The sequence below is a fragment of the Pseudorhizobium tarimense genome, from assembly GCF_022968135.1.
GTDB lineage: Bacteria > Pseudomonadota > Alphaproteobacteria > Rhizobiales > Rhizobiaceae > Neorhizobium > Neorhizobium tarimense.
Genome location: NZ_JALJRA010000007.1, coordinates 57366 through 170898 on the forward strand (window position 1 = coordinate 57366; position 113533 = coordinate 170898).

The window sequence follows — 113533 nt, forward strand, 5'->3', positions numbered from 1 at the left end:
CGTCCCCGGCCGCTTCAAGGACTACATCTCGACGCCAAAGCAGAACGACTACCGCTCGATCCACACCACGATTATCGGCCCGTCGAGGCAGCGCATCGAACTGCAGATCCGCACGAAACGGATGCATGAGATTGCTGAATACGGCATCGCGGCCCACGCGCTCTACAAGGACGGAGAGGGGAGCGAGGGCGGCGAACTGCTCTCGAAGGAATCCAACGCCTATTCCTGGCTGCGCCACACCATCGAGGCGCTCTCGGAAGGGGACAATCCCGAGGAGTTCCTGGAGCACACCAAGCTTGAACTCTTCCAGGACCAGGTCTTCTGCTTTACGCCGAAGGGCAAGCTGATCGCGTTACCCCGCGGCGCGACCCCGATCGACTTCGCCTATGCGGTGCACACCAACATCGGCGACACGACGGTCGGCGCCAAGATCAACGGTCGGATCATGCCGCTCGTCACCCGCCTCAACAATGGCGACGAGGTGGAAATCATCCGTTCGGGCGTACAGGTGCCGCCGGCCGCTTGGGAAGAGATCGTTGTTACCGGAAAGGCGCGCGCTGCGATCCGGCGTGCAACTCGCATGGCGATTCGCAAGCAATATGCCGGCCTCGGCTATCGCATCCTCGAGCGAACCTTTGAGCGGGCAGGCAAGGTCTTCTCCCGAGAGGGCCTGAAGCCGGTTCTGCATCGGCTGGGCCAAAAGGATGTCGAGGACGCGATCGCTTCGGTCGGCCGTGGAGAGCTTTCCTCGCTCGACGTGATGCGGGCGATCTATCCAGACTACAAAGACGAGCGGGTAACCGTAAAGCCGTCCGCCGACGAAGGCTGGTTCAATGTTCGCAGTGTGTCGGGCATGATGTTCCGCATCCCGGGTCGTTCGGCGGAAGCAGCCGAAATGGAAACGGGAGAGCAGGGGCGTGCGCCGCTGCCGATCCGAGGTTTGTCTGCAAGCACGCAGGTCCGCTTCTCGCAAAGCGGCGCCGTGCCCGGTGACCGCATCGTCGGGATCATGGAGAATGGGTCGGGCATCACCATCTATCCTATCCAGGCGCCCGCGCTCCAACGCTTCGATGATCAGCCGGAGCGGTGGATCGATGTGCGCTGGGATCTGGATGATGCGAACAAGTCCAGGTTCACGGCCCGCATCCTCATCAATGCGCTGAACGAGCCGGGAACGCTTGCTACCGTTGCGCAGACCATTGCCGGTCTCGACATCAACATCCGCAACCTCGACATGGGCCGGGTCGCCACGGACTTCTCGGAAATCCTGCTCGACGTGGAGGTATGGGATCTGCGTCAGCTTAATCAGCTGCTGACGCAGCTAAAGGATCTCGACTGCATCTCGACGGTCAAACGGGTCTACGACTGAACCTGCCTCATACTTGAGCGCACTCCGACTCTGCCATGCTTGCAAAGCAAGGCAGAGCGGCTCAACCGGCGATGGTCATCCTGTCTCCAAACTCTTACATTGCTGCGGTGCAACAGAGAGTTCAAAGAAGGAAGATCAATATGTTTGGTCCTGTCAGAAAGATTGCCCGCGCGCTGCGCGGCCCCAGTATCGAAGATCGTGAGTTGGCATACCTGAACGGTGCGGTCGACCGGGTGGACCTGGAATACCGCCAGCGTCAGATCGACCGCGGCATGTTCCGTAAGGCCTTCTGATAAACCAGCCTTTCCACGATCCAAGAGTGGCAGCGCGCGGCATTGGTCGCAGCTGAAAAGCCGCTGCTTTTCATGGCCACCGGCGCCCCTCGAACAGCACCTTGGCCCCTCAAAGGGCGTCGCACGCCGCGCACAGCGCATCCACCTGATGCCCTTCGCCGCCTGTATCTGGGCCGTCGTAACAGCCGGCAACTGGTAGCCGCTTAAGGTCAAGAAGACACTGGCCGAGATTCCTGCGATGGCGAAGGCGGCGAACTTGACGTTTTCGCACGCCATGCTCAATTCAGAGCAAAATCATCCACAGGCCGGGAAACCCTCCCGGAAGGAGGGACCTTTGATCATCGGCATGGGGAGCGACCTCATCGACATCCGCCGTATTGAAAAGTCGCTGGAGCGCTTTGGCGATCGCTTCACGCAACGCTGCTTCACCGAGATAGAACAGGCGAAGTCGGACCGGAGGCGCAACCGAGCGGCATCCTATGCCAAGCGCTTCGCGGCGAAGGAGGCGTGTTCTAAGGCATTAGGCACCGGCTTGGCACAAGGCGTTTTCTGGAAGGACATGGGTGTCGTCAATCTGCCCGGCGGCAAGCCGACAATGGCACTGGCCGGCGGTGCGGCCGCAGTGCTCGCCGGACTGCTGCCACCCGGCCACGAGCCTGTGGTCCATGTTACGATCACGGATGAGTATCCTTACGCGCAGGCATTCGTCGTCATCGAGGCACGGCCCGTGACCGATTGAGGCATTGCCGCGGTCGAGGGAAGGGTCTAGAGAATGCCCCACTCGCAGGATTTTCGACGCAAGAGAAAGACGGAACGTGTCCGACAAAGCCACCAAGAAGCACGACAGCGCCCTTTGGGAGAACATCAAGGTCATCATCCAGGCGCTGCTCTTGGCCATGGTCATCCGGACGGTCCTCTTTCAGCCTTTCACCATCCCCTCGGGCTCCATGATGCCGACGCTGCTGGTCGGCGACTACATCTTCGTCAACAAGTTCGCATATGGCTACTCGAAGTACTCGCTTCCCTTTTCGCCGGACCTCTTCGACGGGCGCATCTTCGCCAGCACACCTGAGCGCGGCGATGTCATCGTCTTCCGCCTACCGACGAACACCAATGTCGATTACATCAAGCGCCTGATCGGCCTGCCGGGCGACCGTATCCAGGTGCAGGACGGCGTGCTCTACGTGAACGGCGAGGCCGTTCCCAAGCAGCCGGACGGCACCTTCACCTCTGACTATCGCCTCGACCCGGGTTCGGATGTCCCCGTCTTCCGCGAAACCCTCGACAACGGCGCCACCTATGACACGCTGGACCAGGTCGAAAACTCCCGCGGCGACAACACGCGCGAGTTCATCGTTCCCGAAGGCCACTACTTCTTCATGGGCGACAACCGGGACAATTCCCTCGACAGCCGCTTCGACGTCGGCTTCGTTCCCGCGGAAAACCTCATCGGCCGTGCCAGCGTCATCTTCTTCTCCCTCGGCAACGACACCTCGTTCCGGGAGTTCTGGAAGTGGCCGGCCAATATGCGCTGGGACCGCATGTTCAAGAGTGTCGACTGAATGAAGGCGAGGGCGCTTTCTGCGGAGGATCGCGCAAAGCTCGAGGCGCTTATCGGCCACGAGTTCGCCGACAAGCAGTGGCTGGACCGGGCGCTGACCCATGCCAGCATGGCGTCGGGCAAGGGTCCGAACTACGAGCGCCTCGAATTTCTAGGCGACCGCGTCCTCGGCCTCTGCGTCGCCGAACTCCTGTTCCGCACATTCAAAAACGCGGCGGAAGGCGAGCTTTCGGTGCGTCTGAACCAACTGGTGAGCGCCGAAAGCTGCGCGGAGGTGGCAGATCAGCTCGAGCTGCACCGCTTCATTCGCACCGGCGCGGACGTCAAGAAGCTGACGGGCAAGCGCATGCTCAACGTGCGTGCAGACGTGGTGGAAAGCCTGATCGCGGCGCTCTACCTCGACGGTGGCCTTGAGGCGGCGCGGACTTTCGTTTTGCGCTATTGGAAGGATCGAGCCACCCGAGCGGACGGCGCGCGTCGTGACGCCAAGACGGAACTGCAGGAATGGGCGCATGCCAATTTTGCCGTCACTCCTGCCTACAGGGTGGACGATCGTTCCGGTCCGGATCATGATCCGCGTTTCACCGTGACGGTCGAGGTGAAGGGCGTTGCGCCGGAGACCGGCATCGAACGCTCCAAACGGGCAGCCGAACAGGTCGCGGCGGCAAAGATGCTGGAACGCGAAGGCGTATGGCAGAAGGCTGGCGCCGAAAGTTGATGGAAAAGATGACAGACAACGAAAACAACGGCAGCATCGAAAACGTCGGGCAGCCGACGAAATCCGGCTTCGTCGCCCTCATCGGAGCGACCAATGCCGGCAAGTCGACGCTGCTGAACCGGCTGGTCGGCGCCAAGGTGTCCATCGTCAGCCATAAGGTGCAGACGACGCGTGCGATCGTCCGCGGCATTGCCATCCACAACAACGCTCAGATCGTTTTCATGGATACCCCGGGCATCTTTAAGCCGCGGCGTCGATTGGACCGGGCGATGGTAATGTCCGCCTGGGGCGGTGCCAAGGATGCCGATCTCATCATGCTGTTGATCGACAGTGAGAGGGGCCTCCGTGGCGATGCCGAAGCGATCCTCGAAGGCCTGAAGGACGTGAAGCAGCCGAAGATTTTGGTGCTCAACAAGATCGACCGGGTGAAGTCCGAAGACCTCCTGGCGTTGGCAGCGGCGGCTAACGCGAGCGTCGACTTCGAGCAGACATTCATGATTTCCGCGTCGACCGGCTCCGGCTGTGAGGACCTGATGGAGTTTCTGGCGCAGCGTCTGCCCGAAGGCCCTTGGTACTACCCGGAGGACCAGATCTCCGACCTGCCGATGCGCCAGCTGGCGGCCGAGATCACCCGAGAGAAACTCTTCCTGCGGCTGCATCAGGAACTTCCCTACGCATCTCACGTGGAAACGGAGAAGTGGGAAGAGCGAAAGGACGGGTCCGTCCGCATCGAGCAGGTGATCTACGTCGAGCGGGACAGCCAGAAGAAGATTGCTCTGGGCAAGGGCGGGGAGGCCATCAAGGCCATTTCGACAGCCTCCCGAAAGGAGCTTTCCGAGATCTTGGAGCAGCCCGTCCATCTTTTTCTCTTCGTCAAGGTGCGTGAGAACTGGGGTGACGATCCGGAGCGTTTCCGCGAGATGGGGCTGGAGTTTCCGCGCGGGTGACCGTCTGGCAAATCCACCGATCTGCTATTAAGAAAAATCTAATTCATCCAAAAATAGAACCTCCTGCTGTTGGCAGGGCAGGTGAGTAGCAGGCATGGGACGTCGACTTCAATCGAATGACAACGGCAGGTCTGAGCCGTCGGTGACTGTCGGGATCTATACGTTCGTGGTGCCTGAGGATCTCGTTTACGGCGATGACGTCATCGCATCAATCTTCGGCTTACCGGAACGATCACTTGTGGAGGGGGCGCCGATCGCAGAGGTGCTTCGCTACGTCCAGAATGGGGACCGCCAGCGTCTCGCCAAGGCGATGCACGAGGCCATTGTCTCGGGTAGCTTCCGCTCCGAAACCTATCGTGTGGTGCATCCGGATGGGCAGGAGTATCTGGTCTGCGGTGTCGGACGATGCCTGCGCGATCGGCAAGGGCTGCCATCGATGTTTAGCGGCACGGTCACGATACTTGACGAAGCGGCGCCCGAAACAAGCGGCGATCCTCTGGAACGGCACTGCCAGGCTGCTCTCACGCTCGCCGAGCGGCGGAAGCACTCGCTCGCCGCCCGCTATATCTCATCCGCTCTCTCGGTCCTGAAAGCCAATCGCGAAGCCTGACAGCGTTCTTTCTTTAGTCGGGGCGATCCATCAGCGCCTTCACCTCAAAATACCGGCGGCGGTTCTCTGGCTCCTGCTCGTTCTCCGAATAGCAGGCGCTGGAGATGCAGAAACGAGTGAGGTTGAAAGGCGCCGTGGCGTTCTGGAACTGGCACTCGATTTCATTGGTGAAATCCGTCGGCTGCGGATCCTGACGGGTGGAATACGTCAGGCGTGCGCCCGGCGGGTCGAGCTCCGGAAAGGACTGAACCACGCCAGTCTTGATTGTCGGTGTCAGCAGGAAGTTCTGCGCAACCTGTACACAGGCCTGCTCGAGTTCCGGCGATTGGGCCGCCGCAGGCGAAGCAAGCAGGATCAGGGCGAACGGAAGGTATTTCATGAGGACTCCTTAATCGGATTCGGCGGGGCAATTCCGAAGAGGGCCATTTTGTTCCAGACCGCCCCGCAATTTGCCACCGTCCTCAGGCACGTCGCTAACCGGCGATTACGATTCAGTGCCAGATGTTTTATCGGCTATGGTTGAATCGCGACCAGAGGAACCTCAGGCAATCCATGCAGTGGCAGGACGAAGCGATCATCATCGGTGTGAAGCGGCATGGCGAAACGAGCGTTGTGGCCGAGGTGATGACACGTAGCCGCGGCCGCCATCTTGGCCTCGTGCGCTCCGGCCGCTCGCGCACCATGCAGCCCGTCCTGCAGCCCGGCAATCGGGTCGAGGCGGTATGGCGTGCGCGGCTCGATGAGCATCTCGGCGAATTCAAGCTTGAGCCAGTGAAGCTGAGAGCGGCCCGGCTGATGGAAACGGCGACCTCCGTCTATGGCGTCCAGGCTATGGGGGCGCTGCTGCGGCTCCTGCCCGAACGGGACCCGCATCCGCATCTCTACGAGGCTTTGGACGTGATCCTCGAGACGATGGACGATCCGGCCGACGCAGGAGAGCTCTTCATCCGCTTCGAGCTCGCCATCCTCAACGACCTCGGATACGGGCTGGATCTGGCGGAATGCGCCGCGACGGGAGTGCGCGACGACCTTCTCTATGTCTCCCCGAAGAGCGGTCGCGCGGTTTCGGCGGCAGCCGGCGCGCCCTATGCGGACCGGCTTCTCGCGCTTCCGCCTTTCCTGAAGGAAGGTGCCAGAACGGCTGCGGATGCCGACAGCATGGCGGCAGCTTTCCGCCTGACGGGCTTCTTCCTGCACCGCCACATCTACGAGCCGCGGGGCATCACGGAGAACGCTGCCCGCAACGGCTTCATCCAGGCATCGCTGAAGGCTCTAGCGCAGCGAACTCAGCCTCAGGCGGGTACCGCCGCAAGCTGAGGCCGCTCAACAGGCCGTTCGCGGATCGGCCAGTGGACGACCGCGGCAAAAAGACCGAGCGCCACCCCAAGCCACCATACGGGATCATAGGAACCGAAGCGGTCGTAGAGATAGCCGCCCATCCAGACGCCGAGGAAGGAGCCGATCTGGTGCGAAAGAAACACTAGACCGCCGAGAAGGCCGAGATGGCGCGTGCCGAACATGATCGCGACAAGCGCGTTTGTCGGCGGTACCGTCGAGAGCCAGAGCAGGCCCATGACGATGGCAAAGAGGACGACTGAAGCCGGCGTCTGCGGCAGAAGCAGGAAGGCCGTCACCGCGATTGACCGTCCGATATAGATATAGGCAAGGAAGAAGGGCTTCGAGTAGCGCTGGCCGATGAAGCCGGCTGCCAGCGAGCCGATGATGTTGAAGAAGCCGATGAGCGCCATGGCGATCACGGCATAGCTCGCTTCGATGCCAATATCGCCGAGATAGGCGGGAAAGTGGGCGGTGATGAAGGCGACCTGAAAACCGCAAACGAAGAAGCCGGTCGTCAGGAGCACGTAACTCTTGTGTCCAAGCGCCTCCCTCAGTGCCTCGCCCACCGTCTGCTTGAACGCGGCTTGCGACTGCGTTCCCGATGATGCGTTTCCCCGCAGCGGATACGCCATCAGCGGCACGATCAGCATCATGATCGACATGGCAACCAGACTGTCCGACCAACCGAGAGCATTGATCAGGCCTTGGCTGAGCGGCGCAAACAGGAACATCCCCGCTGATCCGGCGGCGGTGCCGAAGCCGAAGGCTATAGAGCGCTGCTCCGACGTCACATGCCGGGCAAAGGCCGAGAGGATGACGCTGAACGAGCCGGCGCCGATCGCCGTCCCCACCAAGACGCCGCCGCCGACATGGAGCCAGATCGGTGCATCGGCGTGCGCCATTAGCAGCAGGCCGGCGGCATAGAGCGCGCCGGAGGCAACGAGCACGCGCCCCGTGCCGTATTTATCGGCGAGCGCACCAAAGAAGGGCTGGCTCAGTCCCCAGAACAGGTTCTGGAGCGCCATGGCAAGCCCGAAGGTCGAGCGGTCCCATCCGGTATCCTGCAGCATAGGGAGCTGGAAGAAACCCATAGCGGAACGCGGCCCGAAGGTCAGCATGGCGATGACGCAACCGGCTCCGATGATGAGCCAGGGCATGGGGGTCTTAACGGCCTGGGTCATCGCGGCACCTCCTGGAGTGACTCAAGTGCCTGACAGTACCGCTGCGGCAGCCATTCCCAAAATCAGTTTTGTAGAGGGGATGGATCACGCAATTTGATGACCCTCAGAACTCGCCACTCGGATCCATCTTCTGCAGCTTCTTCCCTGCCATCGCCTCTCGATAGATGGTGAACAGGCCGGCGCCGACGACGATCACCGAGCCAAGCACCATGTTGAAGCCGAGTGTCTCTCCATAGATCACGACTCCGATGATCGTGACGAGGACGAGTTGCAGGTAGGACATCGACTGGACGATGACGGCGTCGACGTAATCGAAGGCGCGGATGAGGAAGTAGTGGCCTGCGATGCCGAAGATGCAGAGGGCCGCCATCCAGTACCCGTCGTTTCCCTCAAAGCTCGACCAGTAGAAGGGCCCGACCAGCGAGATGGCGACCGCCCCGGCAACGCCGGTATAGAAGAAGCTGGTCGATGCCGCATCCGTCCGGCTGGCGAGCCGGGTGGTGATTGAATACAGGCTGTAGATCACGGCGCCCGCCATGGGGAGCAGGGTGTGGATGTCGAAACCACCCGTATCCGGCTTCAGGATGAGGATGACGCCGATGAAGCCGACCATGATCGCCGTCCACCGCCGCCAGCCGACCCGCTCGCCGAGCAGCGGCATCGACAGGAGCGCGACAAGCAGAGGAGCCGACTGGAAAACAGCCTGGCTTTGCGCCAGCCCGACCAGGGAAAAGGAGAGGATCGCAACGACGATTTGCACGGCAAGCAGAACACCCCGCAGGACCTGCAGCAGCGGCCGCCTGGTGCTCGCGGTGGTGGCAAGGCCGCCGCGGGAGCGGCTGGCGATGAGCACGGCGAAGCCGGCAAACGCCCAGTAGCGCATCATCGCGATGAAGATGGCGGGATAGTTGTCGCCGAGATGTTTGGAAACACCGTCCTGTATGGAAAAGATCGTCACTGCCAGGAGCGCGAATGCGAGGCCGGTCGCCCGAGATGTCATGCGGCATGATCCCTGAGATGGTCGCCGCAGGAGATGGAAGGCAACCGAGGAAGAGGCTGGCAGGTTGTCTGACAACCGGTGCAGAAAATAGCGCCTGCAACCGTCGAGGCAAGCGCGAAATTTAGCGACGTTTCACAGGCCAGGGATCCCTCACCGCCGTCACGCGCGTGGTCTCGCCAAGCTTGATCTCGCCTGAACTGCGCGGCACAGCATTCCAGCCGAACAACGGTCCCGGCACACGCCGATCGGCCGACATACGGATGCGGCCCATGGCCTGCATCGGGCTCGCGACGTCGCGCGAGCCAGTCCTCTGGTCCTGCGTCGTCATGATGCAGCGGGCACAGGGTTTGACGAGATCGAGCACGAGGCTACCGATTTCGATCGTGGCCCAACCGTCTTCCGCCCATGGCTCATCCGTCTCCAGTACGATGTTGGGACGGAAGCGCTCCATGCCGATCTCGCCTTCGTCATGGGCTTTCATGTCGGCGTTGAGAGCCGCAAGCGATGCAGTGGTGGTAACCAGAATCTGGTAGCCATCGGCGAAGGTCACGGGCGTTCCGTCGCCGGCCCAGTCTGGGTTGGCCTCACGATGCGACTGATCGTCAAAGAAGACGAGGCGCGCCTCGCGGCCGATCCAGGCGGAGATCTTGGCATTGACGGCATCATCCGCCACGGCAGCGCTGACGGGCGATTTCCAGACGACCACATCCATCCGCCGCTCAGGCTTGACCCATGCCACCTCGACTGCTTTCGATCCGTCGCGGGCAATGCAAAACCCGTCTGCTCGTGGGGTCACATCCAGCATGGCGAGCGACGGGTAGTCGCGCTGGGTGATGAATTCGCCAGCCTCATCGACCACCATCATCCGTCGGTCCTGGCGCAGCCCCTCCGCGCGAACCTCCGCTTGGTCGAGGGCGATGCCGCGGCCGCTTTTGAGGGGATAGACGTTCAAGGCGCTGACATACATGGAAGACCTTAGATTTCGTCGAGGAACATGTCGAGCACGTGCTTCAGCCGCACATGCCGTTCGGTGGCCAGCGCACGGCCGGCGGCCGTCTGGAATCCATCAGCCAGCTTGAAGAGCTTCATCTCGAAGTGGTCGATGGCGAAGGTCTTGTCGTCCAGAGGGCGGTTTTCCGCAAGCGGATCCGCCGGATCGTATAGCGCAGATGCCATCCGACCGGCGATGTAGAAGCAGCGAGCAGCGCCGATCATGCCGATCGCGTCCAGCCTGTCGGCATCCTGCAGGATCTTCGCCTCAAGCGTTTCCGGCGTGATGTTGGCCGAGAAGCTGTGGGCGGCAATGGCATGCGCCACGGCAGCGATCTTCGGCTCCTCCCACAAATGGCCCGCAAGCAGCGCTGAGGCCTTTTCGGCTGCCAGCCGGGATGCCTGCGCCCTTAGCGGCGAATTCTTCTCCACTGCGACACAGTCATGCAGCAGCACCGCCGCCGCCAGCACCTCTCCGTCGCCTCCTTCGGCTGCGTGGATGCGCATGGCATTGCGGAAGACGCGCAGGATATGGGCAACGTCGTGAGAACCGTCGTCTCCTTCCGTCGCGTGCGGAAGAAGCTCCAGCGCCACCCGCTCATGGGGCGCGAAGGCGGCAGCCAAGGATGTGGTCATGGTTTGGTCCTTTGCTCAGGCAACGCCTGGACGGTCTGCGGCGAGGGGCGGGCCAGGATCTTCTGGTAGAAGAGCCCGATGCCGATAAGGACGGCGCCGAGACCGATGAAGGAGAGTGCCCGCAAGATGCCTTCCAAATTCGACATGTCAATCAGAAAGACCTTCAAGACGGTCACCATCACCAGGATCGCCGAGGCGAGCCGCAGGCTTCGCGCATGAAGCCGTGACCCGAGCGCAAGCAGGGCAACGCCGATCAGCAGCCAGACGACGGAGTAGGTATAGGTCTCGTTAGCAAGGAAGCCCTTCCAGTCGGCGATATTCTCGCCCTGCCAGAAGCGGCGGACGGATAGTGTCGCCCAGAGGAAGCCGAGCACGGCGCCGCCCAGTGCCAGCATCATCACATAAGGATTCGGCCGCTTGTCACGCGCGTAAATCGCAAGTCCGCCATAGGCGAGCGCCGGCAAAAGATAGCCGATCAGCAGCAGGTTCACGATTGGCCAGCTGCCGGTGCCTTCGCCGCTGAAATATGGGTTCAGCACGAAGATGTGCATCGAGAGCACGTTGAAGGTGGCGATCACTCCGGCAATCATCGAGCCGTAGCGGAAGACCCGGCTCGGCGCTCGCCGGTCGAGCGTCATCAGCGTCGCCGAGAAGCCGATCGTCAGCAGCGTGTAGATCGACTGCTCGCCGAGGCTCGGCAGGCGATCGTCCAGCACGCCGCCGTTCATCGCATGCCGCGCGAGGATCGCGACCGCCAACAAGGGCATCAGCGACGCCAGCGCCTGGAGGAGGTTTCTTGCCCGCAGCCCCGGCCAGCGGCGCAGATCATAGGCGGCCACGACCGCAATCAGCGCCGGGATCCCATAGCCCGGCAGCAGGGCGTTCCAGAACGGCACGGTGCCAAGCTCCGCCGGCCCCACCAGCGTCGGATCCCACGCTATGCGCAGGAAGATGAGAAGTAGCGCGAAATTCATCGCCCAGGGCAGAGCTGGCCAGCGACGCCACCGGGCGGCAACGGCATAGGCGAAGCCGAGAAACGCCAGCAGGATGGTCGTGGTGAGGCCACTGGTGAGCGGATGAAGGGCAAAGGCGAGAGCGACGAAAGAGCCAAGCACCAGCAGATTTGCGGGCCGATCCTTCTCCTCGGTCGAGGCTTTCCGGAACTGCCAGAGAGCTGCCGCCAGCAGAACAGCGCCGAGCGCAATGCCATAGGTACCATGCCTCCAGTCGAACGTGAGCAGGCCGAAGTTCAGGAAGCTGATGATCGCCAGCGTCACCGGCACTGCAGACATCAGCACGGCCCACACCGCACCGAGGTTCTCCTCATTTCGACCGTGATGCTTCAGGAAGACGAGCCCCAGCAGGATATAGATGCTGCCAAGCAGCAGGCTGATCAGGATCTCGGCAGTAAACGCGTATAAAGGACCCGAAAGACCTGCTTCGGCCGGTGCATAATTGAGCCGCGTCATAGCGATGAGCGTGACCACCGCCACGGCGCCCACGGCAGATAACAAGGTGGGCCAGACGGCATAGCGGCGTCCGGCGCCAAGTGCTGCGAGGGCGGCGATCAAAGCTGCGGCCGCGAAGGCCGCATCAACCGCCTGCGTGTCCCATACCGCCAGCATTGCCATCGCCGGCAGAAGCGTCGCGACCGAGACCGCGATACCGAGTCCCATCGGCCTACGGCGTAGCAGGCGGCGACGCCAGCCGGCGCCCACGTCATCGAGATGACCAATAGCGGTGCCTGGCCAGACAAAGCCCGTGCCGGCGATCATCACCAGCAGCGCGAAGACAGGCGGCAGGGGATCGGCACCTTCGGTGTTGAACAGGTAGACGATCGCCCAGCAGGCAAGGCCGAGGTCGGCCAGCGCCGGCAGTCGCAGCCAGCCGCGGATGCGCGAAGCAAGTGCGGAAGCGAGCCAGACGATCGCGAGGAAGCCGAAGAGCACAGTGGCATCCGGTGCCGTGGTGGCCACGAGCGCGGGCGTGACGAGGGAGGCGATGAGCCCGAGGCCGGCGAGTGCCTGGCCATGGAGAAGCGAAACTCCGAGCGTCGCCAGCGAGACCAGTCCAAGGAGGCCAAAGGCTAGTGCGGGACCGATGAACCCGTAATTGGCGTGGGCGGCATAGATCGTGCCGAGAAGCGTCACAGCACCCGCCGCCACCAGCGCGCCGGGGATCATCGCATTGCTGTAGCGTTCGGAGATCTTGGGCAACGCCCGGCGCCGCACGAGCTCCCCGGCCGCGAACAAGGCAACCCCGAAGATGCTCGCGAGTGCCAGCCGTGCAGCCGGGCCCAGGAGGCCGCTCTCGATCGTGTAGCGGATCAGGAAGATGCCCCCGAGCGCCAGCGCGATGCCGCCGATCCACACGGTCCAGCGGGCGCCGAAGCTGCTCTCGAACGTCTCGCGGGGCGGTTGTTTTGCAGCGGGGGCGGCATCCTCTTGTGCGGCGGTCACCTCGCGCGCCGCCGCATCGACCGGCAGCGGTACCTGCTCTAGGTCCTGCCCATCTCTCTGGGCGGACGAGGAGGCGTGAGCGATCAATGGCTCTTCAGCCTCGGGCGCCGCAGGGGGGGCAGCTACTATGCCTGCCTTCAGCGCTGCCAGTTCGTCCTCGATCCTCGCAAGCCGCTGAGAGGTCTTCCGCTGCCAGACGACCGCCAGAACGATTACGATAAGCAGCAAAAGATCCATTAGACGCCGTTCCCCGATCTATGGCGACGCTTATAGCGGCTCGATGGTTCAGTCGGAAGAAGCGGCTTCGTCAATATGCCATCGGCAAAAGACACCTTTGCTTTGTCGGCGTGTCAAACTGAAATTGCGCCGCGGTGCGCCATCCTTTAGTGACGGCGGATTGCGTGGCGCGGAATGGGACGAATGGGTTTGGACGCAGGCATCAAATATATCGCCGACGGGGATCGAAGGCTTTGACGAGTACTGGCCGCAAGTGGATGGCCACGGGTCGCTCCGCCAACCCGCAAGGGATTCGGCCAGACTGTCATGACCTGTAGCATGCAGTACATGCAGCACGGCGGCGTCGAACTGGACTGGCGCCTGACGGACTACGGTGTCGGATCAGGATTCCGACAGAGGACGTGGTTTCCTTTGATACTTCTGCCGCGGATTGATGCAGTCTGCCTAATTTACAAGCGAATCTGCCTTTGAGTTATGCGCTGCATAAGAATGGCGAAAAAGTGTGCAAATAGTGCTTGCGTAGCTCCCCGAATGCAGTTTTGAATGCGTCATTCAAAAACAGCAGGGGAACGCATCATCATGTTCACACGCAGAGATCTGACCAAGTTGAGCGCAGCCGCCGCGCTGGTTTTGGTGACCGGGCTGTCCGCGCCGGCATTTGCCGAGACGCCGGTCAAGTTCACGCTCGACTGGAAGTTCGAAGGACCTGCCGCCGGCTTCCTGCTGGCCGCTGACAAGGGCTACTTCAAGGACGAGGGCCTCGACGTCACCATCGATACCGGCAACGGCTCGGTGGAAGCGATCCCGCGCGTCTCGACCGGCACATACCAGATGGGCTTCGGCGACATCAACTCGCTTATCAAGTTCCTCGACGAAGATCCGTCCCAGAAGGTCAAAGCGGTGATGATGGTCTACGAGCGCCCGACCTTTGCAGTCGTTGGCCGCAAGTCGCTGGGCGTGACACAGGATCCGAAGTCGCTGGAGGGCAAGAAGCTCGGCGCCCCGCCGCCGGACGGCGCTTTCGCCCAATGGAAGGCCTTCAAGGATGTCGCCGGCATCGACGACAGCAACATCACAATCGAATCGATCGGTTTCCCCGTTCGCGAGCCTATGCTGGCCAAGGGCGACGTCGATGCCGTCTTCGGCTTCGCCTTCTCGGTCGTCCTGAACCTCAAGGCACAGGGTATCGCAGACGACGACATCGCCACCATCCTGATGGCCGAGAACGGGCTCAACCTCTACGGCAACGCCGTGCTGGTGAATTCCGATTTCGCAGCCGAGAACCCGGAAGCGGTCAAGGGCTTCTTGAGAGCGCTCGCAAAGGGTTTTGCCGACGCAGTCGCCAATCCGGAAGAGGGCGTGGCCGCTGTCCTGAGGCGCAACGAGACGCTCGATTCCGACATCGAACTCGAACGCCTCCATATGGCAAACGAGATGAACATCAAGACGCCCCATGTCGTAGATAACGGCTTTGGCGGCGTCGACATGGAGCGTCTCGGCGCCTCGATCGAGACGCTGAAGGTGTCCATGGGGCTAAAGGGGAATGTCGCGGCCGATCAGGTCTTCGACCCAAGCTTCCTACCGTCGAAAGAAGAGCGGATGCTTCCATAATCGAGGTGGAGAGGAAGCACCTGGCGCGCTCCTCTCCTCCCATCTTTCTATCAGTTTCAATTCGGAGAGGGCCATGACGCACCTCGTTTTCATCGACGACGTCGACATGCGTTATGGCGGCGCCGACGGGACGCTTGCCGTCTCCGGCCTGACAATGCGCGTCGAAAAAGGCGACTTTGCCGCCGTGGTCGGGCCTTCCGGCTGCGGAAAGTCGACCCTGATGAAGCTCGTCACCGGTCTGCACATCCCACAAGCGGGCACCGTCATCGTTGCGGGACAACATGTGACGAAACCGGTCTCGATCGTGGGCATGGCGTTTCAGAACCCTACCATGTTGCCTTGGCGCACGACGCTGGAAAACATCCTCCTGCCGCTGGAGATCGTTGAGAAGCACCGGCATCGCCTCCGCGCCCACAGGAAGGACTACGTCGCGCAGGCGGAAAACCTTCTGGAACTCGTCGGGCTGAAAGGCTTTGGGGCCAAATATCCCTGGCAGCTTTCCGGCGGCATGCAGCAGCGCGCCAATCTGTGCAGGGCGTTGATCCATCAGCCGGACCTGCTGATGCTGGACGAGCCCTTCGGCGCACTCGACGCTTTTACCCGCGAAGAGCTCTGGTGCGTTATCCGTGACCTGCATGCGGCACAGGGCGTAACGATCATCCTCGTGACGCACGACCTGCGCGAGGCATCCTTCCTGGCGGACAAGATCTTCGTCATGAGCGCCCGGCCCGGCCGGATCGTCCGCGAGCATCGGGTTCCGTTCGCCCGCCCACGCGACCTCGACCTGATGTACGAGAAGGAGTTCAACGATCTTGTGCATCAGCTCCACGGCGAGATAGCGACGGCGAGGATGGCAGCATGACGATCGTGACGGAACGTCCGGGAACACCTGCGGTCTCCAAACCCCGAGCTCTCCGTATTAGCTGGGTGAGGGCGGCACCCTGGCTCTACACCATCGGCCTGTTCCTGATCTGGGAGCTGCTGGTTATCGCACTCCAGATGCCGCAAACGATCCTGCCGGCGCCGAGCAGGATCTTCCAGGCGATCGTGCAGTATTGGTCGCCGATCTGGAAGAACTCACTGCAGACGCTCTTCACGACAACGCTCGGCTTCGGGCTTGCGGTCGTCGGCGGCCTAGCCATCGGCCTTTTTATCGGCTGGTCCAAGACGATCTATGCCGGCCTCTATCCGCTGATGATTGGCTTCAACGCGATCCCGAAGGTTGCGGTCGTCCCGATCCTGGTGATCTGGTTTGGTATAGGCACGATCCCCGCCGTCATCACCGCCTTCCTGATCTCCTTCTTCCCGATTGTCGTCAATGTCGCCACCGGACTGGCGACCATTGAGCCGGAAACGGAGGATGTGCTGCGGGCGCTCGGTGCGCGCAAGATCGACATCATGCTGAAGGTCGGCGTACCACGTTCCATGCCGTACTTCTTCGGCTCGCTGAAGATCGCCATTACGCTGGCCTTCGTGGGATCGGTGCTTAGCGAGACGGTGGCTGCAAACTACGGGCTCGGCAATATGATGAGTTCCGCACAGAGCCAGTTCAACGTGCCGCTGGTCTTCGCCGGGCTTTTGATGCTCGCTGTCGAAGGTATTGCCATGTATGCGCTGATGGCCTGGATCGAGCGGCGCATGACCGGCTGGGCGCACCGCTCCACGATGGCGCATTGAAAAGGCGGCGGAGCGAAAGCCTCGTGCAGCCGCTCCGCCGCATCCTTGCCGTCAGGTTCGCGCCGCATCCGACTCGTCCGACATCTGCAACAATGTCGGAGGTCCGCTCTCGCCGGATGGGGCGTGGTAGGTGACCTGAGGGTAGGGGATGGTGATGCCCTGCTTGTCGAAAGGCTTCCTTCACCGCCTTGGTGATGTCGCGGCTCGTCATCCACCAGACGGAGCTGTTGGCCCAGTAGCGGAGCGCAAGCACGACCGAGCTGTTGCCAAGATCCATGACAAAGGCTGAGGGCTCCGGCGTGTCCAGTACACGCTCGTCCTTGCACGATATCGAGCATGATGGCGATCGCCTTGTCGATGTCGTCCTCATAGGCAAATCGTGCATGCGCGTCGAAAGCCGGCTGTAGTTCGTGACCGGCACGTTCCAGAGCAGAGAGTTCGGAGCGAGGCGGTAGAGCCCGTCATAGGTCTTCAGCTCGGTGGCAAACAGGCCGATGTCCTGAACGATGCCGTTGATGCTGCCGGTGTCGATATATTCCCCGACGCGGAACGGGCGCAGAACCAGGAGCATGATGCCCGCCGCGATGTTCTGGAGAGTGCCCTGCAGCGCCAGTCCAATGGCAAGACCGATGGCGCCAAGCGCCGCGAGGATCGATGCCGTCTGCACCCCGAACTGGCCGAGCACCATGACGACGACGATGACGAGGATCGCATAGCGGATGGTATTGGAGAAGAATTGCGCCAGCGTCACGTCGATCCCGTGGATGCGGGAAAGGCCTCGATAGGCCCAGCGGCTGATGAGGCCGGAGGCGATCCAGCCTACCACGAGAAGGATGATGGCGCCGAGGATGGAGAAGGAATACTGGACGGCGAGGGCGGTCAGCTGTGCCAGTGCGGCGCGCGTTGCGACCACGAAATCCGATGCTTGGTCCATATGCCAGGGTGCTCCTTTGCCGTCGCGAGCGGTATTTGGTGCACCTGCTACAGAGGTCAAGGAAGCAGCGGAGATACCTGCAGATCTTCAGCTAAGACCTTGTTGCGGTTATCTTATCTTCTTGGCCCATTGAGCGAAGCGGCAAGACGAAGGAGGCTCTACCGTCGGTATCGCTGCCGCGACCGATCCCCTTTATCGCCTTGATGAGCCGATTATCCCGGCCGAGCAGACGGTCACCGAATTCGATGAGCCGCGCATTCGGCGTCGCATGCGGGGCGACGGCCCGAAGTCGGGCTGCCAGCGCCATGTCGTCCTCGTTCGGATCGACCGCGAGGGATGCAATCACGGCGGCAGCCGGCGACCGGGAAACGCCCATCCAGCAATGGATGACGATCGGCGCACTTCGGTCCCATTGGCGCACGAACTCGATCAGCCGTTCGACATGCTCCTCCGCCGGCGCAAGGAGGTCTCCCGTTCCCGCGAAGGCGATGTCGTTCATCTTGAGCGTGAGGTGCCGGTCGGCCCTAATGAGGCCCGGGCGATGGAAATCCTGTTTCTCTGCAATCAGGCTGACCAGGTGGCTTGCCTTGTGACGCACGGCCAGTTCCGCAATGCTTGCCAGCGGGCAGACGATGATTGCGCTCATGTCAGCGACTCGGACAGGCGCTCGGCATCAAGCTCGGCGAAGCGCTTGAGAAACAAGGATTGCGCTTCAAGTGCCGGCATCGGCTCCAGCGGCAGCATCTCCCGGGTGATCCCGCGCGGCTGACCAAAGAACCTGCGCGCCTCCTCCACGGAAAATCCCGCAAGCTCCGTCGCCTCGAAGAAGGCCGCGATCGTATCCGCCTTTTTGATCAGCGCCTTCAGCTCGCGCGTCGGATGGGGCGGCAGCCCGAAGCGCAGGTGGATTGCCGCCTCCAGACGATGCTCCACCGTCTTGTATCCGCCGCCCACGACCGACTTGAAGGGGGAGATCATGTCGCCGATCACGTATTCGGGTGCGTCGTGCAGCAGCGTCATCATCAGGTTCTGGCAGTCGGCGCCGTTGCAGCGCCGGAAGATCTCCTCCACCACCAGGCAATGCTGTGCCACGGAAAAGGCGTGGTCGCCGCGGGTCTGGCCGTTCCAGCGCGCAACGCGGGCGAGCCCATGGGCGATGTCGGAGATTTCGACATCGAGCGGCGAAGGGTCGAGCAGGTCGAGCCGCCGCCCGGAGAGCATCCGCTGCCAGGCCCGCGCCGCCTTCGTCGTGCTCACGAGTCGGCCTCTTCGCCAGCAGGATAGGAGAGACCGGTCCAGACTGGAAGCGTCGCTCGCACAGGGACATCGCCGGCAAGCAAAGGAACACCGGCGGCAAGGGCAGCTCCGACACGATCTGTCCGAACGATAGCCAAGCCCTTGCGGCCGCTGACGGTGCCGAGCGCTCCGACCGGTTTGCCGCCCGCGGTGATCTCCGTTCCGGAAGCGGGGAGATCCGCCTCGGCCTCGATCTTTACGATCCGGCGGCGTGCCGTTCCGCGGTGCTGCATGCGCGACACGACCTCCTGGCCGACATAGCAGCCCTTGCGGAACGAAAGCCCGCCATCGAGGTCCATCAGGATGTCGTGCGGAAAGGCATCCTGTAGGGCGTAATCTGCGCCGGAAACGGCGACGCCAGCCTCCGTCCGCAAGGCATCGTAGTCGCCTTTCGGCAAGTCCATTTCAGTCTGGCCTATCAGGCGCATCAGCCGGATCCCGGCCTGGCCGAAACGCTCGTCCTCCACGCCGTAGGCGGGTGTGTCCTCACCCCAGGTGACCGTGATGCCGGCGTCTTCTAAGACGGTGAAATCCACCTGCGAACGCAGCTTGTACATCGTCAGCCGCCGAACGAAAGCATCCTGCTGATCTGCATCCATTTCGATGATGAAGCCATCGCCATCCCGCCAGATCACGAAGTCGAATAGGATCTTGCCTTGCGGCGTCAGCAGAGCCCCCGCGCGTGCCGTGCCGGGCGGCAGGGAGACCACATCCGTCGTGATGAGGTTTTGGAGAAATGTCATCGCGTCCGCTCCGGAAACACGGATCAGACTTCGATCGGGCAAAAAGGCTGCAGGCATGGTTCACTCGGGAGGTTGCGTCCTTACCAGTTAGGCGTTCTGCCGGTTAGGAGCAAGGTTCTCCTGCCGCAGGCTCAATCGCCGCCGACAAACGAACGCCACTCGCCGTCCGGCGTAATTGCCAACCGGTAGAAATTGTAATTGCCGGCTTCTTCCATGGCCATCAGGTCGCCTGCCGTCACGATCCGCAGCAGCTCAACCCGCTCCGGCGGCGAGAGGGATTTCAGGTCCTTGCCTGCAAAATACGGCCAGACATAAGCCTCCTGCGGGGTGCCGGCATCCATTCGTGCCGCTCCTGTGGCGAGGATGTCGAGAAGGATCGCCAGGATTTCCAACCCTTCCGGATCTCCCGAAAAGCTCCGCATGGCGTCGAGCGGATCGCTGATCTCGCCGTTCACCTGCGTCTGCCGGGGGCCGGGATCGGTGAGCGGCCGCAGTCGTTCATAATCGCCGGAAGCCGCCGCCTCGACGATCAGCTCGCGCATGCGGCGAACCGGCTCGGGAAGCTGGGACAGGTCCATGATGATCTCGGCATCCGCCGCACCGTCGCCGGTGTCTTCATCTGGCGAATCAGCCTCGTCCGTCGGGGGACGGTTGATCAGGGGATCGGGAAGGGGAATGCCAGATGGTGCCTGGCGGCCATCGTCCGGGCCAGAGTTCTGCTCATTAGGGCTGCCACGCAGCTCCGAGAGCGCTTCCGCCTGAGGCGAGGCGAAGAGGAGGGCGCTGAGGCCAAGTGCGGCACACGTTGTGGAGAGGGGCTTTCGACGTGCAGGAGGTTCCGGAGCGTTGCTCATCGGGAAACCTCACAACCTATTGGATCCGGCGTTCCGGAGAGAATTCGCCGGCGAGCATGCGCTCGCGCAGCTCCTCGAGCATGGCTTCGGCGCCTTGTTCTCCATGAATGCGAATCGTTTCCCGCATAGCGAGCGCAAAGGCGGCATCGGCGATGATTTCCGGTTCAATGCCATCGGCGACGCCGTCGGCCCAGGCCTCGTTCTGGTACTCCAGGGCCACCTGCATCTTCTCGTGGACAATCATGTCGTCGATATCGTTGCGGCCAGTCTGCATCATGTCTTCCTCGGTTACCCGCGGGTTACTCGCTTATTAAGAACTCTAGCAGCCTTTTACCAAAACGACACGGGCTGCTGGCGAAAGAGGTAAATAATGCCCTAATTTCCAAAGCGCGCAGCGATTTCTGCAGCAAGTGTTGCGCCTTCGTTACGGTAGCGGCCCTCGGCGGTGCGTGCCGCACCGGTGCAGGTGGTGTGAACAGATGCGAAAGAGCGATAGCCGCGATTGAAGGCAGCGGTAAGGCGCTCCCGCCGCTTCGGCTCGGTGGCGGTGTCGGCGTTTAGCAGCTCCTGCATCGACTGGCGCCAGCCGCCACCCTCTTCGCCGCAGAGCGAGCGCAGATAGTGGATCGACCCGAGAATCTCCGCCAGGCGCGCCAGTTGCTCGTCATAGGGAGCGGGCTTTTCCTCCACCGCAGGGGCAGGGGCAGGGGCAGGGGCCGGAGTTAGCTCCGGTTCCTGTGCGGCAAGCGGTCCGGCTGCTGCGGCAACGATCATCAAGCTGGCGCAGAGGTGCAGGGCGGTCGGCATGTGTCTTTTGCGGTCACGTATTATCATCTCATCCTCGCCGCCAGCCGTTCGGCGCAATCAAGCACGCTCTGCGGCACGGGCAGGGCGCGAATCTCGTCAAGCGTATACCATCCCTGGTCTGCTGCATCATCCGCCGCGATCGCCTCGGAAGAAGCATCAGCCTTCACCAGGAAGACCGAGAGGAAGAAGTGGCTCTCGACCTCTCCGTCCTTTGCTTCGGTCTTCAGGTCATAAGTGGCGAACAGTTCTGGGTCGAAGGCGCTGATGCCGGTTTCCTCCCGAAACTCCCTCAGGGCCGTTTCCGCCGGCGTTTCCCCAAGCTCGGCACGTCCTCCCGGAAAAGCAAAAAGATCCGCGGCCGGTGGATTGCGCCGGCGGATGAGGAGAAAACGTCCCTCCCGCTCCAGCACGGCGGAAGATGCCATCTGCGGATACACGAGCGGCGCGATGTCGGGTTCTTCGTTCATTACGGGTAGACTAGAAGGAATGTCCGCAAAGACAACTCCGGGTGCCCGATGAACGCCTATCTTCTTTTCGCGGCTGCCGCACTGGCGGAGATCGCCGGTTGTTTCGCCTTCTGGGCATGGTTCCGTCTCGACAAGCCGATCTGGTGGCTCGCACCCGGTCTGTTGTCGTTGGCGGTTTTCGCAGCATCGCTCGCTCTCGTGCCGAGCGATGCTGTAGGACGCACCTATGCAGCCTATGGCGGCATATACATCGTCGCCTCGCTGCTTTGGCTTTGGCTGGTGGAGGGACGGATGCCGGACCGCTGGGATGTGGGCGGCGGGATGATCTGCCTGGCCGGCGCCTCGCTGATCCTCTTCGGCCCGCGTGGCTGAACGACCGGCTTGACCGGCCGGGAGGCTGGTGCAATGACATCGGCATGTGTGGACGCTACGCCCTGACCGCGACGCCGGAAGACATCCTGCAGTTCCTCAGCGTCATCGATATCGACAACTTCCCGCCGCGCTACAACATCGCGCCGACTCAGCCGATCCTGGTGGTCGCCGCCTCCGAGCGGGAGGCGCCGGGAAGCAACCTTCCCGCGCGGCATGCGCTGCTGGCCCGCTGGGGCTTCATTCCTGGCTGGGTGAAGGATCCTCGAGACTTCCCGCTGCTGATCAATGCGCGTGCGGAAACGGCAATCGAGAAGGCCTCGTTTCGCGCTGCCATGCGCCATCGGCGTGTGCTGATCCCGGCCTCCGGTTTCTATGAATGGCGCCGTCCACCGAAGGAAACGGGGCTTCCCTCACAGGCCTATTGGATCCGCCCTAGGTGTGGCGGTGTCCTTGCCTTCGGCGGATTGATGGAGACCTACGCCTCCGCCGACGGTTCCGAAGTCGATACGGCAGCGATTTTGACCACGAAGGCTAATGCGACGATCCGCAGCATTCACGACCGCATGCCGGTGGTGATCCCGCAGGAGGAGTTTGCCCGCTGGCTCGATTGCAAGACCCAGGAGCCGCGCGCGATCGCCGATTTGATGCAGCCGGCAGACGATGACCTTTTCGAGTCGGTCCCGGTATCCGACCTCGTCAACAAGGTCGTTAATATGGGCCCGGAGCTGCAGAAGCCGATTTCGCTTGCCGAACCGGTTGCACCGACGGAGCCCATCGGGCAGATGTCGCTCTTCTGATACCACTCCCTCCCTCTTCATAGGCTTTTCAGGATGATCTCCGCTGCCCTTTCCGGCTTCGCTCTCGGAGCGTCGCTGATCATCGCTATCGGCGCCCAGAACGCCTTCATCCTGCGGCAGGGCCTGATTCGCCGCCACGTCTTCATCCTCTGCCTGATCTGCGGGCTTGCCGACGCGCTCCTCATTGCCGCCGGCGTCGCAGGCCTCGGAACCATCATCGCGCAGTCGCCCGCACTGATCACCTTCGTCACCTGGGGAGGAGCGATCTTTCTTAGTGCTTATGCGGTGAAGGCCTTCCTGCGGGCGTGGCGGCCGGCGGCCATGGTGGCAGGTGCTCCGGAAGGCATGACCCTTAAGGCAGCCGTCTTGACCTGCCTCGCCTTCACCTTCCTCAACCCGCATGTCTATCTTGATACGGTCGTGCTGCTGGGAAGCCTTTCGGCAGCCTTCGAAGGACGAGAGCGGCTGGCATACGGCATCGGGGCCGCCACTGCGTCCTTCGTCTGGTTCTTCGTGCTCGGCTACGGTGCCCGCTTGCTGGCACCGCTGTTTGCCAGACCCGCGGCATGGCGGGTCCTCGACGTCCTGATCGGGATCATCATGAGCCTGCTCGCACTCGGGCTGCTCGTGAGCCTCGGCGGGCCGGCTTAAGATCGTCAGCCTGCGGGCTTCAGCGCCTGCTTCGGCTTCAGCATCAGCGCAGCAGCGACCACCGCCTTTAGCGCCAGGGGACGGTAGGGATGCGGCTGCTCGGCCTTCGGCTGTTGTGCAGGCGCGCTCTTCTGGTTCGACATGTGGTTCTCCTCACGCAGGCGATAGGGACGCCGACGCGTCCTTCTTCGCGATGTGAATCCCAATCCAGGCGGAATAGTGGCGCGAACCACGTTCGCAATGCACGAGCAAGGATTTAGCCCTGACACAGTCGCCGACTGTTGCAATTCCGGCGCAGGCCCTGGACGAGACCTCAGACGTCGGCTTCGTCTTCCTCGATGGTCAAAGTACCGTAACGGCGGTGCCAGAGCCGGGCGCTGAAAGGCAGGAAGGCCATGTAGGCAATCACGCTCACCACAAGGACCTGCCACGTATAGCTCATCAGTAGCGCCACGTAGAGCACCCCGACAAGAAGGATCGGCAGCATCTGGTCGCGGCGCACCTTGGTCTGCGACTTGCCTGACCAGACCGGCACGCGGCTGACCAGCAGGTAGCCGATCAGAATCGTATAGGCGACGCTGCCGTAGACGAAGAGCGGCGAGGGCTCAAGACCCAGGAAGCCCAGATAGACCGGTAGAAGCACCAGAACAGCGCCGAGTGGCGCAGGCACGCCGACAAAGAATTCCGACTGCCAAGCCGCCTTCTCCTGCCGCTCTTCCATCACGTTGAAGCGGGCGAGCCTGAGGCCCGCCGCAATCGCGTAGATGAGAGAAGCTATCCAGCCGAAGGAACGGGCATTGTCGAGCAGGAAGGCATAGGAGACGAGGGCAGGGGCGACGCCGAAATTGATGATGTCGGCGAGCGAGTCCATCTGCACTCCGAACCTGGAGTTCGCCTTCAGAAGCCGCGCGATCCGTCCATCAATGCCGTCAAGGAAAGCGGCAAGAAGCACCATGGCGACGGCGAGTTCGAAGCGATCCTCGAAGGCAAGCCGGATACCCGTCAGGCCCGCACAGATAGCCAGAACCGTAATCAGGTTCGGCACCATCAGCCGGAGCGGGATTTCCCTCAGCCGCGGGCCTCGGCCGCTATTGTCGGTCCGAGGCGTCTCAGTTGAGGGAGCGGGCGTCTCCATGGGATCTCCTTGAGGGTTAGCTTCGGCGGCTGATGGTCGGGCCCTTCGTGGAGCCGAATTCGGCGATCACCGTTTCGCCGCCATAGGTGCGCTGGCCGACCGAAACGCGGGGCTGCGCGCCCGGCGGCAGCAGCACGTCAAGGCGCGAGCCGAAGCGGATGAGGCCGAAGCGCTCGCCGGCATTGACCGGCTCGGTGGGCTTGACCCAGCAGATGATCCGGCGCGCGACGAGCCCGGCGATCTGCACCACGCCGATCCGGCCATGCCGTGTCTCGATCACCATGCTGTTGCGCTCGTTGTCCTCGCTGGCCTTGTCAAGCTCGGCATTGATGAACTGGCCAGCGCGATACTGGATCTCCGTCACCTGGCCGCGAACCGGGGAACGATTGATGTGGCAGTCGAAGACGTTCATGAACACCGAGATGCGCAGCATAGGCTCGGTGCCGAGGTTCAGTTCCGCTGGCGGCACGACCATCTGCACCGACGATACCCGGCCATCGGCGGGGCTCAGCACGAGGTCGTCATCCTGCGGAACGACGCGCTCGGGGTCGCGGAAGAAGTAGGCGCACCACAGCGTAACGACAAGGCCGATCCAGAACAGCGGTTCGGCGATCCAGCCCAGGATGAGCGAAACCACGAAGAAGATGGCGACGAACACGTAGCCTTCCTTGTGGATCGGCACGAGCGTGTTGCGGATGGTGTCGAACAGATTGATCAACCCGGATCTCCTGAATTTGTCAGCTAATGCTGACTACTAGCAAACCGTTTCGGGGGCAATGCGGTTCCGCCGTACCTCACGTGGCCGGCGCAAGCCGCATAATGACGCCGAGGTCGTCGCTGTCGCGTACCTGGCGCAGATGCTCCTCGGCCTGCGTCGCCTCGCGCTGCCGGTTCCACATGGAGGCGTAAAGCCCATCGGCGGCGAGAAGATCGGCATGGGTGCCCCGTTCGGCAATCTTTCCGTCGCGCAGCACGATGATCTCGTCCGCGCCGATGACGGTTGAAAGCCGATGCGCGATCACCAGCGTCGTGCGGTTCTTCGAAACGATGTCGAGCGCCGACTGGATCTCCTGCTCGGTTGTCGTGTCGAGCGCCGACGTCGCCTCGTCCAGGATCAGGATCGGCGGCGCCTTCAGGATGGTGCGGGCGATCGCCACGCGTTGCTTCTCGCCACCCGAAAGCTTCAGCCCCCGTTCGCCCACCATGGTATCGAAGCCATGGGGCAGGGCACGGATGAACGTCCCGATCTGCGCCACTTCCGCCGCGGCAGAGACCTCCTCGTCGGTCGCCGAAGGCCGTCCGTAGCGGATGTTGTAGGCGATCGTGTCGTTGAACAGCACCGTATCCTGCGGCACCATGCCGATGGCGCAACGCAGCGACTGCTGCGTCACCTCGCGCACGTCCTGCCCATCGATGGTGATCGCGCCCTCCTGGACGTCGTAGAACCGGTAGAGCAGCCTGGAGATGGTGGATTTTCCGGCGCCCGATGGTCCGACGATGGCGACCGTCTTGCCGGCGGGCACATCGAAAGACAGGCCCTTCAGGATCGGCCGATCCTCGTCGTAGGCGAAGTGCACGTCCTTGAAGGAGATGCTGCCCTGGCGAATCTGCAGCGCCTCTGCGTCCGGCCGGTCCTTCACCTCCGCCTCTACCTCGAGGAGATCGAACATCTGCTCGATGTCGGTCAGCCCCTGGCGGATTTCGCGGTAGACGAAGCCGATGAAGTTCAGCGGCACGGAAAGCTGCAGCAAGAGCGCGTTGACGAAAACGAAATCCCCGATCGTCTGCTCACCGCGCTGCACCGCAAGGGCCGACATCACCATCATCACCGCCATCCCGAGCCCGAAGATGACGCCCTGGCCGAAGTTCAGCCAGCCAAGCGAGGTCCACACCTGCGTCGCCGATCTCTCATATTTCGCCATCGAGGCATCAAAGCGGCGCGCTTCCATGTCCTCGTTGCCGAAGTACTTGACCGTCTCGAAATTGAGAAGCGAATCGATCGCCTTCGTGTTGGCGTCCGTGTCGCTGTCGTTCATCGAGCGGCGGATGGAAATACGCCAGTCGCTGGCCTTCACCGTGAACCACACATAGGCCCACACCGTGATCGCCGTTACCGCCACATAAGCGAAGCCGTAGCTGAACCAGAAGATAATCGCGGTGAGCACGAATTCGACCAGCGTAGGGACGGAATTGAGGATGGTGAAGCGGACGATCGTTTCGATGCCCTTGGTGCCACGCTCGATGATGCGCGACAGGCCGCCGGTCTTGCGCTCCAGATGGAAGCGCAGCGACAGCTTGTGCATGTGGACGAAGGTCTTGTAGGCGAGCTGTCGCACCGCATGCTGACCGACGCTGGCAAACAGAGCATCGCGCAGCTGGTTCAGCCCCACCTGCAGGATGCGGGTGAGATTGTATGCGATGACCAGGATGACGGCGCCGAGAAGGAACGTCGGCAGGATGCCGGCCATGTCGAGATTGCCGTTCAGCGCGTCCGTGGCCCATTTGAAGAAATAGGGCACCCCGAGCAGGACGATCTTGGCGAGGAACAGGAAGAAGGTTGCCCAGACCACCCGGCGCTTCAGGTCGCCGCGACCATGGGGCCACATATAGGGCCACAGGTTGACAAGGGTGGACAGCGGATTGCTGGAATCCGCCGAGACGGTCTTCTTCCGGTTATTCATGATGGTCTCCGAGAGGCGCGGCCCGAGCGAGCCTCACGGGACATAGGACGTAGAACCAAAGGATGCAACGACGGTGGCCCATCCACCCCCTATGCGGCGCGCAATGCCAGCCAGCTGCTCGCGCTCCGCAGCTGGGCAGAAGGCTTGCTACTGAAGGAGATTCTGCAGTCGCTTGCGATGCACTTCTTCCGCATCCGGCAGCGCTTCATCCGGTACGCCGAAGATCTGGCCGGGCTCGATGAGGTCCGGATCCGCGATCTGGTCCTGGTTGGCGAGGTAGATGGTCGTATAGCGCACGCCCTGGCCATAAACGCGGCGGGAAATCTGCCACAGCGTGTCGCCACGGCGGATGATGACGGAATTGCCGGCATGCGTCAGCGGCGCCTGGGCAATCGTCTTCGGGCCGGCTGCGTCACCACCTTGCGCCATCTGCGTGTTCATCGACTCTGCGTTGACGGCAGGGCCGACGGCGCGCTCTATGCTCTCGCCAACCTTGTCGAGCTCCTGGCGAACGGATTCCGCGTCGGCGGGGAGTTTTTCAACCGCTGCCAGAGCCTCCACGGCGTCCTTCGACGTCTGGTCGACGATTGCCTGCGTGGAGGGATCGGTGCCAGCCGGCAGCCGGTACTCGGACAGCGACTTCAGCGCAATTGCGGTTGCCGAACGCGCAGCCGCCAGTTCCTCCGCGGTTGGTTCCTTGCCGCTCTCATAAAGACCGCGAAGCAGCGCGAACGCCCGACCGGCCTCGTCGCGCAGTCTGTCGAAGGCGCCGCTGTCGATTGGCGAAACGGAGGTCTGACCCTGCTCGCCCGCAACGGCTGCCACCTGATTGCCCTCCGGCCGGTTGAACGGAACGTCGACGCGCAAGGCCGTCTTGCCGTTGCTGTCGAGCATCTCGACGGCGATGATATGTTGGCCGACAGCAAGCTCGATCGTGCCTTCGATGACGAAATGGCCATCTGTTCCTGCCTTCGCGCGGCCAACAGGCGTTTCGCCGGCGAAGCCGAGAAGCGAGGCTCTTGAGGGAGCCGTGCCGGCGATGAAGATGCGGTCGCCTTCGATCTCGACGGCCGTCACCTGCAGTTCCGCTGCAGCAGCAGCCAGAGGAGCTGGAGCCGCAGAAGGTGCCGGGCTGGTGGTATTCGCGACTGGCGGCGCAGAGGCGACGAGATCCGACGCTGCATCGGGCATGTCTGGCATGGCCGGCTTGTTCGCCGCATTCGCTGCCTGAGCCGGGGTGCTTGCCTTTGCAGCGCTGCCGGCTTCTGGCACGCTGATCAGGCGGCTGGCCTTCCCCGGCTTCGTTACCATGGCAAGCAGCTTGCCGCTGGTATTGCTCGGGATCGAGATGGTGGCGGTCTCTTCCGAGATGATCGTACGCCCGTCCTCGGTCGTTGCCTTAAGCACCAGCTGGTGATCGCCGGCCGGCAGAGGATCGTCGAGAGCGATGGCGAAATCGCCGGAGGGGCCAACCTTGATGCTGGCGATAGCAGCCTCGTCGGCATTGATCTCTACGGTGGCACCAGGCTCCGCACGTCCGGCAATGACGGTCGAACCATCTGGCTCCACCCGCAGCACATCGAAGGCAGGCGTGACGGGGGCGGGCGTAGTCGGGGCCGCCACCGGGGCCTGTTGGCCGGTCGTACCCTCAGGCGCCTTCGACGCCTCCTCCGCCGAGGACTTCGGGGCCTCCGCTGGGAGCGTCGGCTCGGTCACCGCTTCCTTCACCGTTTCGCCTGCCTTGTTGACGGCGTCGCTGATCCGCTCTCCCTCGGGCGAGATCCGAGGCAGCACGAAGAAGACCATCAACAAGGTCGCAGCAACGAGGACAACAAGTGCCAGCCAGCCGGCGCGGTTTCTCATCTCTAATTCTCTCCGGACGGATAGTCCCGTCTGTCTATCCGAATTACCTCTTTCCCTCTGGCTTCACAAGCATTTCGGTCTATTTGGCCTTGCTGTCGGCTATGTTTCCCGTCAGTTTGACGTGGGGCCGCAGCCGGGTCCCGTCCTCGATGAAAATCCCTTGGAGTTGATGAGTGCCCATTCAGTCCATCTGCGTTTACTGCGGCTCCCAGCCGGGCCGGGATCCTGCTTACATTGCCGCAGGTCGCGCGCTCGGAAAATCGATCGCCGCGCACGGCCTTCGTCTGGTCTATGGTGGCGGCACCAAGGGGATCATGGGTGCGGTCGCTGCGGGGGTTCTGGCCAACGGCGGCCAGGTGACTGGCATCATCCCGGACTTCCTGGTTGACATGGAAGCAACGCGTCACTCGCTCGGCCAACTCGATGAACTGATCGTCACGCAAGACATGCATGCGCGCAAGCACGCTATGTTCGAAAGGTCCGACGCCTTCGTCACCCTTCCGGGCGGCATCGGCACACTGGAGGAGATCGTCGAGATCATGACCTGGGGCCAGCTCGGTCGCCATGAGAAGCCGATGGTCTTCGCCAATGTCGGCGGCTTCTGGAACCCGATGCTCGATCTCATCGATCACATGCGAGAGCAGGGCTTCATCCACCGGGCGCATCTCGTCCGGCCGATGGTGATCGACGCTGTGGAGCAGATCATCCCGGCAATCCTTGACCAGAGCGACGGCAAGGTTGCCGCACTGGGCCAGGAGGACGTGATATCCCGGCTCTGACCCTCAACGTGAGGCGGCTTACCGGCCGCGGCTGGCGCTGACCAATCCCCAGGAATAGATGGCGAGCGCCGCCCAGATCAGTCCAAAAGCCGCGAGTTTCACCATGCTCAGCGGCTCGTGGAAAACGAAAACGGCGATCAGGAAGATCATCGTCGGCGCGATATACTGCATGATACCGATTGTCGAAAGCCGCAGAAGCTTGGCGCCGTTGGCGTAGATCATCAATGGGCCGGCCGTGATCAGCCCGCTGCCGATCAGAAGCAGCGTGTCCGAGAGGCTGCCGTTGAAGAGATGGCCAGTACCGGACGCTTCCGAAAAAAAGATGAAGATGAGCGCCGGCGGGCTGAGGATCAGCACTTCCAGGAAGAAGCCCTGGTTGGGGCCGACCGGCAGTGTCTTGCGGAAGAAGGCGTAGAAGCCCCAGCTCACCGTCAAGCCGAGCGAGACCCACGGCAAGCCGCCGGCATCGTAGGTCAGGATTACAACCGCAGCCACGACAAGCGCAATCGCCGCCAGCTGCACCGGCTGCAGGCGCTCCTTCAGGAGTACCGCTGCAAGAAAGATGCTGAACAGCGGATTGATGAAGTATCCGAGTGCGGTGTCGAGCGCCCGATCGACCGAGATCGCCCAGACATAGATCCCCCAGTTGACCGTGATCAGTGCTGCGGTCAGTGCTGCCATCATCAGGGTGCGCGGCGAGCGGAATGCGACCTTCAGGTCGCCCGTCCGCCGCAGGATCATCAGGACGAGGCCGGCAACGGGGACCGACCAGACGACGCGATGCGCAAGCACCTCGATCGGCGACATATGCGCGACCGCTTTCATGTAGATCGGCAGGAAGCCCCACATGATATAGGCGGTCAGCGCGAAGGCGAAACCCCGAGCGGAATCCTCGTTTTTCGCCGCAAGAGGCGCATCGGTGCTGGCCATGTGGGGTGTTTCCAACAGTGTTCTGATTATCCTTCGCTGTACTCCAACAGGTGAGGGTTCACCAATTCATTTGCGTGAAGCGTTGATCGCGGTCATGAATTCGAAGCCAGAGAACGGAAGTCGGAGCGTTGAGATCAAAATGACCTTCGAAGATCAACCGATCCATCGTCAACTGTTTGCAAGCCAGGTTTTGGCGAAGGCGGGGGTCAAGGGTGATGGCCCGTTGCTTTCGGCCTTCGCCAAGGTCGAGCGGGAGCGGTTCTTCGGTCCGCCGCCTTGGTTCTACAGCGACTTTTCCAACTACCGCGAACTCGCCTCCGGCGATCCTGTCGTGCTTTACCAGGACATGCTGGTGGCGCTCGACCGAAACCGTCACGTCAACAATGGCGTCCCGTCGCTTCACGCCTCTGCGCTGAGCCAGATCGGCGTCGGCGCGGGCGAACACGTCGCGCATATCGGAGCGGGAACCGGTTACTTCACCGCCATTCTTGCCGAACTGGTGGGTCCCACCGGCCGGGTAACGGCGGTAGAATACGATCCGTCACTGGCGCAGCAGGCGCGGCAGAACCTGTCGGGATATCCGCAGGTTGAGGTGATTGAGGGAGACGGGACGCAGTTTCCTCGGATGGAAGTGGATGTTGTCTACGTCAACTTCGCACTCGACCACCCGGCATCGGCATGGGTTGCCAATCTGGCGCCGCGCGGTCGGCTTCTTTTCCCGCTCGGTATTCCGGCGATTGATGGTCAGGGCAAGCAGCTTCCCTTCACCCGTATGGGCGGCTTCCTGCTCATCGTCCGGGAAGAAACCGGCTTCAGCGCCCGCTTCCTGCAGCCCGTTTCCTTTGTATGGGCCGAAGGCCAGGAGCCGCCACCGACCGGTCGTCATGAATGCCTGGAAGCTGCCTTTCGCAGCCGCACCGCCAGCGAGGTCAAGCAACTCCGCTGGCACCAGCCGCCGGAACCGGGCGAGTGGTACTCGGAAGAGGAATGGGGCCTTTTAAAGAGGGCGCTCTGATCACTCCGCCGCGACACGACCCGCCATGTGCCGGTTCTTCATCAGTTTGTAGATGATCGAATCCGTCAGCGCTTGGAACGAGGCGTCGATGATGTTTTCCGACACACCAACCGTCCACCAGCGGGTGCCGTCGCCATCCGTCGACTCGATCAGAACCCGGGTAATGGCAGCCGTGCCGCCGTTCAGGATGCGCACCTTGAAGTCGGCGAGCACGAGATCTGCAATCTCTGCCTGATACTTGCCAAGATCCTTGCGCAGCGCCAGATCCAGCGCGTTGACCGGGCCGTCACCTTCCGCGACGGACATAACCCGCTCGCCGTCAACGTCGAGCTTCACCACCGCTTCCGAGACGGTTTTGATGCGTCCGTTGGAATCGAAGCGGCGCTCTACCATCACGCGGAAGCTGTCGACAGTGAAGAACTCTGGGATCGTTCCGAGCGTGCGGTGTGCCAGGAGCTCGAAGCTCGCATCGGCGCCCTCGTAGGCATAGCCCGTCGCCTCGCGCTCCTTGACGATCGAGATCAAGAGATCGAGCTTGGGATCGTCCTTGGAGACGTCGATGCCGCGCCGCTTCAGCGCATTGATGAAGTTGGACTTGCCGCCCTGGTCGGAGACCATGACCTTGCGGAAATTACCGACGCTTTCCGGCGGCACATGCTCATAGGTCCTCGGGTCCTTCAGGAGGGCCGAGGCATGGATGCCAGCCTTGGTGGCAAAGGCAGAGGCACCGACATAGGGTGCCTGGTGGTTCGGCGAGCGATTGAGGAGCTCGTCAAAGGCGTGCGAGAGGGAGGTGAGGCCGCTCAAGCCCTCGCTGTCGATCTCGGTTTGGAAGCGGGTGGCGTAGACGTCCTTGAGCGACAGCGTCGCGATCAGCGTCACGAGGTTGGCATTGCCGCAGCGTTCGCCGATCCCGTTCAGCGTTCCCTGGACCTGCCGACAGCCCGCTTCGATCGCCGCCAGCGAGTTGGCGACTGCCTGTCCGGTATCGTCATGGGCGTGGATGCCGAGTGCTGTACCGGGAATGCCGGCGGCGATCACCGCAGCGACAGTCTCGCGGATCTCAGCAGGCTGCGTGCCGCCATTGGTGTCGCACAGGACGACCCAGCGCGCACCTGCATCGTAAGCCGTCTTGGCGCAGGCGAGCGCGTAGTCGGAGTTGGCCTTGTAGCCGTCGAAGAAGTGCTCACAATCAACCAGCGCCTCCTTGCCGGCATTGCGCGCGGCTTCGACGCTCTCCCGGATCGATTGCAGGTTCTCCTCGTTCGTGCAGCCGAGCGCCACGCGTACGTGATAGTCCCAGCTCTTGGCGACGAAGCAGATGGCGTCGCTCCTTGCCTGCAGCAGGATTGCGAGTCCGGGATCGTTGGAGGCAGAGATCCCCGCGCGCTTCGTCATCCCGAAGGCGACGAACCGCGACCGTTCCGTCCGCTGCTGCGAAAAGAAAGCGGTATCGGTCGGGTTGGCGCCAGGATAGCCGCCCTCAACGTAGTCGATGCCGAAATTGTCGAGGAGGGTGGAGATAGCGATCTTGTCTTCGACGGAGAAGCCGACACCCGGCGTCTGCTGGCCGTCTCTCAGCGTCGTATCGTAAAGGTAGATCCGCTCGCGACTCATGGATCTGACACCTTTCCTGCAAAGCGATCCGTTGCCCGGATCAGTCGATCCAGGATACCGGGTTCCAGGTAGGCATGGCCGGCCCCCTCGATGATGTGGAAGTCCGCCTTCGGCCAGGCCTTGTGCAGTTGCCAGGCGTATTTCAGCGGGCAGGGCATGTCGTAACGGCCGTGGATGATGACGCCGGGGATGTCCCTCAGCTTGTGCGCGTCGCGCAGCAACTGCCCTTCGTCCAGCCAGCCTGCATGGACGAAGTAGTGGTTCTCGATGCGGGCGAAGGCGAGCGCATAGTTGGGGTCATGGAAACGCGCGGAATAATCCGGGTTCGGCAGAAGCGTGATCGTCTCGCCTTCCCACGTGCTCCACGCAACCGCGCATTCGCGCTTCTTCGCCTCATCGTCGCCGGTGAGATATTTGCGGTACGCGTGCATCAGATCGCTGCGCTCGGCCTCCGGAATAGGAGCGATGAAGCGTTCCCATTTGTCCGGGAACATCTCGGAGACGCCGAACTGGTAGTACCAGAGGAGTTCGGCGCGGGTGAGCGTGTAGATGCCGCGCAGCACCAGTTCCGTCACCCGTTGCGGATGCGTCTCGGCATAGGCGAGCGAAAGCGTGGAGCCCCAGGAGCCGCCAAACACCTGCCAGCGCTCCACTCCCATCATCTCACGCAGTTTCTCCATGTCCGAAACGAGATGCCAGGTCGTGTTGGCCTCCAGCGAGGCATAGGGGGTGGACTTGCCGCAGCCGCGCTGGTCGAACAGCAGCACGTCGTAGAGCGCCGGATCAAACAGCCGGCGGTTGCCGGGACCGGACCCGCCGCCCGGGCCGCCATGCACAAACACCGCAGGTTTTGCGCCCTTGGTGCCGACGCGCTCCCAGTAGATGCTGTGGCCGTCGCCGACATCGAGGTGGCCGCTGTCGTAAGGTTCGATCTCGGGATAGAAGCCGCGCAGTTCATTGCTCGTCATTGTCGTCCTCGGGCGGCCACACAGCCGTGTCATGATCGGGATGTTGGTAGGAGGTGACGGAGGCAAAGAAGGCCTCCATCTCCGGGCTCGTTACCGCCGGCTTCTCGAAAAGGTGGTCGATCCACGGCAGCCGCTTGTCATGGTTGACCTGTACCTGTGGCTCCAGCAGGTCCGGCCGGTCGAAGGCGCCGATCGCGAGTTCCACGCCGCCGGGGTGGTGATAGGTGAGGGGCGTGCCGCATTTCGCGCAGAAACCCCGCTTCGCCTTGGCAGAGGAGCGAAAGAGGGCGGGCTGGCCACGCGTCCACCTCAGATGCGCCTGGTCCGCCGTCACCAGTGCGCCGAACAGGTTGCCGAAGGCCTTCTGGCACATCCGGCAGTGACAGATCGAGCGACGGCCGAGCTTCTCAACGCTGAACCTTATCGCGCCGCATTGGCATCCGCCGGTGAATAACCCCTCCACGTCCCGTCTCCTCAGTTAAGAAAGGCGTAGGCGAGCACCGCCCCGGTGATTAGAACGACGAGCAGACCCTTGGCGATGATGCCGTAGAACAGCCACTTCGGCATCTTCAGGTTCGGGTTCTGCGTCATAGCCTTATCCCTCCTTCGGCCAGCCGTCGGTATCGTGATCCGGATGTTGATGGGAAACAATATCGGCGAGGAACGGCGCCGCTTCGATATCGTCCATGGTCTGCCACGCCGGCAGTTCATGCAGATGGTCCACGAACGGCAACTTGCCTTCGATGCCATACTGGATGGTCGGCGGGACACTTGCCGGATCATCGAACGCGCCGGCAGCCACTGCGATCCCGTCCGCAGCTTCATAGGTAAGCGGTGTGCCGCAGTTCTCACAAAAGCCGCGCTGGACGTGGTTCGACGACTGGAAACGCTTCGGCGCTCCCCGCGTCCACGTCAGCTCTGCAGCGCGTGTGGAGACCAGCGGCGCATAATAGGCGCCGAAGGCCTTCTGGCACATGCGGCAATGGCAGATCGAGCTGTCCTTCAGTGCTCCGGCGATGCGGAAGCGAACGGCGCCGCACTGGCAGCCGCCGCTATGGATCTGACTCACCTTTTGACCTCCCATGTCGTGACCCGCTCGCCGGTGGCGACGTCCTTGCCATCCTTAAGCTGGATGCCCTTTGCCGAAAGATCATCGCGAATTTTGTCGGCTTCCGCAAAGTTCTTTGCCTTCAGCATCTCAAGGCGCATTCCGACAAGAGCATCGACCGCAGATGCGAGCGCCTCGTCCACCTCCGTCTTCTTTGGCATGATGCCGAGCAGGGCAGCGCTTGCGGCAAATGCTGAAAGCTTCTCCGGATCGGCTTTCGCGGCCTGCGCCAGCGCATGCAGTTCCTGCACGGCCGCCACGGTGTTGAGGTCTTCGCTGAGAGCATCCAGAACGGCGCCATCCGGTTCGCCTTCAATCCCCTCCGGCACCGGCCATTTGGCAATCAGCCGCTCGGCCTCTTCCAGTCGCTTTACCGAAAAGTCGATCGGCTCCCGGTAATGCGTCATCAGCATGGCAAGCCGCAGCACCTCGCCGGGCCACTGCTGGCCGCCGAAGGTCTGCGTATGCAGCAGGTCGTGGATGGTGACGAAATTGCCTTCCGACTTCGACATCTTGCGGCCTTCGACCTGAACGAAGCCGTTATGCATCCAGACATTCGCCATCACGTCGGTGCCGTGGGCGCAGCGCGACTGGGCAATCTCGTTCTCGTGGTGCGGGAAGATCAGGTCAAGTCCGCCGCCATGGATGTCGAAGACCTCGCCGAGGTAGCGACCGCTCATCGCGGAGCACTCGATGTGCCAGCCCGGGCGGCCGCGACCCCAAGGGCTCTCCCAGCCCGGTTCGTTGTGGGCGGAGAGTTTCCACAGCACGAAGTCGCCGGGGTTCTTCTTGTGCGCGTCGACCGCGATGCGGGCGCCGGCCTGCTGCTCGTCAAGCGGGCGCTTGGAAAGCTGGCCGTAGTCGCGCATCGACTTCGTGTCGAACAGCACTTCGCCCTCGGCCACATAGCCGTGGCCGTTGGCGATCAGCCGCTCGATGATTGCGATCATCTGCGGGATGTTGTCGGTGGCACGCGGCTCGACGGTCGGCTCCAGGCAGCCAAGCGACGCCACATCCGCGTGGAACTGCGTCTCGGTCTTTTCGGTCACCAGCCGGATCGCCTCGTTCAGCGGCAGCCCCGGATGATCCCGCAGCGCCCGTGCGTTGATCTTGTCGTCGACGTCGGTGATGTTGCGGGCATAGGTCACATGCTCTGCGCCGTAGACGTGGCGGAGCAGCCGGTAGAGCACGTCGAAGACGATCACCGGCCGCGCATTGCCGATATGGGCATAGTCGTAGACAGTCGGGCCGCAGACATACATGCGCACGTTCTGCGGATCGATCGGCTGGAAGTCAGCCTTCTCACGGGTCAGTGTATTGTAGAGCCTGAGCGTGGTGCTCATCGAAAATATCTCCCAAGGCAAGCGGCCGGCGGGGCCCGGAACGTTTGTCTTCAAGGATGTTCGAAAGACGAGAACGGCCAGGCCAGCGTTGCGCTAGCGAATAATGATCCCGCAGATGGAAATCGCCGTCTTCATGCGGCGATTTATGGCGTGGCGGGAAAGCTTGGTCAAGACCTGCGGATGAGCGCGGCCGCTACTCCGGAAGGCGGTAGTCAACGAACTTGTTCTCGCGCACGACGAACAGCCGGCCGGTCTCCTGCATGTCGGGATAGGCAAGCGGCAGGATCGCCTTGGCCACCTCGGACGGGTGGGGCAGGCTATTTGGATCTTCGCCCGGCATTGCCTGAGCGCGCATGGCGGTGCGGGTGGCGCCGGGATCGATGGAGTTTACCCGCAATGGTTTCCGCTGCTGTTCCGCCGCCCAAGTGCGGGCAAGTGCTTCCACCGCGGCCTTGGATGCGGAATAGACGCCCCAGAACGGGCGGCACTTGTGAGCGGCACCGGAAGAAAGGATCAGCGCCCGGCCCGCATCCGACTGCAGGAGCAGCGGCTCCACCGAACGGATCAGCCGCCAGGTGGCGGTGACGTTTGTCAGCATGACCTTCTCGAAGACCTTCGCCTCGATATGGCCGATGGGCGAGATGACGCCGAGAATGCCGGCATTCGCCACCAGAATGTCGAGCTTGCCCCAGCGCTCGTGGATCGACGCGCCCAGCCGGTCGATCGCGGTCATGTCGGTCAGGTCGAAAGGCACCAGGGTTGCCGAACCGCCGACGGCCTTGACCGCGTCGTCGAGATCCTCGAGCCCGCCGACTGTCCGGGCACAGGCGATCACATGCGCCCCGGCCTTTGCGAGCTCCAGCGCCGTGAAATAGCCGATGCCGCGCGAGGCGCCGGTCACCAGCGCGATCCTGTCCTTCAAGTCGGTTGTCATGATGTCTTTCCGTTGCGCAACGCCTGGCGAGCGACGCCGTCCGTTTTCCAAGTACCGGGGACGATTGTCACACAGGCGGAAGCTGCGCAAGTGCCGCGCTTACCCGGTTTGGCGCAAGCGTCAGCGAAAGCCCCGCTTCGGGGAGCCCTGCTGGCGGCGGTTGCTGCGTTTGGTTCCGTCATAGAAGCCGGGCGGCTTCTTTACCACCCAAGCGACGAACCTGCGCATCTCTTCATGCTCAAGAAGAGCCTCGACCGTGGCGTAGGATTTTTCCAGCTCCGCCTCACTGAACAGCGCATGGATCTGTCTGTGGCAAATCCGGTGCAGCGCCTGCGTCTTGCGGCCGCCACGGCTTTTCGGCACGAGATGGTGCTCGTCGCGCTGGTCCTCAGGAATGATCCGCCCGCACAGCGGGCAGACTTCCGGCTCCGGCTTCTGATACCAGGAGGTGATCTCTTCCCGACGCTTCCGTGCCATTCGCTGCAGGCTCGGTGCCAGATCAGCCGTTGCTGGCCAGCACCGAGATCTTGTTGCCCATGGATTCGCCGCTCTTGTCCAGGAGCCGGGTCGGGTAGTCGCCGGTGAAGTAATGATCGGTAAACTGCGGCCGTGCCGCGTTCCGCGCTTCGCCGCCGACAGCGCGATAAAGGCCATCGATCGAGAGGAACTGGAGCGAGTCGGCACCGATGTAGTCGCACATAGCCTGCAGGCTGTCATACTGGTTGGCGAGCAGTTTGTCGGCGTCCGGCGTATCGATTCCGTAGAAGTCGGGATAGTAGATCATCGGGCTCGCCACGCGGATGTGCACTTCCTTGGCACCCGCCTCGCGGATCATCTGCACGATCTTGACCGAGGTCGTCCCGCGAACGATCGAATCGTCGACCAGCACCACGCGCTTGCCTTCGATCATCGCGCGGTTGGCCGAATGCTTCAGCTTCACGCCGAAGGCGCGAATCTGCTGCGTTGGCTCGATGAAGGTACGACCGACATAGTGGTTGCGGATGATGCCGTATTCGAAGGGAATGCCGCTCTCCTGCGCAAAGCCGAGCGCTGCAGGCGTGCCCCCGTCCGGAACCGGCACGACGACATCCGCCTCGACCGGTGATTCCTTGGCGAGATTGATGCCCATATTCTTGCGCGCAACATAGACGCTGCGACCGCCGACGACGGAATCGGGGCGGGCGAAGTAGACGTATTCGAACAGGCAGAGCCGTTCCGGCTGCTGATTGCCGGCTTTGCGGGCATCAATCTGCACCGAGCCGTCGGGCTGGATTTCGCAGATAATAACTTCGCCGTTCTCCACATCGCGGATGTACTTGGCGCCGATGATGTCGAGCGCGCAGGTTTCCGAGCAGAAGATCGGCTTGCCGTCGAGTTCACCCATGACGAGCGGCCGGATGCCCGTGGGGTCACGTGCAGCGATCAGCTTCGTGCGCGTCATCGCCAGCATGGAATAGCCCCCCTCCATCTGCCGCACGGCATCGATGAAGCGGTCTGCGGTCGAAGTGTAGCGGGAGCGGGCGATCAGGTGCAGGACGACTTCTGTGTCCGAGGTCGATTGGCAGATGGCGCCGCCGGCGATCAGCTGCCGGCGCAGCGTCAGACCGTTGGTGAAGTTGCCGTTGTGGGCAACCGCAATGCCGCCGACTTCCAGTTCGGCAAACAGCGGCTGGACGTTGCGCAGCGCCACTTCACCCGTCGTGGAATAGCGGACATGGCCGATAGAGATAGTACCCGGCAGTTTCGCCAACGTCGCTGGATCGGTGTAATGGTCGCCGACCAAGCCCATGCGGCGTTCGGAATGAAACCGGGTGCCGTCGAAGGAGACGATGCCAGCCGCTTCCTGTCCGCGATGCTGAAGCGCATGAAGACCGAGTGCGGTCAGCGCGGCTGCGTCTGGATGGCCAAGTATGCCGAAGACCCCACATTCCTCGTGAAGCGTGTCACCATCGAGTTCGTCTGCGATCTTCGGGGAAACCGGCTGGTTCATCTACTGGCCCTTGCCTTTCGGAAAAGGGAAGAGCCGGCGGGGATCACAACTTCCCACGGCCAGCCCGTCCTCATGAATTCTCGAATGATAGCACAAATGGTGATGTCTGGCCGCGCTTCAAGCGCAACAAAACGTCAATTATTTGTCGCCGGCGCATCTTCTGCCGGAGCAGTCTCTGCCGGCGGCTGACCCTGGCCAGGCGCCCCTTCCGCCGGAGTGTCTTCCTGTCCGGTGATGCGCGCACGGATCTGCGGCTCAATATCCTCCGGCAGAACGGCTTCGAGGCGGCCGACCAGCGTGTCGAGGAAGGGCTTCGACTTTGCCTGGCGCACCCAGTCCGGCTGCGAACGGACGTCCACCAGCCAGTTCCAGAAGGCGACCGCGACGACCAGAAGCAAAATGCCACGGGCGGCCCCGAAGAGGAAGCCCAACGTGCGGTCCAGCGCGCCGATGCGGCTGTCGATGATGAAGTCCGCGATCCGCGAGGTAATGAACGAGATCAGGATCAGCGCAATAATGAAGATGATGCCTGCGGATGCCGCAATCGCAATGCGATCATCGGTCGTGTAGTTCTGCGCATAGGGAACCAGTAGCGGGTAGAGGTAGTAAGCGGCAGCAACCGAACCGACCCAGCTGGCGATCGACAGCACCTCACGCGAAAAGCCACGCACCATGGCAAGCACGGCGGAAAAGAGCGTTACGCCGATGACGATACCGTCGAAGATCGTGATGGGCATGTAGGACGTACTCCAAGACTCGGGCACGCGATGCGGCGGCCCCCCGTATTCCGGCAGTCTCTTACAACAGCGAATCCGTGAACGGAAGATCAATCATCTTCCTGCGCCTTTGCAAGCTTTGCGGCGGAGCCCGCAATGCGGCTGACAAGGTCCGGCAGATCCTCGATTTCCGTCCAGCGACCGGCAGACGATTTTGGCAGTTCGGCAGAGCTTGCCGGCAGGAGTGCACCCGCAAACCCGAGCTTCTCCGCTTCCTTCAGCCGCTGCGCCGTTTGCGAAACGGGGCGAACGGCGCCAGACAGGCTGATTTCACCGAAATAGACGGAGTCGGCCGGCAGCGGGCTGCCGGCAAGCGAGGAGACGAGCGCTGAGGCAATGGCAAGATCAGCCGCCGGCTCCGAAATCCGGTACCCGCCGGCAACATTGAGGTAGACGTCATGCTGGCCGAGCCGCACGCCGCAATGGGCCTCAAGGACGGCGAGAATCATCGCGAGCCGAGAGGAATCCCAGCCGACCACGGCGCGTCGCGGCGTTCCAAGCGAAGTGGCGGCGACCAGCGCCTGGACTTCCACGAGGACAGGACGCGTTCCTTCCATGCCGGCGAAGACGGCGGCACCCGGCGTCTTGGCATTGCGTTCGCCGAGAAAGAGTTCGGATGGATTGCCGACTTCCCGCAGCCCGTTGTCAGACATCTCAAAGACGCCGATCTCGTCGGTCGGGCCGAAGCGGTTCTTCACCGTCCGCAGGATGCGGTAATGATGCCCGCGGTCGCCTTCGAAGTATAGCACGGCATCGACCATGTGCTCGACCACGCGCGGTCCCGCGATCTGCCCTTCCTTGGTCACGTGGCCGACAAGCACCATGGCGGCTCCGGTCTGCTTGGCAAAGCGGATCATCGCCTGCACGCCCGTGCGGACCTGGGTGACGGTCCCTGGTGCGGAGTCTGCCGTGTCGCTCCAAAGCGTCTGGATGGAATCGATGATCACGAGGTCGGGGCGCTTACCCTCCGCCAGCGTCGCAAGGATGTCCTCGACATTCGTCTCGGCGGCAAGCAGCACGTCGGAATCGGCCGCGCCAAGCCTCTGGGCGCGCAATCGCACCTGTGCGACTGCTTCTTCGCCCGAAACGTAAATGATCCGGTGACCGCGGCGCGAAAGTGCTGCCGCCGCCTGCATCAGCAGCGTCGACTTGCCGATGCCAGGATCGCCGCCGATCAGAACCGCCGAACCTCGCACGAAGCCCCCGCCGGTTGCCCGGTCGAGCTCGGAGATGCCGGTTTGGACGCGTGGTGCCTCTTCCGTCTCGCCGGAAAGCGTCGTCAGCGCCACGGCGCGACCCTTCTTCGGCACCTTGCCGGGGCCGCCGCCGATGCCGCCCATCGGGTCTTCCTCCACGATGGTGTTCCACTCACCGCAGCCTTCGCACTTGCCCGCCCAGCGGGTGTGTACGGTGCCGCAGTTCTGGCAGATGAATTGTGTCTTGGGTTTTGCCATGGATCAGTCGCCGCCTCGTCTGAACCGCCGGAACGAAAGCGGAACATTTGTCTGCATAACTGCGTGGGCAGTCAGTGGCAAGAGGAGTCTGAGCTAGTCTGCCGCCTCAAGGTAGCGCCGCTCGTAGCGAAGGCCGAGGCTCGTCAGCATCTCGTAGCCGATCGTTCCCCCCGCACGCGCCACCTCGTCCAGTGAGATGTTCGGCCCGAAGAGCTCAATGTAGTCACCGGTGTGGATGTGCTGCTCCGGCACATCGGTCACGTCGAAGATCGTCAGGTCCATGGTCACCCGCCCAACCACCGGCACGCGCTTACCTGCGATGAAGCCGAACGCGCCGTGCGATCCATCGCCACGCAAGGGGATGCCCGAGCCGGAGAGGGAGCGCAGATAGCCATCCGCATAGCCGACCGAGGCGATCGCCAGCCGGCTTGGACGCGCAAGCTGGTGCGTTGCGCCATAGCTGACGGTTTCGCCTTTTTGCGCCTCCCGTATCTGGAGAATGCGGCCCTCCGCCGTGGCGACAGCGCGCAGCGGCTTTGCTCCGTTCACCGCCTCGCCACCGTAAAGCGCGATCCCCGGACGCGTCAGGTCGAAGTGGTAGTCCTGGCCGAGAAAGATCCCCGCAGATGCGGACAGGCTTGATTCGATGCCTTCGAATGCAGCGGTAACCTGCTGAAATGATTCAAGCTGTAGCTTGTTGCTGGGCGCGGAGGGCGTGTCGCCGCTGTGCAGATGGGACAGCACCAGGACAGGTGAAAAGCTCGCTGGACGTGAGACGTCTTCGGCAAGTGCCAGCGCATCCGCAAGCGGAAGCCCAAGCCGATTGAAGCCAGTGTCCACCTGCAGCGCGCAAGGGTAGTCGCCAAATTCGGCGATCACGCCCATCCAGAAGGCGAGCTGCTCCTCGGAGGCAAGTACCGGTACCAGATCGTTCTCAAAGAACATCCGCTCCTGACCCGGCCAGATCCCGGAGAGCACGAAGATGCGCGCCTCCGGGGCATAGGCACGAAGCGTCACGCCCTCCTGCGCCACCGCGACGAAGAAATCCCGTGCACCCGCCTCGTAAAGCGTCGTGCCGCAATCCTCCAGCCCGAGGCCATAGGCATCCGCCTTGACGACCGCGGCCGCGCGGGCCATGCCCGATCGGCGTGCCATCTCCCGCCAGTTGTCCGCAAGCGCCTGCAGGTCGACCGTCAGCCGCACGGAGGCGATTTCGAAGGCGTCATTTGGCTCGGGAAGGAGATCCAGGTCGTTCATCAGCAATCCATCATCAGCATACTGCATGGGGCGAGGTGCGGCGGAACCTAGCACTTTTGTTCAAGACGGTAAGGACGGCGCCGGATATTGTGGCGCTATGCACAATGTTTCTCAGGAACACGCACTGAATGCCATGCCGCTCGCCGAAGCCGAAGCAAGCCGCTTCTGGCGTGACCGGCGCTTTGCTGGCATGGAATGCCTGAGCGCAACCTTCCTGACGCACGAGTATGCGCCGCATGCGCATGATACCTACAGCATCGGCACCATCGAGCTTGGCGCACAGATCTCCACGATCAGGGGCGAGCGAGAACAGACGGGGCCGGGGCGCCTCTACCTGATCAACCCCGGAGAGGTGCATGATGGAGCACCCGCCGACAGCGGCTACCGCTACCGCATGATCTATCCGGATCAGGCGCTGATGCGTGATGTGCTTGAGGACGCGACAGGCAAGCCCGTCCATGGCATTCCCGCCTTCCGCCAACACCTGCCGCTCGACCCTGAACTGGGACAGGCTTTTCAGATTGCCCACCGCCGCCTGGAAGGCAATGTCGGTACGCTGGAGGCGGACGAGGGCATGTTTTCCGTCCTCGTGATTCTATTTCGGCGCTATGGCGAATCGATCATCCTGCCGCCCCAGACGAGAGAAAAGACTGGCGTGCAGCGGGCGAGGGACTATCTGGCGGCGCACTTCCAGTCGGATGTCGGTCTCGAGGAACTGGCCCGCACCGCCGATCTCAGCCGAGCCCACCTGATCCGGGCCTTCCGTAAGGAGTTCCACATCACGCCGCACGCCTTCCTGACCGATCTGCGCATCCGCCACGCCCGGCGCCTATTGCTGGCGGGCATGTCTCCCGCGCTGGTTGCTGGCGAGTGCGGCTTCGCCGACCAGGCGCACTTCACCCGCCACTTCAAGGCACGCATCGGTGTCACTCCCGGTCTTTTTCGCAGCGCCTGATCACTTTCCTTCAAGACGCTGCACGCCTGAGCCGCTACAGCCGGTTGAAAAAACCGGAGCCTGCCATGCATTCCCCTGTTCAACGACTGGATGATTTTGCCACCGGCATGCGCGCAATCCTTCCGCTGCTGATCGCCGTGATCCCAGTCGGCGCCGTCTTCGGTACCGTGGCCGCAACCAAGGGAATGTCGGCTTTCGAAGCAGTCCTGATGAGCGCGATGGTCTTCGCCGGTGGCTCCCAGTTCGTGGCGCTCGACCTCTGGACCCACCCGGCCAGCTGGACAGTGATCGGTTTTGCGGCACTCCTCGTCAACATGCGGCACGTGCTGATGGGCGGTTCGATCGCCGACAAGATGGGCCGGTTCAGTCTATTGCAAAGATGGGCGGCGATGCTCTTTCTCGCTGACGAAATATGGGCGATGGCCGAGGCCCGCGCCCGCACGGTCACCGGCCTCTCGCCGGCGTGGTATGCGGGCATCGTCGCTCCCTTCTATGGCGCCTGGGTCCTTTCCACTCTTGCCGGAGCAGCGCTGGGTGCGACGCTCGGCGATCCGGCCGTGATCGGCCTCGATTTCGCCTTTCCGGCAGTCTTCATCGTCCTGATCCTCGGCTTCTGGAAGGGCAGGGCCACAGCCGCCATCATCGGCGCGAGCGCTGTCGCGGCGCTGATCATCCAACAAACCACCAACGGCGTCTGGTACATCATCGCGGGCGCCGCAGCCGGCCTTCTGTGCGCAGCCTTCGTCGAGAGTGAGAGCGTAGAAGGCGAGGAGCCATGACGATCAACACCTCCACGCTCGCTGTCATCCTGGCCATGACCGTGGCGACGCTGCTGACACGCTTCGGCGGTCTCGTGCTGGTGCGCTTCGTCACGCCTGGTCCAAGAGCCCGGCGCATGCTCGAAGCAATTCCGCCGGCCGTTTTGACGGCGGTCGTGGTGCCGACGGCATTGGCAACGGGAGTGGCGGAAACACTCGCCTGTGCAGCAACCATCCTTGCAGCGCTGCGTCTCTCGCTTCTGCCGAGCGTGATGATCGGCATGGCGACGGTCGCGCTTTTGCGTACGACGGGACTGTAGGTCCCGTCGCGCAAGTCGATCAGTGCTCTTCGTACTGCGTGAAGCTCGGATCCGCGAGGTCGGCGAAGCGCGTGAACTCGGACTGGAAGGCGAGTTTGACCGTGCCGGTCGGTCCGTGACGCTGCTTGGCAATGATGACGTCAGCCGTGCCCTTGACCTTCTCGAAGTGCTGTTCCCATTCCGGATACTTCGGATCGGAAATATCGCGCGGCTCCATGTTCTTCACATAGTATTCCTCACGGAACACGAAGAGCACAACGTCGGCGTCCTGCTCGATCGAGCCGGATTCACGAAGGTCGGAAAGCTGCGGGCGCTTATCTTCGCGGCTTTCCACCTGACGGGAGAGCTGCGACAGTGCGATGATCGGGACGTTCAGCTCCTTGCCGAGCGCCTTGAGACCGGTGGTGATCTGGGTGATTTCCTGGACGCGGTTTTCGCCGGATTTGCCGGAGCCGGTCATCAGCTGGATATAGTCCACCACCAGGCAGTCGAGGCCGCGCTGGCGCTTCAGGCGGCGGGCGCGGGCTGAAAGCTGCGCGATGGAGATGCCACCCGTCTGGTCGATGAAGAGCGGCACCTTCTGCATCATCTGGCTGCAGGCGACCAGCTTTTCGAAATCTGCTTCGGTGATGTCGCCGCGGCGGATCTTGGAGGAGGAGACTTCCGTCTGCTCGGAAATGATACGGGTCGCGAGCTGCTCGGAGGACATTTCCAGCGAATAGAAGCCGACGACGCCGCCGTTCTTGGCCTTGAACGAGCCGTCAGGCTGAACCTCGGGCTCGTAGGCCGCCGCAATGTTGTAGGCAATGTTGGTGGCAAGCGAGGTCTTGCCCATGCCCGGACGTCCGGCGAGCACGATCAAGTCGGAGCGCTGCAGGCCGCCCATCTTGGCGTCGAGCGACATGATGCCGGTCGAGATGCCCGATAGCTGCCCGTCGCGCTCGAAGGCTGCGCCCGCCATGTCGATCGCCAGCGCCACGGCATCGTTGAACGACTGGAAGCCGCCGTCATAGCGGCCGGTTTCGGCTAGCTCGAAGAGGCGCCGCTCGGTGTCCTCGATCTGCGTCTGCGGCGGCATGTCGAGCGGCGCATCATAGGCAATGTTGACCATGTCCTCGCCGATGGTGATCAGCGCGCGGCGCAGCGCCAGATCATAGATCGCGCGGCCATAGTCCTCAGCGTTGATGATGGAGACGGCTTCCGCGGCAAGGCGCGCGAGATACTGCGCCACCGTCAGGTCGCCCACCTTCTCGTCGGCGGGCAGGAAGGTCTTCATGGTGACCGGGTTTGCCGTCTTGCCCATGCGGATGATGTCGCCGGCGACCTCGAAGATCCTACGGTGCAGCGGTTCGAACAGATGCGGCGGCTTCAGGAAGTCCGACACACGGTAATAGGCATCGTTGTTCACGAGGATGGCGCCAAGCAGCGCCTGCTCCGCCTCGATGTTGTTCGGAGCCTCACGGTAGTGAGGTTCGGCGTCCTTGTTGCTGAGCGCCGTCAGCTTGCGTGCTACGTCCTGCATGTCGTCCAGTCGATGTCTTTGGGTTCGGCGCGATCTTAACGAAGATCGAGGCGGAGAAAGTGGCGAAAGCAGAGAGAGGCCCCGCAATAGCCGATCTCCACAGCCGCGGCGGACCTGTGGATAAATAACGCGCCAAACCGAACACGAATGAATTGACCGTGGCAGATCGGTTGCCGGCCGCCACGGAAAGGAGATGACATTACGCCGCCGTGCGATTCGCTACAAGGCGACTGCGCCTCTGCGATAGCCGGAGAACTGTCGCAGGAGCACCGGTGCAGCCAGTGCAAGACCGACAAGCGAGGACGTTGATTCCGGAACCACCAGAAGTATCGCCGCAATGATCAGCAGAACGTTCTCCCAAGCCTTTGTCCGTACCAACATGAAGCCGGAAAGTGCGGCTCCGAGGAAGGTGATGCCGAGCGTGCACCCGACGAAGGCAATCGCGAAGTTGGACCAAGTGAAATCGGATGTCACCAGCAGCAGGGATGGGGAGAAGACGAAGACGAAAGGCACGAGCACCTTACCCAGCCCGAGCCGGAAGGCCGTGTTGCCGGTCTTGAACGGATCAGCGCCTGCCATGCCCGCCGCAGCATAGGCGGCGAGCGCCACCGGTGGCGTGATGTCGGCAAGCACGCCGTAGTAGAACACGAAGAAGTGCGCCACGATCGGCTCGACGCCGAGCATGCCGAGTGTCGGCGCGGCGATCGTGGCCATAATGATGTAGTTCGCCGTGGTCGGGATGCCACAACCCATCAGGATGCAGACGATGCCGGTCATGATCAGGGTGAAAAGCAGCGTCAGCGTCGTCGGCCCGAACCAGGCGGCCGGCACGATCGTGCCGATGAAGGTGGCCATGTCCGCTGCCGTAGAGGTGACGATATAGGAGATCTTGAAGCCGACGCCCGTCAGCGTCACGACGCCAACGATGATGCCGACGGTTGCTGCGGCGGCACCGACGGCGAGTGCGTATTTCGCGCCATCGCGCAGGCCTTCGAACACCTCGGTAACTGACATTCGGCGGCGGGGATTGACGAGGCCGACGACCACGCAAAGCGTAATTCCCCAGAAGGCGGCGAGATAGGGCGTGTAGCCGGAGAGCAGGATGCCGACGAGCACGACAAGCGGGATCACGGTCGGCCAGTCGCGTTTGAAGGCCTCACCGAGATCCGGCATCTCTTCCCGTGTCATGCCGCGCAGGCCCGTCCGCTTCGCCTCGAAGTGAACCTGGATCAGCACGCCGAAGAAATGCATGAAGGCCGGCACGATCGCCGCCAGGATGATCGTCGTATAGGGCAGGTTCAAGAACTCGATCATCAGGAAGGCGGCAGCACCCATGATCGGCGGCGTGATCTGCCCTCCGGTGGAGGAGGCAGCTTCGACGGCTGCGGCGAACTGGCGCTTGTAGCCCAACCGGATCATCGCGGGGATCGTCAGCGAGCCGACGGTGACCGTATTGGCGACGGAGGAGCCGGAGATCATGCCAAACAGCGCCGAGCCGAAGATCGAAACCTTTGCCGGTCCGCCGGCAAAGCGGCCGGCGACCCAGGCGGCGCAGTCAAGGAAGAGCTGCCCGAGGCCGATGCGGGTGGCGAAAACACCAAACAGCACGAAGTGGAAGACATAGGTCGCCACCACGCCGAGCGCGATGCCGTAGATGCCCTGCGAGGTCAGGTAGAGATGGTTGACGAGCTGCGAGAATGTAGCGCCCGGATGTACCAGGATGCCCGGCATCGAGGGCCCGTAGAGGGAATAGGCCATGAAAAGAACCGCGATAATCGGCAGCGGCCAGCCAACGGAGCGACGCGTCGCCTCCAGCAGCACCACGATCAGGATGCCGCCGAGGACAACATCTGTGGTCGTCGGATTGCCGACGCGGAAGGCGAGGTCGTCCAGCGGGATGAACGGTACATGCAGTACGGCGATGACGGCGCCGATGGCAAGCGCCCAGTCGAACAGCGAGATTCCGAGCGGGCGGATGACGCTGGAGCGGGCGGGCTGGTCATATCCTCGCTTGGCAAAGGGGAACACCAGGAAGATCAGGCCAAGCACGAAGGAAAGGTGAATGCCCCGATGGAAGACTTCAGAAAACAACCCAAAACCGGCGGTGTAGTAGTGGAAGATCGACAGGGCGATCAGCGCTGCGCCAACGAGGCGGGCGGCAAGCGGCGCCAACGGACGGAAGCGGATTTCCGAATCGAACTGTTCTTCCAGTTCGCGCGCCTTCGCCTCGTCCAGTTCCATGCGCGCCGGCTTCTGCTCGCTCTCGGCCATGATCTTTTCCTCAGATACTGCTTATACGGAAAGCGGCGGCCTGCTCATGGCGGACCGCCGCTGTTTTGCCTGTCGTGCGGCTGTCTTACTTCAGGACACCGGCTTCCTTGTAGAAGCGTTCGGCGCCCGGATGCAGCGGAATGCCGAGGCTGGTCGTGGCGTTCTGCAGCGTGATCATCTTGCCCTTAGCGTGGCCGGTATCGAGTGCCTGCCGGGTTGCATCGTTCCACATCACCTTGGTGATGTTGTAGACGAGATCCTCAGGCTGCTTGGCGCTCGTCACCCACTGTGCGGCGACCGAAATGGTCGGGGTTTCGCCCACACCCTGATAGGTGTCGGCAGGCACGGTGTCCTTGGAGAAGAAGTTGTACTCCGAGAGCAGCTTGTCCACTTCCGGGCCGCTGATCGGCACCAGCGTGATGCCGGCAGAGGTTGCCAGTTCGGAAACGGCACCGGTCGGATAGCCGCCGACGAAGAAGTATGCGTCAAGGCCGCCGTCGCGCAGCAGGTCGCCCGCCGGGCCGGGCTTCAGGTGCTCTGCCTCAATGTCGTCTTCCGTCAGGCCATAGGCGCCGAGCACGATGCGGGCATCGACGATCGTGCCGGAGCCGGGTTCGTCGATCGAGACGCGCTTGCCCTTGAGATCCGCGATCGAATTGATGCCGGCATCCTTGCGGGCGACAACGTGGATGGTTTCCGGGTAAAGGGTCGCGATCAGGCGCAGGTCCTCAACCTTGTCCTTGCCCTCATAAAGACCGGTTCCGGTATGCGCCCAGTAGGCGACATCGGATTGCGAGAAGCCCGATTCCATCGAGCCGCCCTGGATGGCATTGATGTTGGCGACCGACCCGTTCGAGGAAACGGCGGTGGCGACAAGGCCCTCGACGCCCTGGCCGTCTGCGCCGGAGATGGCGTTGGCGATCAGCCCGCCGATCGGATAATAGGTGCCCGCGGTGCCGCCGGTGCCGATGCGGAAGAAGGACGGCGATTGCGCGAAAGCGACGCTGGCGCCGACGGCGAGCACGCCCACCATGGCGACGAGGCTCTTCTTGAGGTTCATTTTGGGTATCCCTTTCTCCTGTTCGCTCCCACCATGGAGGGGGGCGATACCCCTGTCAACCATCTGGTGTCGGGGGTGCAGGGGGCGGCCACGCGTTAGGCAAAGTATGGTGAAAATTCACAGGACCTTTGGATATGAAAGAAAACGAAAGGCACTCGAAAGCGATTTTTGTGGATGTCCATTGTCAAAGGGCTCATTCCTGAGTTAGCTAATTGAGGCTTGGAATATCTACGTGCATCCGGCGGAACGGATGCGGACGAGCCTGGGGCGCAGGGAAAGCCGCGTCTGTGGTTAAGGGAGGAAGACATGTCCACGAAATCAATCGCTGCCTCGGCAGCAGTAGCAGGCCTGTCGCTGTTTGCGACCTCGAGCGCCTTTGCCGCCACCGAACTTCAGTGGTGGCACGCGATGACGGGCGCCAACAACGAGGTGGTCGATAACCTCGCCAAGGAATTCAACGAAAAGCAGAGCGAGTACAAGATCGTCCCGGTCTTCAAGGGAACCTATCCCGAAACGCTGAATGCCGGCATCGCCGCATTCCGCGCAAAGCAGTCTCCGGCGATCATCCAGGTATTCGACGTCGGCACCGGCGTCATGATGGGCGCCGAAGGTGCCGTCATGCCGGTCGCGGAAGTGCTGGAAAAGGGCGGCTACAGCTTCGACAAGTCCCGCTATCTGCCGGGCATCGTTGCTTACTATTCGAAGCCGGACGGCACCATGCTGTCCTTCCCGTATAACTCATCGTCGCCGATCCTCTATTACAACAAGGATATCTTCGAAAAGGCAGGCCTCGACACCGAGAACCCGCCGAAGACATGGCCTGAGGTTTGGGAAGCCGCCCGCAAGATCAAGACCAGCGGTGCAGCGCCCTGCGGTTACACCTCGACTTGGCTGACCTGGATCCAGACCGAGAACTTCTCCGCCTGGAACAATCTGGCCTATGCCACGAAGGAAAACGGCCTTGGCGGCACGGATGTCGAGTTGACGTTCAACTCACCGCAGTTCGTCGAGCACTTTCAGTCGATCGCCGACCTCGCCAAGGAAGGCGTCTTCCGCTACGGCGGTCGTACGTCGGAAGCCAAGCAGCTCTTCCTCTCCGGCGAATGCGGCATCCTGACGGAATCTTCGGGCGGCCTTGGCGATATCGTCAAGAGCGGCATCAACTACGGCATCGGCCAGCTGCCTTACTACGAAGGCGAGGGACGTCCGCAGAACACGATCCCCGGCGGTGCGAGCCTCTGGGTGTTCGGCGGCAAGTCGGATGAAGAGTACAAGGGCATTGCCGAATTCTTCAACTTCCTGTCGCAGACCGACGTCCAGGCGCGCCTGCACCAGGTCTCCGGATACCTGCCGGTCACCATGGAAGCTTACAACGCGACCAAGGAATCGGGCTTCTATGAAAAGAACCCGGGCCGTGAAACGCCGATCCAGCAGATGATGGGCAAGGAGCCGACGGAAAATTCCAAAGGCGTTCGCCTCATCAACCTGCCGCAGGTTCGCGACATCATGAACGAGGAGTTCGAAGCAATGCTGGCCGGCCAACAGGATGCCAAGGCTGCTCTCGACAAGGCAGTTGAGCGCGGCAACGCTGCCATCCAGCAGGCCCTCGGCAACTGATCCAACCTCATGAAGCCGTCCGGATTTAAACGTCCGGGCGGCTCCTTTTCGTCTGCCGAAGGGTTTCGCTTTGCAGAACGTCGTCTTTCCCAACAAGATACTTCCTTATTTCCTCGTCGCCCCGCAGATCGTGCTGACGGTGATCTTCTTCTTCTGGCCCGCCAGCCAGGCGCTATACCAGTCGGCGATGCGCGAGGATCCCTTTGGCCTCAGAAGCACCTTCGTCGGCTTTGCAAACTTCAGCGCTATTTTTTCCGATCCGAGCTACCTGCATTCGTTGCAGGTCACGGTCGTCTTTAGCGTCCTGACGGCAGCGCTTGCCATGGGCACGGCACTGCTGCTGGCAACCGCGGCTGACCTCGTCGTGCGCGGACGCGGCTTCTACCGCACCTTCATGATCGTGCCCTATGCCGTCGCACCTGCCGTTGCCGGCATGTTGTGGCTTTTCATGTTCAATCCGGCCATGGGCACCTTCGCCTACATGCTGCGCCGCAACGGCATTATGTGGGACCCGCTGCTGGACGGAAACCAGGCCATGCTGCTGGTGGTTGTTGCGGCCGCGTGGAAGCAGATCAGCTACAATTTCCTCTTCTTCGTCGCCGGCTTGCAGGCGATTCCGAAGTCTCTGCTGGAAGCAGCGGCGATCGACGGCGCCCGCGGTAGCCGGCGGTTTTGGACGATCATTTTCCCGCTGCTGGCGCCCACGACCTTCTTCCTCCTGGTCGTCAACACCGTCTACGCCTTCTTCGACACCTTCGGCATCATCCATGCCGTCACGGGCGGCGGGCCGGCAAAGGCGACCGAAACGTTGGTCTACAAAGTCTATAACGACGGTTTCGTGAACCTCAATCTCGGCTCCTCGGCAGCGCAGTCGGTCGTGCTGATGGTGATCGTGATCGGGCTGACTGCCTTCCAGTTCCGCTTCGTCGAAAAGAAGGTTCATTATGGTTGAGGGCTGCGCACTATGATTGAAAATCGCCCCGTCGCGCGGCTCATGGCTCACCTGATGCTGGTCATCGGGATCCTGATCGTCGCCTTCCCCATCTACTACACCTTCGTCGCCTCGACGATGACCTCGGTGGAGATTATCCGGGCGCCCATGTCGCTGCTGCCGGGGGACCAGTTCGTTGAAAACTACGCCGGCGCCATGTCGGGCGGCCTGGAGCGGGTGGTCGGCGTCAGCCTGGAGCGGCTCTTGTTCAACACCTTCGTGGTCGCCATGGCGATCGCGGTGGGCAAGATCATCATCTCCTTCCTGTCCGCCTTCGCGATCGTCTTCTTCCGTTTCCCGTTTCGCATGGGCTTCTTCTGGATGATCTTCATCACCCTGATGCTGCCCGTCGAGGTGCGCATCCTGCCGACCTACAAGGTGATCGTTGATCTCGGACTGCTGGACACCTATGCGGGCCTGACGCTGCCGCTGATGGCATCCGCCACCGCCACCTTCCTGTTCCGTCAGTTCTTCCTGACCATTCCGGGCGAGATGGTGGAGGCCGCGCGCATCGATAATGCGGGACCCTTCCGCTTCATGAAGGACATCCTCCTCCCGCTGTCGAAGACCAACATCGCGGCGCTCTTCGTCATTCTCTTCATCTACGGCTGGACCCAGTACCTGTGGCCACTGCTCGTCACCAACGACGCTAAGATGAACACCATCATCATCGGCCTGCGGCGCCTGGTCGATTTCACCGACGCGTCCACGCCGTGGAACTACGTCATGGTCACGGCCGTGCTGGCCATCATCCCGCCCGTTCTCGTGGTGGTTCTGATGCAGCGCTGGTTCGTCAAGGGTCTTGTGGAGACTGAAAAGTAATGGCCGGAATTGAACTGAAGGACGTCCGCAAGGTTTACGGCGGCAACATCGAAGCGATCAAGGGCGTCTCGCTGAAGATCGAGGACGGCGAGATGATCGTCCTCGTCGGACCCTCGGGCTGTGGCAAGTCGACCCTCCTGCGCATGATTGCCGGGCTCGAGAGCATTTCCTCGGGCGAGATCGTGATCGGCGACCGGGTGGTCAACAAGCTGGAGCCGTCGCAGCGCGATATCGCTTTGGTGTTCCAGAACTACGCGCTCTACCCGCATATGACGGTGCGCCAGAACCTCGCCTACGGTCTGAAGAACCGCAACACGCCGAAGGAAGAGATCGACCGCCGCATCACCGATGCAGCGCGCGCGCTGGAAATCGAGCAGTACCTGGAGCGCAAGCCGCGCCAGCTCTCCGGCGGTCAGCGTCAGCGCGTGGCCATGGGTCGCGCTATCGTGCGCAAGCCGGCGGCCTTCCTCTTCGATGAGCCGCTGTCAAACCTCGACGCCAAGCTGCGCGTGCAGATGCGCGTCGAGATCCGCCGCCTGCAGCGGTCGCTGGCGACCACCAGCGTCTACGTTACCCACGACCAGATGGAGGCTATGACGCTTGCGGACCGGCTGGTGGTTTTGAATGGCGGCAGGATCGAGCAGGTCGGCACGCCGATCGAGCTCTACGAACGCCCCGTCTCCACCTTTGTGGCGACCTTCATCGGCTCGCCGTCGATGAACCTTCTGAAGCGCAAGGCCGTCGAGGGGAGCGGCTGGTCGCTTTCGACGAGTGCCGGCGTGGCGGGAAGCGTGGAAACGGTCGGCATCCGTCCGGAAGACATCGTCATCGCCGATGAAAACGCACCTTCCGATTTCAGGGGGCAGGTGACGGTCGATGCCGTCGAACTGGTCGGGGCGGAAAGCTACGTCCATGCCTCGCTCGGCGACGGCAACACCATCGTGTTCCGCGTGCCGGGCCGTACGCAGATCGCCATCGGCGAGACCATCCAGATCGCAGCAGCGCAGGCCAACATCCACACCTTCGATCAGGCGGGAAAGCGGCTCGCCTGACAGGCGGAACAAGGGTTGGACAACAAAAAATAAGCCCCCGGCGACGAACTGATCCCCGAAAGTTGGACATCACCTTCGGGGGCCAGTTCACGATGCACCGGGGGCTTTTTCATGCCTTGAAGCAGAAGACGTCTTATTCTTCGTCTTCTTCTGCGCGGTCTGCATCCGGATCGAAGAAGTCTTCCGGACGAAGAGCGTCTTCGTCTACGCCATAGATGGCGTCCGCGGAGGTAAGGGTCTCGCCCTTGGCCTGACGCTCGGCTTCTTCAACCGTACGGGCAACGTTGATCTCGATCTCGATCTCGACTTCTGCGTGGAGCAGGAGCGTGACCTTGTGCAGGCCGATGGTCTTGATCGGCAGGCTGAGGTCGACTTGGTTGCGGCCGATGTTGAAGCCTTCGGCAGCCAGTGCTTCGATGATGTCGCGAGCGGCAACCGAACCGTAAAGCTGACCGGTTTCACCAGCCGAGCGAACCATGATGAAGGTCTTGCCTTCGAGCGCGTCGGCGACCTTGCGGGCTTCGCCCTTGCGCTCGAGGTTGCGGGCTTCGAGCGTCGCACGCTCGGCTTCGAAGCGCTTCTTGTTGGCTTCGTTGGCGCGCAGTGCCTTGCCCTGCGGCAGGAGGTAGTTGCGGGCGTAGCCGTCGCGAACCTTTACGGTTTCGCCCATCTGGCCAAGCCGGGCAATACGCTCAAGGAGAATGACATCCATGGGTTTGTCCTTTCGAGGTTGAAGTTAGTCGGTTTCGTTGGTGTCTTGTGATGGCCTCGCGGGCGTAAGCGCGATCGTCCGCCGCGTGTCGGCCAGGCCGAGCACAAGGATGAAGAACGCCGGCAGCAGCATGAGCGAGGAGAGATAGGCGAGAACCAGCACCGGAAGGCGCCAGTCCTTGCCCTTGCTGCGGAAATGCAGCCCGGCAAATCCCGCCATCAGGAAGCCGGCGCCGAAGGTGCCGCAGATGGTGGCGCCGATCATCGCCGGCACGCCACCCAGGAAGGTGAGCAGGATGCCGGCAAGGAAGATGAAGATCGCATTCCGATTCATCCGCAGCGCCGACGGCATGTCCTCGCGCGGACGAAGTGCACGGGCCGAGCGCGAGACGAAGCGGGATGCGATGTAATAGGCCGCAAACAGCAGCAGCACCCAAAGCCCACCCTGGATCATCGGCAGCATCAGCACAAACAAGGACTTCGTTTGTGCGAGCGCCGCAGGATCGGGCGCAAGCGTCGGGTCCTGGCCCTGCAGCGCCTGGGTCATCATGTCGACCATCTCGTTGGTCAGTTCGGGGCCGTAGCCGATGACGACGCCGAGCGCGATCACGGCGAGCGTCACCAGTCCGCAGAGATGAAGCAGGATGTCGGAGAGCGGATACCAGGCGAGCAGGTTGTCCGGTCCACCGACTTCGGAGGCAGGGCGCGCCAGGTTTGCGAGGTGCGACAGCCAGCCTGCAGGAATGAGGGTGAAGATTGCGGTCGTCAGGGCAAAGGGCACCGACACGAAGGCGGCACCGAGGGCAGCCGCCATGACGATCGACGTGACGGCGGCGAGATTACCCCAGCCGAGGCCGGCGACGAGGATCGGCAGTGCGGAAGCGGCGTATAGCACGGACGCAAACGACGGCTGCGACATCGCACCCAGCACCAGCAGCGTCGCAACGACGCCGGCAAGGATGCCGATCGGCAGCACGGTCTGTTTCGGTGTCTTCACGGTCTCGCTGTCCTGCATAGAGCAGTTAGGGGAGGGTGGCCGACAAAGGTGTCAGGCGCTTGTCCCCAACATGGGAATTTCTGGTTCCGATCCGCGCCCATCGCGGAAGGGAGGAGATCCGCCGAGGTTTCGGCGGATCTCGATGTTGATTACGATACGACGTAGGGCAGCAGGCCGAGGAAGCGGGCGCGCTTGATGGCCTTGGCCAGTTCGCGCTGCTTCTTCTGGGAAACGGCCGTGATGCGGGACGGAACGATCTTGCCGCGCTCGGAAATGTAGCGCTGCAGGAGACGGACGTCCTTGTAGTCGATCCGCGGTGCATTGGCGCCCGAGAAGGGGCAGGTCTTGCGACGGCGGTGGAACGGGCGGCGTGCGGGAGCAGAGGATGCTTCAGCCATTGTCTTTTCTCCTTAAGCTCGATTACGCACGGTCTTCGCGCGGACGGCGCTCAAAGCCGCCTTCACGCGGGCCGCGATCTTCGCGGGGACCACGGTCCGGACGCGGGCCGCGGTCACGGTCACCGAAGCCGGGGCGGTCGCCACGCGGACGGTCGTCGCGGTCACGCTTCTGCATCATCGCCGACGGACCTTCTTCATGCTTCTCGACGGCGATCGTCATGTAGCGAAGAATGTCTTCGTTGATGCGCATCTGGCGTTCCATCTCGTGCACGGCAGCAGCCGGTGCGTCGATGTCCATCAGGGCGTAGTGAGCCTTACGGTTCTTGTTGATGCGGTAGGTGAGGGACTTGAGACCCCAGTTTTCTACGCGCCCGACCTTGCCGCCGTTAGCTTCGAGGACGCCCTTGTACTGTTCGACGAGGGCGTCAACCTGCTGAGCGGAAATATCCTGCCGGGCAAGGAATACGTGTTCGTAGAGAGCCATGTAAGCTTTGCCTTTTCTTGCGGTTGTTTATCACCCGGACCTCGGCGGCTAAGCCTCAACGACTGCTCCTGAGAGGCTGAAAGGCCAAGCAAGAAAAGTAGTTTGATCGAGACGGTCGAGAGCGGAGACACGGGAGGCCTGAACCTTATGGCTCATGCAGCTCGGTTGCCCAAGCCTGCCCTCCGTTCAGCCACCAGCCAGAAGACCGGGTGTTCGAACAGCCGCGCTTATACGGATTTTTGGCGATAAGGCAACCCCGGCCGTCGCACGCAAGATCATCCCGGGTCACGCGCATGCGTTTGCCCTGTTCGTACGCCAGACAGAGTGGGCGCCTTGGACATAAGCAAACAGAAGGAGCTGGTACGTCCCTCGCTGCCGGAGCCAATCCATCTAGACGTATGACGGAGCAACGAGGCCACCGGCTCCGTCGGAGAACGAGCGCGTGGAGTTAGGCCGTCCGACAACTCAGATTGCTCAAATCAGCGGAAGTTTGGTTCAAGTCTGGGTTTCAGGAGGCGGCTTTGGCTGGTGTCAACTTGCGGGATGGAGTGGCGGATCATTGAGGCCTGGTTGACCGCAGAGCGTGGGAGGAAGTCTCGGCCCGCACACGACAACCGGCAATATCTGAACGGGATGCTACATGTTCTTCGGTACGGATGCCCCTGCGCGGCACGCTACAACCCTATGCGACCAGACGCAAAAAACCAGTTCAAAATAGCTTTGGCCGCCGCCAAAATCTGGCTGCCATGCTTTTGTCAACACGACATCGCGATCGCTTTGAACAGGCGGTCACCGTCAGCTGTAAAAAGTCACCTATGCAATGCTGGGGTTGTGGAGGGTCTCCTGCCTTCGTACCTGCGGACATAGTTAATGAGAATCACCTAATGTCCCGCCGCAAGCAACTTCTCTCCACCGTCTGTCTCCCCACAGCAGTCCTCTTCTCTGGCGCAGCTTTGGCCGCGGACGTGAATATCACTGCACCAGGGACATTCGTCATCTCTACGGGGCAGTCCGTACTTTTCCAGGCAGGCGCGACCACAAGCAGCTATGCTCAAGTGAACGGCGGGGTAACTATAGGTTCGGTCGAGGCGACAGCGCCGGGCATTGGCGTCCTCAATCTTGTAGGCGATGGCGCTACGGTCGATGGTGACGTGTCGAACTTGTTCCGTACGACAATCTCGGCCATTGGCAACATGGCCATTACCGGGAGTGTCTCGAACACCGGGGCGTTTTACTCCCAGGCAGGTACACTTACCATCGGCGGCAATTTCTCGAACTCCTATGTGAACTTCACGAGCAACCGTGATGGCACATTGGAACTGAATGGCCTCAACAATTCGGTGAGTACCGTTTTGATGACTGGCAGCACAGGGACCGTTGGGACAATAACCCTGGGAACTGGGTCAAATACGGAGTTCGCGGGCGGGATTGGAGGCACGGCCAAGCTCAAGCAACTCAATCTCAACGGCGCATCTGCGACAACTCGTGGCAACGTCAATGTCACAGACATCCGCTTTGGTGCTGACGGCGTCTTGAACCATTATGGTTCAAATCTGAATGCTATTGTCTCGACGGTGTTGGACGGCCAAGGCACGCTGGCACTCCGTCAACCAGCAACACTCACCATCAACAACAGCGTCGGCTCCGCCGGGAGCCAGCTCAAGGAGCTGATTGCGGATGGCGATGTTGTTTTGAACTCAGATGTTTTCGTCAAAGAAACCACTGTTACCGCTGGCCATGCGCTCACGGTGGGTAACGGGGGAGCCACCGGTTCTCTCTCGGGCAATGTGGATCTTGCCGGGCGGCTTATCTTCAACAAGAGCGCGAATGTCCAGTTCGACGGCAATGTCACCGGAGACGGGGAGATACGAAAGGTCGGCCTCAACACTCTCACGCTAGGGGGTATCAACAATCATGCTGGCACCTCCATCGCTCAAGGAACACTTGTTGGCAACGCTCAGTCAATCGGCAGATCCATTCAGAATGCGGGAACGGTGATTGTGGATCAGGCCACTGACGCGACGTACGCAGGCAGCATCGGGGGGCTTTCAAACAGTGATGGGTCGATGGTTAAGCAGGGAGCGGGGACGCTCACACTGACGGGAGCCTCATCGCTTGATTGGGATATCATTGCAGGCGGTCTTGTAGCCGATGCTTCGATCTTTACGGGCGACGCAAGCGTGGGCACCGGCACCTTCCTTACCTTTGCAGGGGCCGGTGGCACGTATTCAGGAACCCTTTCGGGCAACGGCCAGCTAAATGTGGGAAGCGATCTCTATCTCACAGGTGACTTTTCAGGGTTCACTGGCAACACCATTGTGACCGGGGGTACTCTCAGCGCCAACGGCATTCTCGGGGGCCAGACGACAATCGCCCCCGGCGCGACGCTCAAGGGCTCCGGAACGATTGGAACCACAGCTTTGTCAAACGGGGCGAAGCTTGCTCCCGGCAACTCCATCGGAACGCTGAACGTTGCAGGTGACTTCACCTTCTCCCCGGGCTCCACCTACGAAGTTGAGGTGGATCCGGTACTGCTGACCAGCGACCGTCTACAGGTCGGTGGCACTGCCTATCTCAACAACGCGAACGTCGTACATGTGGGTTTCCCCGGAACATATCCCTCCTCTTCAACTTACACGATCTTGACCGCGGCAGGGGGGATCAATGGCACGTTCGGAACCGTATCGTCCGACCTCGCTTATCTGGACGCTAGTTTGTTCTATTCATCGAACTCCGTTGAGATGACGCTCGACCGCAAGCTAGCACCGACTCCCCCTGGTCCCCCTTTACCGCCAACGCCGGTCATCCTGCGCTTCGCCGATCTAGCTGAGACAAGCAACCAGATCGCTGTAGCGAATGCGGCTGAGGCACTTGGTGCGGGAAACCCTGTTTTTGACTCTGTACTATCGCTGCCCTCCGGCGCTCCCCCCGCTGCGTTCGAAGCGCTTTCCGGCGAAATACATGCATCGTTCTTGTCGGGGTTGATGGAGGAGAGCCATTATCTCCGCGGTGCTGTCTATGATAGACTAAGCAGCGCTCACGGCCGTTCGGGCAGAGGTGGCCTTCCCTCGATATGGGGCGAGACATATGGCTCGTGGAGCGATTTTGACGGCAGCGGGAATGCAAACTCGTTCTCGCGCAAAAGCAGCGGCTTCCTCGCGGGCGGCGACTGGGAAATGTCCGACACGTGGCGACTGGGGTTCGTGACAGGTTACGGTTACTCTAGCCTATCTGCCCCCAACCTGGCTTCGTCGGGTTCGTCAAACAGCTATCACCTGGGGGTCTACGGGGCTGGAGAGTGGGCAGGATTTGGCCTACGGTCGGGCGCGACCTACTCGTGGCATGATCTCCACACCAGAAGGGCTATCGCCTTCCCAGGCTTCCGCGAGAATGTGACTGCGGACTACAGAGGCGCAACGGCTCAAGTCTTTGGTGAGATTGGTTATCGCTTCGAATCAGAAGGAGCTTCTCTGGAGCCGTTTGGCGGTTTGGCCTATGTGAACGTCGGTCGTGATAGCTTCTCGGAGGTTGGCGGGTCTGCGGCACTGTTCGGTGACGATGAGTCTGCCCACACAGCCTATTCGACAGTCGGCCTTCGAGCGGAACAGGAATTTCTCTTGGCGGAGGTTCCGGTCACAGCACACGGAATGATTTCCTGGCGGCATCTCTTTGGCGATCGAACGCCCGAAAGCGACTTTAGATTTGCAAACGGGGACATATTTAGCGTCACTGGCGGGACCATTGCTGAAGATATCGCAGCGCTATCGGTCGGCCTAAACTTCAACATTAACGAAAACGCCGGGCTTTCGATCTCTTATGAGGGGCAGTTCGGATCTAACGCTCGGGAGCATACGGCCGCAGCAAAGCTTTCGGTCAACTTCTAAGGGTGTTAGAACATGTAGAATTGGACCGTATTTGTGGAGCCGCTCTGGGGACTTCGCTCCGGTCGCCGCCAGCCTGACTTCCATATTTTGTCAATAGGACCTCGCTAGGGCACGTCCGTTGGAAGGCGAATGGCGTTGCGGATTCCATACTGGCGAACTCCCCATCGCTTCGACTGGTGATTTGGTCGCAGGCGATGTCTCCGGCGCGATCAGCGCGTCATTGATCACCCGGCGCGCCATTGCTGTCGCGCCGGGCAGCGTCAGATCGGCATCGGGTACTGCCGGTAGATTTTGGCTATGTCCTTTATCACCTCGTCGGTGAGCGTAACGTCCTTCGCGCCAATCGCCGTCTTCAGCTGCTCCATGCTGGTGGCGCCGATGATCACCGAGGTCATAAACGGCCGCGTGAGGCAGAAGGCGATCGACATTTGCGCAAGATCCAGACCGTGGGCCTTCGCGATCTCCGCATAGGCTTTCACCGCCGGCTCCTGCCGCGGCTGCAAACGGCCGCCGAGGTCGCTCACAATGCTGGCGCGCGACCCTGCAGGGATCGCACCACCGAGATACTTTCCGCTGAGGATGCCGGCCGCCAGCGGCGAATAGGCCAGGAGCCCGACATCCTCGTGATGCGCCACCTCGGCGAGGTCGAGGTCGAAGGTCCGGTACAGCAGATTGTACTCGTTCTGAATGGAGGCGATCCGAGGCAGTCCTTTTGCCTCGGCCATCTTCAGGTACTGCACCGTCCCCCAGGCGGTTTCGTTGGACAGGCCGAGCGCACGGATCTTCCCGTCTTTCACCAGTTCGCCCAATGTATCGAGTTTTTCCTCAATGCTGGCCAAGGCTTCCGCCGTGTCTTGCGTCGAGGCGTCGAAATCCCAGGAATTGCGGAAGTGATAGTGGCCGCGGTTCGGCCAGTGGATCTGGTAGAGATCGATGTAGTCGGTCTGCAGCCGGCGAAGGCTGGCGTCGACGGCCTCGCGGATGGTTGCGGCCTCGATTGGCCGTCCGTTGCGGATATGGGGGCGCCCGCTGCCAGCGATTTTCGTGGCGAGCACGATGTCCTTGCGCCTGCCCGACGCCTTCAACCAGCTGCCGATGAACTCCTCGGTCCGTCCGAAGGTCTCGGCACTGACAGGCGTCGTCGGATAGAGTTCGGCTGTATCGAAAAAGTTGATGCCGGCGTCCACGGCATAGTTCATCTGCTCATGCGCTTCGGCTTCGCTGTTTTGCGAACCCCAGGTCATCGTCCCGAGGCAGATCTCCGACACGGAGATATCCGTGCGTCCCAAAGTGTTGAATTTCATGAAGTCAGTCCTGTCTTGGAAGGTGGAGGGAATTTACGCACGAACTGCCGAAGTGCAACCACCATCGGCAAATCAGCGTCTCTTGGGGATCAGGCCGCAGGGGAACAAATCGCCATATTTGACGCTTTTGCACTGCGGCGAAGCCACTGTCCCCTGGTGGCGAGAAATATCGTGCAGGAGCAACTTGAAGTGAGCGATACCGATGCCCCATCAAAGGCCTACGGAGTTTCCGACAAGACAGAGCCCCCTAGCACCGGGCGCTGGAGGCTGATTGGACCGGGTATCGTGGCGGCTGCCACCGGCGTTGGCGCGGGCGATCTGGTCGCCACCCTGATCGCTGGATCCCGCTTCGGCTATGCATTGCTTTGGGCAGCTGTCATCGGCTGCATCGTCAAGATCGCGCTGGCGGAAGGTTCAGCGCGCTATCACCTTGCGACTGGATCCACCATGCTGGAGGGGTGGAAGTCACTTGGACGCTGGACGAGTTGGTATTTTGGTATCTACATCATGGTCTGGGGCTTCGTTTACGGGGCTACAGCGATGAGCGCCACGGCACTGCCGCTGGCTGCGTTGTTTCCGGTCCTGCCGCTCTGGGCCTGGGCAATGATCTCGGGTCTCGTCTGCGCGACCTTCGTGGCGCTCAATCAGTACGAGATCCTCGAGAACGTGATGAAGGTTCTCATCGGACTGATGTTCGTGATCGTGGTCGGTGTCGCCATCATGGTCGCTCCGAACTTGGGGCAAGCCCTGACGGGACTGGTTCCCAGCATTCCGGAAGGCTCAGCCATCTATACGCTCGGCCTCATCGGTGGCGTCGGTGGTACAATCACCATGGCCTCCTATGGCTATTGGGTTAATGCCAAAGGCTGGCGCACCCCCGCCTGGATGGGCGTCATGCGGCTCGACAACCGCGTTGCCTACACCGTGACAGGCGTCTTCGTGATCGCGATGCTGGTCATCGGCGCCGAGCTCCTCTACACTGCGCAGATCGCACTTTCGAGCGGTGACCGCGGGCTGCTCGATCTCGATCGGGTTTTGCACGAGCGTTTTGGCCCGGTGATCTCGACCATCTTTCTGATCGGCTTCTTTGCCACCTCCGTCTCGTCGATTCTCGGCGTCTGGCATGGCGTCTCACTGCTGTTTGCCGACTTCGTTCGCAATGTCCGTGGTGGGACAGGCTCGCGCGAGGGGCTGGAGAAGACCAAGGCCTTCCGCTTCTACCTGTTCTGGCTGACGATCCCGCCCATGGTTTTGTTGATGCTCGGTCGGCCGTTCGCACTCGTCGTGCTTTATGGTGCCCTAGGAGCCTTCTTCATGCCCTTCCTGGCAATCACGCTGATCTGGCTCCTAAACTCATCACGGGTGCCAAAGGAGTGGCGCAGCGGCTGGTTGTCGAATGGCCTTCTCGGTATTGCTGCGCTGCTCTTCGTCGTGCTTTGCATTAACGAAGTTATCGGCCTGATTGCGGGCAAGTAGAGGTTCAGCATCTCGGCTTCGCCTTGACTCCCGCAACGGGAACGTGAATGGGGAGTGCAAAAAAAGCACAAAGGGAAGGGTGTCATCCCATGAGTATCGCATTCACGTTTCCGGGGCAGGGAAGCCAGACTGTCGGCATGGGCAAGGATCTAGCCGACGCCTATCCCGAGGCAAGCGCGGTCTTTCACGAAGTCGACGACGCGCTCGGCCAGAAGCTTTCCGACATCATCTGGAACGGGCCCGAGGAAACGCTGACGCTGACGGCAAATGCGCAGCCGGCACTGATGGCCGTTTCTATCGCCGCTATTCGCGTGATGGAGGCGCGGGGCCTGAAGCTCGCCGACAAGGTGTCCTATGTCGCCGGCCATTCGCTCGGCGAATACTCCGCTCTTTGCGCCGCAGGGATGTTCTCGCTTGCCGACACGGCGCACCTTCTGCGCATCCGTGGCGACGCGATGCAGTCAGCCGTTGCCGTCGGCCAGGGCGCCATGGCCGCGATCATCGGCCTTGAGCACGACGACGTCGCAGCCATCTGCCACGAGTCTGAAAGTGCCGGTGTCTGCCAGATCGCCAACGACAACGGCGGCGGCCAGCTGGTCATTTCAGGCTCCAAGGCGGCGGTCGAGAAGGCGGCGGCGCTGGCTACCGAGAAGGGCGCCAAGCGCGCCATCATGCTGCCGGTTTCGGCGCCCTTCCACAGCGCCTTGATGTCGCCTGCCGCCGACGCGATGCGCCATGCGCTGGCGCAGGTCAAGAAGCAGGATCCGGTCGTGCCGGTGATCGCCAATGTCCGCGCCGCGCCGGTCACGGATGCAGGCGAGATCGCAGACTTGCTGGTCACCCAAGTGACCGGCCAGGTGCGCTGGCGCGAGACGGTTGAGTGGTTTGCGCATAACGGCGTCACAGAGCTTTACGAGATCGGCGCCGGCAAGGTGCTGACCGGTTTGGCCCGACGGATCGATAAGACCGTCTCCGGCACCGCCGTCAATACACCGGCCGACATCGAGGCGGCCTTGGCGACCATCCTCGGCTGAACAACAGGATTATGTGGCACCGATTCATGGGCACCGGCTCATGGGCAAGGCATGCACCAGGAAAGGGACATCACGATGTTTGATCTGACAGGCCGCAAGGCGTTGGTGACAGGCGCAACCGGTGGGCTGGGCGAGGAGATTGCTCGCACCCTTCACAAGCAGGGCGCCACCCTCGGCCTGCACGGCACGCGTGTCGAGAAGCTCGAGGCGCTCGCCGGTGAACTGGGCGATCGAGTCAAGATCTTCCCCGCCGACCTCTCCGACCGGGCAGAGGTCAAGGCGCTTGGAGAGAAAGCAGAAGCCGAACTGGAAGGCGTCGATATCCTCGTCAACAACGCCGGGATCACCAAGGATGGTCTATTCGTGCGAACGAGCGACGAGGACTGGGACAAGGTGCTGGAGGTCAACCTGACCTCGATGTTCCGCCTGACCCGCGAGCTGACGCATCCGATGATGCGCCGCCGCTTCGGCCGCATTATCAACATCACGTCAGTTGTTGCCGTCACCGGCAATCCGGGGCAGGCGAATTATTGTGCTTCGAAGGCGGGCATGATCGGCTTCTCCAAGTCGCTGGCCCAGGAAATCGCCACCCGCAACGTCACCGTCAACTGTGTTGCTCCAGGCTTTATCGAGAGCGCCATGACGGGTAAGCTGAACGACAAGCAGAAAGAAGCGATCCTCGGGGCGATCCCGATGAAGCGGATGGGCGCAGGCGCCGACATCGCGTCCGCCGTTCTCTATCTCGCGTCTGCAGAAGCGGGCTACGTCACGGGGCAGACGCTTCACGTCAACGGCGGGATGGCGATGATCTGAGGACTTTGTTTTCTCCTTTAGCAGCGACTTCTCGCTGCCTGTGGGGGGAACAAATTCTGGCTTTGCGGAACATCGAAAGCGTGTTAAGCGGGCCATGACTGTGACAGTCGCCCCGAAACGCAGGGGATCATTACGCTTTTGCGGCCGTGATCGGAACCTGCCGAGGGTTGAACGGGTTTGCCCGCGTAGCCGACAATTGTAGGCCGGCGCAGGTTTCAACAGGGTGCGGGTGCCATCGCGGCATTCGAGAAGATAAAGGTCGAGGAAACCGACATGAGCGATATCGCAGAACGCGTTAAGAAAATTGTTGTTGATCATCTCGGCGTGGATGCCGACAAGGTTGTCGAAGGCGCAAGCTTCATCGACGATCTTGGTGCGGACTCGCTCGACACTGTCGAACTTGTCATGGCTTTCGAAGAAGAGTTCGGCGTTGAAATCCCGGACGACGCTGCCGACTCCATCCTGACGGTGGGCGATGCGATCAAGTTCATCGAGAAGGCCCAGGCTTGATCCACCTCGATAGAGGGATCCTGCCGACGGCACTCCCTATGGCGGCCCGCTCGTTCGGGCCGTTTTTGCAACTATAACTCGACATACAGGGTGGAACGCTGGCGATGAGACGTGTCGTTATCACCGGTACCGGCATGGTATCTCCTCTCGGATGCGGTACGGAAGTGACCTGGGAGCGGCTGCTGGCCGGTCAGAACGGGGCCCGCAAAGTCACCGAATTCGAAGTCGAAGATCTTCCCGCCAAGATTGCCTGCCGCATTCCCTTTGGCGACGGCTCCGACGGCACCTTCAATGCCGACGACTGGATGGACCAGAAGGACCAGCGCAAGGTGGATCCCTTCATCGTCTACGGCATGGCTGCGGCCGATATGGCGCTCAACGATGCCGATTGGCATCCGCAGAGCGATGAAGATCAGATCGCAACCGGCGTCCTGATCGGCTCCGGCATCGGCGGCCTCGAAGGCATTGTCGAAGCAGGCTACACCTTGAAGGAAAAGGGTCCGCGGCGGATCTCGCCCTTCTTCATTCCCGGCCGTCTGATCAATCTCGTTTCCGGCCAGGTCTCCATCCGACACAAGCTGCGCGGTCCCAACCATGCTGTCGTCACGGCTTGCTCCACGGGCGCGCATGCGATTGGTGACGCGTCGCGTCTGATCGCCCTGGGCGACGCCGACGTCATGGTGGCAGGCGGCGCCGAGTCGCCGATCTCGCGCATCGCGCTCGCCGGCTTTGCAGCCTGCAAGGCGCTCTCGACTCAGCATAACGAGGAGCCGCAGAAGGCTTCGCGTCCCTATGATCGCGACCGCGACGGCTTCGTCATGGGCGAGGGTGCCGGCATCGTCGTTCTGGAAGAGCTGGAACACGCAAAGGCACGCGGTGCGAAGATCTATGCCGAAGTGGTTGGCTACGGCCTGTCCGGCGACGCCTTCCACATCACCGCGCCTTCTGAAGACGGCGAGGGTGCCTTCCGCTGTATGACCATGGCGTTGAAGCGCGCCGGTCTTTCGCCGGCGGATGTGGACTACATCAATGCCCACGGCACCTCGACGATGGCCGACACGATTGAGCTGGGTGCCGTGGAGCGGCTGGTTGGTAACGCGGCATCGAAGATCTCGATGTCGTCCACGAAGTCTGCAATTGGCCATCTTCTTGGCGCTGCCGGCGCCGTCGAAGCGATCTTCGCAACGCTTGCCATCCGCGACAACGTGGCGCCGCCGACACTCAACCTGGACAATCCTGATGTCGAGACGGCTATCGATCTTGTGCCTCACAAGGCGCGGTCGCGTGAGATCAACGTCGCCCTGTCCAACTCTTTCGGCTTTGGCGGCACCAATGCTTCCTTGGTCCTGCGCCGCTACGAGGCTTGACCAATGCGGGCCTGACGGAGCCGCCGGATCACGGCGGCTCTATCTTCCGAACCTGTTTTTGCCGTATTGCTTGGCCAAGTAGCGGACTGACAACCGTGCTTTTCAGGGGGGCGCAGTGAACAACAACAATAACAACACGGGCGAAACGCCGCCGGCCGGCGGCAGTGGCCACGGGCCGATCATTCCGAAATCGCCGAACGAGGCACTGAGGCCAGAGCGCGTTCCCGAGCCGCCACGCCGGTCGCGCAATGCCCGCAGTCAGCTGGTGATTTTCCTCAACTTCGTCATGACGATGATCGTGCTCGTCTGCGTCGTCGGCGTTGCAGGTTTCTACTACATGATCTCGACCTTTCAGGCGGAGGGGCCGCTCGAAGCCAATGCCCACTTCATGGTTCGGCCCGGCAACGGCCTTTCCGAGATCGCCAACAATCTGGAGCGCAACGGCATCATCTCGGACGCGCGCGTCTTCCGCTATGTCAGCGCCACCTATTTGCGCGACGGCCGGACCCTGAAAGCCGGCGAATACGAAGTGAAGGCGGGCGCCTCGATGAAGGAGGTGATGGACCTCCTCGAGTCGGGCAAGTCGATCCTGTACTCGGTCGTCCTTCCGGAGGGCTTGACTGTCCGCCAGATGATGCTGAGGCTCGCTGAGGACCCAGTCCTCGAAGGCGACATTCCGGCCGAATTGCCACCGGAAGGAAGCCTGCGTCCCGACACCTACAAGTTCTCGCGCGGCACAAAGCGCGCCGAGATCATCGATCAGATGCGCGCAGGACAGCAGCGGCTGATCGACCAGATCTGGGAGAAGCGTGATCCGGATCTGCCGATCGAAACGAAGGAAGAGTTCGTTACGCTCGCCTCCATCGTCGAAAAGGAAACCGGCGTCGACGACGAACGCGCTCATGTCGCCTCCGTCTTCATTAATCGCCTCGAAAAGGGCATGCGTCTGCAGTCCGATCCGACCATCATCTACGGTCTCTTCGGCGGTGACGGTAAGCCCTCCGATCGGCCGATCTATAAGTCGGACCTGGAGAAGGAAACGCCCTACAACACCTATGTGATCAAGGGCCTGCCGCCGACGCCCATCGCCAATCCCGGCCGTGCGGCGCTGGAAGCGGTCGCCAATCCCTGGCGGACCGATGACCTCTATTTCGTCGCCGACGGCACCGGCGGCCACGCCTTCGCCTCCACCTTGGAAGAGCACAACGCCAACGTCCGTCGCTGGCGTAAGCTTGAGGCCGAACGCGCCGACACTGCCGACGCCGAGCTCAGCGACGGACAGCCCGGCGGTGCCGAGGCCGAAAAGCCGGTCAACTGAGGTCCTGGAGACCGGAGCGGAGCAAAGCAAAGCATGAGCCTGCAGTCGATGACCGGCTTCGCGCGCAGCGAAGCGACCAAGGGACGCTACCGAATTGTCTGGGAGCTACGTTCCGTAAACGGCAAGGGCCTCGATCTTCGCCTGCGCCTGCCGCAGGGGCTGGAGCATCTTGAGATGGATGTGCGCCGACGGATCTCCGAGTCCTTTTCCAGAGGCAATATCCAGGCGACCTTGAACATGAGCCTCGCCGAGACGAAACTTGAGGCGGTCGTCAATCGCGAGGCGCTGGATGCGGTCCTGGCGCTACGCTCGCAACTTGAAGGGGTGATCGACCCGGCGCCGTTGCGCATGGACACGCTGCTCGGCATTCGCGGCATCGTCGACATACGGGAAGCGGAAGAGGGCGAGGGCGAAGCAATGGCCCGCGACGCGGCCGCTCTCGACTGTCTGGAGAAAGCTATTGCCGCCTTGAAACAGATGCGTGCGTCGGAAGGCCTTGCTCTTGGCGACGTGATGTCGAGGCATGTGGAGCGGATTGCGGAGCTGACGTCTGCCGTGGAAGCTGACCCCTCCCGCTCCCCGGTGGAGATAACACGGCGACTGGAACAGCAGGTCGCAACCTTGCTGCAGGATGCTTCGGCACTCGATCCTGCTCGTCTGCATGCGGAAGCGGCGCTGCTTGCCACCAAGGCGGATCTGCGCGAAGAGATCGACCGGCTGAAGGCGCATGTCGCAGCCGCTAACGATCTCCTGCGAATGGGAGGGCCGATCGGCCGGCGGCTCGATTTTCTGGCGCAGGAATTCAACCGCGAATCGAATACGATCTGTTCCAAGTCCAATTCGGCGGCCGTGACGGCCGCAGGCTTGGAACTTAAGGTGGTCATCGACCAGTTCCGCGAACAGGTCCAGAATCTGGAGTAACGAATGGTGCCCGCGGCGACTTCGCCTATCAAGATTGCCCGCCGTGGCCTTATGCTCGTGCTCTCCTCGCCATCGGGAGCGGGAAAGTCGACAATCGCCCGAAACCTGATGGAGGACGATCACACGCTGGAAATCTCCGTCAGTGTGACGACCCGTCAGAAGCGGCCGAGCGAGATCGCAGGCAAGCACTACCACTTCATCACAGTCCCGCAGTTCGAGCGCATGCGCGACGCCGGCGACCTTCTGGAATGGGCGGAGGTGCACGGCAATTATTACGGAACGCCGCGCGAGCCGGTGGAGCAGGCGATGGCAGAAGGCCGCGACATGCTGTTCGACATCGACTGGCAGGGGGCGTTGCAGCTGCAGGAGAAGATGACGGCAGATGTCGTCTCCATCTTCGTGCTTCCCCCGTCGATGACCGAGCTGCAATCGCGTCTGCATCGCCGTGCGGAGGACACGGAAGAGGTCATCCGCACGCGGCTTCTCAATTCCCGCGCGGAGATCGAGCACTGGCGGGAATATGACTATGTCATCGTTAACGACGATCTCGACGAAGCCTATGGCTATGTCAGCTGCATCGTCAAAGCCGAACGCATCCGCCGCGATCGCCGCTACGGTCTCTTCGACTTCGTCCAGGGCCTGCTGACGGAAGAGCCGAAGCTTTAGCTCCTCTGATAGCTGCTATAGCGCCTCGCCTAGCCGGCGGACCGCGGCAGCAAACGACCGAGCGGACGCCACCCATAGATGGCAACCAAAAGCACTCCGATAGCGGCAACCCAGAACGGCGCTTTCAGTGCCGTCTGATGCGGCATCGGGCCGTCAGCCAAGCGCACGATCAGTCCTGACAGCAGGAGTCCGACAGGCATCATACCCCAGGCGACAAGCCGGTAGATGCTGTTGACCCGTCCCAGGAGATCATTGGGTATCGTTCGCTGGCGGGTGGAGACAGAAACAGCGTTCCAGACAAGACCGGTGAACTCAAAGAAGGCGAGGACCGCCGCAAGGGATAGCGGACCCGGTGCGAGCGCGATCCCGGCGAAGGCAGGAGCGGAGGCGAGCAGCATCCACTGCGCCGTTGCCGATGGTCCAAGCTTTCGCACGATCCGGTCGGCGACAAGGCCCCCCACGATCCCTCCGATAGCGCCCGTCGCCAACACCAGACCATAACTCGTCGGCGAAAGTCCCAGACTGTCTTGCACATGAAGTATCAAGGCGATCATGACCATCTGGAAGAACAGGTTCCATGCGCCAGTTAGCCACGCCAACAGTCGCAAGAGTTGAGCTTCCTGCAAGAAGGAAAATCCCTCCGAAAGCTCTCGCCGCCAGTCCCGTGTGTCCCGCATCGCGGCACGATAGCTCCCTGTGATGGCAGCGACGGTCGCGGCAGCAAGTCCATACAAGCCAGCATTGAAGGCGAAAGGCATTGATAGCGCAACCGCGATCAAGGCGGCTCCGAGAGGCGGACCGAGCAGGGCGTTTCCAACAAGCTCAGCGCTCCAAAGCTTGCCGTTTGCGGACTCCAGTCGGTCATGAGGCACAAGCGCGGGCAGCATCGTCTGCGCAGCATTATCGCGGAAGACCTCCGCCGTTCCCACCGTCAGCGCAGACAATGCCAGGAAACCGAAGACGATCGGCGACGAAACGCCCGCATCAGGTGGGGCCGCGAAGGGTGCTGCCAGGCACAGGAGCATTGCCGCAGCGCCAAAGGCAGATCCTCGCAGCACGTCCATCCAAAGGATCAGGCTGCGCCTGTCAACTCTGTCAGCAATGATCCCGGCAGGTACGGCAAATAGCGCCCACGGCAGGCGGAGAGCGATGGCAATGGACGCGATCAACAGCGGCTCACGCGTGAGCAGGGACGCCGTCCACGCCCAAGCGATTGTCGCCACACCATCGCCCAGGTTCGTCAAGCCGCTTGCTGCGATGAACCGCCGCAAACTCCGGCGATCCCGGTCAACTTGGCTGTCCACCTGCGCCCGATGCCCCCGGTAACACTTTTACCGAAGTGCAGCTCGAACACCGGGATTGGTCAAGTGCGACATCTTGCGGGTGAGGCTGTCGTCTCTACAGAAAATTCGCCAGCCGAACAAATTCCTCGACCGACAGCGTCTCGGCACGCCGGGCAGGGTCGATGTCGGCTTTCAGCAGAAGCGCCTCGCCGCCGAGAGGCTTCAGACTCTGGCGCAGCATCTTGCGGCGCTGGCCGAAGGCCGCCTGCGTCACCCGCTCCAGTTTTGCGACGTCGCAGGGCAGGGGATGGTCGCGTGGGGTCAGGTGAACGACTGTGGACGTCACCTTCGGGGGCGGGGTGAAAGCCTGGGGTGGCACGTCGAAGATCATCCGTGCCTCGGTTCGCCAACCCGCAATAACACCAAGCCGCCCGTAATGGTCGTCATCCTCCGTGGCAACGATCCGCTGGCCGACCTCCTTCTGGAACATCAGCGTCAGCGACTCCCAGAAGGGCGGCCAGTTGACCGGCAGGAGCCAGTTGATCAGCAGTTGCGTGCCGACATTGTAGGGCAGGTTGGCGATGATCTTCACCGGCCCTTCGGTGGCGAGCGCGGCGAATTCCACCTTCAGTGCATCGCCTTCGATGACCTCCAACCGCTCGGCATAGTGGTCGCCGATCTCGGCCAGCGCCGGAAGGCAGCGCGCATCCCGTTCGATTGCGATGAGCTTCTTTGCGCCGAGTGACAGGATCGCCCGTGTCAGCCCACCTGGTCCCGGCCCCACCTCGATTACCGTCACATCGTCGAGCGGACCTGCACTACGAGCGATCTTCTGCGTCAGGTTGAGGTCGAGCAGGAAATTCTGCCCGAGCGCCTTCTTCGCGTCGAGGCCGTGGCGCTGGATGACATCGCGCAGCGGCGGCAGACCATCGAGTGTCGCCATCAGCCGGTAGCCTGTTCAGACTTCTCTGCGAGCTGAGCGGCAAGCTTCAGCGCCTCCACCAGGCTTGTCTCGCGCGCCAGCCCTTGGCCCGCAATGCCGAAGGCCGTGCCGTGATCGGGCGAGGTGCGGATGAAAGGCAGTCCAAGCGTCACGTTGACGGATGTATCGAAGCCAAGCGCCTTGGCCGGGATCAGCGCCTGGTCGTGATACATGCAGATCGCAACGTCGTATCGGGTGCGGGCCTCGTCGTGGAACATGGTATCGGCGGGCAGGGGGCCGAAAGCGTTGATGCCTTCCTTCCGCGCTTTCGCAATGGCCGGGTGGATCACATCACGATCTTCCAGACCGATCGCCCCGTCTTCCCCGGCATGAGGATTCAGCCCCGCCACGGCAAGCCGGGGCTGAGCAATGCCGAACCGCTCCTTCAGATCATGGTGGGCGATGCGGCAGGTTTCGACGATCAGTTCCTCGGTCAGCGCCGCCGGTACGGAATGGATCGGGATATGGATCGTCACGGGGATCGCCCGAAGCTTCGGCCCTGCCAGCATCATCACAGGCTTGACCGGCTTCCCGGTGGAACGGGTTGCGAGGTCGGCCAAGAATTCCGTGTGTCCAGGAAAGCCGAAGCCGCCCTCGTAGAGGACGGATTTGGCGATTGGATTGGTCACCACTGCCGCCGCCTGTCCCTCAAGCGTCAGGTTTACCGCCGTCTCGATGGCGGATATGGTGCTCTGTGCCGTCGCCACATGCGGCTCTCCGGGGGCAATTTCCGCACCCGCCGGAATGGGATGAACGGGAAGGGCGTCGGCGAACGTAGAGACTGCCGCAGATGGTTCGAGTTCTCGAATCGGAACGTCCAGCCCCATCAGCCTGGCGCGTGCTGCCAGGATGACTGGGTCGCCCAGATAGATGAAGGGAGGCAATGCGCTTTCGCTGCGCTTGAGCCAAGCGGCAAGACTAATATCGGGTCCAATGCCGGCAGGATCGCCCTGGGTCAGAGCGAGAGGACGATCAAGCGGCATTCAAACTCCCCTTAACGGTAATCGATCTGCGCCTTGGAGCGCAGCTCGTCCAGATACTTCTTCTCGTTCGGATTGGCTTCGCCCGACTTCTGCTTGCCGAGATCTTCGGCACGGAAAACCACCTCGGCGGCAAAGTCGTCGGAGACCTGACGTTGATTGCAGATTGCCAAGAATTCGACGCCGCGCTCCGTCGCCCGAACCCCAGTCGTGCCTCCGGATGCCTTCTCAACCAGCGGCTTCCAGTCTTCCGGCAGTTCCGGTGCCAGAACGCGCCCGAGGTCACGTACGGAAACGTCGAGCATGGTTGCGGCGAACTGCTTCGACTGTTCGCAGCCCGGGAACTTTGAGCGCGATGCCTCCGCCTCTGCCTTGCGCTTGCCCAGAATTGCGTTGCGCTTGGAATCCGGGACGACGAAGATGATCTGCTGCAGGAAGTATTCGGTGGTGACTGGCTTTTCCTTGTTTTCCATCATCCGCTTGACGAGCTCTTCCGAGGACATGCGTCCACGGTTTGCGCCATAGCGGGCGTTGACGAGGCGCGGCCAGCTCATCTGCACGGCGATGTATTCTTTGAAGTGCTCGGCTCCGACGCCTGCCTGAGACAGGATCTTGGTCAGTTGTTCGGGCGAAAGTTTGTTGCTTGCCGCAAACCGGGCAAACGCCTTGTCCACGTCGTCGGTGCTGACCGACATCCGCACCCGGGCAATCTCTTGCCGCTTTAGGGCTTCCTCAACCAGCTGGTCGCGGGCGGTTTTGATATCGTTTTTTTGCCGCTGCAGCCTCAGGAACGCCGCACGACGGGCCACGTCGCTGCTGGTGATCGGTGTCTTGTTGACCACCGCGGCGATTTCGGTCGCCGCCTGCGCGGTTGCAACAAAAGAGGGTTCGACGGCCACGGAGGCGGCCAGGGCCGCCATGGCGATCAGAACCCGGCGTGTCGCTGTCATTGCCGGCATGATGTTCGTCCTTCTACGCAGCCACCGTAATGCCGGCGGCCGGTTCTCCCTTATCTACAATAGAGCCGCCGGACTGCACAATTCTTGCGGCGAAACGATGACCGCCGCTATTCTAGCGCAGAGCCGAGATCGATTTCGCCTAGCGTTCGGAACGTAACCCGCGCCGTCACTGTCCAGTCATTGGCGTTCGTGGCATCTGCCCGTTCGTCTGAATAGGCGACCGTGAAGATTGTGCATTCGTCTGCATAGGTAAGGCCGACGCCGCGGCGGATGACCTCCTGGTCGTTGAGGTCCCAGATGGCGGAGCCGGCAACCGACCAGTTCTCGTTGATCCGGAAGCTGCTCGACGACTGCAAAAGATCGGTATCGTCGCTCGAACCATATTCCGGCTGCGCTTCGATCTGCGTGTAGATCAGCGATCCGCTCAAGCGTGCGGTCGTATAGCTGAACTCGGCATCGGTCCGCTGCACCTCGAACGTGTCCTGGTCGAAGCGGGCGCCGGCGCTGAGCGAGAAGCCCTGCGGCAGGTCGATCCCCGCCATCCCGACATAGTCCGAGCGGTCCGATTCCAGACCGGAGTTCGCACCGACGTTCACGAGATCGTCGGTCGCAAACGAATTCTGGCCGGCGAGATGGAAGCTCTGGCCAAAGATGCCGCGCAAGCCAATTCCGTTGTCGAACGAGCCGGTATAACGCAGGCCGACATTGGCGCGCGTGCCGCCTTCGATCCGGTCTAAGCCGGAGAACTTGTCGCGTTCAAAGAGGTTGGTGGCATCGAATACGAAGCTTTGAGCATCCTCATTCGGCAGTCCGCCGGCATATTGCTCGTCCGGTCGCACATAGACCTGTGCGATCGGCTCAATAATGTGGCTGCTATTTTGTGTCGAGATCAGGAACGGGTAGCGTGCTTCCATGCCCGCGGTCAGCATGTAGCGGCCGTAGGCGCCCGAGTCTTCAAGGCCATCATAGCTGTAGGTCGTTCCGCCCGAAGTGAACGAAGGTTCCGACATGCTATGGCGAAGCGCATCGCCGCGAGCAGCAAGAAGCGGTGTGAGCAGAAGGCCGCCGGAGGTGCTGAAGGTCCGCTTCCATTCTGCTTCGGTGGTGAAGCGGGTATAGTTGCCGTCAAGACCAGGATAGCGATCACTTGTTCCGACAAGAGCGAGCTCCTCTTCGCGCCGAGACAGGTTTGTCAGATTGTTGGTGATCGTCAGCTGGCCGCCTGCAACCGGTTCCGGGGCGATATACTGGTAGTCCAGAGACGGGTAGACGATCGCCTGGCGTCGCTCGGCGGTTCTCGCTTCAGCCGTGTCCTGAATATCGAAATAGTAAGCGTGGAGGTCGAAGTAGTTTCGATCGCCAAGGCCGATGAGATAGGCCTCGTTGCGGAAGACGTCGTCCTCCACGCCGTCGAGCGAATAGGTCTTCGAGAAGTTGTTGTCGCTCTGGACCATAACGTCCCAGCCGAAGGTCCAGCGGGGGTTGATCTGAAACTCTGCCTTCGATGCTGCCATCAAACGCGTGTCCGCTGCGCGGTCGCTCGTTCCAGCGTCAAAGGAATCGGGATCACGCTGATCGATGCCGGCAAAGCGGAACGTGTGACGGCCGTTCTCGAACCGGTTGCGCACTTCGCCCTGCAGAAGCAGACCCTGTCCCGTGTAATAGGTCGGGCTCAGCGTTGCATCCATCGAGGGGGTGATGACCTGATAGTACGGGATCGTCAGTCCGAAGCCGAGATTGTCGTCCAGGCTCATGCGCGGAAAGAGGAAGCCGGACTTCCGCTCGACTGTCTGATCCGGCACCACCAGGAACGGCAGATAGCCGATCGGCATGCCAAAAAGTTCGAACCGGGCGTTCTGCAGGCGAATCGTGTGGGTCTGACCGTTCTGGATGACGCGCTGCGCCTTCACCTGCCAAAGCGGCGCCTTACCTGGCTTTTCTGCGCAGGGCAGGCAGGCGGTGTAGACGCCGTTGTTGAGCACCATCAGGTCGCCGGGGAGCCTTTCGGCGCTTTCGGCGGCAAGCCGAGTATTGTCCGTCGTCTCCACGCGAAGCGCGTTTAGGAAGCCCTGGCCGAAGTCGTCTGTGACATCGAGTTCTTCGGCATAGATCCGATTGCCGTCCGGCTCGATCAGCTCGATATTGCCGACCGCGGTGACCCGCCCGGTTTCCTGGTTGTATTCGACCCGCTGCGCCACCATCCGGTAGCGGTTGTAATAGATCTGCACGCCGCCGGTTGCCGTTACCCGCTGCGCATCCTGATTGTAGACGAGTTCGTTGGCGCGCAGGAGCATCTTCGCGTCGTCGGCCACGACGGGCGCCGATGCGGGCTCTTGGGCATGCACTGTGACAGGATGAAAGGCATTCACGCACACAGCCGCGCTTGCCAGCAGGGCCGTGAGGCGCCGTCTGATATGTCCGCGGTCTTTTGCCGCCACTAGCCATCCTCCTGATGAAGCAGAATCGTCGCGCCGAGGGCCGTCGCCACGATCACCGGCACCCATACCGCCACAAAGGGCGGAACGGCGCCGCTGCTCCCGAATGCTTTTACGAGAACCGTGACGACATAAAGCACGAAGCCGGAAACGATTCCACCCAGAATCACCGACCGGGATTGCGCGAAGCGACTGAATTTCAACGATACTGTTGCAGCAATGAACGTCATCGCCACCAGAAGCAGCGGAAGTGAAAGCAGCGAGTGGAATTGCGTCTCGAGTGCCTTTGTAGGGAGGCCGAACGAGCGGCCCACCTCGATCTTTCGAGAAAGATCATAAAATGCAACGGTTTCCGGCTGTGACAGGCTCTCCTGAAGATATTCCTGTCTCAGATTGGTGCTCACCTGTGCCGTCTCTAGGCGCTCCGGGATCTCGCCGGGGCGATTCTCTAAAACGTCGGTAAGAAGCCAGTAACCATCTTCCAATTTCGCCGTGGATGCATCCTGCCGCAGGATGACCTGACGGTCGCTATTGAAGTGGAACACCACCACGTCGATAAGCACGGTCCCGTCTGCCTCGAAGCTCTTCGCCCCGATGATGGAATCATTGCCATCGGAAGTCTGGCGGATCCATGGAAGGAAGTCCGACTCGGCGGATGCGCTGCTCGATTGGCGCCAAGACGCCTCCATCGACAGCGATTCGCGTTGGCCCCAGGCGGCGACGGGATTAACGATCAGCATGCCGAACAAGCCGATCAGGAATGCGCCCGCCGCAAACGGCATGATGAATTGCCAGACTGATATGCCTGCAGCGCGGGTAACAACCAATTCATAGCGCCGGTTGAGCGCGATCAGTGCCGTCATGCCGATGAACAGCGAAAGTGTCGGGATCGTCTGCTGCAAGATGAAGGGAATGCGCATCGCCGTAAACAACAGTGCGCCGGGGACCGTGTAGCCATCGAGGCTCGCCATGCGGCGGCTGGTCTCGCTGAAGTCGGCAAGAAAGATGATGCCGCACACGCCGAGGAAGAACCAGATGGCGGTGGTGATGTAGCGCCGGAAGAAGTAGCGCCCAAGCGTCGTGAAGATCATTGGCTGCCTCCGGCCGAGGCCCGCTCTCCGAAGCGGCGGCGCATCGTGCGCCATAGCCCGCCTGTCAGGCTTGCAAGGATGCGGGGCATACGGATGCGCTTGTGGGTCGCCAGCAGATAGCTGCAGGTGCCGATCGTGACGAGCGGCAGCAGATAGATGAGGAGCGTGTAGGCTTCGTCCTGCTTCACGAGATTCTTCAGCGAAAAGCCGAGCCAGCGCAGTGTGAAGGCAACGATGAGAGCCGTCACCATGGGATGAACGCGGGTCTGGCGGTGGGAGCGGGAATCGCCCGCGACCACCAGCGAGACGAGTGCGAACATGAACGGAAAGAGCCACTCCGTTAGCCTTGCATGGAGTTCCGAGCGGTAGCTTTCCGGTGTCCGTTGGACGTGCGGATCATTGGGATCGGGATCAAGGAGGAATGCAAGGCTGCGATCACCGGCATTGAGCGACGGTCCCTCTTGGGCGGACATGGCCGAAAGATCGAAGGCATAGGAGGCAAACTTGATGATGGAAACCCGCCCGTCGGCGGTCTTGCGATGCACCTCGCCGTCGCGCATCGTCAGCGATGTGCCGCTTTCGTCGATGGAGCCTTCGCGGGCATAGTAGATCAGGTCGAAATTCGGATCCCGGTAGTCAACAACGAAGAGTCCGGTCAGCACCCGGCCCGAATGGCGCTCGTCGATCTGAACGTAGAGCCCGTCTTCGATGCTGCGAAAGGTCTTCTCTTCAATGACGGAGGAGAGCAAGTCTGCATAGGCGGCCGCCACCATCTGCCGCGCGGCAACCCGCGACGGCGGTTCAACGAAGTTGGCAACTACAAAGGAAAAGAGGCTGAGAATCGCCGCCAGCAGCAGGACCGGGCGATAGATGATGCTGCGCGACGATCCGGCGGCATCGATCACCGGCAGCTCGGAGTCGTTGTTCATCGCCGTCAGCGTCTGTGTGATGCCGATGGCGAGCGCAAACGGCAGCACGACGGGGATGATCGTCGGCAGGATATAGGTCGCAAGCAGCATGAACGAGCCCATCGACTGCCCCGTGTCCGTCACGAGGTTGATGCGCCCGAGCACCTGAATGGTCCAGATGATGGTGAGCACCGGCAGGAGCGCCACCAGGAACATCTGCACGATCCTGCGCAATATGTAGAGTTCGAGAAGCTTCATCCGATCCCGCTACAGCGAATCGGCCTCCCGCGTGAACGGTTGGCCGCGGCCTTTCTAAGCCATCGCTTCATGGTTTGCGACGCTTTGGCGTCAGAAAGTGACGGCGGAATGTGATTTTTTGACGGACTGTGTCATCTGGAAAAGCAGCGTGACCACAGCATGCGTCGCTGGCAACGATAGGGCGAGGTTGGAGGCTCACCAGAGGTCGCGGCAATCCGTCATCGTCAAGATCGCTTCATCCGGGTTGCCTTGTCGGGCGAAACGGGGATGATCGGCGCAACGCTAGTACGAGGACCGGAGTGACCATGTCAGTGAACTATAAAATCCATTTTGCAAGCTCGGCGCCGCTCGACCGGGCGCTGGCAATCCTGCTGCAGACGTCCGGAAGCGAACTGCCGGCGGGTATCGGCGAAGCGGACCCTCAAAAGGTCAGCATTCGGGCGGCTGAGATCGCGAACTTCAAGGCGAAATCGATGTCCACTCTGGATGTCATCGCGCCAAATGGCTCCCCTGCGAATCGGCTGGTGGTTCTCGGTCTCGGCAAGCCTGAGGCGATGACCGCGCATGACTGGCTGCGGGCGGGCGGGGCCGCGGCAGGTCAGTTCAAGGCATCCAAGCAAGTGGTTGTTTTCCTTGATGCGCCAGAAGTGGATGTCGGAGCCGAACAGGCCGCCGATTTCGCACTCGGCCTGATGCTGCGCGGCTATAGCTTCGACACCTATAAAACGAAGAAGAAGGACGACGAGGAGAAGCCGCCGGAAACGGTTGCCGTCACCATCGTCACGAGTTGCCATGCAGATGCGCAGAAGCTTCTGGCGGAAGCCGAGGCGGTCGCGGGCGGTGTGGTCCTGGCGCGCGATCTGGTCAACCTGCCGCCAAATGTCTTGGGTCCGGTGGAGTTTGCGGAGAAGGCGAAGGAACTGGAGAAGCTTGGCGCCGAAGTCGAGATCCTGACCGAGAAGGAGATGCAGGAGCTCAAGATGGGTGCCCTTCTCGGCGTTGCCCAAGGGTCCGTTCGGCCGCCGCGGCTTGCGGTCATCCAGTGGAAGGGCGGCAAGGTCGGCGAGGCGCCGGTCGCCTTCATCGGCAAGGGTGTCGTCTTCGATTCGGGCGGCATCTCGATTAAGCCGGGTGCCGGCATGGAAGACATGAAGGGCGACATGGGCGGTGCGGCCGCCGTGACCGGGTTGATGCATGTGCTCGCGGCGCGCAAGGCAAAGGTCAACGCGGTCGGCATTCTCGGTCTTGTCGAGAACATGCCGGATGGCAACGCCCAGCGCCCCGGCGACATCGTCACCTCCATGTCCGGGCAGACGATCGAGATCATCAATACCGATGCCGAAGGTCGACTGGTTCTCGGCGATGCTCTTTGGTACTGCAACGACCGCTTCAAGCCGCGCTTCATGATCAACCTGGCGACGCTCACTGGCGCCATTCTGGTCGCGCTTGGAAACCAGCATGCCGGGCTCTTCTCCAATGACGACGAGCTTTCAGATCGGCTCACATCGGCGGGCGAGGCAACGGGTGAAAAGCTCTGGCGCCTGCCGCTCGGCAAGGAATATGACAAGCTCATCGATTCCAAGTTCGCCGACATGAAGAACACCGGCGGCCGCAACGCCGGAGCCATCACGGCCGCGCAGTTTCTGAAGCGGTTCGTCGGCGAAACACCCTGGGCTCACCTCGACGTGGCCGGCACTGCGATGAACTCACCTTCGACCGAGATCAGCCAGTCCTGGGCCTCCGGTTACGGAGTGCGCCTACTCGACAGGCTCGTGCGCGACCATTACGAAGCCTGATCCAGATGACCGAAGTCCTGTTCTACCACCTGACCGAGTCCAAGCTTGAAGATGCGCTTCCAGCACTGCTGGAAAAGAGCGTCGAGCGCGGCTGGCGGGTAGTGGTGCAGACGGCGGAAGAGGGGCGGCGGGATGATCTCGACGCCCACCTCTGGACCTACCGTGAGGAAAGCTTCCTGCCGCACGGAACGGACGCCACCGATCATGCCTCGGTTCAGCCCGTGCTGATCACGGCGACACCTCAGAACGCCAATGATGCGAGCGTACGTTTTCTTGTCGATGGTGCCGAACCGCCAGCGCTCGCCGCTTACGAGCGGGTCGTCTTCATGTTCGACGGGTATGACGCCTCCCAGCTGGAGAATGCCCGCAGCCAATGGAAACGGCTGAAGGGCGAGGGGCACACGCTGACCTATTGGCAGCAGTCGCCGGAAGGACGATGGGTCAAAAAGGCCTGACGCCTCAGCCTGCCATCGCCTCTTCATACTCCGAAGACAGCATCAGCCACTCTTCCTCGGCCGCGGAAAGCTTTGCGGCCGCCTCTCCCCGCTCCTTCGCCTTGGCGGCAGCTTTGGCCGGCGCCTTCTCGTAGAGCATCGGATCTGCAAGCTCTGCATCAAGCGCCTGAATCAGCTTCTCAAGCTTAGCGGTTAAGGATTCGATCTCGTTGATCTTTTTCTTCAGCGGCGCGAGCGAGGCGCGCTTCTCCGCGTTCGCTTTCCGCTGGTCGGCCTTGTTTGCGGGTTCTTCCGCAGAACCGTGCGTCTTGTCGTCCTTCTTGCGACCGGCTGCGATGATCAGGTCGCGATATTCGTCGAGGTCGCCCTCGAATGGCTTCACGGTTCCTTCATTGACGAGCCACAGCCGGTCGACGGTCGCCTCGATGAGATGCCGGTCGTGGGAGATCAGGATCACGGCGCCGTCATAATCATTGAGCGCCTCGATCAGTGCCCGGCGGCTGTCGATGTCCAGGTGATTGGTCGGCTCGTCGAGGATCAGGAGGTTCGGGGCGTGAAACGTCGCAAGCCCCATCAGCAGGCGCGCCTTCTCGCCGCCGGAAAGATCCTTGGCAGCCGTTGCCATCTTCTCCGTCGCAAGTCCCATCTGCGCCACCCGCGCCCGCACCTGCGCCTCGCCCGCCTGCGGCATCAGCCGGCGCACGTGATCCACCGGCGTCTCGTTGGGGATTAGGTCGTCCAGCTGGTGCTGGGCGAAGAAACCGATCGAGAGCGAGGGCGCGAGCTTCATCTCACCCGCTTCCGGCTGCAGCCGGCCGGAGATCAGCTTGGCGAAGGTCGACTTGCCGTTGCCGTTGGAGCCGAGCAGTGCGATGCGGTCGTCATTGTCGATCCGCAGGCTGATGCTTTTCAGGATCGGCTTGCCGGGTTGGTAGCCGACAGCACCCTTGCTGAGCGCGATGATCGGCGATGCCGGCTGCTTTTCCGGCTTCGGAAACTGGATCGGCTGGACATGGTCCTCGATAACGGCCGCCACCGTCCCCATACGCTCCAGCGCCTTCACGCGGCTCTGCGCCTGCTTCGCCTTTGAGGCTTTCGCCTTGAACCTGTCGATGAAGCTCTGCAGATGCTTGCGGGCCGCTTCGTTCTTAGCCTTGGCCTTCATCTGCAATTCGTCTGCTTCCGCCTTCTGCCGCTCGAAACTGTCGTAACCGCCGCGGTAGAAGGTCAGCTTCTTCTGGTCGAGATGGATGATCGAGTTGACGGCGTTATTCAGAAGGTCCCGGTCATGGCTGATGATGATCACCGTGTACGGGTAGCGCCGGACGTAGTCCTCCAGCCACAGCGTGCCTTCAAGGTCCAAATAATTCGTTGGCTCGTCGAGAAGCAGCAGATCCGGCTCCGCAAAAAGCACAGAGGCAAGCGCCACGCGCATGCGCCAGCCGCCGGAGAAGGAGGAGGCGGGCCGCAGCTGCGCCTGAGCATCGAAGCCAAGCCCGGCGAGAATGCTGGCCGCGCGCGCTTCCGCCGAATGGGCGTCGATGTCCACCAGCCGCATCTGGATCTCGGCGATGCGGTTGGGATCCGTCGCGACCTCGGCTTCCTTCAGGAGCGCCGTCCGCTCCTTGTCGGCAGCCAGCACGATGGAGATCAGGGATTCCTCGGTCCCGGGCGCTTCCTGTGCCACCTGTCCGATGCGGGCATTCTTGGGGATGGAAACCGATCCGCTCTCGGCTGCAAGGTCACCAGTGATGACGCGAAACAAGGTGGACTTGCCGGCCCCGTTGCGTCCCACAAGCCCGGCTTTCGTGCCGGGCGGCAGCGACACGCTGGCATGGTCGAGGAGGAGTCGGCCGGCGACGTGGGCGGAGAGGTCAGTGATCGTGATCATGGCGCGGGTTTTGGCCGATCTTCGGCATCAAGGCAATACGCGCCAACAGCCAGCGGTCGCGTGCAGCTTCGCTAGCCGAGCCACACGTCGAGGAAGAGCATGATCACCAACCCGATCGCCAGACCAAAGGTTGCCTGCTTCTGATGGCCGCTGCGATGGGTCTCGGGAATGATCTCGTGGCTGATGACATAGAGCATGGCGCCTGCCGCAAAGGCGAGGCCCCAGGGCAGCAGCGGCTGAGAAATGCCGACGAGGCCGGCACCCAGCAGCCCTCCCAGCGGTTCGACAAGCCCCGTCAAACCGGCGATGACGAAGGCTCTCCACTTGCTGTAGCCCTCGCCCAGCAGGGAAACCGCCACCGCCAGTCCCTCGGGCGCGTTCTGGAGGCCGATGCCCGTCGCGAGTGGAAGTCCACCCTCAAAGCCATGAGCGCCGAAGCCGACACCAACCGCCAGCCCCTCTGGCATGTTGTGGATCGTGATCGCGATGATGAAGAGCCAGATCCGCCTGAGCGATGCGGCCTCAGGGCCCTCGCGACCGCTCTTGAAATGCTCGTGCGGCAGAAATTCATTCATTAGGGCGACCGTCGCCATGCCGAGCAGAATTGCAGTGCAGGCGATTGCGGCTGGGATAGCACCGGCGCCGAACTGTCTCTCGGCAGCATCGAGCGCAGGGATGATCAGGGAAAAAAACGAGGCCGACAGCATGACGCCGGCAGCAAAGCCGAGCGACAGATCGCGCAACGCGCCGCCCGGACGTCTGCCAAACAGGACGGGGACTGCACCCAGCGCCGTACACGATCCGGCGGCTAGACTGCCGAGCGTGCCCAGCAGGAGCGGAGACATGTCTTCAGCCATCGTGGTTTCTCAGCTCTCCCGTCAGATCCTCGACCGCGTTGGGCATGGCTGCACTCAGGCGAGCGCCAGCGCCCCACCGTCCGCTCAGGCTGGGAAAGCCAATGGCAAGGCATATTGTTCCCGCTCAGGGAACCTCCGCGGGAACCGAAAGCAGAGGGGGCACCGCCCATTCCCTACGTCCACTGCCGCCCCTCGGCGCGCAGGAAGTAGATGAGATCGAGGATGAGCGAGGGCTTTCCAAGCGAGGTCAGGATCATGTGCACCTGCCCGCGATGGTGTGTCTGGTGGTTGAACACATGAGAAAGCACCGGGCCGAGCGGCTGCGTGATGACGGTCGGATTGCTGATCGGACTGTAGCTGAAGGGCTGTGCCAGTTGCTCTTCTGTCAGCGTGCCGACCCAGTCGATGAGCCTCCGGTCTTCGGCCTCACGCGCCTCGCGCAGCGCGACGAAGTCGTCGAAGAGGATTGCGTCCAGCGCCTCTGGAGCAGTCCCCGACCCTGTCATTCGCTTGAGCCAGATACGGTCGGCAGTCAGAAGATGGTTGAGCGTCCGGTGGGCCGAGCCGAAGAAGGCTCCCTTGTCTGCCCGGTACTCCTCGTCGGACAGAGAGGCGCAGGCTTCGTAGACAAGCGCGTTGGCCCAGCGGTTGTAGTCGGCGAACATCTGGAAGTGGCGGTGCATCGGAAACCTCCTGTGGATCAGCGCCATCATATCGGCGAAGATTACCGGCGTGTGTGATGCCATTTATGAATTTTGCTGATTGGATTTGCGCCGTGCGAACAGCCACAATGGCATTTCATGATCGGGAGCTTTGAATGACAAGAGTACTCTATTCCCTCTGCGGCAAGGATGAGACGCGGCCCTTTTCTCCGCATTGCTGGAAGGTGTCGCTGGCGCTTGCCCATAAGGGGCTGGATTATGTCGAGCGACCCTATCCTTTCACGGCCATCCCGACCATCGAGGACGGGTTTTCCAAGACGGTGCCGATCCTTCGCGACGGCGACCGCCTCGTCCGCGACAGCTTCGACATCGCGCTCTACCTCGAAGAAACCTATCCCGATCACCCGACGCTTTTCGGCGGGGAGGGGGGCAAGGCGCTATCGCGGTTCGTGGAAAGCTTCTCGCAGATGATCCTCCACATGCCGGTCACCAAGATGGCGATCATGCACATCCATGATATGCTGGACGAAGGCGATCAGGCTTATTTCCGCCAGAGTCGATTGGAGCGCCTCGGGAAATCGATTGAGGAGGTCGCGGCCGAGGGTGAGGCGGAGCGCGCCGCCTTCGCAGCCCGCCTGGAGCCGGTGCGCCGGACGCTCCACTTCCAACCCTATCTCGGTGGCGAACGGCCGCTCTTTGCCGATTACATCCTGTTCGGTGCGCTCCAATGGATGCGGGTAACGGCAGGAACGCCGCCCTTGGCCGAAGACGATTCGGTGATGCAGTGGTTCGAGCGCTGCCTTGACCTCTACGACGGGCTCGGACGCCGTGTGACAGCCGCGTGAAATTGCCCGAACCCCCTTGTTTCCAAAGCGATGGGCGGGTAAAGACCGCCCACTTTCTCAGGAACAAGGAATTAAACGATGGCGATTGAACGCACGTTTTCGATGATCAAACCGGACGCCACCAAGCGCAACCTGACGGGCGCCATCACCAAGGTGTTCGAAGACAACGGCCTGCGCGTCGTTGCATCCAAGCGCGTCTGGATGAGCAAGCGCGAAGCGGAAGGCTTCTATGCCGTTCACAAGGAGCGTCCCTTCTTCGGTGAGCTGGTTGAAGGCATGACCTCCGGGCCGACTGTCGTTCAGGTCCTGGAAGGCGAGAACGCCATCCTCAAGAACCGCGAAATCATGGGCGCCACCAACCCTGAACAGGCTGCCGAAGGCACGATCCGCAAGACCTTCGCCCTTTCCATCGGCGAAAACTCGGTTCACGGCTCCGACGCTCCGGAAACCGCAGCCCAGGAAATCAAGTACTGGTTCTCCGACACCGAAATCGTCGGCTGATATAGCCATTCGAATTTGAAGAGAGCCGGCCATCGCGCCGGCTTTTTCATGTCGGGCTCACCGGTCTTAGTTCGGCCGCCTTGGCGACGCGCACGCTGAACAACTCCTTCGGAAAGTCGTCATTGCACTTTATTCAGAGCGGCTGGCAGAAGCGGGCATAAAGCCATCTGTCGGAAGGGTAGGTGACAGCGACGACAACGCGCTCGCCGCTTGATCAACGGCCTTTCAAAAGCCGAGGTCATCGATCCACGTGGGCAGTGGCGTGACGCCGAAGCGTCGAGTTCGCTACTCTGGAATGGGTCGACTGGATCAATCACCGGCGAGTTTTGCAACCCATCGGCAACATACTGTCAGCCGAAGCCGAGCAGTTCGGACCTAACCAATGAAGATGCCAGTCACTTTGGTAACCATCAATGCTCCATGAATGCCATCGTCAGGATCCGGTCCTCGCTCATCTCCTCGCGTGATAGGATGCCGGCAAGCCGCCCCTTAGACAGGATCGCTACCCTGTCGCACAGTGCCAGGATCTCCGGGACCTCCGACGACGCCATCAGCACGGTCAGTCCTCGCTCAGCTTCCCGCGCGACGATCTCATAAAGATCCGATTTGGCGCCGACATCCACACCGTGGGTTGGCTCGTCCAGAAGCAGGATGCTTGGGTCGACCATCAATGCACGCGCAAAGACTACCTTTTGCTGATTGCCACCTGAAAGCGTCGAGATCGGTTGGGTGTCGCGCGCCATGCGGATGCCCAGCCGATCTCGATAATCCTCCATACGCGTCACATCCCCTCTAAGATCCGAAAAGAGCCTGCCGGAGAAACGGCGCAGGCTGCTGATCGCCGCATTGTCGCGGACGGAGTGCTGCGGCAGAATTCCGGCAGTCTTTCGGCCTTCCGGCACAAGCGCAATGCCATTTCTGACTGCCGCGCTTGGATCGCGGTGGCTCACCGGGGTGCCGAAAAGCGCAATCTTGCCTGAGGCGAGCGGCCGTGCACCATGGATCACCTCGAGAAGCTCCGTTCGGCCGGCGCCTACGAGTCCGAAGAGACCCATAATCTCGCCTTTGCGCACTTCAAGGCTGATGTCTTCCAGATGATCGCGATCGCGGACGCGCTGCAATGAGAGCGCCACGGTTTTGTCAGGGATCTGCCGCTCCCGATACTCGTAGATTGCCGGCTTGCCGGTCATGTCGGTGATCAGCTGCTGGCGCGTGGTTTCAGCCGGGCGTCGCTCGCTGACGATTGCGCCATTCCTCAGCACGACGAGGCGGTCGCAAAGTTTGAGCACCTCCTCCAGTCGATGGGTGATGAAGATGATAGCGGTCCCAGCCGCGCGGGCGGCGCGTACATAGGCGAAGAACCCTTCGACTTCATGCGGCGTCAGCGACGATGTCGGCTCGTCGAGGATCAGCAGGCGTGGATTGCGACCAGCCGCCTTGGCGATCTCGATGAGCTGCTGTTCGCCGGCACGCAGAGTCCCCGCCTCATGTCGGGGATCAATGCCACCTGCGCCGACACGGTTGAGCAGCGCGACAGCCTCGTCGCGCATCTTTTGAAAATCGACAAAACCTGCCCTTGTCTTCGGCATGTGGCCGAGATGAAGGTTTTCCGCGACAGTTAGTGCGCCGATGACCGAAAGTTCCTGATGCACAAAGCTTATGCCAGCCTCGATGCCATCCAAGACGGTATTAAAGTGCGTCGGCTGGCCGTGCATCTCAACGGTGCCGGCATCGGGCTGGAGCCCTCCGGACAGGATATGCATCAAGGTCGACTTGCCGGCGCCATTCTCACCGAGCAGCCCGACGACCTCACCGGGATAGAGATCGAGATCCGCAGAATGCAGCACGACGTTGCCGGCAAAGCTCTTGGCGATGCCTCTGGCCCGCAGGAGTGGTCCAGAGGGTAAGATGCCGGCAACGGGTTCGTTGCCGGCAGTGGAGGTCTTTCCGTTACTGTACATCTTGGGGCGTCAGAAGCTTGCCAACAACGGGGATGACCTTCGACGGTGGCTCAGTGCCGTCAACAAGGTAGTTGTAAAGCATTACGCTGGCATCAAGCGCCTGCTGGTAGGGCGCCTGGTCGAGCAGACCGACCATCTCGCCAGTCTTAAGATACTGCATGTTATCTGGCGTATGGTCAAAGCCGACAACGCCGACCTTGCCGGTGAGCCCGAGGTCCTTGACGGCTTTGGCTGCGCCGAACGGGCCGCCGGCGGTCACATAGACCATTGAGAGATCCGGATTTGCGGTCATCATGTCTTGTACCAGCGAATAGGCGGACTCGGCCTTATCCTTGTTCTCGAACGGTCCGACGATCTCGATCTGCGGATAGTTGGCCTTCAAGAAGTCGAGCGCGCCGTTCATCCGCTGTGTATGCTGGGTCGCACCAAAATAGCCCGTGATCACACCAAGCTTGCCCTTGCCATCCATTTTCTTGGCGATGTATTCGCCGATCTGCTTGCCGGCTGAGGTGGCGTCCTGGCCCATGAAAGCAAGTCGATTTGACGGCGTGGCACCTTCTGCGACGATGTTGAATACCGGCACACCTTCATCGGTCGCCTCGTCAATGATGCGTGCCGTGCCGTCGAAGATTGGAACGACAACAATGCCGTCGTACTGCTTGGCCAGCGCTCCCTCAATCCCGGCGACAACGGCCTCGGCCGAAAGCTCGTTACCGAGATCGACAAAATCGACCGTGGCATTGAACTTGGAGAGATAGTCATTGGCTGCCTCGGCGCCTTCGGTCACGGGCGTCCAGAACGGGTTGTTCTGGAACGACAGGAAGGCGATCTTGATCGGGCCCTTGGTGTTTTCCACCGCAGCGACGGTTCCACCTTCCGGCGCCTGTGCCGCCGCCGGCATCGCGAATGCAATCGTGGCTGCTGCCACAAATGCCAGGGATCTAAAAGTCTTCAATAGCATGTCATTTCTCCTCCACCTTGAAATCAATCGTCGTCGCCGCGGCGCTGGAGACCGTCCAAGCCAACTGCGAAGATGATTACGAGCCCCTTGGTCACCACCTGCCAATAGGCGGAGATGCCAAGTAGTACGAACGCGTTGTTGAGCAGCGCCATGAGCAGTGCACCGATGATCGAGCCACGGCCGCCACTCAGTGCCGTTCCTCCTAAGATTACGGCAGCGATGACGTCGAGCTCGTACCCCACCCCAAGATTGGGATCGGCACTGGCGAGATTGCCTGCAAGGATCAGTCCACCGAGCCCGGCGAGCAGCCCGCTGAGCGCAAAGACAAACAGCCGAATGGAGCGTATGTTGACGCCGGCAAGGCGTGACGCCTTGGGATTGTCGCCGATCGCATAGATCTCGCGGCCGGTCACCGTCTTGACGGCAAAGATGTGCACGATAATCGCGAGCACGATCATGAGCAGAAATGAGACCGGGATATTATAGATGCGGCCGGCGCCGACGAACTCGGCGAAGCCGCCAAATGGCAGCGGAATACCGCCAGTCAGCAACAACGCAATGCCGCGAGCGACCGACAGGGTACCGAGCGTCGCAATAAAGGGATTGATCCGCAAGCGCGTATAGAGCAGACCATTGACAACGCCGCAGGCAAGGCCGGTCGCAAGGCCGCCGAGCAAGCCGATCGTCTCGCTACCGGTGTCGCGCATCAGTATCGCCCCAACCACGGCGGACAGGCCGATGACAGAACCCACGGAGAGGTCGATGCCGCGGGCGATGATGACCAGCGCCTGACCCAGCGCCACGATGGCGACAACTGAGGCCTGCCGGCCGACGTTGAGGAGGTTGCGCGGCTCAAGGAAGTAATCACTGGCGAACGCCAGATAGATCGCCACCGCCGCTAGCATCACGAGTACCGACGCTTCGCGATGTTTTGCGAGGTCACGGACTATGGAAAGGCTCTGGCTCATCCGGGTCACCGCCGTTTAAACACTGGTTGGCGTTTTTCCTTGAATGCTGCGCGACCCTCGGCTGCATCGGCGGTAGCAAAGCAGATCGTCTGCAGGTCGCGCTCGTACTCGATCGCCTTGTCGAGCGGCATCGAGACGGCGGCCTTGAGGTTAGCCTTGGCGGTTTCTGCCGCGATCGGGGCGCGCTCGGCAATAGCCTGCGCAATCGTGCGAGCGCGGTCCATCAGATCCGTCTGCGGCACAACCTCGCTGACGAGGCCCCAGGCCAGCGCCTTCTCCGCCATGATCGGATCGCCGGTCATCAGCATCAGCGCGGCGTTGGAGGCGCCGATCGAATGCATCAGATGCGCGGCCATGCCGCCGCCGCCGATCCAGCCGAGCTTGATTTCTGGTGCTGCGAACTGTGCGTTATCAGAAGCGATGCGGATATCGCAGGACATCGCGGTTTCAAGCCCGCCGCCGAACGCGTAGCCGTTAACCGCGCAGATCGTCGGTTTCAGAAGTGCGCGGAAGGCGTCGCAATAGTCTGGGCGGTTGCGGAACTGCCAGGGGGTCTCATAGGTATCGAGCTCCTTGATATCGGAACCGGCACAGAAGGACCGCTCGCCGGCCCCCGTCAAGATGACGCAGCGGATGGTGTCGCTGTCATTGCATTGATCCACCGCGGCAACGATTGCATCGGCCATTTCAGGCGTGACCGCATTCAGCTTCTGCGGGCGGTTGAGCGTGATGGTGGCGATGGCGCCGTCTACGGTGAAAAGGATATCCTGTGTCATAGTCGTCCTACCTCTCGCCGCCCTTGGTGCCGCGATGATCTGCATAAAGCGCCTGCAGACGGTCGATCACGTTGCGGGCCGGAGTATTTTCAAGGAATGCCTCGCGCAGCAGCGCTGATGCCTTGGCCTGGAAGGCGATGTAGCCGTTGTGGCGCGGGCGCACATAGGCCTGCTCCAGCGTATCGGCGGTGTTGGAATAGAACCCGCCCCAGCGGGCATTCACCCCGGGATTATGCCAGGCTTCTCGCCGAGACGGCTGGCCATCATGGCTGGGGATGAAGCCGATTTGCGCCTCCGCGCTCATCAGCCATAGAAGGTGCCGCTTCAGGGCGGGCGTCACTTCGCAGCGGCGCGAGATGCCGATGCCGGTGCCGCCGAGCGTCGACCCCGGACGTCCGCCGATTTCCAGCCGCGGCGCGTTGTGGAAGGCAACTGGCCTGCCTCTTTCGGGTGCGGCATAGTTCACATAGCCATAGATCAGCGGCACCAGTGCCACGTCATAATGGGTTGCCATGTGACCGAGGATGCCGATCGGGTTCAGGTCGCCAACAACATGCGGGCTGCGAGCGGCAAGTTCGTTCAACAGGTCGTAGACCTCGACCCCAACTTGCTCCGAGACCAGAAGATCCGGATCGCGTTCGGCCGGCGGTTCGCCAAATGCGACGGCAATCGACAGGAAGGAAAGTGCCGCATGCGGGCCGGCCAGCGACAGCGCCACCTTGCCGGTCTCTTGCGACAGCATCAGCACCTCGTCCCACAGGACCGGAGCGGGGCCATCGAGAAGGTCGGCACGCACCGCCATCACCTGCGTTGCAGCGTCAAGCGGCAGCGCCCAGTGATGGCCGGCGAAGCGGTAGCTGCTGAGGGAAGGTCCGATGCTCTCGGCACTCAGCAGATTGATTGTCGCCTCGTCGAAAATGTCCTCCAGCGGTTTCAGGCAATTGGCATCCACCGCCTCGCCGACATGGGGATGATCAAGGACGACGAGGTCGTAGCGGGCGCAGAGATCCGCGATGGGGTGAGACTCAAAGCCTTCGAGCGGCTGCTTGTCCCATTCAATCGCCAGGCCTCCTTCCGCCAACTCCGGAAGGCGGGCTGCTGCGGCAAGCGCATTGTAGCCGCGCGGATGATCCCAGGTCAGCGCCTTTAGGGTTTGCATGGTCACGCCTCTCCGGCCTTGACCGCACCGGCCTTTTCGAGCGCGCCGATGTGGGCGTCATCATAGCCGATATCCTTCAGCACCTCGCGCGTGTGCTCGCCGACCAGCGGCGCCCCGCGCTCGATCACCGAGGGCGTCTTGGAGAACTTGATCGGGAAGCCCGGCGTCTTCACCCGACCCTCTGTCGGATGGTCATACTCGACAAAGGTGCCGTTGTGCTTGATCTGCTCGTCCTCGACCAGATCTGCATAGCCATAGACCGGGCCGCACCAGATGTCGGCGGCGCGCATCAGTTCAAGCCATTCGGCCGACGTCTTGGTCTTTAGCTTCTCGCGGGTCTTGGCGAAGATTTCATCGCGGTTCTCCCAGGTATCAACCTCGTCCACCATTGTAAGGAAGCTCTCCTCGCCGATCACCTCGCCCAGCGTCTTGAGCTTTGGGAAGGCAACGGTGATGTAACCATCGCTGGTGGCGAAGGCTCCGTAGGGCGCGCGGATGTAAACATGCGCGTGAGGTTCGGCAGAGCGCTGCTGCGGCTTGTTGCCGATGGTGAAGACCGAAAGCTCCTGCATCTGGAGCGTGGTGATTGCATCCAGCATGTTGACCTGCACCAGCTGGCCTTCGCCGGTGCGCTCGCGGTGGAACAGCGCGGCCAGCGCGCCCTCGAACGCGGTGTAGGCGGTGACGGCATCGACCAGATATTGGCCGGCCGCTGTCGGCGCCTCGCCGGCGCGACCCGCCGATAGCATGGCGCCGGACATGCCCTGCAGGACAAGGTCTTGGCCGGGGCGGTCAATGTAGGGACCTTCCTCGCCGTAACCGGACATCGACACGTAGACGAGGCGAGGATTAATCCTCGAGAGGGTCTCGTAGTCGACGCCGAGGCGCTTGGCGACGCCAGGGCGATAGTTCTGCAGGAAGATGTCGGCGGTCTTGACCAGATCGAGCAGAACCTGCCTGCCGTCAGCCGACTTGAGGTCGACCGCAAGCGAGCGCTTATTGCGGTTCAGCGACAGGAAGGAAACGTTGACCTTATTGCCGCCCGCTCCACCGGCCGAAACATGGCGCTGCCATTCGCCGGTCACCGGTTCCACCTTGATCACGTCAGCGCCCAGATCACCAAGACGCTGGGCCGCGAAAGGGCCGGCCATGGCGATCGAGCAGTCGAGAACGCGAACTCCGTTGAGAATACCCATTTATTATCAGGTCCTTGTGGTAACGAAAATCCTCAGTGCATCACCCAGCCGCCATCGACATTCAGGGTCTGGCCGGTGATGAAGCCTGCAGCATCGGAAATCAGAAAGGTCAGGGCGTTGGCTATGTCCTCCGGGCTGCCGCGCCGCTTGACGGCCTGGTGGTCCAGCACGAAGCGTGTGTAGCTTTCGGGGTCCGGGTGGATCTTCTCGGCATCGGTCGGGAAGGCGCCGGGAGAAACGGCGTTGACGGTCACCCCATAGGCGCCGAATTCGCGGGCCCAGGCGCGGGTCAATCCTACCAGCGCGCCCTTGGACTGCACATAGGGGGCAAGATGCGCCCAGCCGCCATAGACGGTAACGCTGGCAATGTTGACGATGCGGCCCCAGCCCTTTTCGCGCATGTGTGACAGGGCCGACTGAACGCAGACGATACCAGCATCCACATTGACGCGCTGGACCGCCTGGAATTCCTCGATCGTATAGTCCTCGAAATTCTTGGACGGGTAGATCGCTGCGTTGTTGATGACGATGTCGAAGCCGCCGACCTCGGCAGATACTGCATCCAGTTCGGCGCGGAGGCTCTTGAGGTCGGAAAGATCGCAGGCCCGCACGGTGAGCTCCTTGAGATTCTCGCGCGCGGCCGCGGCAAGCAAGTCCTCGACCTTCTCCGGATTGTTGTCTAGGGCGACGACTTTGGCGCCGGCTCTGAGAAAACTCAGTGTCGTGACCATGCCGAGCCCGCCGGCCGCACCGGTATATAGGATGACCTTGCCCGCGATGGACATCGCCGATTTCGCTCCCTTGCCTGTTGGAATCTGCATGTTCATCCGCGCCCCCCGATCGGAATGTGATTGCCGCTCGGCTGCGGAAATTCCTCATCCGGCTGGCCGGAGAGCGCGCGGATGCGCTTTTCGGTTGCGGCTATGGCGGCATGGTCGGTGAGGATGCGGAAAGTGCTTTCGTAGCGGCGCTCGTCGCCATGCTCGAGCCAGATCAACTCGCCACGCTCGCGTGCCGCAGTGTGGCCCAGCACATGGTTGGTAGATGGCTCGATGCCCAGCGCATACTGACCTGCCTGCAGGTTCTGCCATTCGTACATGCAGGGGAACTGGTCCTTGCACGTCACGACCTCAAAGCCGATGCCGAGCTCGTCATTGACGAGCGCCACCGGTACTTCACCATTGCTGTCGGCAGCCATTTCGTGCTGCCAGACCTGCTCGTGGAAATTCATCTGCGGCATCGGCATAGTGCGGTAGCCGACGCCCTGCTTGCGATAGTCGTCACCCGCATGGGCGGCCCAAACGACGTCCTTCAGCGGCGCGAGGTAGCGCGAGTTTTCCGCCAGCACCGGGTGCCCGACATTAATGTGGTAGCAATACATATGCGGCGTCTTGTAGAAGCCGCGGTTGACCACCCGGTCGGTCAGCCGGATGTCGTTGGTGCCGGCCTTGATCTCAATGCGGCGGGTGAGTTCAAGATGCTCGCCGAACACCGTGCCCTGTGTGACGACGCCCTCGCACCAGAGAATGCAGTCGTCGCCGCGCCATTCCTCGCCATAGCCGCAGAGCTTGCCGGGGATGGTGGCAATGCGCCCATGCAGCGAATGGCTGATGGTCTTGCGCGGGCCATAAACATAGGTGTCGCCCGGCTCGTCGTTCATGAACAAAATATGGTCGAGGCCGCAGGTCACCATGAGGCCGGAGAAGGAGCGCAGCCAGGCTAGCCCGCCTTCGCCCTCGTACTCGGCAAGACCTGGATGCTTGAACCCGGCAGGCGAATTCCAGCCGACCGCCATGCCACGATATTCGCAGTCGGCAATGTCGAAGGCGCGATCGATCAGCACCGTGAAGCGCAGGCCGGTGCCGGAGCGGAATTCCAGCATCCGGATGCCACGCTCGACCCCGTCTTCCAGCCTCATCAGCCGCACGCCGGCAAATTGCGAAAAGGCACCCGCACGGGCAGCGATGTCGCGGCGCGACAACGCCTTTCCATAGAGTTCGACCATGCTCTTATTCCTGTCATATGCCGGGCGTCTGAGGCCGGCTCTCATGCATTTGGCTGGGTGTGGCCGGGTCAAGCCCCGGCCACAGTTGGGAGGATCAGAGCCCGAGAGCGCGCAGCTTGCCGTCGAGGAATTTCTTCGCCCGCGGCACGTCGCTCTCGTCGAGATGCTCGATTATCATCGGGATGTTCGGATGCTTCTTGGCGAGCCGTTGTAGATAGAGATCGTAGTTCAGCGCTCCGAGGCCTGGCGCCGGCAGTTCGATCTCGCCGACGCCACGGAAGGTGTGGCTTTCCAGCGCATCGGCATCGCCGATATCGGCATGTTTTTCGGTCTTGTCGTCGCCCGAGCGCCTAACGTCCTTGGCATGACCGATCTTGATCTTGTCCTGCAGCGTATCGAACACCTGGTTGAGGATCTCGTCCATGCGGTCGATATTGTGCGTCTCGAAATAGTTGGTCGGGTCCATCAGCAGGCCGAGTCCAGGGTGATCGACTTGAGCGAACATCTTCACCGTTTCCTCGACGGAGCCGACGACGTTGTTCACATAGGTTTCGAGTAGGAACACCGCACCGTGGTCATAGGCGAACTGGCTGAGGTCGGCGATGACCTTACGGCATTCCTCAAAACCTTCCTCGGTCTTGTTCTTGGGGTGATGCACCCAGTCAGAATCGGTGTTGTAGGTGCCCGTCTCGGAGATCACGTAGGGGGTGCCAAGATACTGTGCGTGGGCGATGATTTCCTTGAGGTAGCCGACCCGGCGCTCGCGCTCGGCCTTGTCCGGATGGATGATGTTGGTGTAGCCGGAAATGCAGGAGATCGGCAGGTTGTGGTCGCGGAACGTTTCGCGAATGCGGACGCATTTGTCCTTGGTGATCTGACCTGCCGAGAGATCGATATCCTTGAAGTGCATATCGAGCTGGACAGTGTTGAAATCCAGTGCGCGGATCTTCTGTGCGGTCTCCTCCAGACCATAGGGGAAGTAGCCCGAGAAAATGCCAGTCTGCATCATGATAAAATTCCTCCCTTGAAATTCAGATTGCGATTTCGGAAAGCCTCACCGTGCGCTTCTCCTCGATGGAGCGGTAACCCGCCTCCACCAGTGCAACGGTCTTCACGTTGTCGGCGACCGAGAGAGCCGGCGGTTCGCCTGATTCCACCGCGTATTGCAGCTGCTCCATCACGCCGATGAAAGCGTGGGGAAACCACATCGTCTGCCATTCCGGCGTCAACCACTTGCCGCCGGTGGCAGTCTTCGAGGCGTATGAAAGAGTCGAGGGCGAGCCGTCCGGCCAGCCGATCGTGCCCTGGGCCACGCCATCGGTGCCCTCGACCCGCCACTTGATGTAGAAGTCGCTATCGAAGCCTTCTTCGCGCGGGCCAGCCCAAACGTCTTCCATCGACACGGCGAGCACGCCGCTCGGGAACGTCAGGGTCGAGACGGTGATGCCATCCTTGTGAGGGAAGGTGGTGCGCGGATCGGTACGGGTTACGGTGGTGATCGCGTCGGGATCGCCGAAAAGGAAACGCAGCACGTCCAGATGATGCACGCTCATGTTGGATAGCGTCAGCCGATCATAGTCCTCAAGGAAGCTCTGCCAGTGCGGAATGGCCCGCATTTCGATCGTCGCCATGACGACCGTGCCGAGTTCGCTGCGGTCAAGGATCTGCTTCAGCACCCGCATCGACTGATCGTAGCGCATGTTCTGGTTGACCGAGAGGATCTTACCGGCGGCAGCCGCTTCGTCGCGCAACGCCTTCGCTTCGTCGAGCGTCAGCGCCAGCGGCTTCTGCGCCAGGATACCCTTGATGTGCGGGGCTGCGAGCGCCTCGCGTATCAACGCCGGCTGCTGGTCCGGAGGAAACGCGATGTCGAGGATCTCCACCTGGGTATCGGCAATCAGCGCCGATGGCGTGGCGTGCACGGTCAAAATGTTCCACCGCTCGGCGACCGCCCTGGCCCTGGCCTCGGTCCGCGACGCGATGGCGGCGACCGGGAAACCGGCTTCCTTGTAGGCCGCCAGATGGCACTCGGCCATGATCATGCCCGCGCCGATGCAGCCGATCCTGAAGCCCCTTACCCGTACCGGCGGGTCAGGCGCAAAGCCATTGGTAGTCTGCATGCTATCCTCCCAAGTCTTTCGCCGCAACCGACCCCGGGGGTCGTGCGGCGCTGGATCGTTGCGTCCAGCTTTTCGGCAAACAAGCTCCTCCGCTGCCGTTTCGAGCGGATACTGTCGCCGGAATCAATCAGAGTCAACATCATTTCAAATCATTTTTCTCATCATTGTAGCGCAGAATGATTGATGGCAGTTGCGGTTTATCTCATCAGTTTGATTTTCCTGCCGGTATGGCGCGACGGACGCGCAGATGAAACTCAAGATTTGGGATAAATCTGCCGCACGTAGCGCTACGCCCTTGCAAAATGTGAAAATGCGGGTACATCAAAAGCAATCATTCCAATGGAGTTTTCGTGCGATCAACCCTGGCTGACATTGCCCGCGAGGCTGGCGTATCCAGTGCAACAGTGGATCGCGTGCTCAACAACCGCAGTGGTGTGAAGGAACGCACCCGCGATATCGTCATCGATACTGCTCGGCGGCTCGGCTATCTCGACACACCCGTAGGGGCTGCCAATGGCGGCGGGCGGGTGCAGCTCGATTTCATTTTGCCTGCCGGCACTAACACATTCATCGCCAACCTCCAGCAGCAGATCGAACTGCAGGCATCGGGGCGACCCGATCTCGACGTTCGTATCCATTCCGTCGAGGGCTTCAATCCGGATACCCTAGCGGCAAAACTCCACGAACTGCATGGCAGGACGATGGGTGTGGGCGTGATTGCGCTCGACCATCCGACCGTGCGCGAGGCCATGCGCTCGCTGGCTGCCTACGGTGTGCCGATCGTCACGCTCGCCTCGGATATCTTGCATGTGCCGCGCCTCGGCTATATCGGCATCGACAACCGGGCCGCTGGACGGCTGGGCGGCTACCTGCTGGGTCGGCTACTGGGGCAAGGGGGCAGGCGCAAGATCGCGCTGTTTGCCGGTTCGCTCTCCTATCGCGGCCATGAGGAGCGAGAGATGGGCTTTCGCCACGTCATCGCTGAGGAGTTCCCCCATCTGGAGGTGGTGGAACTGCGCGAGATCCGCGATGACCGCACCCGCGCCCTCAACGAGGCGCGTGCTCTGCTGCAGCGCCATCCCGATCTCTCCGGCATCTACAACATTGGCGCGGGAAATTCTGGTATCGGCGAGGCGCTGGTCGAATCTGGAATGGCACACAAGGTGATATTCGTTGGCCATGAGTTGACTGATTACAGCAAGCATCTTCTGCTTAATGGAACTCTTGACGCAGTCATCGACCAAAATCCGCGCGTGGAGGCGCGCGAGGCCCTGTCGATGCTTTCACGGTCCGTGCGTGGAGAACCGATTGAGTATCATCCGCCGAGGCTGCAGGTTATCTTCCGCGAGAACATCCCTGAAGATTAGTGGTGAATGAGACTTCGGAAATATGATGTTGAACGCGCATTTCAAAAGCATGTCTTCCAACTTAAAGGTCCCGATGTCGGCAACTCACTCCCCAGTTCTCGACTGAAGATATCGATGAATTTGGTGTTTCCGACGTAGGCGACGTCGAGCCTCAGATTGCTGCAAGCGTTCGGCTCGCGATCGATCTCGAAGACTGACCCTGGAGCCAGGAAGGTTCTTTCGCATGCTGCTCGTTTTCTTCGGATCGGGCAGGGCTGAGCTACTGCCACCTATCCCGCGCCCGGTCGTCGGCGTCCTTGGCTGCAACCCAGTCGCCGGCAGAACCGTCCACCTTGTGTTCCTTCTTCCAGAAGGGGGCCGAGGTCTTGAGGAAATCCATCATGAAGCTTGCGCCGTCAAACGCCGCCTGGCGGTGCGGGGCGGCCGCGATGACCAGTACGATATTCTCGCCCGGCGCAATCCTGCCGAAGCGGTGAATGGCGGTCAGGCCAAGGAGCGAAAACCGATCCGTGGCAAGCTTGCCGATCCGCCGCATCTCGGCTTCCGCCATGCCCGGATAGTGCTCGAGCTCGAGCGCCGAAAGTGAACCTCGCTCATCGCGGCAGAGCCCCGTGAACGTTACCACCGCGCCGATGTCCCGGCGCCCGCTGGTCAGCGCCTCGATCTCCGCCTGCAGATCGAAATCCTGCGCCTGTATGCGGATGTTCGGCGCGTCAGGCATTGGCTCAGCCGCCTGTCATCGGCGGGAAGATGCCGATCTCGCGGGCATTGCCGATCTTTTCGTGATGATCGACATGCTCCTGATCGATCGCCACGCGTATCACTTCGGGATACTGAAGTGCGGCTTCATATTCTTCACCCAAGCTCTTCAGGTGATTCAGTAATTCCCGCACGGTGGTGACGTCGGCAGGAAGGTCGATATCCTCCTCCGGCTTGCCGATGCGCTCGCGCACCCAGGCGAAATAGACGAGCTTCACAGTCATTCCGCCTCCACCACATGCTTCAAGCCGGCACGGAAGTAGTCGTAGCCCGTATAGATCGTGAGAACCGCCGCGATCCAGAGCAGCGCAATCCCCATCTCGGTGGTGTAGGGCAGCACCTTGTCGCCGGCAGGACCCGCCAGCAGGAAGGCGATCGCCACCATCTGGATCGTCGTCTTCCACTTGGCGATCCGCGTCACCGGCACTGCGACCTTCAGAGCCGCCAGATACTCGCGCAGACCCGAGACGAGGATTTCGCGGCAGAGGATGGTGATCGCCGCCCAGATCGACCAGCCGGCAATCGTGCCGTCGGCCGCCATCAGCAGGAGCACCGAGGCGACCAGCAGCTTGTCGGCGATCGGGTCGAGCATCCGGCCGATATTGGAGGTCTGGTTCCAGATGCGGGCGAGATATCCGTCGAGATAATCGGTGATCGAAGCAAGCGCGAAGAGGATCAGCGCCGTCCAGCGTGCAAAGTCGGAACTGGCAAGTCGCCCCTCGATGAAGAAGCAGACGACGATGATCGGTACGGCGACGATACGCGCGTAGGTCAGCATGTTGGGAATGTTGTATGCGCGCGAAGCCATGTCCAAGCCTGTTGTTCCATCCGCCTTAGTTGAGCCTTCCGGCAAGGTGCGTCAACACTGCCGCAGAGAATTCCATCTCTTCTGCGCCTCATCCGGCGGGCTTTTCGTGGAAGTGATGATAGATCTGCTTTGCGACGGTTTCGGAAATGCCTTCCACCGCCATCAGGTCGTTGAGACCGGCGCGGGAGACGGCCTTGGCCGTCCCGAAATGCTGCAGGAGCTTGCGCTTGCGCCCTGGTCCGATGCCGGAGATTTCGTCGAGCGGGTTCTTTACCATCTCCTTCTTCCGCCGCGCACGATGCGAACCGATGGCAAACCGATGCGCCTCGTCGCGCATCCGCTGGACGAAATAGAGAACCGGGTCGCGCGGCGGCAAGGAAAAGTCGCTGCGCCCGTCGGCAAAGAAGCGTTCGCGCCCGGCATCGCGATCGACGCCCTTTGCAACACCAATGGCGGTGACCACGTCGCGGATGCCGAGTTCGTCGAGGATCGCCCGCACCGCCGTCATCTGCCCTTGTCCGCCATCGATCAGGATAACGTCCGGCCAGGCGGGGAAGGGGGCGTCAGCGGCGTCCTCGGGAGAAACGCCCTGCGTGCGGTCAGGCCGTCCTTCCTCCTTCAAGAGCCGCGAGAAACGGCGCGTCATCACCTCGCGCATCATGCCGAAATCGTCGCCGGGGGTGATCTCCGTCGATTTGATGTTGAACTTGCGGTACTGGTTCTTCACAAAGCCTTCCGCGCCGGCGACAACCATGCCGCCGACCGCATTCGTGCCCATGATGTGGGAGTTGTCGTAGATCTCGATGCGACGCGGCACATAAGATAACCCGAAGGTCTCGGCAAAACCCTGCAGCAGGCGTGCCTGCGACGAGGTCTCGGCAAGCTTGCGCCCATGCGCTTCACGCGCATTCGCCAGTACGTGGTCCACCAGATCCTTTTTCTCGCCCCTTTGCGGCACCGAGATCGTCACCCGGTGGCCAGCCTTCTCGCAGAAGGCCAAGCCGAGCAGCTCCTGCTCGTCGACCGGCTGCGAAAGCAGGATCTGCTTTGGTATCGGCTTGTCGTCGTAGAACTGCGCCAGGAAGGCGTTCAACACTTCCGCGCCGGTCATCTGCGCATCTGCCTTCGGGAAGTAGGCGCGGTTGCCCCAGTTCTGCCCAGTCCGGAAGAAGAAGACCTGGATGCAGGTGAGCCCGCCCTCGTGGTGGATGGCGAACACATCCGCCTCGTCTACCCCGGCGGGATTGATCCCCTGATGGCTCTGCACGTGGCTGAGAGCCGCGAGCCGGTCGCGGTAGATCGCCGCGCGCTCGAAATCGAGGTCCTCGGAAGCCTCTGTCATCTGCCGCGAGATTGTCGCCTTCACGTTCTGGCTCTTGCCGGACAGGAAGTCCTTGGCTCCGTTCACTAGTTCGGCATAGCCCTCGTCACTGATCTCGCGAGTGCAGGGCCCCGAGCAGCGCTTGATCTGGTAGAGCAAGCAGGGGCGGGTTCGCGTCTCGAACACGCTGTCCGTGCAGGTCCTGAGCAGGAAGGCCCGCTGCAGCGAATTGATCGTCCGGCCGACGGCGCTCGCCGACGCGAAGGGACCGAAATAGTCCCCCTTGCGGGCGCGCGCGCCACGATGCTTGAAGATGGCGGGCGCCCGATGATCGCCGGTGATCATGATATAGGGAAAAGACTTGTCGTCGCGCAGAAGCACGTTGAAGCGAGGCCGCAGGCGCTTGATCAGGTTCGCCTCGAGCAGCAGCGCCTCGGTCTCCGTGCGTGTCGTGACGAATTCCATATGCGTCGTGTCGCGCACCATCCGCGAAAGGCGGTTGGAGTGTACCCGGCCCTGGGCGTAGTTGCTCACCCGCTTCTTCAGGCTGCGCGCCTTGCCGACATACATCACATCGCCGGCTTCGTTGAACATGCGGTAGACGCCTGGCGCATTCGGCAGGTGCTTGACGAATTCGGCAATGAGATCGGCGCCCTTGAGGCCGCTCTCGTTCTTCAGCGCCTCGTTCCAGTCGATGCCCAGCGCCCGCTCGAGCTCGGGGGCGGATGCGACGTCGTCCTCGTCGTCTTCGGTTTCGTCATAGAGAACGCCGCCATCTGGCAGCTTGGCAGAGTTCATTTACATCCTCTTCGCTCGCCGGCCCCGCTGGTCATGCAGCGCCCGTCGAGCCGGGCTTCGAGTCGCCGGATCGTGAATGTCCTACAGGTAGTGCGCCGCAAGCCGCAATGAAAGACGAGGATTTAGTGCCCATTCTTGTCCTAGGCCGTGAACCCCAGAATCGGGACGACCGGTCTGGGTGGATTGCGGAACGGCGGGTATCCGCTGAGATCAATCGAAAGGATTTGATCAGCCATCGATCTGATTGCTAGCTGCAGTCTCGCCGCCCCCGCATCAGCCGAAAATCGAAACCTCTAGAGCGTCAGCCTGTGGTCCGCAGGTTCCTTCCCGGGGCTTTCGTACGCCTTCCAGTGCCCGAAACTCTTCAGGAAAGCAGACAATCTGCTTTCGTGAAGATTCAAACACTGAATTTTTGCCGCTCGTTTGGAAACGTAACACGCTCTTTTGCGGCCATGTCGGAGAGCGCCTTGTTATTTACTTCACCACCAGGACCAGCACGTAGGCGACGAGGGTGACGACCAAGCTCTTGAACGAGAGGGAGACGAACCAGTACTTCCGTCGCGCGATGAGCGACAGGATGTCGGCGTTCTCAAGGTACTGGTTGAAGAGGTAGTTGGAGTCCGAGGCCCTGACGGCTTGAACCAGCAGAGGCCGATGTTGCGGCCAAGTGCCCCAGAAGAGAGACGTTGAACGGGGGACATTTCGGGGGAGAACGACGAGAACTGCGCACAGCAGCGAAGCCACAGAGGCCACGGCAAGCAACGCGGCTGCAAGATTGGACGTGATCCCAGATTGGATGTACCGGCTCAGCGAGAAAACATCGCGCCCATCACTCGATGTTACTAAAAACGCGAGGAGAAAGGTAAAAATGTACGCGGCCTTCTGGTCCGAAATTTTGATCTGGTCATAGAATACATCGTTTATTTTCTTCAAATGTGAAAAATATTCCTTCTCCACGTCATCTATGACATGAGAGTCTTCAAGAAAGTCCGAAGGTTCTGACTTGAACTCGTCCATGGACACCGCTCCGCCCGGTAAAAAGTGTTCCTTTCGTAATACACAATGGGCCGAAAGCAAGAAGCGAATTGATACGAAACTTGACTTCTGCTTATTGGGTGGTCAGTTCAGAGGAGGAGCTGAGGGAACAAACTTGCGAAAGCTTACATTGCTGATCCTGCTGCTGAGTGGCGGCCTCATTGCGGATGTCTCCGCAGAGCCGCGTCCGCGTGCCTCGGCCGCCGCTGGCGCCGTTATCGCACGGAAGGCAGGGGAAGAGATCCGATTTATCGACATTTCGTCTTGGGAAATCGTCGACCTGCAGCAAGACCTTTTGTCAGGCGATGTGCTGCGGACGAATGCTACAGGCCAACTAGCCATACTATTCTCCGATCGCACCCAGGTCAGGCTGGGGCGGAACTCCTCGCTACTCGTACGACAGGTTTCGGCTGGAAGCGATGCAGTGCTTGAGCTTCAATCAGGCACCATCTGGGCCCGGGCTGAACGAGGTGGACCTGGCGTCACTGTGCAGACGCCAGCGGCGACAGCGGCTATCCGCGGTACGGATTGGACAATGACGGTGGAGGGCGAGCGGACGACCCTCACGGTTCTCGAAGGACGCGTTCAGCTAAGTAACCCTCAGGGAAGCCTTGAACTGGTCGAAGGTGAAGCGGCCGTTGCGTCCATTGGGCAGGCGCCGCGCAAGATCGTCATCGTGGAATCAGACGATCGGGAGCAGATGCTTTTCTATCTGCCGCCCCGTGAAGCATTTGAACGGATGCCGCCCTCGGCGCTACCGGTGGCGCAGATGCGGCAGCAAGTGGAGCAGATTGGCCGGATCCCAGAGGCACAGCGAACGGCGGACCATTGGGTCTCACTTGCCGAGGCGGCTTTGTCGCTTGAAGGGCGAGGAAAAGCAAACGAAGCACTCGCGGCTGCGAAGCGTCAGCGGCTATCCGGCTCGCTTGGCTGCCGCGTAATGCTGGTCGAGGCAGTCATCGCTGCCTCGGAAGGTCATTATGGCGAGGCCGCATCCCTGTTTGAACGTGCGGCGCCTTGTCTCGACCCACAGCGGCGAGCCATCGCCCTGTATGGTGGGTATTACGCCCGAGCACTCGCGCATCCGGAGCGGGTCGAACCGCTGCCTCCTCATATCGGCGGTTCTGATGCCGCTTTCCTACGTGCTTATGCGATCGGCTTCCTCCAGGATCTCCCTAGTGCCATTGAGGTCCTCAAACAGGCAGAAGCAAAGTTTCCTAACGATCCTGAACTGCCGGCCTATCGGGCGTGGCTCGCTCTCCTGCTGAACGACCGTGCGCAGGCGGAGGAAGCGATGGGGCGATCTTTGTCGCTTGATCCGAACGAGCCGACGGCGCTGGAAGTGCGTGCGCATTTTCGTTCGGGCTTTCAGGGCGACCTGGAAGGAGCTCTTTCCGATCTGCAGATGGCCGCTTCCATTACGCCAGGATCCTCGACCACTTGGAACGAGATCGGCAATGTCCAATCTGCCCGAGGGGCCAATCGCGAAGCTGAAGCTGCTTTTCAAAAGGCCATCTCCCTCGACCCGCAGGACCCCGTGAGCCACGCCAACTTAGCGATCTTCTATCTCGACAATTCGCGCGTGAGAGAGGCGAAGGAGCATATCGATCTGGCGCTTGCTGCAGACCCGACATTCGATGTCGGTCTCGTCGCACGGGGCCGCTATCATCTCCAAACGGGCGAGCTGGATAAGGCGGTCGACGATCTTTTGGCAGGGACCGTTTCCAATCCGGCCTATTCGCAGGGTCAGCTTCTGCTTGCTGCTGCCCATTACGAGAAAGGGGATCGGGTGCCGGCCGAGCAGGCGTTAGACAATGCTCAGCGGCTCGATGGAAACGATCCGGTGATCTACTCCTTCCGTGCGGCAGCCGCTATCGATGACTACGATTCTGTCACTGCCATCCGCAATGCACAGGAGTTCGTTCGCCGCTCTCGTGACAGAGGCGGTGACTTTGCGTCCCTTGGCGCAAACCACGATGCAGGGTCGACGCTCAACAACGCGTTTCGGCTGCAGGGAATGAACGCCTGGGGCGAGTACTACGGCGACGCGGTCTTCGACCCTTTCGTCGGAACGTCCTATATCGACCAGAGTCTTCGGGGCAGTGCCGACCCCTTCGCCAACGAAGAGTCGTTCGGCGGCGATGTCGCCAACAACATCCCGAACGGTGAAGCCTTTTCGTCCCTTTTACAAGGTTTGATGCTAGAGCCTCACTTGATCTCGGGCCGGTCCCGCTCCGCCAACCTGCTGCGGCGCCCCTTCTTCGAAGGCGCGATCGGCGGCGGGTTTGTCTACGGCGGCGAAGAGACCGGCTACGTCGGAGAAGGCGAAGCGCAGGGTTACACCAATCTGCCGATGCCGATCAGCGTCTACGGAAACCTGCAGTGGAGCAAGGTAGCGGATGAACGCGACATTGGAGTGTTGAGCGATTTAAATAGCGAGCTCGAGATCCTTGGAGGGAATGGATATGTGACGGCAAGCCCAACGCTTTACGATCGAGTGGTGCTCTACGCCAATCATGGCGAGAACGACCTTGCGCGGGATTTCCAGGTTGAAGCCAACTTCGTACCCTTCGTGGATCCCACCGACCCGGCAGTCTTGCCTCTTCCGTTAAGGATCGAGCAGGAGATACATTCACAGGCTACCAATGCTGGCATCGGCTGGAGTCACACCTTCGGCTATCGAAATGTATTAAATGCGGCGTTTCTTTACAGCGGGGTGCGCCGGGAGGACGAAAACCATTTCGAGTTTGACTTCTTCGGTCTGCCACTCCCGACGGCCGAAACCCGGAACGTCTTCAAGGAAAATACGTACTTGGCCGCCGTCAACCACGCCGTTGGCCACGGCGACCTGACCTGGCGGTACGGCATCGAGGGCGGCTGGGTGGATGCCTACCAGTCGCAGTCCTACACCAACTTTCTCAATCCCGCGCTGAGCACATCGCCGGAAACGGCCGAAGATACTAGCACGGTCGGACGGGTCTACGTTGACGTGCTTCACGATATCAGCGCCAATTTCCGCGCCGAGTATGCCTTGTTCGGCAGCTACATCGACAGTGAGACCAACGATATTTCAAGGTTGGAGCCGAGGGTCGGTCTTGCCTGGTCACCCGCCGAAGGTCATTGGTTGCGCGGCGGGTTCATGCGGTCAAGCCTCGACCTGAACACACCGACGCTATCGCCGATCGGGATCCTCGGGTTGCAGCCGAACCAGGTTTCGGTTGCCACAACCGGCTATGTGGACACCTATGCCTTACGCTGGGACGCAGAGTGGACGCCGGACTTCTTTACTGCGGTGGAATACCAGCATCAGGATGTGGATGATCTGCAGATCCCTGTTCCGCTGGCTTCGATCCCCTTCACAACCTCAGAGGGACATATCGATCGTGCAAGCCTAACCGGCAACTTGTTGCTGGGTCATGGCTTTGGGCTGTCCTCAACGGTCGCCTTCACCGGTTCTGAAGATCAGGATGCAGGATCATCGACCTACGACGAAGCCCTACCATTCGTCCCGCAGTGGTCAGGCCAAGTCGCTCTGACATGGGTGAACCAGGCCAATGTGCGGGCGACGCTCGCTGCGAACTACGTAGGACATCGCAACAACGAGAGCGGCATTGACCTCGACGACTACTGGACCGTAGACGCGGCACTGACTTGGGAGCCGGTGGACAAACGCTTCTCAATCGACCTTGCCGCATTCAACCTCCTCGAGGAGGAAATCGAACTCAACGCGGGCGTGCCCGGCTGGGGACGCTCGGTCAAAGGCACGGTAAAAGTCCGCTTCTGATGCAGAGGTTCTCCGGCAGCTTCCCGTGGCAGCATAGTTTCGCTCGCCGCCGAGATGTGCAGATCATTGTGCTTGCGGCCGCTATCCTCGCTTCGATGGTGCTGGTGCAGCGATTGCCGGCTTGGCGCCTGATCGACCACAGAAGCTTCGACTATCTGACGACGGTCCAACCGCCTGCTCTGCCGGAGCGCGGTCCAATCATCGTGGCCATCGATGAGCCCTCGCTGGCAGAGATCAATCTTCAATGGCCATGGCCGCGCACCCTCCACGCCCGTCTTGTTACCGCATTGAGGGCAGCGGGAGCTCATGTGATCGGGCTCGACATCATCTTCTCGGAGCCGTCCACCGCAGAAGCGGATAAAACGTTTGCTTCGGTGCTGGGACCAGACGTTGTTCTTGCAGGCGATGAATCGCTTATCTCGTCGCCACAAGCCGATCAATTGATCAGGACCATGCCGCTTTCGATGTTCACCGACGCGGGAGCTGTGGCCGGAATCGCATCGGTATCGCTGCATGAAGATGGCGTGCTTCGCGCGATCCCGAACCGAGACGAGAGCTTTGCAGGCGCCATATTGCGCACAGCCGCCCGGCCGGTACCGCCATCGGAAGGGGAGCTGCTTCTGCAGTCTTATGGCGGGCCGCGGACCTACCCGACAGTGTCCTACTATCAGGCGCTCGAGCCAGAGGCTTTCCTGCCCAATGGGCTTTTCCGGGATCGGATCGTTATCGTCGGCCTCAGCCTCCAGAACGCCCCCTCCATCAGCAGCGGCGGTGCGGATGCGTTCGCAACTCCGGCCACCATACGCAACGGCCGTTTGACGGCAGGCGCAGAAGTGCAGGCGACCTTCGTTGACAATCTTCGAACCGGCGACGGCATTGCGAAGGCTGGCCCGGGCTATTCTGGCGTGTTTCTGTTGTCTGCAATCGCATTCGCGTCGCTGCTCGTCTGGCGGGGGACCAACTGGCTCACATGGTTCGGTGCGGCAATAGCCATTACATTAGCTGTGTTGGGAAGCCTTGTGGTTCTCCGCGCGACCGGGATCTTCATGTCGCCCGCTTCACCCGCCGTTTCATTGGCCGCGGTGGTACTCGCACAAAGCAGCATTGACTACGCGGCAGAGAGACGGAGCAGGCGCCAGATCACCAAGGCCTTCTCGCAGTATCTTTCGCCAGAATTGGTGGAAAGGCTCGCAAAGGATCCGGAGCGTTTGAAGCTGGGTGGGGAAACGCGGGAGCTGACAATCTTGTTTTGCGATGTGCGCGGCTTTTCCGCGATTGCAGAGGACTTAAAGGACGATCCCGCACACCTGACGCAGCTCGTAAACCGTTTGCTGACGCCGCTTTCAAACGTCATCCTCAAACATGGTGGCACCATTGACAAGTACATAGGCGATTGCATCATGGCGTTCTGGAATGCGCCGCTGCCGGATCCCAATCATGCTCGCCATGCCGTTTCCGCTGCGCTTGAGATGCTGAAGGCAGTCACTGATCTCAACAGCGAACTGCGTTCCGAGGCTGAGGGAGTTGGCCCCACCTTTCCAGAGCTGAGGGTGGGCATCGGCATCAACACTGGTACCTGTGTCGTCGGTAATATGGGGTCAGACAGCCGCTTTGACTACTCGGCCCTTGGGGATGCCGTAAACCTTGCTGCCCGGCTCGAGACGGCGTCCAAAGACTATGGTGTGCCGATCCTGCTAGGGGAAGCGACCGTATTGCAGCTGCTTGATGCCTTTGAGATTCGTGAGTTGGAGAGCACGACGGTAAGAGGCAGGAACGAGGTCTCAAGGGTATTTACCTTGGCATCAACGTCTCCCTAAGCTGCTACGTCTGCCTATTAAGCAATCCCGCGATTCCTCGCACGGGTCACCCCCGCAACGACCACCCCGTCGCGCGAGATCTGACGGTCTGGGTTCCCACATGGGCTATAACTCATCTCAATCCGCACCTGGCTTCGCGGCCGTGAATGTACGTCTCAAGACTCGGGAGGACCTCTGCCGCAATACATCCTTAACATCGGGTGAAGGCAATCGGCTGTCCTTGGCGAAGATCGGAGGATTTCTGCCCTCGCTCATCGATTTGAGAAATATGGTTAAAAATCATTATGTTGCGGCGCTGCAACATCACCTTTTCGCCGTTCGGAAGCCACAATCAATTCACAATCCGGCTCTTTCTTGTCCTCATTTGCAGAACATCTTCGCCGCCAGCGGGCAGGGAACAAGCCGTGCGACAGCATCGCAGCGGCACATCCCGGCGCAGCATAAAGGAGAATTAGTATGCGTACTCTCATCGCAACTCTCGTGGCCTCCGTTGCCACTTTCGCGACCATCTCGGCTGCCAGTGCCGCCGATGCCGTCGACCAAATCCCGGAAGCACCCGTTGCCTACGAGCAGCCGGCTCCGGCAAAGGACTGGAGCGGCGCCTACATCGGTGCCTACGGCGCCTATGACTGGGGCCGTTTCGACGGCGGTGACCGTGACGGCACCTTCGGCGGCGGAGCGTTCGGCGGCTACAACTGGCAGAGCGGCCAGATCGTCTACGGTCTTGAAGGCGACGTTGGTTACAACGGCGAAGAACAGAGCGTCGCAACGGGCGTCGAAGGCAAGGCTGGCTGGAACGGCTCGGTCCGCGCCCGCGTCGGTTACGACCTGAACCCGTTCATGATCTACAGCACAGCCGGTGTGGCTCTGCAGGACAACGAGTTGTCTGACGCAACGTCTTCCGACAGCAACACGGCTGTCGGCTACACCGTTGGTGCCGGTGCGGAAGCACTCGTGACCGACAACATCACCGCCCGCGTCGAATATCGCTACACCGACTTCGGCAGCGATGACTACACGCTCGACAGCGGTTCGATCTCCAGCGGTTACGATGACCACAGCGTCAAGGTCGGTATCGGCGTCAAGTTCTGATTATCGCTCGGTCCGAAAGAAGAAAATGCCGGTGGCCTTGGCCGCCGGCACTTTCCGTTTCAGGCGCTTGCCTTCAATTCGGCATAGTCCGGAAATCGCTTCAGGAACGTCTCCGGCCAGCCCGCCAATTCCGATCGGCCGGCGCGCCAGTTCCGGTCGTCGAAGCGAAGGTCCAAATAGCTCAGGAGGGCTGCGAGCGCGAAATGGCCGCCATGAAGCTTCTTGCCCGTCTTCGGCAGGTGGGCATCAAGGTGGTCGAGGCCACGGCTGACCTTCTCCCACTGCTTGTCGATCCACGGCTGGTGGATCCTGTCTTCCGTTCGGCTGCGCTTCTCGTTCATGATCGCCAACAGGCTGTCCATCATCCCGTCGCAAAGTGCTTCCAGCACCTCCGCGTCCGTGCGCTTTGGATCCTTCTTTGGGTAAAGCAGCCCGCCAGACAGCCGGTCGAGATAATGCATGATGGCGACACTGTCGTAGATCGGCGGCTCGCCCTCGCGGATCAGCGTCGGGATCTTGCCGAGCGGGTTGTTGTCCATGAGTTCCGGCGGGTTCTTCGCCGTCTCGACCTTCTCTGTCGCAAGATCGATGCCGGCTTGTCGGGCAGCCATGCGCACCTTGGCGGCGTAGGGGGAGGCGGGGGAGTAAAGTAGCTTCATCAGGGGGTGTCCTTAGGTGGTGTTGTTCTAGTTGACCGGCGGCAGCTCGACGCGCTCAAGCCGGCAGCCGCCGCGGTCGACTTCGGCGCAGTCGCGGAACTGAAGGTCCCTGGTCAGGCAGATGCGAACCTCTTCGAGCCGCCGACCGTCGCAGCTGGCCGCGATACCCTGTCGCGTCATGCCCGGATTAGCGCTCACGAACATCTCTTCAATTTTGTCTGTAGAAAGGGAGAGGCTTCGTTCGCCGTTGGCCAAAGCGCGCGGTATGCGCACCTGCTCGAACGCCTCGCGCGTCTTCGCAAGATAATCCCGCTGGCTGAGCCCGCTGCAACTGCCATGCTTGCGCCATTCGTGGCCGATCAACCCCATTGACGGCATGATGTCGAACATTGTCTCGCCGAGCGCCTGCGGCACGCGCTGCGGCTCACGGCTCGGGCAGAACTGGGGGTAGCCGCGTTCGTGTTGCGGCCACAGGCCGTGCACGACGAACGAGTGGTCCGCACCCCCGCCGCATTGTTGGCGGCTCCTGCGTCCTTCTTCGCTTGCACAATAGGTGGGCGACCAGGACAGCGACAGTACGTAGAAATCAAAGTCGGGCGCCTGCGCAGCGGCCGGAGAAAACATGACGGCGGCAAGCAAGAGTGCCGCAAAAACGGCCCGAAAAGGTTGATCCGTCAAACCAATGCCTCCAATGTAGGCGAGTCAGTAACTGCCCTGCGGCTGCTGATATGCCTCGGAGGAGCAGAGATCGGCAAGTCTGGATGACCCTGAATAAATATATCTGGCCGGTGATCGGCGCCGCGACGATAGCCGTTTGCGCCTGGCTTCTCTACAAGGAATTGCGTGGCCTATCTCTTGATGACGTCTGGGACAGCCTGACTGCGATTGCCCCCCAGCATTGGGTCCTAGCAGGACTCTCGACGCTCGTGGCTTATGCTGCACTTGCGGGCTACGACCGTATCGCTCTTATGCATATCGGGCGCAGCATCGATCTCTGGTTCATTACCGTCACGTCGTTCACCACCTATGCCCTGTCGCACAATGTCGGAGCTTCCGTGATTTCCGGCGGCGTTGTGCGCTACCGGGCGTATTCCTCAAGAGGTTTGAGCGGCAGGGAAATCGGCGCTCTCATTGCGATCTGCTCCTTCACCTTCGTGCTTGGAACTCTGCTGCTGGCAGGGCTGGTCCTGGTGTTGAAGCCGCACATCACCGAGCGCTTCGGTGAGGGCTTTCCACTCGACGTCTCGTCTGCGACCGGCTATACGATCCTCGCGCTTATCGCTCTCTACGTGGCGGCGAGTTTCCTGCGCCTGCGGCCGATCACCATCGGCTCTACCCAGCTGACCTATCCGACGCCGCGCGTCGTCCTCTCGCAACTGGTTATCGGCCCTCTGGAACTGATCGGCGCAGCCGGTATCATCTATTTCGCGCTGCCCGAAGCCGGAAATCCCGGTTTCATCGTCGTCCTCGGGATCTTCCTCGCTTCGTTTTCTGCAGCGCTGATCTCTCACGCGCCCGGCGGCCTCGGGGTGCTTGAACTGGTCTTCGTCATGGGACTGCCGGACATGGATCAGGCCGATGTCATCGCCGCCCTCCTGGTCTTCCGGCTTTTCTACCTACTGATCCCGTTCGCGATCGCGCTCGGCGTCATCTTCGTCTTCGAGCGAACCCAGTTCCGGGCCAATCAGGCCTCGGAAGGATCCTGATCCCGCTCTTCCCCGCGAAGCCAGAAGGCGCGCTGTGAAGCGAACCGGTCCTGCGCCATGACATCCTTCAGTGCCGGCAGCAGCACGTGCATCTCGTCCTTCAGTGTGAAGGGTGGGTTGACGACGACGAGGCCGGAGCCGTTGAGCCCCGTGGTCTCACGGTCGCTCACCACCGTCAGTTCGATACAGAGCATCTTCGGGATATCGAGATCCTGCAGCGCCTTGTGGAAGTCCTTAATCGGCGCGCCCTTCTTCAGCGGATACCAGAGGCAAAAGGTGCCGCCGGGAAAGCGGCGATAGGCGCCGGCTAGCCCCTTTACCAGCCGCTCATACTCGTCCGGTGCCTCGAAGGGCGGATCGACGAGTACGATGCCACGCTTTTCCTTCGGCGGCAGATGCGCGCCGAGCGCCAGCCAGCCGTCGAGTTCCGTCACCCTTGCCTGATAATCCCCCTCAAACAGGCGAGCCAGCCGATTGTAGTCGTCCGGATGCAGTTCCATCGCCGAAAGCCGATCTTGCGGCCGAAACAGCATGCGCGCCAGCTTCGGCGACCCCGGGTAAAACTTGATTTCGGAGCCCGGGTTGAGCTCGCGGATAGCAGAAAGATAAGGCGCAAGCAGTTCCGCAGCCTTCGGCGGCAGATCAGCCTCCAGCAGGCGGCCGATGCCCTCGCGCCATTCTCCGGTCTT

At 61.5% G+C, this 113533-nt stretch carries 107 protein-coding genes and 3 pseudogenes (2 of these 110 only partly in view); 43 read left to right on the forward strand and 67 right to left on the reverse strand.

The features are described from left to right. The 7 genes from MUU54_RS09755 to MUU54_RS09785 form a co-directional block, all read left to right on the forward strand. A protein-coding gene (locus tag MUU54_RS09755; RefSeq protein ID WP_247243837.1) for a RelA/SpoT family protein crosses the window boundary here: on the forward strand, nt 1-1369 show its 3' portion. Its footprint begins 860 nt before the window's first position; the window shows 1369 of its 2229 coding nt (coding positions 861-2229); its start codon lies beyond the left edge, outside the window; it ends in the stop codon at nt 1367-1369. 140 nt (nt 1370-1509) lie between these two features. Further along, the gene (locus MUU54_RS09760; protein WP_247244009.1) at nt 1510-1662 is read left to right on the forward strand and encodes a DUF3563 domain-containing protein; all 153 of its coding nucleotides are present in this window, start codon (nt 1510-1512) and stop codon (nt 1660-1662) included. A gap of 334 nt (nt 1663-1996) precedes the next feature. Further along, the gene (gene acpS / locus MUU54_RS09765; RefSeq protein WP_247243838.1) at nt 1997-2401 is read left to right on the forward strand and encodes a holo-ACP synthase; all 405 of its coding nucleotides are present in this window, start codon (nt 1997-1999) and stop codon (nt 2399-2401) included. Nucleotides 2402-2477: 76 nt separating this feature from the next. Next, nucleotides 2478-3224 carry a signal peptidase I gene (gene lepB / locus MUU54_RS09770; protein ID WP_247243839.1) on the forward strand — a complete coding sequence of 249 codons (747 nt, stop codon included), beginning with the start codon at nt 2478-2480 and terminating at the stop codon, nt 3222-3224. After that, nucleotides 3225-3941 (forward strand): ribonuclease III, encoded by a 717-nt coding sequence (gene rnc, locus MUU54_RS09775; RefSeq protein WP_247243840.1) that lies wholly within the window; start codon nt 3225-3227, stop codon nt 3939-3941. Continuing rightward, nucleotides 3941-4888: a GTPase Era gene (era, locus tag MUU54_RS09780; protein ID WP_247243841.1), complete on the forward strand. Its 948-nt coding sequence runs from the start codon at nt 3941-3943 to the stop codon at nt 4886-4888. Before rnc ends, era begins: the two co-directional genes overlap by 1 nt. Before the next feature lie 94 nt (nt 4889-4982). Next, entirely contained in the window at nt 4983-5498 is a 516-nt protein-coding gene (locus MUU54_RS09785; protein WP_247243842.1) for a PAS domain-containing protein, read from the forward strand. Between the two features lie 13 nt (nt 5499-5511). On the opposite strand, the gene MUU54_RS09790 is transcribed toward MUU54_RS09785, so the two are convergent. After that, complete coding sequence (locus tag MUU54_RS09790) at nt 5512-5877, reverse strand: hypothetical protein (RefSeq protein WP_247243843.1); 366 nt, start codon at nt 5875-5877, stop codon at nt 5512-5514. A 173-nt stretch (nt 5878-6050) separates the two neighbouring features. Here MUU54_RS09790 and recO point away from each other — a divergent pair, with 173 nt between their 5' ends. Continuing rightward, on the forward strand, nt 6051-6815 hold the full coding sequence (gene recO, locus MUU54_RS09795; RefSeq protein WP_247243844.1) for a DNA repair protein RecO: 765 nt from the start codon (nt 6051-6053) through the stop codon (nt 6813-6815). Here the strand turns inward: recO and MUU54_RS09800 are convergent. From MUU54_RS09800 to MUU54_RS09820, 5 genes are all read right to left on the reverse strand, one after another. Further along, the gene (locus MUU54_RS09800; protein ID WP_247243845.1) at nt 6791-8017 is read right to left on the reverse strand and encodes an MFS transporter; all 1227 of its coding nucleotides are present in this window, start codon (nt 8015-8017) and stop codon (nt 6791-6793) included. The two genes, recO and MUU54_RS09800, sit on opposite strands and share 25 nt — an antisense overlap. A gap of 103 nt (nt 8018-8120) precedes the next feature. Next, on the reverse strand, nt 8121-9017 hold the full coding sequence (locus MUU54_RS09805) for a DMT family transporter (RefSeq protein WP_247243846.1): 897 nt from the start codon (nt 9015-9017) through the stop codon (nt 8121-8123). Between the two features lie 121 nt (nt 9018-9138). Further along, entirely contained in the window at nt 9139-9984 is an 846-nt protein-coding gene (locus MUU54_RS09810; RefSeq protein WP_247243847.1) for an MOSC domain-containing protein, read from the reverse strand. 8 nt (nt 9985-9992) lie between these two features. Then, nucleotides 9993-10643 (reverse strand): HD domain-containing protein, encoded by a 651-nt coding sequence (locus MUU54_RS09815; RefSeq protein ID WP_247243848.1) that lies wholly within the window; start codon nt 10641-10643, stop codon nt 9993-9995. After that, the gene (locus tag MUU54_RS09820) at nt 10640-13339 is read right to left on the reverse strand and encodes a DUF2339 domain-containing protein (protein ID WP_247243849.1); all 2700 of its coding nucleotides are present in this window, start codon (nt 13337-13339) and stop codon (nt 10640-10642) included. Before MUU54_RS09820 ends, MUU54_RS09815 begins: the two co-directional genes overlap by 4 nt. A gap of 576 nt (nt 13340-13915) precedes the next feature. Between MUU54_RS09820 and MUU54_RS09825 the strand changes: the two genes are divergently transcribed. The 3 genes from MUU54_RS09825 to MUU54_RS09835 all read left to right on the forward strand — a co-directional run bounded on the left by MUU54_RS09825 (nt 13916) and on the right by MUU54_RS09835 (nt 16627). After that, nucleotides 13916-14950 (forward strand): ABC transporter substrate-binding protein, encoded by a 1035-nt coding sequence (locus MUU54_RS09825; RefSeq protein ID WP_247244010.1) that lies wholly within the window; start codon nt 13916-13918, stop codon nt 14948-14950. Between the two features lie 73 nt (nt 14951-15023). Next, nucleotides 15024-15812 (forward strand): ABC transporter ATP-binding protein, encoded by a 789-nt coding sequence (locus MUU54_RS09830; RefSeq protein WP_247243850.1) that lies wholly within the window; start codon nt 15024-15026, stop codon nt 15810-15812. Continuing rightward, the gene (locus MUU54_RS09835; RefSeq protein ID WP_247243851.1) at nt 15809-16627 is read left to right on the forward strand and encodes an ABC transporter permease; all 819 of its coding nucleotides are present in this window, start codon (nt 15809-15811) and stop codon (nt 16625-16627) included. Before MUU54_RS09830 ends, MUU54_RS09835 begins: the two co-directional genes overlap by 4 nt. 51 nt (nt 16628-16678) lie before the next feature. Here the strand turns inward: MUU54_RS09835 and MUU54_RS09840 are convergent. The 8 genes and pseudogenes from MUU54_RS09840 to MUU54_RS09875 all read right to left on the reverse strand — a co-directional run bounded on the left by MUU54_RS09840 (nt 16679) and on the right by MUU54_RS09875 (nt 21728). Further along, nucleotides 16679-17561, reverse strand: a pseudogene (locus tag MUU54_RS09840) (mechanosensitive ion channel family protein). Nucleotides 17562-17652: 91 nt separating this feature from the next. Continuing rightward, a complete protein-coding gene (locus MUU54_RS09845) occupies nt 17653-18207 on the reverse strand; it encodes a tyrosine phosphatase family protein (protein WP_247243852.1) in 555 nt (184 codons plus the stop codon). Next, nucleotides 18204-18782 carry a YfbR-like 5'-deoxynucleotidase gene (locus tag MUU54_RS09850; protein WP_247244011.1) on the reverse strand — a complete coding sequence of 193 codons (579 nt, stop codon included), beginning with the start codon at nt 18780-18782 and terminating at the stop codon, nt 18204-18206. The genes MUU54_RS09845 and MUU54_RS09850 overlap by 4 nt, the downstream gene beginning before the upstream one ends. A gap of 32 nt (nt 18783-18814) precedes the next feature. Further along, nucleotides 18815-19657, reverse strand: coding sequence for a CAF17-like 4Fe-4S cluster assembly/insertion protein YgfZ (ygfZ, locus tag MUU54_RS09855; protein WP_247243853.1), 843 nt, complete (start codon nt 19655-19657; stop codon nt 18815-18817). 74 nt (nt 19658-19731) lie between these two features. Further along, nucleotides 19732-20454: a hypothetical protein gene (locus MUU54_RS09860; protein ID WP_247243854.1), complete on the reverse strand. Its 723-nt coding sequence runs from the start codon at nt 20452-20454 to the stop codon at nt 19732-19734. 16 nt (nt 20455-20470) lie between these two features. Continuing rightward, complete coding sequence (locus tag MUU54_RS09865) at nt 20471-20728, reverse strand: hypothetical protein (protein ID WP_247244012.1); 258 nt, start codon at nt 20726-20728, stop codon at nt 20471-20473. A gap of 101 nt (nt 20729-20829) precedes the next feature. Then, complete coding sequence (locus MUU54_RS09870; RefSeq protein ID WP_376742079.1) at nt 20830-21261, reverse strand: TIGR02301 family protein; 432 nt, start codon at nt 21259-21261, stop codon at nt 20830-20832. 23 nt (nt 21262-21284) lie between these two features. After that, nucleotides 21285-21728, reverse strand: coding sequence for an NUDIX hydrolase (locus MUU54_RS09875; RefSeq protein ID WP_247243855.1), 444 nt, complete (start codon nt 21726-21728; stop codon nt 21285-21287). 48 nt (nt 21729-21776) lie between these two features. Between MUU54_RS09875 and MUU54_RS09880 the strand changes: the two genes are divergently transcribed. Genes MUU54_RS09880 through MUU54_RS09890 form a run of 3 tightly spaced genes read left to right on the forward strand, consistent with a single transcriptional unit; the run spans nt 21777 to nt 23548 of the window. Further along, on the forward strand, nt 21777-22100 hold the full coding sequence (locus tag MUU54_RS09880) for a YnfA family protein (protein ID WP_247243856.1): 324 nt from the start codon (nt 21777-21779) through the stop codon (nt 22098-22100). Between the two features lie 44 nt (nt 22101-22144). After that, nucleotides 22145-22897, forward strand: a complete 753-nt coding sequence (locus MUU54_RS09885) for an SOS response-associated peptidase (RefSeq protein ID WP_247243857.1) — start codon at nt 22145-22147, stop codon at nt 22895-22897. 33 nt (nt 22898-22930) lie between these two features. Further along, complete coding sequence (locus MUU54_RS09890) at nt 22931-23548, forward strand: LysE/ArgO family amino acid transporter (RefSeq protein WP_247243858.1); 618 nt, start codon at nt 22931-22933, stop codon at nt 23546-23548. A gap of 5 nt (nt 23549-23553) precedes the next feature. On the opposite strand, the gene MUU54_RS09895 is transcribed toward MUU54_RS09890, so the two are convergent. The 5 genes from MUU54_RS09895 to MUU54_RS09915 all read right to left on the reverse strand — a co-directional run bounded on the left by MUU54_RS09895 (nt 23554) and on the right by MUU54_RS09915 (nt 29227). Further along, nucleotides 23554-23691 (reverse strand): hypothetical protein, encoded by a 138-nt coding sequence (locus MUU54_RS09895; RefSeq protein ID WP_239999846.1) that lies wholly within the window; start codon nt 23689-23691, stop codon nt 23554-23556. A 170-nt stretch (nt 23692-23861) separates the two neighbouring features. Beyond that, nucleotides 23862-24683, reverse strand: coding sequence for a CDP-diacylglycerol--serine O-phosphatidyltransferase (gene pssA / locus MUU54_RS09900; protein ID WP_247243859.1), 822 nt, complete (start codon nt 24681-24683; stop codon nt 23862-23864). Nucleotides 24684-24699: 16 nt separating this feature from the next. Then, nucleotides 24700-25398, reverse strand: coding sequence for a phosphatidylserine decarboxylase (locus MUU54_RS09905; protein WP_247244014.1), 699 nt, complete (start codon nt 25396-25398; stop codon nt 24700-24702). Between the two features lie 79 nt (nt 25399-25477). Then, entirely contained in the window at nt 25478-27364 is a 1887-nt protein-coding gene (locus MUU54_RS09910) for an ABCB family ABC transporter ATP-binding protein/permease (protein ID WP_247243860.1), read from the reverse strand. 147 nt (nt 27365-27511) lie between these two features. After that, on the reverse strand, nt 27512-29227 hold the full coding sequence (locus tag MUU54_RS09915) for an Ig-like domain-containing protein (protein WP_247243861.1): 1716 nt from the start codon (nt 29225-29227) through the stop codon (nt 27512-27514). 173 nt (nt 29228-29400) lie between these two features. On the opposite strand from MUU54_RS09915, the gene MUU54_RS09920 reads away from it, so the two are divergent. After that, on the forward strand, nt 29401-30006 hold the full coding sequence (locus MUU54_RS09920) for an LOG family protein (protein WP_247243862.1): 606 nt from the start codon (nt 29401-29403) through the stop codon (nt 30004-30006). Between the two features lie 18 nt (nt 30007-30024). Here MUU54_RS09920 and rarD read toward each other — a convergent pair whose 3' ends face one another. Beyond that, nucleotides 30025-30936, reverse strand: a complete 912-nt coding sequence (rarD, locus tag MUU54_RS09925) for an EamA family transporter RarD (RefSeq protein WP_247243863.1) — start codon at nt 30934-30936, stop codon at nt 30025-30027. Between the two features lie 139 nt (nt 30937-31075). Between rarD and MUU54_RS09930 the strand changes: the two genes are divergently transcribed. Continuing rightward, complete coding sequence (locus tag MUU54_RS09930; RefSeq protein ID WP_247243864.1) at nt 31076-31951, forward strand: protein-L-isoaspartate O-methyltransferase family protein; 876 nt, start codon at nt 31076-31078, stop codon at nt 31949-31951. On the opposite strand, the gene cimA is transcribed toward MUU54_RS09930, so the two are convergent. From cimA to alr, 11 genes are all read right to left on the reverse strand, one after another. Next, nucleotides 31952-33568 carry a citramalate synthase gene (gene cimA / locus MUU54_RS09935; RefSeq protein WP_247243865.1) on the reverse strand — a complete coding sequence of 539 codons (1617 nt, stop codon included), beginning with the start codon at nt 33566-33568 and terminating at the stop codon, nt 31952-31954. Beyond that, the gene (pip, locus tag MUU54_RS09940) at nt 33565-34536 is read right to left on the reverse strand and encodes a prolyl aminopeptidase (protein ID WP_247243866.1); all 972 of its coding nucleotides are present in this window, start codon (nt 34534-34536) and stop codon (nt 33565-33567) included. Before pip ends, cimA begins: the two co-directional genes overlap by 4 nt. Continuing rightward, nucleotides 34523-34999 carry a GFA family protein gene (locus tag MUU54_RS09945; protein ID WP_247243867.1) on the reverse strand — a complete coding sequence of 159 codons (477 nt, stop codon included), beginning with the start codon at nt 34997-34999 and terminating at the stop codon, nt 34523-34525. Before MUU54_RS09945 ends, pip begins: the two co-directional genes overlap by 14 nt. Before the next feature lie 132 nt (nt 35000-35131). After that, nucleotides 35132-35620, reverse strand: a complete 489-nt coding sequence (locus tag MUU54_RS09950; RefSeq protein ID WP_247243868.1) for a GFA family protein — start codon at nt 35618-35620, stop codon at nt 35132-35134. Further along, nucleotides 35602-36987, reverse strand: a complete 1386-nt coding sequence (gene cysS, locus MUU54_RS09955) for a cysteine--tRNA ligase (protein WP_247243869.1) — start codon at nt 36985-36987, stop codon at nt 35602-35604. The genes MUU54_RS09950 and cysS overlap by 19 nt, the downstream gene beginning before the upstream one ends. 193 nt (nt 36988-37180) lie before the next feature. Beyond that, entirely contained in the window at nt 37181-37921 is a 741-nt protein-coding gene (locus MUU54_RS09960; RefSeq protein WP_247243870.1) for an SDR family NAD(P)-dependent oxidoreductase, read from the reverse strand. 120 nt (nt 37922-38041) lie between these two features. Beyond that, entirely contained in the window at nt 38042-38398 is a 357-nt protein-coding gene (locus MUU54_RS09965) for an HNH endonuclease (protein WP_247243871.1), read from the reverse strand. 22 nt (nt 38399-38420) lie between these two features. Next, the gene (purF, locus tag MUU54_RS09970; protein ID WP_247243872.1) at nt 38421-39911 is read right to left on the reverse strand and encodes an amidophosphoribosyltransferase; all 1491 of its coding nucleotides are present in this window, start codon (nt 39909-39911) and stop codon (nt 38421-38423) included. A gap of 134 nt (nt 39912-40045) precedes the next feature. Continuing rightward, entirely contained in the window at nt 40046-40648 is a 603-nt protein-coding gene (locus MUU54_RS09975; RefSeq protein WP_247243873.1) for a CvpA family protein, read from the reverse strand. 89 nt (nt 40649-40737) lie between these two features. Beyond that, nucleotides 40738-42141, reverse strand: coding sequence for a DNA repair protein RadA (radA, locus tag MUU54_RS09980; RefSeq protein ID WP_247243874.1), 1404 nt, complete (start codon nt 42139-42141; stop codon nt 40738-40740). A gap of 93 nt (nt 42142-42234) precedes the next feature. Beyond that, a complete protein-coding gene (gene alr / locus MUU54_RS09985; protein WP_247243875.1) occupies nt 42235-43398 on the reverse strand; it encodes an alanine racemase in 1164 nt (387 codons plus the stop codon). Between the two features lie 97 nt (nt 43399-43495). Between alr and MUU54_RS09990 the strand changes: the two genes are divergently transcribed. From MUU54_RS09990 to MUU54_RS10000, 3 genes are all read left to right on the forward strand, one after another. Beyond that, the gene (locus MUU54_RS09990; protein ID WP_247243876.1) at nt 43496-44353 is read left to right on the forward strand and encodes an AraC family transcriptional regulator; all 858 of its coding nucleotides are present in this window, start codon (nt 43496-43498) and stop codon (nt 44351-44353) included. Nucleotides 44354-44418: 65 nt separating this feature from the next. Further along, entirely contained in the window at nt 44419-45132 is a 714-nt protein-coding gene (locus MUU54_RS09995) for an AzlC family ABC transporter permease (protein ID WP_247243877.1), read from the forward strand. Beyond that, on the forward strand, nt 45129-45431 hold the full coding sequence (locus tag MUU54_RS10000) for a branched-chain amino acid transport AzlD family protein (RefSeq protein WP_247243878.1): 303 nt from the start codon (nt 45129-45131) through the stop codon (nt 45429-45431). Before MUU54_RS09995 ends, MUU54_RS10000 begins: the two co-directional genes overlap by 4 nt. A gap of 19 nt (nt 45432-45450) precedes the next feature. Here MUU54_RS10000 and MUU54_RS10005 read toward each other — a convergent pair whose 3' ends face one another. The 3 genes from MUU54_RS10005 to MUU54_RS10015 form a co-directional block, all read right to left on the reverse strand. After that, nucleotides 45451-46953, reverse strand: a complete 1503-nt coding sequence (locus MUU54_RS10005) for a replicative DNA helicase (protein WP_247243879.1) — start codon at nt 46951-46953, stop codon at nt 45451-45453. A 219-nt stretch (nt 46954-47172) separates the two neighbouring features. Beyond that, nucleotides 47173-49224, reverse strand: coding sequence for a TRAP transporter permease (locus MUU54_RS10010; protein WP_247243880.1), 2052 nt, complete (start codon nt 49222-49224; stop codon nt 47173-47175). Nucleotides 49225-49309: 85 nt separating this feature from the next. Continuing rightward, the gene (locus MUU54_RS10015; protein ID WP_247243881.1) at nt 49310-50284 is read right to left on the reverse strand and encodes a TAXI family TRAP transporter solute-binding subunit; all 975 of its coding nucleotides are present in this window, start codon (nt 50282-50284) and stop codon (nt 49310-49312) included. 306 nt (nt 50285-50590) lie between these two features. Here MUU54_RS10015 and ugpB point away from each other — a divergent pair, with 306 nt between their 5' ends. The 4 genes from ugpB to MUU54_RS10035 all read left to right on the forward strand — a co-directional run bounded on the left by ugpB (nt 50591) and on the right by MUU54_RS10035 (nt 54766). Continuing rightward, nucleotides 50591-51901, forward strand: coding sequence for a sn-glycerol-3-phosphate ABC transporter substrate-binding protein UgpB (gene ugpB / locus MUU54_RS10020; protein ID WP_247243882.1), 1311 nt, complete (start codon nt 50591-50593; stop codon nt 51899-51901). 70 nt (nt 51902-51971) lie between these two features. Beyond that, complete coding sequence (gene ugpA / locus MUU54_RS10025; RefSeq protein ID WP_247243883.1) at nt 51972-52853, forward strand: sn-glycerol-3-phosphate ABC transporter permease UgpA; 882 nt, start codon at nt 51972-51974, stop codon at nt 52851-52853. A 12-nt stretch (nt 52854-52865) separates the two neighbouring features. Continuing rightward, on the forward strand, nt 52866-53714 hold the full coding sequence (ugpE, locus tag MUU54_RS10030) for a sn-glycerol-3-phosphate ABC transporter permease UgpE (RefSeq protein ID WP_247243884.1): 849 nt from the start codon (nt 52866-52868) through the stop codon (nt 53712-53714). Beyond that, nucleotides 53714-54766 carry a sn-glycerol-3-phosphate import ATP-binding protein UgpC gene (locus MUU54_RS10035; protein ID WP_247243885.1) on the forward strand — a complete coding sequence of 351 codons (1053 nt, stop codon included), beginning with the start codon at nt 53714-53716 and terminating at the stop codon, nt 54764-54766. Before ugpE ends, MUU54_RS10035 begins: the two co-directional genes overlap by 1 nt. 133 nt (nt 54767-54899) lie before the next feature. Here the strand turns inward: MUU54_RS10035 and rplI are convergent, their stop codons facing one another. From rplI to rpsF, 4 genes are all read right to left on the reverse strand, one after another. Then, entirely contained in the window at nt 54900-55478 is a 579-nt protein-coding gene (gene rplI, locus MUU54_RS10040; protein WP_247243886.1) for a 50S ribosomal protein L9, read from the reverse strand. Between the two features lie 24 nt (nt 55479-55502). Continuing rightward, on the reverse strand, nt 55503-56474 hold the full coding sequence (locus MUU54_RS10045) for a DUF2232 domain-containing protein (RefSeq protein WP_376742080.1): 972 nt from the start codon (nt 56472-56474) through the stop codon (nt 55503-55505). A gap of 149 nt (nt 56475-56623) precedes the next feature. Then, nucleotides 56624-56872, reverse strand: a complete 249-nt coding sequence (rpsR, locus tag MUU54_RS10050) for a 30S ribosomal protein S18 (RefSeq protein WP_239999819.1) — start codon at nt 56870-56872, stop codon at nt 56624-56626. A 22-nt stretch (nt 56873-56894) separates the two neighbouring features. Further along, entirely contained in the window at nt 56895-57356 is a 462-nt protein-coding gene (gene rpsF, locus MUU54_RS10055; protein WP_247243888.1) for a 30S ribosomal protein S6, read from the reverse strand. Nucleotides 57357-57899: 543 nt separating this feature from the next. On the opposite strand from rpsF, the pseudogene MUU54_RS25195 reads away from it, so the two are divergent. Then, nucleotides 57900-58019: pseudogene (locus tag MUU54_RS25195) on the forward strand (IS5 family transposase); the annotation flags it as partial. 221 nt (nt 58020-58240) lie between these two features. Then, the gene (locus tag MUU54_RS10060; RefSeq protein WP_247243889.1) at nt 58241-61240 is read left to right on the forward strand and encodes an autotransporter outer membrane beta-barrel domain-containing protein; all 3000 of its coding nucleotides are present in this window, start codon (nt 58241-58243) and stop codon (nt 61238-61240) included. 260 nt (nt 61241-61500) lie between these two features. On the opposite strand, the gene MUU54_RS10065 is transcribed toward MUU54_RS10060, so the two are convergent. Continuing rightward, nucleotides 61501-62544, reverse strand: coding sequence for an aldo/keto reductase (locus tag MUU54_RS10065; RefSeq protein ID WP_247243890.1), 1044 nt, complete (start codon nt 62542-62544; stop codon nt 61501-61503). Nucleotides 62545-62733: 189 nt separating this feature from the next. Between MUU54_RS10065 and MUU54_RS10070 the strand changes: the two genes are divergently transcribed. The 8 genes from MUU54_RS10070 to gmk all read left to right on the forward strand — a co-directional run bounded on the left by MUU54_RS10070 (nt 62734) and on the right by gmk (nt 70649). Beyond that, nucleotides 62734-64020 (forward strand): Nramp family divalent metal transporter, encoded by a 1287-nt coding sequence (locus tag MUU54_RS10070; RefSeq protein ID WP_247243891.1) that lies wholly within the window; start codon nt 62734-62736, stop codon nt 64018-64020. Between the two features lie 89 nt (nt 64021-64109). Beyond that, nucleotides 64110-65054 carry an ACP S-malonyltransferase gene (gene fabD, locus MUU54_RS10075; RefSeq protein ID WP_247243892.1) on the forward strand — a complete coding sequence of 315 codons (945 nt, stop codon included), beginning with the start codon at nt 64110-64112 and terminating at the stop codon, nt 65052-65054. 75 nt (nt 65055-65129) lie between these two features. Then, nucleotides 65130-65867, forward strand: coding sequence for a 3-oxoacyl-[acyl-carrier-protein] reductase (gene fabG, locus MUU54_RS10080; RefSeq protein ID WP_247243893.1), 738 nt, complete (start codon nt 65130-65132; stop codon nt 65865-65867). A 273-nt stretch (nt 65868-66140) separates the two neighbouring features. Beyond that, nucleotides 66141-66377 carry an acyl carrier protein gene (locus MUU54_RS10085; protein ID WP_141147342.1) on the forward strand — a complete coding sequence of 79 codons (237 nt, stop codon included), beginning with the start codon at nt 66141-66143 and terminating at the stop codon, nt 66375-66377. Nucleotides 66378-66481: 104 nt separating this feature from the next. Then, on the forward strand, nt 66482-67744 hold the full coding sequence (fabF, locus tag MUU54_RS10090; protein ID WP_247243894.1) for a beta-ketoacyl-ACP synthase II: 1263 nt from the start codon (nt 66482-66484) through the stop codon (nt 67742-67744). A gap of 115 nt (nt 67745-67859) precedes the next feature. Continuing rightward, nucleotides 67860-69062, forward strand: a complete 1203-nt coding sequence (gene mltG, locus MUU54_RS10095; RefSeq protein ID WP_247243895.1) for an endolytic transglycosylase MltG — start codon at nt 67860-67862, stop codon at nt 69060-69062. Between the two features lie 33 nt (nt 69063-69095). Beyond that, a complete protein-coding gene (locus tag MUU54_RS10100; protein ID WP_247243896.1) occupies nt 69096-69983 on the forward strand; it encodes a YicC/YloC family endoribonuclease in 888 nt (295 codons plus the stop codon). Between the two features lie 3 nt (nt 69984-69986). Then, nucleotides 69987-70649: a guanylate kinase gene (gene gmk / locus MUU54_RS10105; protein WP_247243897.1), complete on the forward strand. Its 663-nt coding sequence runs from the start codon at nt 69987-69989 to the stop codon at nt 70647-70649. Nucleotides 70650-70678: 29 nt separating this feature from the next. On the opposite strand, the gene MUU54_RS10110 is transcribed toward gmk, so the two are convergent. The 7 genes from MUU54_RS10110 to MUU54_RS10140 all read right to left on the reverse strand — a co-directional run bounded on the left by MUU54_RS10110 (nt 70679) and on the right by MUU54_RS10140 (nt 79545). After that, complete coding sequence (locus MUU54_RS10110; protein WP_312038820.1) at nt 70679-71953, reverse strand: MFS transporter; 1275 nt, start codon at nt 71951-71953, stop codon at nt 70679-70681. Between the two features lie 94 nt (nt 71954-72047). Then, complete coding sequence (gene rsmA, locus MUU54_RS10115; RefSeq protein ID WP_247243899.1) at nt 72048-72875, reverse strand: 16S rRNA (adenine(1518)-N(6)/adenine(1519)-N(6))-dimethyltransferase RsmA; 828 nt, start codon at nt 72873-72875, stop codon at nt 72048-72050. Continuing rightward, nucleotides 72875-73897, reverse strand: a complete 1023-nt coding sequence (gene pdxA, locus MUU54_RS10120) for a 4-hydroxythreonine-4-phosphate dehydrogenase PdxA (protein ID WP_247243900.1) — start codon at nt 73895-73897, stop codon at nt 72875-72877. Before pdxA ends, rsmA begins: the two co-directional genes overlap by 1 nt. Nucleotides 73898-73908: 11 nt before the next feature. Then, nucleotides 73909-74814: a SurA N-terminal domain-containing protein gene (locus tag MUU54_RS10125; RefSeq protein WP_376742082.1), complete on the reverse strand. Its 906-nt coding sequence runs from the start codon at nt 74812-74814 to the stop codon at nt 73909-73911. 146 nt (nt 74815-74960) lie between these two features. Beyond that, nucleotides 74961-77291 (reverse strand): LPS-assembly protein LptD, encoded by a 2331-nt coding sequence (locus tag MUU54_RS10130; protein WP_247243901.1) that lies wholly within the window; start codon nt 77289-77291, stop codon nt 74961-74963. After that, the gene (gene lptG, locus MUU54_RS10135) at nt 77291-78379 is read right to left on the reverse strand and encodes an LPS export ABC transporter permease LptG (protein WP_247243902.1); all 1089 of its coding nucleotides are present in this window, start codon (nt 78377-78379) and stop codon (nt 77291-77293) included. The genes MUU54_RS10130 and lptG overlap by 1 nt, the downstream gene beginning before the upstream one ends. Continuing rightward, a complete protein-coding gene (locus MUU54_RS10140; protein WP_247243903.1) occupies nt 78376-79545 on the reverse strand; it encodes an LptF/LptG family permease in 1170 nt (389 codons plus the stop codon). The genes lptG and MUU54_RS10140 overlap by 4 nt, the downstream gene beginning before the upstream one ends. A gap of 305 nt (nt 79546-79850) precedes the next feature. On the opposite strand from MUU54_RS10140, the gene MUU54_RS10145 reads away from it, so the two are divergent. Both MUU54_RS10145 and MUU54_RS10150 read left to right on the forward strand, forming a co-directional pair. Then, a complete protein-coding gene (locus tag MUU54_RS10145; protein WP_247243904.1) occupies nt 79851-81341 on the forward strand; it encodes a leucyl aminopeptidase in 1491 nt (496 codons plus the stop codon). A 5-nt stretch (nt 81342-81346) separates the two neighbouring features. Continuing rightward, a complete protein-coding gene (locus MUU54_RS10150) occupies nt 81347-81796 on the forward strand; it encodes a DNA polymerase III subunit chi (RefSeq protein WP_247243905.1) in 450 nt (149 codons plus the stop codon). Nucleotides 81797-81800: 4 nt separating this feature from the next. Here MUU54_RS10150 and MUU54_RS10155 read toward each other — a convergent pair whose 3' ends face one another. The 3 genes from MUU54_RS10155 to MUU54_RS10165 all read right to left on the reverse strand — a co-directional run bounded on the left by MUU54_RS10155 (nt 81801) and on the right by MUU54_RS10165 (nt 85227). Continuing rightward, nucleotides 81801-83687, reverse strand: coding sequence for an ABC-F family ATP-binding cassette domain-containing protein (locus MUU54_RS10155; RefSeq protein WP_247243906.1), 1887 nt, complete (start codon nt 83685-83687; stop codon nt 81801-81803). 71 nt (nt 83688-83758) lie between these two features. Beyond that, nucleotides 83759-84544, reverse strand: a complete 786-nt coding sequence (locus MUU54_RS10160) for a ZIP family metal transporter (protein WP_247243907.1) — start codon at nt 84542-84544, stop codon at nt 83759-83761. Between the two features lie 173 nt (nt 84545-84717). Further along, entirely contained in the window at nt 84718-85227 is a 510-nt protein-coding gene (locus tag MUU54_RS10165) for a DinB family protein (RefSeq protein ID WP_247244016.1), read from the reverse strand. Between the two features lie 134 nt (nt 85228-85361). Between MUU54_RS10165 and MUU54_RS10170 the strand changes: the two genes are divergently transcribed. From MUU54_RS10170 to MUU54_RS10180, 3 genes and pseudogenes are all read left to right on the forward strand, one after another. Continuing rightward, the gene (locus MUU54_RS10170) at nt 85362-86051 is read left to right on the forward strand and encodes a glutathione S-transferase family protein (RefSeq protein WP_239999800.1); all 690 of its coding nucleotides are present in this window, start codon (nt 85362-85364) and stop codon (nt 86049-86051) included. A 78-nt stretch (nt 86052-86129) separates the two neighbouring features. Continuing rightward, nucleotides 86130-86552, forward strand: a complete 423-nt coding sequence (ndk, locus tag MUU54_RS10175) for a nucleoside-diphosphate kinase (RefSeq protein WP_239999799.1) — start codon at nt 86130-86132, stop codon at nt 86550-86552. Nucleotides 86553-86682: 130 nt separating this feature from the next. Continuing rightward, nucleotides 86683-86938: pseudogene (locus MUU54_RS10180) on the forward strand (IS3 family transposase); the annotation flags it as partial. A gap of 24 nt (nt 86939-86962) precedes the next feature. Here MUU54_RS10180 and MUU54_RS10185 read toward each other — a convergent pair. The 10 genes from MUU54_RS10185 to MUU54_RS10230 all read right to left on the reverse strand — a co-directional run bounded on the left by MUU54_RS10185 (nt 86963) and on the right by MUU54_RS10230 (nt 97698). After that, complete coding sequence (locus MUU54_RS10185) at nt 86963-88513, reverse strand: sugar ABC transporter ATP-binding protein (protein ID WP_247243908.1); 1551 nt, start codon at nt 88511-88513, stop codon at nt 86963-86965. Further along, nucleotides 88503-89474, reverse strand: coding sequence for a sugar ABC transporter substrate-binding protein (locus tag MUU54_RS10190; protein WP_247243909.1), 972 nt, complete (start codon nt 89472-89474; stop codon nt 88503-88505). The genes MUU54_RS10185 and MUU54_RS10190 overlap by 11 nt, the downstream gene beginning before the upstream one ends. 23 nt (nt 89475-89497) lie before the next feature. After that, nucleotides 89498-90442 carry an ABC transporter permease gene (locus tag MUU54_RS10195; protein WP_247243910.1) on the reverse strand — a complete coding sequence of 315 codons (945 nt, stop codon included), beginning with the start codon at nt 90440-90442 and terminating at the stop codon, nt 89498-89500. A 5-nt stretch (nt 90443-90447) separates the two neighbouring features. Then, nucleotides 90448-91218 carry an enoyl-CoA hydratase/isomerase family protein gene (locus tag MUU54_RS10200; RefSeq protein WP_247243911.1) on the reverse strand — a complete coding sequence of 257 codons (771 nt, stop codon included), beginning with the start codon at nt 91216-91218 and terminating at the stop codon, nt 90448-90450. Between the two features lie 7 nt (nt 91219-91225). Then, on the reverse strand, nt 91226-92377 hold the full coding sequence (locus MUU54_RS10205; RefSeq protein ID WP_247243912.1) for a type 2 periplasmic-binding domain-containing protein: 1152 nt from the start codon (nt 92375-92377) through the stop codon (nt 91226-91228). Between the two features lie 2 nt (nt 92378-92379). After that, nucleotides 92380-93573 carry a CaiB/BaiF CoA transferase family protein gene (locus tag MUU54_RS10210; protein ID WP_247243913.1) on the reverse strand — a complete coding sequence of 398 codons (1194 nt, stop codon included), beginning with the start codon at nt 93571-93573 and terminating at the stop codon, nt 92380-92382. A gap of 32 nt (nt 93574-93605) precedes the next feature. Next, entirely contained in the window at nt 93606-94400 is a 795-nt protein-coding gene (locus tag MUU54_RS10215) for an SDR family NAD(P)-dependent oxidoreductase (RefSeq protein WP_247243914.1), read from the reverse strand. Beyond that, the gene (locus tag MUU54_RS10220) at nt 94397-95578 is read right to left on the reverse strand and encodes an aldose 1-epimerase family protein (RefSeq protein ID WP_247243915.1); all 1182 of its coding nucleotides are present in this window, start codon (nt 95576-95578) and stop codon (nt 94397-94399) included. Before MUU54_RS10220 ends, MUU54_RS10215 begins: the two co-directional genes overlap by 4 nt. A gap of 94 nt (nt 95579-95672) precedes the next feature. After that, nucleotides 95673-96587: a sugar phosphate isomerase/epimerase family protein gene (locus tag MUU54_RS10225; protein ID WP_247243916.1), complete on the reverse strand. Its 915-nt coding sequence runs from the start codon at nt 96585-96587 to the stop codon at nt 95673-95675. Between the two features lie 22 nt (nt 96588-96609). After that, the gene (locus MUU54_RS10230) at nt 96610-97698 is read right to left on the reverse strand and encodes a Gfo/Idh/MocA family protein (protein ID WP_247243917.1); all 1089 of its coding nucleotides are present in this window, start codon (nt 97696-97698) and stop codon (nt 96610-96612) included. Between the two features lie 350 nt (nt 97699-98048). Between MUU54_RS10230 and MUU54_RS10235 the strand changes: the two genes are divergently transcribed. Further along, nucleotides 98049-99065: a LacI family DNA-binding transcriptional regulator gene (locus MUU54_RS10235; protein WP_247243918.1), complete on the forward strand. Its 1017-nt coding sequence runs from the start codon at nt 98049-98051 to the stop codon at nt 99063-99065. 259 nt (nt 99066-99324) lie between these two features. On the opposite strand, the gene MUU54_RS10240 is transcribed toward MUU54_RS10235, so the two are convergent. The 5 genes from MUU54_RS10240 to MUU54_RS10260 all read right to left on the reverse strand — a co-directional run bounded on the left by MUU54_RS10240 (nt 99325) and on the right by MUU54_RS10260 (nt 103768). After that, the gene (locus MUU54_RS10240; RefSeq protein WP_247243919.1) at nt 99325-99786 is read right to left on the reverse strand and encodes a molybdenum cofactor biosynthesis protein MoaE; all 462 of its coding nucleotides are present in this window, start codon (nt 99784-99786) and stop codon (nt 99325-99327) included. A 4-nt stretch (nt 99787-99790) separates the two neighbouring features. Beyond that, nucleotides 99791-100048, reverse strand: a complete 258-nt coding sequence (gene moaD / locus MUU54_RS10245) for a molybdopterin converting factor subunit 1 (protein ID WP_247243920.1) — start codon at nt 100046-100048, stop codon at nt 99791-99793. Next, complete coding sequence (pgsA, locus tag MUU54_RS10250; RefSeq protein ID WP_247243921.1) at nt 100045-100632, reverse strand: CDP-diacylglycerol--glycerol-3-phosphate 3-phosphatidyltransferase; 588 nt, start codon at nt 100630-100632, stop codon at nt 100045-100047. The genes moaD and pgsA overlap by 4 nt, the downstream gene beginning before the upstream one ends. 88 nt (nt 100633-100720) lie before the next feature. Continuing rightward, entirely contained in the window at nt 100721-102751 is a 2031-nt protein-coding gene (gene uvrC / locus MUU54_RS10255; protein ID WP_247243922.1) for an excinuclease ABC subunit UvrC, read from the reverse strand. Nucleotides 102752-103225: 474 nt separating this feature from the next. After that, nucleotides 103226-103768 carry a Pycsar system effector family protein gene (locus MUU54_RS10260; RefSeq protein ID WP_247243923.1) on the reverse strand — a complete coding sequence of 181 codons (543 nt, stop codon included), beginning with the start codon at nt 103766-103768 and terminating at the stop codon, nt 103226-103228. 133 nt (nt 103769-103901) lie between these two features. Here MUU54_RS10260 and MUU54_RS10265 point away from each other — a divergent pair, with 133 nt between their 5' ends. From MUU54_RS10265 to MUU54_RS10275, 3 genes are all read left to right on the forward strand, one after another. After that, complete coding sequence (locus tag MUU54_RS10265; protein WP_247243924.1) at nt 103902-107570, forward strand: FecR domain-containing protein; 3669 nt, start codon at nt 103902-103904, stop codon at nt 107568-107570. Continuing rightward, complete coding sequence (locus MUU54_RS10270) at nt 107570-109387, forward strand: CHASE2 domain-containing protein (protein ID WP_247243925.1); 1818 nt, start codon at nt 107570-107572, stop codon at nt 109385-109387. Before MUU54_RS10265 ends, MUU54_RS10270 begins: the two co-directional genes overlap by 1 nt. Nucleotides 109388-109843: 456 nt before the next feature. After that, nucleotides 109844-110479: an outer membrane protein gene (locus tag MUU54_RS10275; RefSeq protein ID WP_247243926.1), complete on the forward strand. Its 636-nt coding sequence runs from the start codon at nt 109844-109846 to the stop codon at nt 110477-110479. A 59-nt stretch (nt 110480-110538) separates the two neighbouring features. Here the strand turns inward: MUU54_RS10275 and MUU54_RS10280 are convergent, their stop codons facing one another. After that, nucleotides 110539-111138 carry a glutathione S-transferase gene (locus MUU54_RS10280; protein ID WP_247243927.1) on the reverse strand — a complete coding sequence of 200 codons (600 nt, stop codon included), beginning with the start codon at nt 111136-111138 and terminating at the stop codon, nt 110539-110541. A 27-nt stretch (nt 111139-111165) separates the two neighbouring features. Continuing rightward, nucleotides 111166-111762, reverse strand: coding sequence for a ribonuclease T2 family protein (locus MUU54_RS10285; protein WP_247244017.1), 597 nt, complete (start codon nt 111760-111762; stop codon nt 111166-111168). 137 nt (nt 111763-111899) lie between these two features. Here MUU54_RS10285 and MUU54_RS10290 point away from each other — a divergent pair, with 137 nt between their 5' ends. Next, nucleotides 111900-112844, forward strand: coding sequence for a lysylphosphatidylglycerol synthase domain-containing protein (locus MUU54_RS10290; protein ID WP_247243928.1), 945 nt, complete (start codon nt 111900-111902; stop codon nt 112842-112844). On the opposite strand, the gene MUU54_RS10295 is transcribed toward MUU54_RS10290, so the two are convergent. Next, a protein-coding gene (locus tag MUU54_RS10295) for a 23S rRNA (adenine(2030)-N(6))-methyltransferase RlmJ (protein WP_247243929.1) crosses the window boundary here: on the reverse strand, nt 112823-113533 show its 3' portion. Its footprint extends 165 nt past the window's final position; only the last 711 of its 876 coding nucleotides appear in the window; its start codon lies off the right edge, out of view; its stop codon occupies nt 112823-112825. The two genes, MUU54_RS10290 and MUU54_RS10295, sit on opposite strands and share 22 nt — an antisense overlap.

Coding starts and splice junctions, on each gene's coding strand:
- moaD (WP_247243920.1), bottom strand. CDS start 100,048: ATGACTGTGAAGCTCGTCTATTTCGCCTGGGTGCGCGAGCGCATCGGC.
- MUU54_RS09810 (WP_247243847.1), bottom strand. CDS start 9,984: ATGTATGTCAGCGCCTTGAACGTCTATCCCCTCAAAAGCGGCCGCGGC.
- MUU54_RS09820 (WP_247243849.1), bottom strand. CDS start 13,339: ATGGATCTTTTGCTGCTTATCGTAATCGTTCTGGCGGTCGTCTGGCAG.
- MUU54_RS09830 (WP_247243850.1), top strand. CDS start 15,024: ATGACGCACCTCGTTTTCATCGACGACGTCGACATGCGTTATGGCGGC.
- MUU54_RS09850 (WP_247244011.1), bottom strand. CDS start 18,782: ATGCTCTCCGGGCGGCGGCTCGACCTGCTCGACCCTTCGCCGCTCGAT.
- MUU54_RS10220 (WP_247243915.1), bottom strand. CDS start 95,578: ATGGTCGAACTCTATGGAAAGGCGTTGTCGCGCCGCGACATCGCTGCC.
- ugpB (WP_247243882.1), top strand. CDS start 50,591: ATGTCCACGAAATCAATCGCTGCCTCGGCAGCAGTAGCAGGCCTGTCG.
- rplI (WP_247243886.1), bottom strand. CDS start 55,478: ATGGATGTCATTCTCCTTGAGCGTATTGCCCGGCTTGGCCAGATGGGC.
- gmk (WP_247243897.1), top strand. CDS start 69,987: ATGGTGCCCGCGGCGACTTCGCCTATCAAGATTGCCCGCCGTGGCCTT.
- cimA (WP_247243865.1), bottom strand. CDS start 33,568: ATGAGTCGCGAGCGGATCTACCTTTACGATACGACGCTGAGAGACGGC.
- fabG (WP_247243893.1), top strand. CDS start 65,130: ATGTTTGATCTGACAGGCCGCAAGGCGTTGGTGACAGGCGCAACCGGT.
- MUU54_RS10280 (WP_247243927.1), bottom strand. CDS start 111,138: ATGAAGCTACTTTACTCCCCCGCCTCCCCCTACGCCGCCAAGGTGCGC.
- alr (WP_247243875.1), bottom strand. CDS start 43,398: ATGAACGACCTGGATCTCCTTCCCGAGCCAAATGACGCCTTCGAAATC.
- pdxA (WP_247243900.1), bottom strand. CDS start 73,897: ATGCCGCTTGATCGTCCTCTCGCTCTGACCCAGGGCGATCCTGCCGGC.
- MUU54_RS10215 (WP_247243914.1), bottom strand. CDS start 94,400: ATGAACATGCAGATTCCAACAGGCAAGGGAGCGAAATCGGCGATGTCC.
- lptG (WP_247243902.1), bottom strand. CDS start 78,379: ATGATCTTCACGACGCTTGGGCGCTACTTCTTCCGGCGCTACATCACC.
- ndk (WP_239999799.1), top strand. CDS start 86,130: ATGGCGATTGAACGCACGTTTTCGATGATCAAACCGGACGCCACCAAG.
- MUU54_RS10145 (WP_247243904.1), top strand. CDS start 79,851: ATGTCAGTGAACTATAAAATCCATTTTGCAAGCTCGGCGCCGCTCGAC.
- MUU54_RS09975 (WP_247243873.1), bottom strand. CDS start 40,648: ATGCCCATCACGATCTTCGACGGTATCGTCATCGGCGTAACGCTCTTT.
- MUU54_RS10190 (WP_247243909.1), bottom strand. CDS start 89,474: ATGCTATTGAAGACTTTTAGATCCCTGGCATTTGTGGCAGCAGCCACG.
- ugpE (WP_247243884.1), top strand. CDS start 52,866: ATGATTGAAAATCGCCCCGTCGCGCGGCTCATGGCTCACCTGATGCTG.
- MUU54_RS10240 (WP_247243919.1), bottom strand. CDS start 99,786: ATGCCTGACGCGCCGAACATCCGCATACAGGCGCAGGATTTCGATCTG.
- MUU54_RS10100 (WP_247243896.1), top strand. CDS start 69,096: ATGAGCCTGCAGTCGATGACCGGCTTCGCGCGCAGCGAAGCGACCAAG.
- MUU54_RS10000 (WP_247243878.1), top strand. CDS start 45,129: ATGACGATCAACACCTCCACGCTCGCTGTCATCCTGGCCATGACCGTG.
- MUU54_RS10155 (WP_247243906.1), bottom strand. CDS start 83,687: ATGATCACGATCACTGACCTCTCCGCCCACGTCGCCGGCCGACTCCTC.
- MUU54_RS10275 (WP_247243926.1), top strand. CDS start 109,844: ATGCGTACTCTCATCGCAACTCTCGTGGCCTCCGTTGCCACTTTCGCG.
- fabD (WP_247243892.1), top strand. CDS start 64,110: ATGAGTATCGCATTCACGTTTCCGGGGCAGGGAAGCCAGACTGTCGGC.
- fabF (WP_247243894.1), top strand. CDS start 66,482: ATGAGACGTGTCGTTATCACCGGTACCGGCATGGTATCTCCTCTCGGA.
- pgsA (WP_247243921.1), bottom strand. CDS start 100,632: ATGGCTTCGCGCGCATACAACATTCCCAACATGCTGACCTACGCGCGT.
- uvrC (WP_247243922.1), bottom strand. CDS start 102,751: ATGAACTCTGCCAAGCTGCCAGATGGCGGCGTTCTCTATGACGAAACC.
- MUU54_RS09965 (WP_247243871.1), bottom strand. CDS start 38,398: ATGGCACGGAAGCGTCGGGAAGAGATCACCTCCTGGTATCAGAAGCCG.
- MUU54_RS09890 (WP_247243858.1), top strand. CDS start 22,931: ATGATCTCCGCTGCCCTTTCCGGCTTCGCTCTCGGAGCGTCGCTGATC.
- MUU54_RS10230 (WP_247243917.1), bottom strand. CDS start 97,698: ATGCAGACTACCAATGGCTTTGCGCCTGACCCGCCGGTACGGGTAAGG.
- MUU54_RS09895 (WP_239999846.1), bottom strand. CDS start 23,691: ATGTCGAACCAGAAGAGCGCGCCTGCACAACAGCCGAAGGCCGAGCAG.
- MUU54_RS09760 (WP_247244009.1), top strand. CDS start 1,510: ATGTTTGGTCCTGTCAGAAAGATTGCCCGCGCGCTGCGCGGCCCCAGT.
- MUU54_RS10185 (WP_247243908.1), bottom strand. CDS start 88,513: ATGTACAGTAACGGAAAGACCTCCACTGCCGGCAACGAACCCGTTGCC.
- MUU54_RS10150 (WP_247243905.1), top strand. CDS start 81,347: ATGACCGAAGTCCTGTTCTACCACCTGACCGAGTCCAAGCTTGAAGAT.
- MUU54_RS10085 (WP_141147342.1), top strand. CDS start 66,141: ATGAGCGATATCGCAGAACGCGTTAAGAAAATTGTTGTTGATCATCTC.
- MUU54_RS09910 (WP_247243860.1), bottom strand. CDS start 27,364: ATGAATAACCGGAAGAAGACCGTCTCGGCGGATTCCAGCAATCCGCTG.
- MUU54_RS09805 (WP_247243846.1), bottom strand. CDS start 9,017: ATGACATCTCGGGCGACCGGCCTCGCATTCGCGCTCCTGGCAGTGACG.
- MUU54_RS09915 (WP_247243861.1), bottom strand. CDS start 29,227: ATGAGAAACCGCGCCGGCTGGCTGGCACTTGTTGTCCTCGTTGCTGCG.
- MUU54_RS09990 (WP_247243876.1), top strand. CDS start 43,496: ATGCACAATGTTTCTCAGGAACACGCACTGAATGCCATGCCGCTCGCC.
- ygfZ (WP_247243853.1), bottom strand. CDS start 19,657: ATGCCTGCAGCCTTTTTGCCCGATCGAAGTCTGATCCGTGTTTCCGGA.
- MUU54_RS10200 (WP_247243911.1), bottom strand. CDS start 91,218: ATGACACAGGATATCCTTTTCACCGTAGACGGCGCCATCGCCACCATC.
- MUU54_RS10270 (WP_247243925.1), top strand. CDS start 107,570: ATGCAGAGGTTCTCCGGCAGCTTCCCGTGGCAGCATAGTTTCGCTCGC.
- MUU54_RS10165 (WP_247244016.1), bottom strand. CDS start 85,227: ATGCACCGCCACTTCCAGATGTTCGCCGACTACAACCGCTGGGCCAAC.
- rsmA (WP_247243899.1), bottom strand. CDS start 72,875: ATGGCGACACTCGATGGTCTGCCGCCGCTGCGCGATGTCATCCAGCGC.
- rnc (WP_247243840.1), top strand. CDS start 3,225: ATGAAGGCGAGGGCGCTTTCTGCGGAGGATCGCGCAAAGCTCGAGGCG.
- MUU54_RS09995 (WP_247243877.1), top strand. CDS start 44,419: ATGCATTCCCCTGTTCAACGACTGGATGATTTTGCCACCGGCATGCGC.
- MUU54_RS09845 (WP_247243852.1), bottom strand. CDS start 18,207: ATGAGCGCAATCATCGTCTGCCCGCTGGCAAGCATTGCGGAACTGGCC.
- MUU54_RS10210 (WP_247243913.1), bottom strand. CDS start 93,573: ATGGGTATTCTCAACGGAGTTCGCGTTCTCGACTGCTCGATCGCCATG.
- recO (WP_247243844.1), top strand. CDS start 6,051: ATGCAGTGGCAGGACGAAGCGATCATCATCGGTGTGAAGCGGCATGGC.
- MUU54_RS09960 (WP_247243870.1), bottom strand. CDS start 37,921: ATGACAACCGACTTGAAGGACAGGATCGCGCTGGTGACCGGCGCCTCG.
- MUU54_RS09835 (WP_247243851.1), top strand. CDS start 15,809: ATGACGATCGTGACGGAACGTCCGGGAACACCTGCGGTCTCCAAACCC.
- MUU54_RS10015 (WP_247243881.1), bottom strand. CDS start 50,284: ATGAACCTCAAGAAGAGCCTCGTCGCCATGGTGGGCGTGCTCGCCGTC.
- cysS (WP_247243869.1), bottom strand. CDS start 36,987: ATGAGCACCACGCTCAGGCTCTACAATACACTGACCCGTGAGAAGGCT.
- MUU54_RS10160 (WP_247243907.1), bottom strand. CDS start 84,544: ATGGCTGAAGACATGTCTCCGCTCCTGCTGGGCACGCTCGGCAGTCTA.
- MUU54_RS10125 (WP_376742082.1), bottom strand. CDS start 74,814: ATGGCGGCCCTGGCCGCCTCCGTGGCCGTCGAACCCTCTTTTGTTGCA.
- rarD (WP_247243863.1), bottom strand. CDS start 30,936: ATGGCCAGCACCGATGCGCCTCTTGCGGCGAAAAACGAGGATTCCGCT.
- MUU54_RS09790 (WP_247243843.1), bottom strand. CDS start 5,877: ATGAAATACCTTCCGTTCGCCCTGATCCTGCTTGCTTCGCCTGCGGCG.
- rpsR (WP_239999819.1), bottom strand. CDS start 56,872: ATGGCTGAAGCATCCTCTGCTCCCGCACGCCGCCCGTTCCACCGCCGT.
- pssA (WP_247243859.1), bottom strand. CDS start 24,683: ATGGAGACGCCCGCTCCCTCAACTGAGACGCCTCGGACCGACAATAGC.
- MUU54_RS09880 (WP_247243856.1), top strand. CDS start 21,777: ATGAACGCCTATCTTCTTTTCGCGGCTGCCGCACTGGCGGAGATCGCC.
- MUU54_RS09930 (WP_247243864.1), top strand. CDS start 31,076: ATGACCTTCGAAGATCAACCGATCCATCGTCAACTGTTTGCAAGCCAG.
- pip (WP_247243866.1), bottom strand. CDS start 34,536: ATGACGAGCAATGAACTGCGCGGCTTCTATCCCGAGATCGAACCTTAC.
- MUU54_RS09860 (WP_247243854.1), bottom strand. CDS start 20,454: ATGAGCAACGCTCCGGAACCTCCTGCACGTCGAAAGCCCCTCTCCACA.
- MUU54_RS10035 (WP_247243885.1), top strand. CDS start 53,714: ATGGCCGGAATTGAACTGAAGGACGTCCGCAAGGTTTACGGCGGCAAC.
- MUU54_RS09785 (WP_247243842.1), top strand. CDS start 4,983: ATGGGACGTCGACTTCAATCGAATGACAACGGCAGGTCTGAGCCGTCG.
- MUU54_RS10225 (WP_247243916.1), bottom strand. CDS start 96,587: ATGATGCAGACTGGCATTTTCTCGGGCTACTTCCCCTATGGTCTGGAG.
- MUU54_RS10195 (WP_247243910.1), bottom strand. CDS start 90,442: ATGAGCCAGAGCCTTTCCATAGTCCGTGACCTCGCAAAACATCGCGAA.
- purF (WP_247243872.1), bottom strand. CDS start 39,911: ATGAACCAGCCGGTTTCCCCGAAGATCGCAGACGAACTCGATGGTGAC.
- MUU54_RS09870 (WP_376742079.1), bottom strand. CDS start 21,261: ATGCCGACCGCCCTGCACCTCTGCGCCAGCTTGATGATCGTTGCCGCA.
- MUU54_RS09800 (WP_247243845.1), bottom strand. CDS start 8,017: ATGACCCAGGCCGTTAAGACCCCCATGCCCTGGCTCATCATCGGAGCC.
- MUU54_RS10170 (WP_239999800.1), top strand. CDS start 85,362: ATGACAAGAGTACTCTATTCCCTCTGCGGCAAGGATGAGACGCGGCCC.
- MUU54_RS10140 (WP_247243903.1), bottom strand. CDS start 79,545: ATGAAGCTTCTCGAACTCTACATATTGCGCAGGATCGTGCAGATGTTC.
- radA (WP_247243874.1), bottom strand. CDS start 42,141: ATGGCAAAACCCAAGACACAATTCATCTGCCAGAACTGCGGCACCGTA.
- MUU54_RS10065 (WP_247243890.1), bottom strand. CDS start 62,544: ATGAAATTCAACACTTTGGGACGCACGGATATCTCCGTGTCGGAGATC.
- MUU54_RS10205 (WP_247243912.1), bottom strand. CDS start 92,377: ATGCAAACCCTAAAGGCGCTGACCTGGGATCATCCGCGCGGCTACAAT.
- MUU54_RS10010 (WP_247243880.1), bottom strand. CDS start 49,224: ATGGCCGAGAGCGAGCAGAAGCCGGCGCGCATGGAACTGGACGAGGCG.
- MUU54_RS09875 (WP_247243855.1), bottom strand. CDS start 21,728: ATGAACGAAGAACCCGACATCGCGCCGCTCGTGTATCCGCAGATGGCA.
- MUU54_RS09950 (WP_247243868.1), bottom strand. CDS start 35,620: ATGGGAGGTCAAAAGGTGAGTCAGATCCATAGCGGCGGCTGCCAGTGC.
- MUU54_RS10260 (WP_247243923.1), bottom strand. CDS start 103,768: ATGGACGAGTTCAAGTCAGAACCTTCGGACTTTCTTGAAGACTCTCAT.
- rpsF (WP_247243888.1), bottom strand. CDS start 57,356: ATGGCTCTCTACGAACACGTATTCCTTGCCCGGCAGGATATTTCCGCT.
- MUU54_RS10290 (WP_247243928.1), top strand. CDS start 111,900: ATGACCCTGAATAAATATATCTGGCCGGTGATCGGCGCCGCGACGATA.
- MUU54_RS10285 (WP_247244017.1), bottom strand. CDS start 111,762: ATGTTTTCTCCGGCCGCTGCGCAGGCGCCCGACTTTGATTTCTACGTA.
- MUU54_RS09885 (WP_247243857.1), top strand. CDS start 22,145: ATGTGTGGACGCTACGCCCTGACCGCGACGCCGGAAGACATCCTGCAG.
- MUU54_RS10005 (WP_247243879.1), bottom strand. CDS start 46,953: ATGCAGGACGTAGCACGCAAGCTGACGGCGCTCAGCAACAAGGACGCC.
- era (WP_247243841.1), top strand. CDS start 3,941: ATGGAAAAGATGACAGACAACGAAAACAACGGCAGCATCGAAAACGTC.
- MUU54_RS09815 (WP_247243848.1), bottom strand. CDS start 10,643: ATGACCACATCCTTGGCTGCCGCCTTCGCGCCCCATGAGCGGGTGGCG.
- MUU54_RS10060 (WP_247243889.1), top strand. CDS start 58,241: ATGTCCCGCCGCAAGCAACTTCTCTCCACCGTCTGTCTCCCCACAGCA.
- MUU54_RS09865 (WP_247244012.1), bottom strand. CDS start 20,728: ATGCAGACTGGCCGCAACGATATCGACGACATGATTGTCCACGAGAAG.